This is a genomic window from Hansschlegelia beijingensis, from assembly GCF_014196425.1.
GTDB lineage: Bacteria > Pseudomonadota > Alphaproteobacteria > Rhizobiales > Methylopilaceae > Methylopila > Methylopila beijingensis.
The window spans coordinates 667,792-755,600 of the sequence record NZ_JACIDR010000002.1 but is presented as its reverse complement, the minus strand read 5'-3'; the positions used below and the strand labels follow the sequence as shown (position 1 = coordinate 755,600).

Genomic DNA, 87,809 nt, shown 5'->3' with positions numbered 1-87,809 from the left:
GCGATCGAGCCGGGCGCCCGGATCATGAAGGACGGCGAGCAGGTCGGAACCGTCAACTCCACCGCCTACAGCCGCCACCTGATGAAATCGATCGCGCTCGGCCATGTGAAGCCCGAGCTGAAAGCCTGGGGCACCCCGCTCGAGATCGTCTCCGAACGCGGAACCTTCCCGGCCTACGTCGTCCGGACCCCGTTCTACGACCCCCACCGCATCAGAACACACCCCCTCGAAGAACGCGCCTGAACACAGGCTTTTGAGGGCCTTCCCGGCGCGCGCCGCAGGGCGCGCCCGGTCCGCTCGCGGCCCCTCTCGGGTCGGTAGCCGACAAAGGCGGCATTGACGCCAGCCTCCGAAGGGAGAATCGTTCGCGTCCTATTGCGGCGCAGCATCGGAAGGACGTGTCGATGCCTCGGGACCGGAGAATCAGTGGCATCGGCGAGTTCGCCGGCGCTGTCGCCAGTTCGGATCTGGCCGACTGGGGCGGCTCCGCCGCCTCCATGCCGCTCTACTGGCTGTTCGAGGCCGCGCAGGCCTCGCTCGGTCCCGCGCGCGCCTTCGCGGACGCGGGCAAACTCTACTTCAAGAATCCCGTGAACCCGCTCTCCCACACCGACTGGGGCCGCAAGGTCGGGGCGATGTGCGAGGTGTTCGAGCGCGCCACGCGGCGTTACGGCAAGCCGGAATTCGGCATCGCCTCAACCCTGGTCCAGGGCGAGCGGGCGCCCGTGACCGAGGAGATCGTCTGGAGCCGGCCGTTCTGCAACCTGATCCACTTCCAGCGCGGCCTGCGGCCGGGGAGCCGCAAGCAGCCGAAGCTGCTGATCGTCGCGCCGATGTCCGGCCACTATGCGACGCTGCTGCGCGGCACGGTCGAGGCGATGCTGCCCGATCATGACGTCTACCTCACCGACTGGACCGACGCCCGCCTCGTGCCGCTCACCGACGGCGCCTTCGACCTCGACGACTACATCGACTATCTGATCTCGATCTTCCGCTTCCTTCAGGGCGAGGCCCATGTGATGGCCGTCTGCCAGCCGGCGGTGCCGGTGCTGGCGGCGGTCGCCCGGATGGAGGCCGAGGAGGACCCGTTCACGCCGCGGTCGATGGTCCTGATGGGAGGTCCGATCGACACGCGCGAGAACCCGACGGCCGTCAACGAGGTCGCGATCGAGCGCGGCACGGAGTGGTTCCGGCGCAATGTGGTCACGATGGTGCCGTGGCCGCATCCCGGCGCGATGCGACAGGTCTATCCCGGCTTTCTTCAGCTCACCGGCTTCGTGAGCATGAATCTCGACCGACATCTCTCCGCCCATCATGAGTTCTTCAACCATCTGATCGACGGCGACGGCGACTCGGCCGAAAAGCATCGCGAGTTCTACGACGAGTATCTCGCCGTGATGGATCTTACGGCCGAGTTCTACCTGCAGACGGTCGACACGGTGTTCGTCCGGCAGGCGCTGCCGAAGGGCGAAATGACCCACAGGGGCAAGCCGGTCGACTGCTCCAGGATCACGCGCTGCGCGCTGATGACCATCGAAGGAGAGCGCGACGACATCTCCGGCGTCGGCCAGACCCGGGCCGCCCACAAGCTCTGCACGCGCCTTTCCGACGACAAGCGCGCTCATTACCTGCAGGAGCGGGTCGGCCATTACGGCGTCTTCAACGGCTCACGTTTCCGGGCCGAGATCGCGCCGCGCATCCGCGACTTCATCAGCTCGCACGAACCGAGGGCCCAGAGGCCGGCGTCGGGGGCCCGCGCGCGGACGGGCGAGCCTGAGACCGTCTCCTCCGCGGACGAGGCTCCGGCGGGGACGTCGCTGGCGCGCGCGCGTGAGCCGCGCGCCGCGAAGGCCCGACGGCCGGCGGACGACCTGACCCAAATCACCGGCGTCGGCCCGCGCATCCAGGAGCTGCTCAACGAGGCCGGCATCTTCCATTTCTGGCAGCTCTCCCGCCTGACCCCCGAGGAGATCTCGGAACTGGAGCAGCGCATCACGCCCCGCGGCCGCATCCTGCGGGACAAGTGGATCGAGCAGGCCGAGAGGCTCTCTCGCGCTTGATCGTCGCAGCCGCAACGATGTTCGCCGCCGCTCAGGGGACCGATCTCCCATCTCGCGCGCAAAAATCTTGGCCAAAGCGAGCAACGTTTATTCTAAGGGCTTTCTAAGAGAGAAGATCTTCTCCATATTCCCGCCGCGCTGTCGGTCAGGTCCGGACTGGGCGTTCTTATTATTAGAGGAGATCTCCATGAGCTACCGCATCGCCGCTGCGTTCGCCGCTGTCCTGTTCGCCGCCGCGCCTGCGGCCGCCGCCAACACCGGCGCGGACGCCCTCAAGAGCATCAACAAGGATGGCGACGACACTCTCGAGATCGCCGAAGTCATCGATGCCGGCGTCAAGACCTTCCAGGCCATCAACCCGGATGGCGACACCACGCTCGAAAGCGGCGAGACCAAGGGGCGCATCACCGAGAAGGAATGGGCGCGGTTCAACACCGACGGCGACAAGACCCTCGAGATGGACGAATGGCTGAAGATCCTGCGCATGCATTTCAAGCGGGCCGACGCCAACAAGGACGGCAAGCTGACGGCCGTGGAGCTCGACTCCAAGGCGGGCCAGCGGGTCATCCTCATGATCATGAAGTGAGCCGGCTGCGCTCCATCCTTCCGGCCCGCGCTCCGGCGCGGGTCCCTGCTTCGTGAAGCCCCTGATCCGGCGCGGCGGCTGGACCGCCGCGATCCGGCCGCTCGCCGACGGCGAGGCTGTCGCGGCGATCGGCGACGTGCACGGCCAGGACGACCTGTTCGAGGCCCTGCTCGGCGCGCTGTCGCCGGACCTTCAGGCGGCCTCGCGCGCGACCCTCGTGCAGTTGGGCGATCTCGTCGACCGCGGTCCCGGCTCGCTGGCCGCCCTGCGGCGGGCGAAGGCCGGGCTGCCCGGCGTCGAGAGCGTCACCCTGATGGGCAACCATGAGGACCGCATGCTGAGCGCGATCCTCTCGGAGGATCCCGAGGAGCACGCGATGTGGCTGGAGTTCGGCGCCGGCGAGACGCTCGCTGAGGCGGGCGTCGGGTTCGACCGGCCGGACTGGCGTGAGGTGTTCACGACCGCGCTCGGGCGCGAGCTCATCGACTGGCTGACGCAGCTGCCGAAACTGCACAGGATCGGAGACCTGGCGTTCGTCCATGCCGGGCTCGACCCCGCGCTGCCGCTCTCCGAGCAATCCGCCCGGACCCTGATGTGGACACGCCGGCCGTGGCTCGAGAGCCGGGGTCCCTATGACGGCGGCGTGGCGGTGATCCACGGCCATACGCCGCAGCCGCAGGTCGACCTCGCGCATCCGCACCGCATCAACCTCGACACCGGCGCGTTCCGCACCGGGGCGCTGTCAGCGCTGCTGATCGTCGGCGACCGCATGCGCGTCGTTCAGGCGGTCCGGCCCTAGGCGCTTGTCGCGCCCCCGAAAGCCGGTCATGACGGGCCTTCATCAAGGCTCGGAAGGCGCGGCTCTTGGACTTCGATCGTCCCCCGGAAAACCTGCTCACGGAGCATCATCTCAGGCTCGACACGCTGATCCGGCTGCGATGGCTCGCGGTCGCGGGCCAGAGCTGCGCGGTGTTCCTTATCCATATGGCGCTCGGCTTCCCGCTGCCGCTGGCGGCTTGCCTCGGGGTGATCGCGTGCTCGGGCGCACTGAACGTCGCTCTGCGCCTGCGCTATCCGATGACCCATCGGCTGGAGGGTCCGGCCGCCGGCCTCCTGCTCGCCTATGACGTTCTGCAGCTCGCGGCCCTGCTGTTCCTGACCGGCGGGCTCGAGAATCCCTTCTGCGTCCTCTTCCTGGCGCCGGTGATGATCTCCGCCACCGCGCTCACGCCGCGGACGACGGCGGCCCTCGGCGCCCTCGTGGTGGCGCTCGCCACGCTGCTCGCCTTCGTGCATCTGCCCCTGCCCTGGCCTTCGCCGCACGCGGTCGAGCTGCCATTCCTCTATCTGGTCGGCCAGTGGGTCGCGCTCATGCTGGCGCTGGTGTTCATCGGCGTCTACGCGTGGCGGGTCGCCGAGGAGGGTCGCGAGCTCAGCCAGGCGCTTGCGGCGACCGAGCTCGTCCTCGCCCGGGAGCAGCATCTGTCTGCGCTCGACGGCCTTGCGGCGGCCGCAGCCCATGAGCTCGGCACCCCGCTCGCGACGATCGCGCTGGTCGCGAAGGAGCTGGAGCGCGCGCTGACCCCCGGTCCGCACGACGAGGACATGAAGCTGCTGCGCGAGCAGGTCGCGCGATGCCGCGAGATCCTCAAGACGCTGACCTCGCTCGACGAGGGGGACGCGCCGTTCGAGCGGATGGCGATGCGGCACATGCTCGAGGAGATCGTCGCCCCGCACCGGAATTTCGGCGTCGCGCTCGAGGTCGCCGCGCTCGGCGATCCCGCAGCCGAGCCGGAGTGGCTGCGGAACCCGAGCGTGCTCTATGGCATCGGCAATATCGTCGAGAACGCCGTCGACTTCGCCCGCTCGCGCGTCACCGTCACGGCCCGGTGGGATTCGGACCGCGTCGAGGTCGAGGTCGCCGACGATGGACCCGGCTTCGCGCCGGAGATCATCGACCGGCTCGGAGAGCCTTACGTGTCGACCCGCGCCGCCGGCCGCGCGGCCCCCGCGGAAGCCGGCGGCCTCGGGCTTGGCTTCTTCATCGCCAAGACGCTGCTGGAGCGTTCGGGAGCCCAGCTGAAGCTCAGAAACGCGCCCCCGCCGCTCACCGGCGCCCGCATCCGCATCACCTGGCCGCGGGGCCGGTTCGCCGCCCCCGCGCCCGAGGGCGGCGGCAAGGCGGCCAGCCTCTCCTTCCGCGCCGCCGCAACCTGAACGTTGACGCGACAGGCCGCTCTTGCTAGGTGACGCGCTCCCGCGGCCGCCCGGAAGGCGGCTGCTCTTCTGTTGTCAGGCGCGGCCCGCCTAACGCCGCCTCACGAGGATTTCCCGCTTATGGCCAACACGCCGTCGGCCAAGAAGGCCGTCCGCAAGATCGCTGCTCGCACCGCGGTCAACGGCGCGCGCAAGAGCCGCGTGCGCACCTTCCTGCGCAAGGTCGAGGAGGCGATCGCCGCCGGCCGGGCGGAGGACGCCAAGGCCGCGCTCGCGGTCGCCGAGCCGGAGCTGATGCGCGCCGCCCAGAAGGGCGTGTTCCACAAGAACACCGCCTCCCGGAAGGTGTCGCGCCTTTCGGCCCGGGTGCGCGCCCTCTCCTGATCGCGCCGCCGTTCGCAGTCAAAAGCCCGGCCCTCGGCCGGGCTTTTTGCTTTCCTGGATTGCGCGTCACGCATGCCGCCAGAAGTGGCCCCGCCGCAGAATCCAGCTTGACTCACGCAAACCCCTGAATCGCCGTCATGACGAGTCTGCGTCAGTTCCATGGGCAGGAATTTCTCATTGGTATCAATGAGATAGCGCGTAGACGCGGAGCCGCGCCCGGAATCCGCGGGAGGCGGGCCTCGCCGCCGCCGGGCGGGCCAAAGAATCTTCCTGGCCGGACGCGCCCGGCGCAGGTAGGCGGGAACCCCGCAAATTTGCTGGCTACGCAGAGCTTTGCACGGGTCCTTTTGCGCCGCGGTCCCGGATTGGAACGACCAGAATCGGGGCCAGGCGCGATTCGTTTACGAAGCCCCATTGCATCCCGATCGGGCTCTCGGGTATCTTCCCGTCAATGGGGGCCGACGAGATGATCGTTGATAATAAAGCGATATTCTGCAGTCGTTCTCGTTAAACATCCCGCGTTAGAGAAGCTTCCACTCCGCCTCTTGGGGCGAGGGTTGGTTCATCGCGCCGCGCGCTGAGCGGATGACGTTGGCGTAGACATGCGCTTCGGCGCGCGCGTGCGTTCTCCAGTGGTCTAGTCACGAATATGGGGCGCCGGATCTTAGTCCGGCGATGGAATGTCTATGCCAGATCCCAAGACGCCATATGCCGGCGATGTCGCGCCCAGCGAGGCATGGGAGACGCTCGCAAGCGAGCCCGCCGCCGCGCTGGTCGACGTCCGCACGACGGCCGAATGGTCCTTCGTGGGGCTGCCGGATCTGTCGCCGCTCGGCAAGCGGCCGCTGCTGCGCGAATGGCAGAGCTATCCGTCCATGCAGGTCGACGGCGCCTTTGCGGACGACGTCGCCGCGGCGCTCGGCGAGGCCGGGGCGGGCCCGGACGCGCCTGTCTTCTTCCTGTGCCGCAGCGGAGCGCGCAGCCAGGCCGCCGCGGCCGCTCTGGCGGCGAGGGGCTGGACCCGCTGCTTCAACATCGTCGGAGGCTTCGAGGGGCCGCTCGACGGCAGCCGGCACAGGGGCGCGACGGCGGGCTGGAAGGCCGACGGTCTTCCCTGGGCCCAGTCCTGACGCCGCCGCCTGCCTCGCCAGTTTCGCCTTTTTTGAACGTCGCACGTCTCGGAGGGATCTTCATGCCCAGCTCGCAGCTCGCAGCCCATTCGAGGAACCTGGCCGCGCACGAGCTTGACGATGGATCAGAGCACGAAGCCCTCTGGTCGGCCGTAAGCCGCCGGCTGCGCGCCGAGTATGGCGAGGACGTCTACACGAGCTGGTTCGTGCGTCTCGTCCTCGACCGGATCGACGGCGAGGTCGCCCACCTGACCGTGCCCACGCGCTTCCTGAAGTCCTGGATCCAGTCGCATTACTCGGAGCGGATCGCCGCCGTGTTCGCCGAGGAGAACTCCGAGGTGCGCCGGGTCTCGATCGGCGTCAGGGTCGCGGCGCCCAAGCTCGTGACCGCCGGGCGGGACGTCGTCGTCGCGCCGGTGCCGGAGCTGGCCGAGATCCGCCCCGCCGTCGCGCTCCCGCAGCCTCCGCGACCGGACGCCGCACGGATCGGCGGTTCGCCGCTCGACCGTCGGCTGACCTTCGACACCTTCCTGACCGGTCGCTCCAACGCCATGGCCTATGCGGCCGCGCGTCAGATCGCGGACGCCCGCCCCGGCGACCCCGTGACCTTCAACCCGCTGGTGATCCACGCCGCGGTCGGGCTCGGCAAGACGCATCTGCTGCAGGCGACCGCCCACGCCGCGGAGGCGACCGGCCGCCGCGTCACCTATCTGACCGCCGAGAAGTTCATGTTCGACTTCGTGGCGTCGCTGCGGGCGCAGACCGCCCTCGCCTTCAAGGAGCGGCTGCGCGCCATCGACCTGCTCATCATCGACGACCTGCAGTTCCTGCAGGGCAAGACCGTCCAGCAGGAATTCGGCCACACCCTGAACTCGCTGCTCGACGGGCGGCAGCAGGTGATCGTCGCGGCCGACCGCGCGCCGTCGGAGCTGGAGGGCGTCGACGAGCGGCTGCGCTCGCGCCTCGCGGGCGGCCTCACGCTGGAGATGGGAGCGCTCGACGAGGAGCTGCGGGCCAAGATCCTCCGCACCCGGGTCGAGGCCGCCAAGGCCGCCCACCCCCGGTTCGACGCGCCGGACGACGTGATCGCCTATGTGGCCCGGGTGGTGACGGCGAACGGCCGCGACCTCGACGGCGCGGTCAACCGCCTGCTCGCGCACAACACGCTGACCGGCGCGCCGATCACGGTCGAGATGGCCGAGACCGCCCTTCGCGACCTCGTGCGGCAGGTCGAGCCGAAGCGGGTCAAGATCGAAGAAATCCAGCGCATCGTCGCCCGGCACTATCAGGTGAGCCGCGCCGACATCCTGTCGTCACGCCGCACCCAGACCGTCGTGCGGCCGCGGCAGGTGGCGATGTATCTGGCCAAGCAGCTGACGCTGCGCTCGCTGCCGGAGATCGGCCGCCGCTTCGGTGGTCGCGACCACACCACGGTTCTGCACGCGGTCCGCAAGATCGACGATCTGGTGAAGACCAACTCCGCGCTGTCCGACGAGATCGAACTCCTGAAGCGCATGCTCCTCGAGTGAGGCCGGGCCTGGATCATTCGGCGGGTTGAACGGCCGCTTCCTTGGCCTTTGCGCGCTCGGTGACGAACCGGCTGAGCTCGTAGCGAAGCGCGGCCGTGTCGGCGGCTTTCGTCCAGGCCTTGACGTTGAGCTCGATCGGGTCGCCGTAGCCGACCTTCTCGACGACCGGCGGCGGGCTGCTGAGGACGCGCCGATTGTCGGTCAGGAAGGCCCGCACGTCCTGAATGGTGGCGTCCGCGTCGCCATTGCGGGCGGTCACCTTGGTCTCGACGAACCGGTCCGGATATTTCGAGAAGTTCGTCATCGCGTTCCCCCACACGGAGCCGTTGGGGATCAGCACCTGCACGTTGTCGGCGGTGGAGAGCTCGGTGAAGAACAGGGTGAGGTCGCGCACCTCGCCGTTCTTGCCCCCGACCTCGATGTGGTCCCCCACCCGGAACGGCCGGAACAGCAGCAGCATCACGCCCGCCGCCATGTTGGAGAGCGTTCCCTGCAAGGCGAGCCCGATCGCCAGAGAGGCCGCGCCCAGCACCGCGATCAGGCTGGTGGCCTGGATGCCGATGACCTGCAGGATGGCGACGAGCGCCACCGCCAGAACCGCATAGCGCACCAGGCTCGACAGGAAGCCCGCCACGGTGACGTCCATATGCCTTGCGGCGAGCAGCAGACGGTGCGCGGTCCGCTCCGCGGCGCCCGCGAGCCATATGCCGGCGATCGCCAGCAGGAGGGCGCCCAGCATGTTGGTGCCATAGCGGATCGCCAGGCTTGTCATCACCGCGAAGTCGACCGGGATGTCGGGCATGGGGTTCTCCTCTGCAGCGCACACGCGACTCCCGGCCCCAACGCTGGACGGCCGAGAGGGTTCGGAGGGACCTCGCGGGGTAACGAGGAACCCCACGTCGCTTCGCCGGCGAATGAACGCGGCTCTGGTCGCGGAACGGCTTGTCGACGGCTGCCGCCTCATGCAATGTCGCGCCCCCCGCGGAGCCTCTGTCCGTGGGACGGCCGGACCTTCTGGCGGCGGGCGGCCGGCCTCGATGGTCCTACGGAGAGCGGGACGAAAATGCGAGCGACCCTCGAGCGGGCGGCCCTCCTGAAGGCCCTCGCGCATGTCCACCGCGTCGTCGAACGGCGCAACACGATACCGATCCTGGCCAACGTGCTGCTGCGCGCGGGCGACGGCGGATTGAAGCTGCAGGCGACCGATCTCGACCTTGAGATCGTCGAGACCACGCCGGCGGAAGTGACGCAGCCCGGCGCCACGACCGTGCCGGCGCACACCTTCTACGACATCGTCCGCAAGCTGCCTGACGGCTCCCAGGTCTCGCTCGAGATGGGCGGAGAGCGCGGCACGCTGGTGATCCGCGCCGGGCGCTCCCGGTTCACGCTTCAGACGCTGCCGGACAGCGACTTTCCCGATCTCGCCGCGGGCGAGTTGCCGGTGCGCTTCGAGATCGCCTCGGCCGATCTCCGCCGCCTGATCGACAAGACGCAGTTCGCGATCTCGAACGAAGAGACCCGCTACTACCTCAACGGCATCTACCTTCATGTCGTCGAGCAGGGCGGCGTGAGCCTGCTGCGCGCGGTGGCGACCGACGGCCACCGGCTCGCCCGCGTCGAGATGCCCGCCCCCGCCGGGGCCAAGGGCATGCCCGGCGTCATCGTCCCCCGAAAGACGGTCGCCGAAGTCCAGCGCCTGCTCGAAGACCCTGAGGGCCAGGCTGCGGTCGAACTCTCGCCGACCAAGATCCGCGTCTCGGTCGGCGACGTGGTGCTGACCTCGAAGCTGATCGACGGCACTTTCCCGGACTACAACCGGGTGATCCCCACGGGCAACGACAAGCGCCTGACCGTGGACCGGTCGGAGTTCTCGAGCGCGGTCGACCGCGTCTCCACGATCTCGTCGGAGCGCGGCCGCGCGGTGAAGCTCTCGCTCGGCGAGGGCCGGCTGGTGCTCACCGTCACCAATCCGGACTCGGGCAACGCCACCGAAGAGATCGAGGTCGACTACGATGCCGACCCGATCGATATCGGCTTCAACTCCCGCTATCTGCTCGACATCGCCGGCCAGCTCGAGGGCGACACCGCCCTCATCCGGCTCGCGGACCCGGGCTCTCCCACGCTTGTTCAGGACCGCGACGACGCCCCGGCGCTCTATGTCCTGATGCCGATGAGGGTGTGACGGCGGACGAAAGCGGCCAGCGCCCGCCCTCGGGCGGGGCCCCTCGCGTCGCGGTGACGCGGCTTCGGCTGACGAATTTCCGCTCCTACGCGGCGCTCGACCTCGCCTGCGGGGAGCAGTCGGTCGCGCTGGTGGGCCCGAACGGCGCCGGCAAGACGAACATCCTGGAGGCGCTGTCGCTGCTGGCCCCCGGCCGCGGCCTGCGGCGCGCGCCTTACGCGGAGCTCGCCCGCACGCCGGGGGACGGCTCGTGGACCATCGTGGCCGACCTGACGGGCCTCTCAGGCGAGGCGAGGCTCGGCGCGGGCGTCGACGCCGCCCAGGAGAGCGGCCGACGTTGCCGGATCGACGGCGCGCCCGTTCCGTCCGCGGGCGCGTTCGCGCGACATCTGCGGCTCGTCTGGCTGACGCCGGACATGGACGGGCTGTTTCGCGGCCCCGCCGGCGACCGCCGCCGGTTTCTGGACCGCCTCGTCGTCGCAGCCGATCCCGAGCACGCGGCGCGCGCCGCGGGCCTCGAAAAGGCGCTCCGCTCGCGCAACCGACTGCTCGAGGACGACCGCTCCGATCTTCGCTGGCTCGACGCCGTGGAGCGCGAACTCGCCGAACTCGCGGTCGCGGTCGCGGCCGCGCGCGCAGACACCGCCCGGCGGCTCGGCGCGCTGATCGCCGAGACCGCGGATCCGGCCTCGCCATTCCCTGCGGCGCTGATCGCGATCGAGGGCTCGCTCGAGGCCGAGCTTTCCTACGCTTCGGCGACCGCGGCCGAGGACGCCTACCGGGAGCGGCTCGCGAGCGCGCGACGCCGCGACCGGGCGGCGGGGCGCACATTGGAGGGCCCCCACCTCAGCGACCTGCTGGTGCGTCACGCCGCCAAGGACATGCCGGCTGCGCTCTGCTCCACAGGCGAGCAGAAGGCGCTGCTGATCGGCCTCGTGCTGGCTCACGCCCGGCTGATCGCGCGGCTCGACGGAGCGCCCCCGGTGACGCTGCTGGACGAGGTCGCCGCCCATCTCGACCCGCTCCGGCGCGAGGCGCTCTATGGCGCGCTCGATGCGCTCGGGGCGCAGGCCTGGATCACCGCGGCCGATCCGGCGTCGTTCGCGGAGCTCGGCGACCGCGCCCGTCTCTTCACGGTTTCGGGGGGCGGCGTCCGGGAGACTCGCTGATCCGGCGGCGCCTTTTTGAGCCCCCCCGACGCGGACCGTGGAAATTCGCTCGAAAGATCTTATATATCAGCGGCTTGTGGGGCGGCTCCGCGGCGCCGTCCCGCAACCGCCGAAACTCGCTTTCCGCGGCGTTTCAGGCTACCAATGAGCCCTTCGGAATCCCCTGATTCCTCCCCGCTCGCGAGGTCGTTCGCATTCGCCGACGGCCGCGGCTGCGAGCCTCGCTGATCGAGAGCCTTGAATGACCGACATGACCCCGAACGACGCCGAGGACTACGGCGCGGACTCGATCCGCGTCCTGAAGGGTCTCGACGCCGTGCGCAAGCGGCCGGGCATGTATATCGGCGACACGGATGACGGGTCGGGCCTGCACCACATGGTCTACGAGGTCGTCGACAACGCGATCGACGAGGCTCTCGCCGGCTGGGCGACCGAGGTCACGGTCACGCTCAATCCCGACGGCTCCTGCACCGTCACCGACAACGGACGCGGCATCCCGGTCGACATCCATTCCGAGGAAGGCGTCTCGGCCGCCGAGGTCATCATGACCCAGCTGCACGCGGGCGGAAAATTCGACCAGAACTCCTACAAGGTCTCGGGCGGTCTTCACGGCGTCGGCGTGTCGGTCGTCAACGCGCTGTCGACCAAGCTGACGCTGCGCATCTGGCGCAACGACAAGGCGCACGAGATGTCGTTCACGCACGGCGTCGCCGACGGCCCGCTGCAGGTCACCGGCCCGGCGAACGGCAAGCGCGGCACCGAGGTGACGTTCTCGCCGAGCTTCGAGACCTTCACGGGCGTGACGGAGTTCGACTACGCGACGCTCGAGCACCGTTTGCGCGAGCTCGCCTTCCTGAACTCCGGGGTCCGAATCGTCCTGACCGACGCCCGGGGCGTCGAGCCGAAGCGCGAAGAGCTGTTCTACGAGGGCGGCGTCGAGGCTTTCGTGCGCTATCTCGACCGCGCCAAGCAGCCCCTGATCGGGACGCCCATCGTGTTGCGCGCGGAGAGGGACGGCATCGGCGTCGAGGTCGCGATGTGGTGGAACGACAGCTACCACGAGAACGTGCTGGCCTTCACGAACAACATCCCGCAGCGCGACGGCGGCACCCATCTGGCCGGCTTCCGCGCCGCCCTGACGCGGCAGATCAACGGCTACGCGGACAGCTCCGGCGTCTCCAAGAAGGAGAAGGTCTCGCTCACCGGCGACGATTCGCGCGAAGGCCTCACCTGCGTGCTCTCCGTCAAGGTGCCCGACCCGAAGTTCTCGTCGCAGACCAAGGACAAGCTGGTCTCGTCGGAGGTTCGGCCGGCGGTCGAGAACCTGGTGAACGAGGCGCTGAACCGCTGGCTCGAGGAACATCCGGCCGACGCCAAGACCGTCGTGCAGAAGGTCGTGGAGGCCGCAGCCGCCCGTGAGGCGGCGCGCAAGGCGCGCGAACTCACCCGCCGCAAGGGCGCGCTCGACATCGCCTCACTGCCCGGCAAGCTCGCCGATTGTCAGGAGCGCGACCCCGCGAAGGCGGAACTGTTCATCGTCGAGGGCGACTCGGCCGGCGGCTCCGCAAAGCAGGGCCGGGCGCGCGAGTTCCAGGCGGTGCTGCCGCTGCGCGGCAAGATCCTCAATGTCGAGCGCGCGCGTTTCGACCGGATGCTCGGCAGCCAGGAAATCGGCACGCTGATCACGGCGCTCGGCACCGGCATCGGGCGCGACGAGTTCAACCCCGACAAGCTGCGCTACCACAAGATCATCATCATGACGGACGCCGACGTCGACGGCAGCCATATCCGCACCTTGTTGCTGACGTTCTTCTACCGGCAGATGCCGGAGCTGCTTGAGCGCGGCCACGTCTACATCGCCCAGCCGCCGCTCTACAAAGTCGTGCGCGGCAAGTCCGAACAGTATCTGAAGGACGAGCGGGCGCTCGAGGATTACCTGGTCGATCAGGGCCTCGACGGCGTGACGCTCAGGCTCGCCAGCGGCGAGGCGCGTTCCGGGCTCGACCTCCGGTCGGTGGTCGAGAACGCCCGTCAGGTGCGCTCCATCCTGGGCGGCCTGCACTCGCGCTATCGCCGCTCGGTCGTGGAGCAGGCGGCCATCGCGGGCGCGCTGACGATCGACGTGCTTCGCGACGAGGAGAAGGCCAAGGCTGCGGCGGAGTATATCGCCCGCCGCCTCGACCTGCTGTCGGAAGAGACCGAGCGCGGATGGGAAGGCGCCGCCAGCGAGGAGGGCTTCACCTTCGCCCGCACCGTGCGCGGCGTGCGCGAGGCCGCGACCATCGACGCCGCCTTCATCGCCAGCGCCGACGCCCGCAAGCTCGACGAGCGCGCCGCCCATCTGCAGGAGATCTACGGCAAGACCCCGCATCTGCTGCGCAAGGACGACGTCTCCCCGGTCCACGGCCCGAGCGCCCTGGTCGACGGCGTGCTCGCGGCGGGCCGCAAGGGCATTTCGCAGCTCCAGCGCTACAAGGGTCTCGGCGAGATGAACCCCGACCAGCTCTGGGAGACGACGCTCGACGTCAACGCCCGCACGCTGCTGCAGGTGAAGATCAAGGAAGTCGACGAGGCCGACGACATCTTCACCAAGCTGATGGGCGACGTGGTCGAGCCGCGCCGCGAGTTCATCCAGCAGAACGCGCTGACGGTCGCCAATCTGGACGTCTGACGGCGCAGCCGTCGCGTAGGACGCGACGGCCGACGGCGCGACGCCTGGAAAGGAACGGGAAGCGCGTCGGCTCCAGCCGGCGTCCGGTCACGAAGCCACGAGCTGAACGCCGGCGTAATGGCCAAGCGCCTCCCTGTTGGCATGGTAGGCGCGATCGTACTCGATCAGCCGGGCGACCTCTTCAGCGGCGTCGACGCCGTAGAGCTTTCCGATGAGATAGAGCGTCGCGTCGATCGTGAGCGAGACGCCGCCGCCTGTCACGACGACGTCGTCGACGACTGCGGCGGCCTTGGTCGACGCTCCCTTGGCGACCTCGGCCAGCAGCGCGATCGGCGCCCTCGCCTCGGCGCCGGCGGCGTTGCGCCGGGTCGTGACGGTCCGTCCGTCGAGCGCGCCGGCCGCCGCGAGCACCAGCGCGCCGGTGCAGACAGAAGCGAGCCGCTCGGCGGGCTGGCGCTTCAGAAAGCCGATCAGTTCAGGATCCTTCGAGGCGTCCGGCCAGCCCGCGCCCCCGCACACGACATAGACGTCGCAGGCCGGCGCGTCGGCCACGCCGAAGGGCGCCTCCACCACAAGGCCCCCGGCGAGCCGCACCGGACCTGCGCGTCGCGCGATCACCGCGTCGGAGATGTTGGGCAGGATGCGCCGCGCCATCGAGATGACGCCTACAGTGCCGCCGACGTCGATCGGCTCGACGGTGTCGTAGAGGATGACGCCGATGCGGGCGGGCGCGCTGCGGTCTTTCATAAGTCGTTGTTCCTCTTGATCGTCACGGACGTATCGTTGCATGAGCTACCGCGTGAGCAGCAGCGAAGCCGACATCGATTCAAGCCCTGTCTCCGGGCAGCCGGACGGCGCCGCCGTCGCGGAGAGGGCGCAGGCGCAGGTGCTGGCCGGAGAGGTCCGCCGCCACCGGAAGGACCGCGGGCTGTCGCTCGAAAGCCTGTCCGCCCTGTCCGGCGTCAGCCGGTCGATGATCTCGAAGATCGAGCGCGCCGAAGCGGTCCCCTCCACCACCGTCCTTTCGCGGCTCGCCGAGGCGCTCGGCGTCACCTTCTCGCGCCTGATGGCGGCTCCGACGGAACGCGAGATCCTGGTGATCCCGGCCGATCAACAGCCGATCCTTCGCGATGGCCAATCCGGCTTCCTGCGGCGCTGCATCTCGCCCGTCCTTCCCGGCCGCGGCATCGACTGGGTGCTGAACACCGTGCCCCCGGGTGGCGGCTCCGGCCGGTTCGTCGGGCACAAGCGGGGCGTCTCCGAATACATCTACGTCCTCGACGGCCGCCTGAAGGCTCATGTCGGAGACCGGACCGTCATCCTGGAGAAGGGCGACAGCCTGTACTTCGAGGCCGACGCGGAACATGCCTTTGAGAATGTCGGCGAGGGCGAATGCCAGTATTTCCTCGTGATTGACGCCTCGCGCATCCGCTGAACCTTCCCGATCGGCTGTAGAGCCCGTTTCGCGGGCAGACCGCCCAAGACAGCGCCAGATCAGACACCTTGGCTGACATCCGCCCCGCGCCGTCCGCGGCCCGCAATCTGGCACGCCCCTTGCCTCCCCGATAGTGGAATTGTTTCCACTATCGATGATAGGAGGCATGCGATGACCGATGCGCCGACCGCTGACGGAATCGGCATTCCCGCCGTTTCAAGCGACGACGAGAAGATGAGGCGGATCGTCTGGGCCAGCGTGCTCGGAACCGTCGTCGAGTGGTACGACTTTCTGATCTACGGCACCGCAGCCGCGCTTGTGTTCAACAAGCTGTTCTTCCCGACGATGGATCCCGTCGCGGGCACGCTCGCGGCGTTCGCCGCCTATGCGGTGGGCTTCGTGGCCCGGCCGCTTGGCGGCGCGATCTTCGGCCATTTCGGCGACCGGCTCGGCCGCAAGGCGATGCTGACCTTGACCATGTTGATCATGGGCGTGGGAACGTTCCTGATCGGCTGCCTGCCGACATACGACCATATCGGAATCTGGGCTCCCATCCTGCTCGTCGCGCTGCGCCTCATGCAGGGCATCGGCATCGGCGGCGAGTGGGGCGGCGCGGTCCTGATGGTGATTGAGCATGCGCCGGAGAAGAAGCGCGGCTTCTACGGCAGTCTGGTTCAGGTCGGCTTCCCGGCCGGCGTCGCGCTGTCCACCGCGACCTTCCTCGGACTTTCCATGCTGCCGCAGGACCAGTTTCTGTCCTGGGGCTGGCGTCTGCCCTTCCTCTTCAGCGTGATCCTGATCGGCGTCGGCCTGTTCGTGCGGCTGAAGCTCGTCGAGACGCCGGCCTTCGCTCAGGTGAAGCAGACCGAGAAGGTCGCGCGCATGCCGATCCTCGAGGTGATCATGGGTCAGCCGAAGACCTTCCTCACCGCAGTCGGTCTCAAGATCTCCGAAGTCGCCTGGGTCTACGTGCTGACGGTGTTCTCGATCGTCTACGCGACAGGCACGCTCGGCCTGCCGAAGACCCTGATCCTCTATGCCATCCTGCTCGGCGCCGTGCTCGAGTTCGCGACGCTGCCGCTGTTCGGCTGGATGTCCGACAAGATCGGCCGCCGGCCGATGTATATCGGGGGCGCGCTGATCAGCGGGGCATGCGCCCTGATCGTGTTCCCGCTCCTGGATACGCGCGACCCGGCGATCGTAGTGATCTCGATCGCGGTGATAATGAGCCTCACCCACGCGACCATGTTCGGACCGCAGGCGGCGTTCCTGCCCGAACTGTTCGGAACCCGGGTGCGGTATTCGGGAGCTTCGCTCGGATGCCAGATCGCCGCTGCGATCTCGGGCGGCTTCGCGCCGATGATCGCGACCGGCCTGCTCGCCTGGGCCGGGGCCACCTGGCCGATCGCGCTCTACCTGATCTGCCTTGCGGCCATCTCGCTGGTCGCCACCCTCTACGCGACCGAGACGCGCGATCTCGACATCAGCCGCGCCTGATCGCGCGGGCAACAACGAGGCCCGCGCGGTTCGCGCGGGTCTCCAAGGTCCAGACCACCGCCGGGAGGTTGAACTTGAGAGCCGACGAAGCCGAAAGCCAAATACTGTCCGAAACCCCGTCAAAGCCTCGTCCGACGATGGTCGAGGCCTACGAGAACCCGGCCGGCTCGATCGCCCGGCATGTGCCGGGCGGCGCGACCGGGTTTCGCGGCGTGCTGCTGCACATCCATGTGGCGCCCGCCGCAAGCTACGAAATGGAGGAGCTCGCCGAGGCTGAATGCGTGGCGGGCCGCGGCATCGTCGGGGACCGTTACTTCGAGGGGACCGGCACCTATTCGCCGAAGCCCGACACGCGCGAGGTCACGCTGATCGAGCAGGAGGCGCTGGACGCGCTGGCGCGCAACGATCCGCCGCTGCAGGGCGGCGGGATCACGCTCGCTCCCGGCGACCACAGGCGGAACCTGACGGTGCGGGGCGTGCCGCTGAACCATCTTGTCGGCCGCCGCTTCCGCGTCGGCGAAGTCATCCTGCGCGGCGGCCGGCTGAACTTCCCGTGCAAATACCTCGAGGAACTGCTGGGCTCGCCGGTTTATCTGCCGCTCTACAACCGCTCCGGCCTCAATTGCGGCATCGAGCGCGGCGGCGTGATCCGGCCCGGCGACGAGATCGAGCTGCTGGACGACGCCTCCGCATGACGGCCCGGGTCATCATGAAGCTGAAGGTCGAGGCCGCACGGCTCACGACCCCGAAGGTTCTTCATCTCAGGCTCGTGCATCCGCTGAAGCCTGAACTTCCGGCATGGGAGCCGGGAGCGCATGTCGATCTGCGTCTGCCCGACGGCAAGATCCGGCAGTATTCGCTGTGCGGCGACCCGGATGATCGCTCGGCCTACGAGATCGCCATCAAGCGGGAGGATGCGGGCCGCGGCGGTTCGCGCGGGGCGCATGAGACGCTGAGCGAGGGATCGGTCGCCCACGTTTCGGCGCCTCGAAACAATTTTCCGCTCCAGCAGGCCGATCGCCACCTCTTCGTGGTGGGCGGGATCGGCGTGACGCCGGTGCTCGCGATGGTCCGCCGCCTCTCGGCGCAAGGCGCCGACTTCAGGGTCGATTTCTGCGCGCCTTCCGAGCACGACGCGCCCCTGCTGCCCGAGCTGCGCGCGATATGCGGGGAGCGGCTACGGACCTGGCTCTCCTCCGACGGCGCGCGGTTCGATCCGCGCGAGATCGGGCGAGCGCAGGAGGGCGACCAGCTCTATGTCTGCGGGCCGCAGCGATTGCTCGAGGCGGTCCGCGCCGCCGCAGTGGAGCTCGGCTGGCCGGAGGCCCGCATCCACGCCGAGGCCTTCCAGGCGACGCTCGACGAGAACTTCAAGCCGGAACCGTTCGACGCCACGCTCGCATCGACCGGCGAGACCCTGCACGTGCCCGCGGACCGCTCGCTGCTCGACGTGCTGCGCGACCACGGCGTCACCATGCCGTCCTCCTGCGAGCTCGGCGTCTGCGGTTCCTGCGTATGCGGCTATCGCGACGGGGTGGTGATCCATCGGGACTCCGTGATCTCGGTCACGGACCGGCAGCACAGGATTGCGCCTTGCGTCTCCCGCGCCCGGGTGGCGGTGACGCTCGACCTATGAGCTCCGCTCGCCGAGGGCGCTTCTTGCGCGCGGCTGCGCGCCATCCCGGAAAGGAAGAAGAATTGTCGAAAGAATGCCTCAATCCCGGAGGGGCGGCTCCCGCCCTTCCTCTCAGCCACGCGGTGCGGGCGAACGGTTTCGTATTCATCTCCGGCCAGTTGCCGGTGACTGCTTCGGGCGAAGTCCCCGAAACCTTTGAAGGCCAGCTTCGACAGGTCTTCGCCAATCTTGAGGCGGCCCTCGAGGCGGCCGGGTCCAGCCTGCGGAAGGTCGTGAAGACGACGGTCTTCCTGAAGGACCTGAACAGGTTCGCGGAGCTCAACGAAGTCTATGGCGAGTTCTTCGAGTCGGAGCCGCCGGCGCGCTCGGCCTATGAGGTCGCCCGACTTCCGAAAGACGCCCTGGTCGAGATCGAGGCGATCGCGGTCGGCTGATCCGAAGGAGAGTGAGGCCGGAGAATCTCGACGGCGGCCTTCGATGAAGCCGTCGCCGGGATCTCCGCCACTGCTCAGGCCGCCAGAAAAAGCTCCGCGCTTCGGGTCAGCACGTCCGCGAGCGCCCTGAGCTCATCGAGGGAGACGTGTTCGTCGGCGGCGCCCATGTTGGTGGGCGTGAGGCCGCAGGTGACGGTGGGGATTCCGGCGTATCGATAGTGGCGGGCGTCGGAAGCGCCGACCCGCATGGTGCGGACGGGGCGCTCGCCAAGCACGGCCTCGCAGGCGGCGCTGACCGCCTCCATCACCGGGTGGTCAGGAGCCGTCCAGTTCGGCTCGTAGCGGCGGACCACATCGACCGAGACCCCGGGCGTCGCCGCCACGATCTGGCCGATCCTCTCCTCGAGCTCCGCGACCGTCACGCCCGCGGGAAGGCGGATGTCGGCCGTCGCCTCGGCCTCGTCGGCGATCAGATTGCTGAGCCGGCCGCCCCGGATGGTGCCGAAGGTGACGGTGACGTGGCCGAGGGTGTGGCTTTCGCCCGCGCCGGACAGCGCCTCGGAGACCGGGGCGCTCCCCGCGATCGCGCGCGTCACCGCCCCGGGCGCGGTGACCGGCCAGTCCCGTAGCGATTTGAGCGCCTGGATCACGTCGACGAGCTTCTCGATCGCGCTGTCGCCGCGGTGGACATGGGCCGCGTGCGCGGCCTTGCCCTGCGCCTTCAGCGTCAGCCAGATCATCCCCTTCTCGCCGAAGCGCAGCACGCCGGGTGAGCCGACGTCAGCGCTGATCATCGCGTCGCCGCGCGCGTGCGGGACCGTCTCCAGCAACAGTTTTGCGCCGAGTTCCCCCATGGTCTCCTCGTCGCCCACGAAGGTCGCGACGACCTCCCCGGCCAGCCGCTGCCTCTTCGCCGCGAGCCGGGCGAGCGCGACCGTGATCGCCGCCACCCCGCCCTTCATGTCGGAGACGCCGAGGCCGTAGAGCTTGCCGTCGCGCTGCTCGCCGTCCGGATCGGTCGTCCAGCCCTCGCCGAGCGGATAGGTGTCGAGATGGCCGTTGAAGACCAGCCGCTTGCCCGGCCGCGGGCCGCGCACCCGCAGGACCAGGTTGGCGACGTGCGGCGCCCCCGGATGGTTCTCCGTCTCGATGCCCTCGACGCCCGCCACGGCCGCCGCGATCACCGCCGCCGGCGCATTGGTGTCGCCCGGCGGCGTTTCGCTGCGGGCGCGGAGCAGCCGCTTCGTCAGCTCCACGACGTCGAGTGGATCGGCCGAGGCGCCCGCGGCCTGCTCCCGGTCATACGCGTTCATGGTCAGGCGGCCCTCAGCGCTGCGGTCGCGGCGGCGTCGACGCGGAGGTCCGCCGTGAGCGCCACCTTGTAGACGGCTTCGGCGCGCTCCCGGCTGACAAGGCCTTCGGCGACGTCGACCCGCACGCGCTCGGGATCACGCGTCGTCGGGTCGCCATAGCCGCCGCCGCCATTCGACAGCGACACCACCTTCTGGTCGGCGCGCACCCGGATCTGCTCCGCCGTGCCGAGCGGCGTGATCTCGCCGCCGTCGCTTTCCAAAAACTGCCGGGCCGACAACGAAGGCAGCCCGCCGCAGACGCCCTGCGCGGGATTGACGGTTCCGTCGCTGACGAAGCCGAGCTCGAAGTCGCAATCCACCGGCCGGAACTCCGTGCGGATGCCGGGCGCGCCGCGGAACGCGCCGGCGCCTTCGCTGTCCTGGGCGATCGAGCGCCGCTCCACCAGCATCGGGTGCAGCATCTCGTCGATCTCGATGCTGTCATAGAAGGGCATGCCGGCGTTGCCCATGCAGAACAGCGACAGCCATCCGTCCTGCACCGGCGTGCCCGGCCCGCCGCCGGCCGCGAGGATCACCTCGTTGATGAAGGCGTGGCCGTTCCGGGGATCGGCGCCCGAGATGACGCCCGCCGCGGGCGGCAGGCCGGCGCCGCCCTCGGCCATGCCGACATTCGGGTCAATCTGCGCCAGCGCGCGCTGCACGGCGTTGGTGACGCGGTCGCCGAGATTGGTCGTCGCGACCGAGGTCGAGACCGGATGGCGCGGAATGCCCACGCAGCAGTTTTCGCGCAAGGTCACGTCGATGCGCCGCAACGTTCCGGCGTTCGGGATGACGGGGGTCGGCAGGCTGTTCAGCACGCCCACCAACGCGGCGGTGCGCGCGCAGGCGTGGCTGAGGTTCACGCCGACCGGCACGCAGTCGATGTTGTCCGTCATGTCGACGGAGATCCGTCCACCTTCCGAATCGACGATCACGTCGGCGGTCGCCGGGATGCCGTCGGCCGGCGCGCCCGGCAGCGGATCGTGGACGCAGGTCGCGCGGGCCTTGCCCGAGCGCATCTGGCCGATCACCTCGATCATCCGCCGCTCGGAGAGGTCGAACCAGTCCCGGGCGTGCGCGGACAGCGTATCCCATCCGAGCTCGCGGCCCATGCGGGTGATCTCGCGCTCGCCGATGCGCGCGGCGCCGACCATGGCGAGGTAGTCGCCGCGCCACTGGTCCGGCACGCGGATGCGCATCAGGCACATGTTGATGATGTCGGCGACGTCGCGGTAGCCGGTCTGGACCTTGACGGCCGGGAAGATCAGCGCGCCCTCTGCGTAGACGTCGCGGGCGAGGCCCATATAGGTGGTCGGCAGCGAGTTGCCGCAGTCCGCCTGATGCGCCTTCGCCAGCACCGTGAAGCGGTGCACTCCGTCGTCGTCGAACACCGGCACGAGGATCGTGTGGTCCGCCGCGTGGCTGTTGCCGTGATAGGGCGAGTTGTGAAGGAAGGCGTCGCCGGGCTGGAGCTCCGGATGCAGGTCGAGCATCGCCCGCGCCATCAGGTCGGCGCCGCCGATCACGTGGATCGGGTAGCTGTCGGCGGCCGTCAGCAGCTCGCAATCGGCGGTGACGAGGGCGCAGGAGAAGTCTCGCGCGGTGTTGATGACGCCGGAGCGCGCCGTGCGCAGCAGCGTGTTGGCCATCTTCCGCGTCACGCCGTCGAAACGCTTCTGCATGATCGCGAGCTTCACGCCATCGAAGCCGGCTGCGGCGGATGTCTGGAGGGCGGCGGTCACGCGGCGAACTCCCGGAGACGGGTGACGGACTGGACGAGGGGCTGCACGCACAAACCGCCCTCGGCGGTCTTGCGGGCCTCGGAGCCCGGCGCGAGCACGACCGTGGTGAAGTTGCTTTCGACGACAGCCGGGCCTTTGACGGTCACGGAGGGATCGAGCGCCTCGAGACGATAGGCGGGCGCCTCGATCGGCCCGGTCTCGCGGAACGTCATCGTCCGGGATCGCGTCGGCGCCGAATCGACGCCCGAGGGCAGCCGGATCGCGCTCTCGTCGGCGAGCCGGCAGCGGGCGAGCGCCCGCCAGCCCATGATCTCGACCTCGTCGCCGTCGTCCCGGAAGCCGAACAGCTCCTGGTGACGGGCGTGGAACGCCGCCACCAGCCGGCTGGCGGCGTCTTCCGCCGCGAGCATCGCCTCGTCGATCGGCACGTCGATCTCCCAGACCTGGCTGGGGTAGCGGCCCTCGATCGCGAGATCGACGCGGCGCTCGCGCGCCCGGCCGCCGGCGGATGCGAAGAACGCCTCCGCCCGCTCCTTCAGCCCCGCGATGATCGCATTGGCGGCCGCGGCGTCGAAGGCGCCCGTCCTCATGAAGACGACCTGCGAGAACTCGGAGGTGAGCTCCGACATCATCGCGCCGGCGGCGCTCAGGGCGGCGCCGACGTCAGGGAACAGGATGGAGCGGCAGCCGAGCCTGCGCGCGATCAGCACCGCGTTGATGCCGGCCGCGCCGCCGCCGCCGATCATCACTGCGTCCTCGGGGTCGACGCCCTGCTTGACCGTGATGTCCTCGATCGCGTGGACCATGCTCTCGGTCGCGAGGTCGATGATTGCGAGCGCCGCCTCCTCGACCCCGAGACCGAGCGGAATCGCGACGTCGCGCTCGATCGCCGCGCGCGCGGCGGCGACCGCGAGCCCCATCCTGCCGCCGAGGAAGAAATCGGGGTCGATGTAGCCGAGCACGACAGCGGCGTCGGTGACGGTCGGCCGCGTTCCGCCGCGGCCATAGCAGACCGGTCCGGGGTCCGACCGCGCGCTCTCCGGCCCGACCCGCAGCAGACCGCCCTCGACGGAGGCGATCGAGCCGCCGCCGGCGCCGACGCTCTTCACGTCGACCGAGGGGAAGCCTGTGAGATGGCCCTGATAGATGGGCCCGAGCCAGGTTTCGCGGGTGCGGGGCAGCGCCCCGTCGCGCACCAGGCTCACGTCATAGGTCGTGCCGCCGGCGTCGGTCACGATGGCGGTGGTGGCGCCCTGAAGCGCGGCGAAGTAGCGGCCGGCGACCGGGGCCATGGAAGGCCCGGAATTGAGCGCGAGGATCGGGCGCTCGGCGAGCTCCTCGACGTCGACCAGCCCGCCTTGCGAGGTGACGGCGAAGATCTGCCCCGCCATCCCGTGCGCGCCGAGCCGCTGCTTCAGCGCGCGCAGATAGGCGCTCATGATCGGCTTCAGCGAGGCGTCGATGGCGCAGGAGGAGGTGCGGCGATATTCGCGCACAGTCGGGTTCAGCTGATGCGCGAGCGTGAAGGGCACGCCGGGCAGATGCTCCGCCAGCAGCTCGCCGACCCGCAGCTCGTGCGCCGGGTTGACGATCGACCAGAGCAGGGAGACCGCGACCGCCTCGACCTTCTCCTCCTTGAGGCGCTCGATGACGCGGAGAACCGCGGCTTCATCGAGCGTCCTGCGCTCGCCGCCGTCGGCCAGGATCCGGCCGGGAATCTCGAAGGTGAGCGCGCGGGGGATGTAGGGAGCCGGATAGCCGATCCGGTAGTTGAAGGGGTCCGTGCGGCCGCCTTCCCGGATCAGCAGGATGTCCGGATGCCCTTCGGTGGCGAGCAGCGCGGTGCGCGCCGCCTGGCCGGTGATCACGGCGTTGATCGCCCGGGTCGTGGAGTGGAACAGCACCTCGACGCCGCCCAGGAACGCTTCGGTGGTGATTCCCTGCGCGTTCGCCGCGAGCGCGACGGCTGACAGGATGCCGTCGATCGGGTCCGGATAGGTCGTGGGCGCCTTGAAGACTTCGGCTGCTCCGGACAACCGGTCGACGACGAGGTCGGTGAACGTGCCGCCTACGTCAATGGACAAGCGCATGCCGTTTCCTTTTCACCAGCATTGCTGCAAGCCGCTTGCGTGTGATGCAAGCCGGCTGGTTTAAGTCTGACTGTTCCGGTCGCGGAGGGCGTGAGCCGCATGGTCAAGAACAGGGTTGCGCGGGGCGCGGCGGAGGCCGCTGCGGGCGACGCCGGAGGCGGTCGGCCGATACCGATCGGCCCGCGCGTCCGGCATCTTCGCCAGCTGAAAGGCCTGCGGCTCAAGGACCTGGCCGTCGCGGCGGGCTGTTCGGAAAGCCTGCTGTCGCGGATCGAGAATGATCTCGTCACGCCGTCGCTGAGCACGATCCACCGGATCTGCAAGGCGCTGGCCGTCAACGTCTCGGCGCTGGTGGATCCGGTCGAACAGCGGGTCTGCACGACCTATGGCCCCGACGACCGGCCCCGCACCTCGCATGGCCGGGCGGGCGAAGGCGACGGCAGCCTGTGCGAGACGCTCACCCCCTTCGGCGCGGAACGGATGCTGGAAGGGCTGCTGCTGGAGCTGCCTGGCGGCGGACCGCTCTGCGGCCCCTTCGAGCATGCGGGCGAGGAGGTCGGCTACGTGCTCGAAGGCGAACTCGAGCTCTTCGTCGAGGGCGAGCGCCATCAACTCCCGGCCGGCCACAGCTTCTTCTTCAGCTCGTCGCGGCCGCACAGCTATCGGGCGCACGGGCCCCGTAGCTGCCGCGTGCTCTGGATCAACACGCCGCCGACCTTCTGAGGGAACACACGCCCCGCGGCTCCTCATGGGGTCGGCGCCGCGCGTTCCATGACCCGGAGGAAGCGCCGGGTGCGCTCCTGCTTCGGGTCGTCGATCACCTCGGACGGCGGGCCCTGCTCCACGATCACGCCCTCGTCCATGAAGACCACCCGGTCCGCCACTTCCCTGGCGAAGCGGATTTCGTGGGTCACGACGATCATGGTCATGCCGGCGTCGGCGAGTTTGCGCATGACCTGAAGCACCTCGCCCACCAGCTCGGGGTCGAGCGCGGAAGTCGGCTCGTCGAACAGCATGAGCTTCGGCGAGATGGCGAGCGCGCGGGCGATCGCGACGCGCTGCTGCTGACCGCCGGACAGACGATGCGGGAGGTGATCGGCGTGGGCCGAAAGGCCGACTTCCGCGAGCAGCTTGAGCCCGAGTTCGCGGGCGGCGTCGGGCGCCATGCCGAACACGCGGATCGGCGCCTCGATGACGTTCTCGAGCGCGCTCAGATGGGCGAACAGGTTGAAGTGCTGGAACACCATGCCGATGCGCGCGTCCGCCCGCGCCTTCGCGAGCCCGCCCGTGGACCGCAGCCCGCCGCCTGGCGCCGGGACATAGCCGACATGGCGCCCGTCCACGGTGATCTCGCCCCACTCCATCGGCTCGAGATGGTTGATGGTGCGCAGGAAGGTGCTCTTGCCCGAGCCGCTCGGCCCCAGGAGCACGACCACCTCGCCGCGGGCGACGGTGAGGTCGATGCCCTTGAGGACCGCCCGGTCGCCATAGGATTTCTGGACGTTGCGGCAGACCACGAAGGGCTCGCCGCGCTTCGCGGCGCCGCCGGCCGAGGTCGCGAGCATCCGGAACACGTCCTCGCCGGCCGGAGCGGTTTCGGTCCCCGAAGCGGGCGCGGCCGGCGCGAGCGAGGGCGCCGGCGCGGCGATCTCGGCTGCGGACTTCCGCCCGAGCCGGAAGCCGAACATCCGCCTGAGCGTTTCGCCGCGCGGCCGGCGCTCGCGCTCGAGGTCGAAACGCGCCTCCGCCCAGCCCTGAGCGAGCGAGATCGCGCTGGTGAGGATCAGGTAGATCAGGCCGGCCGCGGCGAACACGGTGAAGAACCGGAAGTTTTGGCCGACGATCTGCTGGGCCCGGAAAGTGAGCTCGTTGACGAAGATGATCGAGGCGATCGATGTCAGCTTGAGCATGCTGATCGTGTCGTTGCCGACGCCCGGCAGGATGGAGCGCATCGCCTGCGGCAGGATGATCCGGCGCAGCGTCAGCACCGGCCCCATGCCGAGCGCGGTGGCGGCGGTCGACTGCGCCTTGTTCACCGAGAGGATGCCGCCGCGGATGATCTCCGCGCTGAACGCCGCCTGGTTCAGCGAGAAACCGATCACGGCCGTGGTGAAGCTGTCGAACTTCAGGCCGATATACGGAAGGGCGTCATAGATGAAGACGAGTTGCAGCAGCTGCGGCGTGCCGCGCACGATCCAGATGTAGAACCACGCGACCGCCCGCACCACGAACAGCCCTGACAGCCGCATCAGGGCGAGGCCGAGCCCGAGCACGAGGCCGACCGCCATGGCCAGCGCGGTGATCTTCACCGCGGTCCAGGCGCCGATCCACAGGAACTCGGACGCGGCGTAGGAGAAGAACTCCCAGATCCAGTGCTGCTCGACCGCGACGGCCGCGTCGGCGTCTCCGGAGAGCTCCTGCAGCGCGGCCGAGGCCGACGCCTGCGCTTCCGCCGGAAACGCCCAGAAGGCGAGCGCGAGCAGGGCGACGGCGGCGGCGCGCGATGAGGTGCGGATGATCTGCATCGACGAGGTCTCGTCGCCCTGCCCTCGTCAGTCGAGCTTCACCTCGGCCGGGACCTCGAGCGACGGATCCACGCCGTATTTCTGGAAGATGGCGGCCTGCTCGCCCTTGGCCTGGAGCACCGTCAGCCCGTCATGGATCGCCTTGATGAGGTCGGCGTTGCCGTTAGCGGTCGCGGCGCCCATGGTGAGGCCGCTGATGATCGCGAAGGCGCGGGCGTATTTGGTCGGCGCCTCCTTCACCGAGGCGTCGGCGAAGCCGAGGTCCCAGAGCAGGATGTCCGAACGGCCGCTGTCGAGTTGGCGCATGCCGGCGGCGAGATCCTGGAACGGCATCATCGTCACCGCGTCCTTGCCGGCCGCCTTGCAGGCCTCGTCCTGCTTGCGCGTGGCCTGCTCCTCGACGCTGCCGAGGCCGAACGCGACCGTCTTGCCGCAGAAATCCTCGATGCTCGCGACCTTCTTCGGATTGCCGGCGGGCACGAGAGCGCCGGTGCCGGCCTTCATGTAGACCACGAAGTCGACGGTCTTGGCGCGCGCCGGCTTGTAGTAGAGATTGTCCCACATCACGTCGATCTGCCCCGCCATGACCGCGGGCAGCAGACCCGACCAGCCGCCGAGCACGAATTCGTACTTCACGCCGGCGCAGTCGAAGGTCGCGCGCGCCAGATCGGCGTCGACGCCGACGACCTTATCGAAATTGCTCTTGTCCCGCATGACATAGGGCGGGGTCTGGGGATCCGCGCCGATCTTGATCGTCTTGCCGGCGAGGCTCGGATACTTCTCGGCGACCTTGGAAGGCTCGCAAGCCGCCTGCGCGTTGGACGCGCCGGTCAGCGTCAGGAGGGCCGCAAGCGCGCTCGCCGCGAGCAGAATGCCGTTCTTGAATGCCATGATCCGAACTCCCCGTAGCGCCCGATATGACCGGCCGATGGCGCCGATCGGCCGGCTGGACCCGGCTGCATCGGCCACCGACGCAAGCGTCTTGCATGCAATGCAAGTAAAGCAAGTGACGTGCCAGCCGATCGGCCGGGGCGAAAGCGCGGGCGCGGCCCGCACTTTCTACCGCCCGCCGCCGCTTTCGGCGGCGCCTGCTCCTCGCCTAGGCGCCCTGACGCTGCTCCAGGGCTGCGAGCCGCGCGAACGCCCCGCCATGGAAGATCAGGGGGCGGCGGGAAGAGGCGCAGGACAGCCCGATGACCCGGCCGAGCAGGATGTGATGATCGCCGCCGTCATGCATCGCGTAGCGTTCGCACTCGAAGGTCGCCACCGCGCCCTCGATCAGAGGCGCGCCGCCGAGACCCCGTTCGCAGGCTGTCTCCGACCACTTGTCCGCGCCGCGGCTCGCAAAACGCGCCGCGAGCGTCTCGTCGCCCTCGGCGAGCACGCTGATCGCGAAGTGGCTGGCCCGCTCGAACACCGGCATGCTGACGAGCGATCGCGCGAGCGCGACCGAAACCAGCGGCGGCTCCAGCGAGACGGAGACGAAGGAGTTCGCCGTGACCCCGACCCGCATGCCTTGCTCGTCTTCGGCCGCCACGATCGACACGCCCGTCGCGAAGCAACCGGCGGCGCGCCGGAAGACGGCAGGATCGATGCCGCCGGGCGGCGTCACAACAGCCCGAGCGTCGCGACCCGCTCCCCCCTCGAGACGCTGCCGAGGGTCGTGGTGCGCACCAGGAGCCCGTCCTGCGGCGCCCGCACCATCTCGACTTCGTCCCCATAGACGTTGAGGATGCGGCACAGGACGTCTCCGGCCTTGACCGGGGCGCCCAGGGGAACGTCCGTGACCAGCAGGCCGCCGCGGCTCGCTCTCAGACCCAGGAAATCCCGCATCACATGCGTCTCGGCAGGCGGAACGGGGTCGCCGTCGATCATGCCGAGGCCGATCAGCAGGTTGGTCACGCATTGCGCGCCGATCGCGACCTGGTCCTCCTCGAGACGCCCGCCCTCCCCGATCTCGAAGGTGAAGCAGGGAACGCCCGCCTTGGTGGCCTCGACGCAGAGAATGCCGTCGGCGACGTACATCCCGCGCTCGCCCCGCACGATCCAGCCGGTCCCGAGCAGATGCGCCATCCGCTCGGCCTCGCGCGCCGGAGCGCCCAGGTTCGGGTGCGGGAGGATGGCGATCGGCACGTAGCGGCCGCCGCGCGTCGGCGTATGGACATCGAGGGCCGCGTCGCACGCGCTGATCAGCCGGAACAGGGTCGCGGCCATGACCTGCGCGATGTTGCCGTCCGGGTCGCCGGGAAAGCAGGTCCAGGCGTCGGTGGGCGCCTGGTCGAGCGGCGATTTCAGGTACTGCGACACCGGGATGCGGTGGTCGGCGATCAGAGCGAGCGGCTGCTGCACAGGGCAGCACACGATGCTGCCCGCGAGCGTCTTGGGGTCGATGGCCGAGATCGCCCGGTTCACGAGCGCCACGCCGGTGACTTCGTCCCCATGGATGCCGGCGCCCACATAGAGCCGCGGACCCGGCCTGGCGCCGTTGATCAGCACGAGCGGCAACTGCACGCTCGAGCCATCGGCGAGCTCGAGCGCAGACATCTGCGCACGCAGCCGCTCGCCGGGGGCGACGGTGAAACCCTCAATGGTCAGATCTTGCATCACGCGCGTCACGCCTCAGCCGCCGACGGCCATCAGCGGCGCAGCGGGCGCGGCTTCTGGCAGTCCATAGGAAGAAAGAAAGCCCTCGACGCCGCCCTTGGCGCGACCCCAGTCGAAGGTTCGGTAAGACATTCCGGCCACGACGTGCCGCGGCCCGGAATAGAAGGTCTCGTACTGCACGTGCCGTGAGGCGAATTCAGAGCCGATCGCGTCCCAGGCGAGCTTGAACAACTGAACCCGTTCTTCCGATGAGGCGACCGGGGAGTGCTGCGTGCGGCCGATCAGGCTCGCGATTTCGGGATTCGCGAAGTCCTCGACCGAGGACGGCAGCATGAGAACGCCGCCGCCGGACAACTCACGAAGGGTCTGGATCACGCGCGGGTAAAGCGCCTGTCCATGAACCTGCGCGGCGTAGAGCAGGCCGCGGTCTGGGATGAAGTAGGGCCCGTAATGGGCGCCCTTGGCCTCCATTCCGTAGACGAAGGCCTCGATCATGCTGCAGTCCGCGGCCAGTTCACCGAGCGTCTGGCGCACGGACGGCATGTTCGACGTGCCGATCAGCTCGGTGATCTTGTGCGCGAGGCCGATCAGGAAGCGCAGCTTCACCATCAGGCGGATTTCGGCCTGATAGTTCTGGAAGGCGTGGACCGGCGCCTCGTGCCATTGGGCGAGCTGCGCCGCGACGCCCCGGTGCACGAAGATCCTGTCCCAAGGGATCTTCACGTCGTCGAAGTAGAGGAGCGCATCGTTCTCGTCGAAACGCGACGACAGCGGATAGTCGAATGAGGACGGCGCCGCCTGCTCATAGGAGCGGCGCGACATCAGCTTCACGCCCGCGGCCGCGATCGGGACCACGGCGGTGAAGGCGAAGCGGTCCTCGCTGGGCGCGAGCGGCCGGAGCGTCGTGACCAGCACCTCGTCGGAGAGCGCGGCTCCGGTGCCGAGCATCTTGGCGCCGCGGATCGTGACGCCGCCCGGATCCTCGTCCACGACGCGCACCGCCACCTCGGCGTTGCCGCCCTCGCCGGCCCCCTTCGACCGGTCGGCCTGCGGATCGATGATGACGTAGGAGAGGTAGAGGTCCCGGTCGCGGGCGTAGGCGTAGTAGTCGAGCACGGCGTTCGCCCGCCCGCCCTCGTGCCGGCGGTACACGTCGGCGCCGGCCGCCATGCAGGCGATCGTCGAGGCGACGTGGTCAGGCGAGCGCCCCATGAAGCCGTGATGCAGTTCGGCCCAGGCGACGAGCGCCTCGCGGCGCTGCACCAGCTCCGCGTAGGTTTTGGGCATCTGCCAGGCCCGGCTCACCCGGGCGCCGGTCGGCGTCTCGAAGGTGGAGCGTTCGACGTTCTCGGACCGCGCCTGGAAATCGTAGAGCGCCGCGACTGAGCGGGCGGCCCCCTGGAACGCCGCGTGCTCCGCGACGCTGGCGACCCTCTCCCCGTTCAGGAAGATGCAGCGCCCGTCCTGGAGCCCCTGAAGATAGTCAGCCCCAACCCTCATGACGCCCTCGCGCTCCGCCCCTGCACCTCCGGATTTTTGCTTTGTGACTTAGCTTTGTCAACAAGCTATTTCGGGACGGTTGCCGCGCCACGCTGGACGCAGATATGGGTTGGGCGCCGGCTTGGCGGCCAAGGAGCATCAATGACCCCTCCCCCGAACACGGTGAGCCGCGCCGCGCTGCTCGTCGAGGGATCCGACGAAGCTTTCAGGGCCATGGTCGATGATCTGACGCACTTCGCGTCTCGGCTTCAGCAGATCAGGGAGGCGCTGGCGCGTCAGATGGGCGTCACGGCGCCCCAATATGCGGTGCTCATGGCTCTGGCGCGGCGGCCGCCGAACACGCCGGTGGGCGTGAAGGACCTGGCCAGCCGATTGAGGGTCAGCGTCCCCTTCATCGTCACGGAGACGAAGAAGCTCGAGGCCCTCGGATTCGTAAGCAAGCGGCCAGTCGCGGACGACAGGCGGAAGATCGATATCGTCCTGACGGACAAGGGGTCGCGCGCCATCGAGGCGATCGGAGATCGGCAGAGGGCCGTGAACGACGTCCTGTTTTCAAGTCTGAACGTCACCAAGTTCTCTGCGCTCAGAACGATAGCGTCTGAACTTCTGAACTCTTGTGATCGAGCGTTCGAGCTGGCGGAGAAGTAGTCACGAGCTTCGCTGATCGGCCCCCCCTCCGGCGTCGCGGCCTGCCCGCAGGAGACGTGACGGCGCGGCCGAAGCCGCGCCGCCCGGAGCTCCTACCGAAGCTCGCTCTTGAGGATGGTGCGGTAGGACGGCATGTCGGCCGTCGTGATGTCGTCGATCAGCCAGCCGCGGTCGCCATAAACCAGGGTCAGCTTCAGCTTGCCGGCGTCGGGCCCGTTCCTGTAGCCGACATCGACCAGCGCGGTCTGGCTGTCGCCGCCGACGCGGACGCTGGTCACTCGGAACTTCACGATGTCCTGGCATTGGCAGATCGGGTCGCCTGAGATGATGCCGATCTCGCCGCCCGCCTGCTTGCGGTCCTTCAGCACGAGAGCCCTGAACCGGTTCGACAGGATCGGCAGGCCTCCCCGCATCGAGAAGTCCTGGGGCATTTTGCCGAGTTCGTAGGTCCTGTAGACCTCGCTCACGAAACCCTCCAGCGAACCGCTGTCGCCGGGTTGGGCGACGGCGGAAGCCGGCGCGAGCGCGAGCGCCAGAACGAGCGCGGCCAGTGGACGCAGCATGGCGTTTCCCCGAATGCGTGGTGACGGTGAAGAGGATCGACGGGCGAAGCGCCGTCAGCCGTTGCAGCTCGGGATGGTTCCCTCGCGGCCGCCCTGGGTCCAGAAGATGCCGCCCCAATGGTACCCGACCAGCCCGCCGGAGCGGACGCGGAACCATTTGTAGTCGTTGAACCAGACGTCGATGTCCTCGACGCTCTCCAGCTTCTGGCCTTCCGCCACGCTCGCCACCTTGGACGCGTTCATGGACGGCCGGCTGCGAAGCACGCCGCCGCAGGAGAAGCTCGGTCCGTACTGGCTGCCGGAGGAGCGGGCGGCGGCGCGGTCGTTGCGCTGCTGCTCGCGCGCCTCGCGGTCCATCTCCACCATGGACTGCACGTCGCCGCTGCACTTGGAGGGGATGTAGTCCCAGATGTCCTTCTGGCGGAAGCACCGGCCGATCTCTGAGCCGCAGATCGCGTCGACGATCTTGGAGCAGCGCTCGTCGAAGCCCTGGGCCGCGGCGGGAAACGGGGCGAAGCACAGTCCACCGAGAACGAGCGTTCCGGTCAGCAAAGCGATGCGCATGGCGATGTCCCGAAAGAAGCGCGCGGCGGCGCGGAGATGCTGGAGGGCTGAGCGGCTCGGGCGCGCGTGCGCGCGTCGACGTCAGCCCCGGGCGAAGGGCGCGTTCAAAGTCGGACGAGCGTGGAGCGGGCGCTCAGCGGGGGCAGGAATTGGCGCGTTCCTGCGCCTGGATCTCGGCGATCTTCTTGCGGTCGCGCGCTGAAAGCGGCACGTCCTCGATGTTGTTGTAGCGGCAGCCCTCGTTGTAGCCGAAGGCTCGGATCGCGCGGTCCGTCTTGAAGCAATAGCCGGCTTCGAAATAGACCGCGTTACGCTCGCCCCAGAGTTCGTCGCAGGGAAAGCGCGCATAAGCGGGCGACGCCAGAAGCACAGCCGAAAAGGCGATCAACAAACGCAGCATTCCAAGCCCCTGATGAACGTTTCGGCCGAGGCCTGATTGTTGTTGTGGATCACTCGGGGCCGCGTTGCGCCCGCCGCTTCTTGTCACCGGATCCATCCGCGGCAAGGCGGAGCGGGCGATCCTTCGCGGTGACTGAAGAGACCAGGCATGCACGGGCGACCGTCGACCCAAGCGGCGAATCGAGCGCCTTCCTGAAGGCGCCGGGCGCGCTGTCGACCCGCCGCAGCATGCGCCGGGCGAACAACCGCGACCGGAAGACATCGAAACATCAGGGAGACCCGAAAGACGCCTTGTTGATCTTGGCGTTCCCACGAACATCTATACACAACATGAATGCTGAGCAGGCAAACAATTTGCGATAAATCGTTACAAACGTTTTCGTTGTAAGTATTATTGCGTAAGCCGAGCCATAGCCGGGCGAGCAGCCCTGCGCGATCATGACATCACGGACAGCGCGGCAGGCGCCCCCGATCGGCTCGTACGCGTTTCAAAGTCCCGCTGCAGGCGCCTCAGCTCCGGGCGAACAGACCCCTGAACTGGGACGGCTGGCAGCGCAGATACTGATTCGGCGCGCGGACCTGGCCGCCGAGCGCGGCGGCGGCGTGCCAGGGCCAGCGGGGGTCGTAGAGCACCGTGCGGGCGAGCGCGATCAGGTCCGCGTCGCCCGAGCCCACGATCGCTTCGGCCTGCTCGAAGCCGGTGATCAGCCCGACGGCGATCACCGGGATCGACGCCTGCGCCTTCACGGCGCGCGCCAGCGGAACCTGGTAGCTCGGGCCGACCGGAATGCGTTGCGCCGGATGCAGGCCGCCGCTCGACACGTGCACGGCGGCGCAGCCGTGCTGTTCGAGAAGCTTCGCAAACGCCGCCGTCTGCTCGGCGTCCCATCCGCCCTCGACCCAGTCGGTCCCCGAGAGCCGCATGGTGACGGGGCGGTCTGCGGGGAAGGCGGCGCGCACCGCGTCGAACACCTCGAGCGGGAACCGCATCCGGTTCTCCAGCGAGCCGCCATACTCGTCTTCGCGCCGGTTCGAGAGCGGCGAGAGGAACTGGTGGATCAGATAGCCATGGGCGCCGTGAACCTGGACGGCGTCGAGCCCGAGCCTGCCCGCGCGCTTCGCGGCCGCCGCGAAGGCGTCCCGCACCCGATCGAGACCCGCGCGGTCCAACGCCTGCGGCGCCGCCTCGCCTTCCGCGAACGGCATGGCGGACGGCGCCACGGTGCGCCAGCCATGCGGATCGGACGGGGCGATCTGGGCGCCGCCCTTCCACGGAACTTCGGTCGACGCCTTGCGTCCGGCATGCCCGAGCTGGATCGCGATCGGCATGTCCGACCAGCGCCGCACGCCTTCCAGCGTCCGCCCCATCGCGGCCTCGGTCGCGTCGTCCCACAGGCCGACGTCCGCATAGGTGATCCGCCCTTCGGGCAGCACGGCCGTCGCCTCGATGGTGAGCAGCGCCGCGCCCGAAAGCGCGAGCTGGCCGAGATGGATCAGGTGCCAGTCGTTCATGCGCCCGTCCTCGGCCGAATACTGGCACATCGGCGCGATCACGATCCGGTTCGTGAGCTCGAGACCGCCGATGCGGGTCGGGGTGAAAAGAACGGGATGGGACACTGAGGATCTCTGTCTGGGCGCGGTGGGCCGCGGCTGGCTGGGTCCGGGAACGCCGGATGCGTTGCGCGTGCGCTTCCTCAAGCCGGATCGGCGGCGGTCTGTTCCCCTCCGGCTCGAGCGTCGGCCGTGCGCCGACCCCGAATGAACCCTCGGGCGGGTCAGGAGTTAGCAGGCTGAGGCGCAGCGCCGCCTGACATCAACCTTGCCCGAGGAGCCCGAATGTCCAAGCACACCTACAAGGTCATCGAACTCGTCGGCTCATCGCCGGACTCGATCGAGGACGCCATCAGGAGCGCGATCGCGGACGCCTCCCGGACGATCCGTCACATCGGCTGGTTCGAGGTCGTGGAGACGCGCGGCCATGTCGAGAACGGCCAGGTGGCGCATTTCCAGGTCGCGTTGAAGATCGGCTTCACGATCGACCACGACGACTAGGGCGTCACGTCCCGCAGAAAGTCCGATAGCCCTGCGCCGGCGGCGGCGCGTCGTAGAAGGCCCGGTGCTCCGGCCTCTCCTCGAACGGCGTCGTCACCGCGTCCAGCAGCGCCTCGAAGACCGAGAAGTCCCGTCGTTCCACCGCCGCTTCGATCGCCGCCTCGACGAGATGATTGCGCGGGATCAGCGCAGGATTGACGCGGCGCATCGCGGCTTCCCGCGCGGCGCCGTCGCCGCCCTCTTCGGCGAGCCGTTGGCGCCAACGCGACGCCCATCCGTCATAGGCGCTCGGATCCCCGAACAGGAGGCGCAGCGCGGTGTCGGCCTCGACGTTCCGCGCCGCCCCGCACAGGCCCCGGAAGGCAAGCGTGAAGTCGGCCCGGTTCGCCGCCATCAGGTCGAGCAGGTCCTGCGCGAGAGCGGCATCGCCCGCGCGCGTCTCGAAAAGGCCGAGCTTGGCCCTGAGACCATCCACATAGGCGTCGTTGAACGTCTGCGGAAAGGACGCCAGCGCCTCGCGCGCGAGCGCCACCGCCTGCTCCTGATCGGGCGCCAGGAGCGGCAGCAGGGACTCCGCGAAGCGCGTGAGATTCCAGTGGGCGATCATGGGCTGGTTGCCGTAGGCGTAGCGGCCATGCTCGTCGATCGAGCTGAAAACGGTCGCCGGATCATAGGCGTCCATGAAGGCGCACGGCCCATAGTCGATCGTCTCGCCGGCGACCGACATGTTGTCGGTGTTCATGACGCCGTGGATGAAGCCGACCAGCAGCCATCGCGCCACGAGGCGCGCCTGCCGCCCGATCACCTCCTCCAGCAGGGCCCGATAGGGCGCCGCAGCGCTGGCGGCGCCCGGGTAATGCCGCGCGATGACATGATCCGCGAGCGTCCGCAGGCCCTCCACGTCGCCCCGCGCGGCGAAGAACTGGAACGTCCCGACCCGGATGTGGCTCTTGGCGACGCGCGTCAGCACCGCGCCAGGCAGCGGCCGCTCGCGCGCCACGGTCTCGCCGGTCGTGACCGCGGCGAGCGCCCGCGTCGTCGGAACCCCCAGGGCGGCCATCGCCTCGCTGACGAGATATTCGCGCAGCACCGGTCCGAGCGCGGCGCGGCCGTCGCCGTTCCGCGAGAACGGGGTGCGGCCCGAGCCCTTCAGCTGGACGTCGCGCCGCGCGCCGTCGCGGCCGATCACCTCGCCGAGCAGGATCGCGCGTCCGTCGCCGAGCCTCGGCACGAAAGAGCCGAACTGGTGCCCCGCATAGGCGGTCGCGATCGGCTCGGCCCCCTCCGGAACGGCGTTGCCGGAGAGCGCGTCGATCCCTGCCGGCGTGGCGAGCGCCCGCGCGTCGATCCGCAACTCGTCCGCCAGAGTATGGTTCAGCTTGATGAGTTGCGGGGCCCGAGCGGGGGCGGGGTTCACCTTCGCATAGAATGAAGGCGGCAGCCGAACATAGCTGTTGTCGAACGGTATTGCGGCGGTCATCGGCGCTTTCAGCGTGGTGCGGGTCTGATTAGGTGGTTCGCAAGGCCTTGTTGCGAAAGTGCGGCGGAGGAAAATCGTTCGACTGTCGCGGCGGCCGACGATGCTCCTGCGTAACGCGCTTCGAGCGGTGAGCGAACGATCAACATGGATCAGCGGAGCAAGCCATGACCCGTCTCACCACCACGGCCGCCGGCGTGTTCGCCATCGCGCTCGGGGCGCTCGGCTCGCCCGCTTCCGCCGAAGGCCCGGTCTGGCGCGGCGATTACGTGGGAAGGCTGGAGGCTTTCGCGCTGCTGCAGCAGCTCAACGCGGACCTGCTGAGCCATGACAGCGCGACGTTGACGCTCGATCGCTGGTGCGCGGCTCATCAACTCGCCTCGCCGGCCAAGATCGTCGCTGAGCTCGACCGCGCCGAGGCCAAGCCGCCGAGCGAGGAGCAGCGCCGCCTGCTGCAGGTCGGCGCCGACGAGCGCGTCGTCTACCGGCATGTCCGGCTCAAATGCGGCGAGCGCGTCCTTTCCGAAGCCGAGAACTGGTATGTGCCGTCGCGGCTCACGCCCGAGATGAACACGGCGCTCGAGACGAGCGACGTCGCCTTCGGGCGCGCGGTTCGCCCGCTCGATTTCCGCCGCCGCACCCTGTCGGCGAAGCTCGCCTGGTCGCCGCTGCCCGATGGCTGGGAGCGGGGCGCGCGCGCGCCCGCCGAGGACGAGTTGCGGCCGCCGCGCACGGTCATCGAGCATCGCGCCGTGCTCACTTTGCCGAACGGCATGCCGTTCAGCGCCGTGGTCGAGAACTACACGGCGGAAGTCCTCGCCTTCCGCGAGCCGGACCGTTCCGAGGTCGGGCGTTGACGGATCTGCGCCACGACCGCGGCTTCTTCGAAATCCTCTGCGCAAGCCACGCCTTGTTCGCAGGTCGCGCCCTCGCGCCGGAGGGCGCCGACGCAGCATGGCTCTACGAGAGCGCGCCCTACGCTGTCCTGGCGCATGACGCCGGCGCGGACCCGCGCTTCGTCTACGCCAACAGGACGGCGCAGCGCTGCTTCGGCTATTCGTGGGAGGAGTTCATCGGGCTGCCCTCGCGCCTCTCCGCGGAAGCGCCGGAACGGTCGGCCCGCCAGGCGCTGCTGGACGCCGTCGCGCGCGATGGCTTCGCGGCCGGCTATCGCGGCGTCAGGGTGACGAAGTCGGGCCATCGCTTCTGGATCGAGGACGGCGTGGTGTGGCGGCTGGTCGGGCGCGACGGCGCGCCGGCCGGACAGGCCGCGACGTTCTCGGCCTGGCGCGACGCCTGACAGAGGCCGAATTCAGCCAGCGCCCCCCGCCGTTCCTTCCAGCGTCCGCTCCAGCCGGTCGATCAGCTCCGCCTGTGCGGTCAGCAGCTTCTCCCGCGCAACCTCCGGCGCGAACCATTCCGCCCGGTCGACCTCCGGAAAGGACTGCATCCTTCCGCTTCGCGGCGGCCATTCCATCGCGAAGGTGTTGCTGCGCATCGTCGCCACGTCGAAGTCGCCCTCCGCCGCAAAGGCGTGCACCCGCCTGCCGCCGCGCTGGACGATCGTCCCGAGCGGGACGAGCGGCCCTGCGGGCGCGGCGCCGAGTTCCTCTGCGAACTCCCGCAGCGCGGCGGCTTCCGGGTCCTCTCCGGCGAGAAGCTCGCCTTTCGGAATCGACCAGGCGCCGAGATCCTTGCGCCGCCAGAATGGGCCGCCCGGATGCGCCAGCAGCACGAGAAGCGCTCCGGCCTCGTGTCTGAAGAGCAGCAGACCGGCGCTCTCGACAGTCATCAGCGCTCCTTGAACGGGTGATGCTGACGAAACCCCTGGCCCGCGACATCACCTCGTTGAGGTGACCCAGCCTAGCTGACGCGGGAGGGGAGTCGATCAGCGACGCCGGCGGGGAGCGCTCGCGGACGGCGGGCGGGCGGAGGGCCGGGAGACCGCAGAAAACAACGTTGCGTGATCAGCCTGCGCGCGGGCGGCGGCGGCTTCTGGCGTCCCCCGGACGATCTGGCTAAAAGCCCAAGTTTGCATCACCTGCTTAAAGCGAGGGCATCCTGTCCAATATCGACGAAAAGCTCGAGCCGATCCTGGCCGAGGTTCTGACCCGCAACGCCGGGGAAGCCGAATTCCATCAGGCGGTTCGGGAAGTGCTGGAGAGTCTGGGTCGGGTGGTCGCCAAACACCCGGACTACGCCGACGACGCGCTGATCGAGCGCATCTGCGAACCGGAGCGGCAGATCATCTTCCGGGTGCCATGGGTGGACGATCGTGGCCAGGTCCAGATCAACCGCGGCTTCCGGGTGCAGTTCAATTCGGCGCTCGGCCCCTACAAGGGCGGGATCCGGTTCCACCCCTCGGTGAATCTCGGCATCATCAAGTTCCTGGGCTTCGAGCAGACGTTCAAGAACGCGCTCACCGGCATGCCGATCGGCGGCGGCAAGGGCGGCTCGGACTTCAATCCGCGCGGCCGTTCCGACGGCGAGATCATGCGGTTCTGCCAGTCCTTCATGACCGAACTGCACCGGCACATCGGCGAATACACCGACGTGCCCGCGGGCGACATCGGCGTGGGCGGCCGGGAGATCGGCTACATGTTCGGCCAGCACAAGCGGCTGACCAATCGCTATGAGGCGGGCGTGCTGACCGGCAAGGGCCTCGTCTATGGCGGCTCGCAGGCGCGGCGCGAGGCGACCGGCTATGGGGCGGTCTACTTCGTCGAGAGCATGCTCGCGACCCGCAATGAAGGGCTGGAGGGCAAACGGGCGGTCGTCTCGGGGTCGGGCAACGTCGCGATCTACACGACGGAGAAGCTGCAGCAGCTCGGCGCGCGCGTGATCGCCTGCTCCGACTCCAACGGCTTCGTGCTGGACGAGGACGGCGTCGATCTCGCCCTGCTCAAGGAGGTCAAGGAGGTCCGGCGCGCCCGCATCTCCGAGTATGCGGAGCTGCGCGGCAAGCAGGCGCGCTATGTCGAAGGCGGCTCGATCTGGAGCGTGCCGTGCGACATCGCGATGCCCTCCGCCACCCAGAACGAGCTGACCGGCAAGGACGCCAAGACGCTGGTGGCCAACGGCGTGGTGGCGGTCGGCGAAGGCGCCAACATGCCGAGCACGCCCGAAGCCGTCCGCATCTTCCAGGCGGCTGGCATCCTCTACGCGCCTGGCAAGGCCGCCAACGCCGGCGGCGTCGCGACCTCGGCGCTCGAGATGCAGCAGAACGCCTCGCGTGACAGCTGGTCGTTCGAGCAGACGGAGGCGCGCCTCGCCACCATCATGCGCGGCATCCACGACCGCTGCGCCGAGACGGCGGAAGAGTATGGCGCGCCCGGCGACTACGTGCTCGGGGCGAACGTCGCGGGCTTCGTCCGCGTGGCGGAGGCGATGCGCGCGCTCGGCGTCATCTGAGCCCAGGGCGTCCCGGTGCGGCCGGGGCGCCCGCCATGTCCTGGCGACGCGGCGGTCCGCCGCTGCGTTGCCGGTCAGGCCAGGCGGAAGTGTTTCGAGAGCTTCAGCTTCTGGCCCTGATAGTTCGAGGCGCCGAGCTCGCCATAGAGCGCGCGAGGCCGCTCCAGCATCCGCTCATAGACCAGGCGTCCGACCGTCTGGCCATGCTCCAGGATGAACGGCACCTCGTGGCTGCGGACCTCGAGCACGGCGCGCGCGCCGGCGCCCCGCGCCTCGGCGTGGCCAAAGCCGGGATCGAAGAAGCCGGCGTAATGCACGCGGAATTCGCCCACGAGCGGGTCGAAGGGCGTCATCTCGGCGGCGTGGTCCGGCGGCACCTGGACGGCCTCCCGCGAGGCCAGGATGTAGAACTGCCCGGGATCGAGCACGAGCCCGGAGCGGCCGGCGCGGATCGGCTCCCAGAAATCCTCCACCGCGTGCGCGCCGGGCGCGTCCACGTCCACCACGCCGGTGTGCCGCTTGCCCCTCCAGCCCACGAGCCCTTCGCCGTCGCCCTGAAGATCGACCGTGACCGCCACGCCGCCCTGCACGTCCGCCTGGTCGTCGTCGACGAGCCGCTCGCGGCTCTGGAGCGCCACGAGCTCGGCATCGGATAGCCGCGCCTCGCCGCGTCGGAGCCGGAGCTGGCTCAGCCGCGAGCCCGCGCGGACCAGGACCGGAAAGGTGCGCGGGGAAATCTCTGCGAAAAGCGGCCCGCGATAGCCCGACGGCACCTGGTCGAAGGCGCGCGCGCCGTCGGTGATGACGCGCGTGAACACGTCGAGCCGCCCGGTCGAGCTTTTCGGATTGGTGGCGGCGGCGACGTCGTCCGGAAGCGCAAGGCTCTCCATCAGCGGCGCGATGTAGACGCAGCCGGTCTCCAGCACGGCGCCGTCCGACAGGTCGATCGTGTGCAGACGGAAATCGACGAGGCGCTCCGAGACCGTGCGTCCCGCGCCGGGCAGGAAGCTCGCCCGCACGCGATGGACCACCGTGCCGAGCCTCAGGTCGAGGCTCGCCGGCTGGATCTGGTCAGGCGCCGCGGGACGGTCGAGCGCGATGGCGCCGTCCGTGATCAGCCGCTCGATCGCCTGGCTCGGCAGGATGCCGCCCAGCGGCGCGCCGTCTCCGTTCAGCAAACCGCAGTCCCCCGGGCCATCGTCCGGGTTCCTGTACGCGAACGAGACGTTGACGCCAAGCGCCGGCGGGCCTACGCAGGCGCAACCGTGGTTCTTTGGGCCGGCCGGCTTGCAGCCACGTTAAAACAACCAGCTAAAAGGCCGGACGCGCGTAGGCCGCATCGGGCGTCACGTGCGGCCCGGCGCCGTCCGAGGTCGCATCATGAGCCGCGAAAGACTCCCCACAGACCGCCCGCTGCGTCCCGCCACGCGGCTGATCCACGAGGGCGAGAGCCGCTCGACCTTCGGCGAGATGTCGGAGGCGCTCTACCTCACCTCCGGCTACGCCTACGACACGATGGAGGCGGCCGAAGCGCGCTTTGACGGCAGCGACCCCGGCTACATCTACTCGCGCTTCTCGAACCCGACGGTCTCGACCTTCGAGCGTCGCATGATGGCGCTGGAAGGCGCCGAGGCGGCGCGCGCGACCGCCAGCGGCATGGCGGCGGTGACGGCCGCGATGCTGTGCCAGGTGAAGGCCGGCGATCATGTGGTGGCGGCCAAGGCGCTGTTCGGCTCCTGCCGATACGTGGTCGAGGATCTGCTGCCGCGTTTCGGCGTCGCCTCGACGCTCGTCGACGGCGCCGATCTCGAACAGTGGCGCGCCGCCGCGCGGCCCGAGACCAAGGCGTTCTTCCTCGAGAGCCCGACCAATCCGACCCTCGAGGTCTACGACATCGAAGCGATCGCGAAGATCGCGCATCAGGCGGGCGCCCTGCTCGTGGTGGACAACGTGTTCGCGACCCCGGTGCTGCAGCGGCCGCTGAGCCTCGGCGCGGACGTCGTGGTCTATTCGGCGACCAAGCACATCGACGGCCAGGGCCGCACGCTGGGCGGCGTCGTGCTGTCCTCGGAAAAGTTCGTGACGGACCATCTGCAGACCTTCCTGCGGCAGACCGGCCCGTCGCTATCCCCGTTCAACGCCTGGGTCCTGGCCAAAGGCCTCGAGACGCTGGCGCTGCGGGTCGAGAAGATGCAGGCGAACGCCGCCGCGATCGCGGACCTTCTGGCCGATCATCCGAAGGTGAAGCGGCTGGTTTACTGCGGGCGCGACGACCACCCGCAGGCGGCGCTCGTGAAGAAGCAGATGGCCGGCGGCGGCACGCTGGTGGCGTTCACGCTCGACGGCAGCAAGGCCGAGGCGTTCCGGTTCGGCAACGCGCTGCGGATCGCCAAGATCTCCAACAACCTGGGCGACGCCAAGTCGATCCTGACGCATCCAGCGACCACGACGCACCAGCGGCTGTCCCCCGAGGCGCGCGCCGAGCTCGGCATCACGGACGCGATGCTGCGCCTCTCGGTCGGGCTCGAGGACCGCGACGATCTGCTCGAGGACGTCTCGATCGCGCTCAAGGCGGTGTGAGCGGAGCGCTCGGAAGCGCCCGCGCTTATCGACCGATCACCCCTCCAAAGAGCGGGGCCGGCGCCACACATAGCGGGCGTCGGCGAGGAGTGAACCGAGGATGAGAACCTTTCGGGTTTTTCCAGACCGGGAGTCGGAACCGGGCGAGGAACAACCGCGCGCTTTCGGGAGACGCGAGGAAGTCGCCAGGGCGCGCAAGAGCCAGAAGATCCGCCAGATCCAGACGGCGGGCGCGGCCGCGCTGCTCCTGGGCGCCGGCGCTCTGGCCGTCATGGTGATCAACGGGCTCTGAGCGGCTCAGGCGCGGCCGCGGGCGCTCGCGGTCCGCAGCACCTGGGACCTCAGCCAGTTGGTGAGCTCGGTCCTGCGGACCTTCGGGTCGAGCACTGACGGCGCGATCCCGAGCCGCCAAGCCACGTCCTTGCGCCCGGGCTCATCGTCGAGCGCGACAAGATCGGAGACGTAGCGGGCGGCCTCCTCCGGCTCGCGGAAGAAGCCCTCCTTGAGCATGACCGGCGTGTAGCGGGTCAGGATGCCGCCGAGCTCCGCGAAGGTGTATTCGGGGTGGAACTGGACGCCCCAGAACACGCCTTTGCCATGCCGGATCTCGGCCGCCTGCACCGCGCAGAGCTCGTTGGTCGCCGTCACGGTGGCGTTCGGCGGCAGCACCGCGACCTCGTCCGAATGGATCGCCGGCGCGTCGAACACCTCCGTGCGGTCCGCATGCAGAGGGTGGCCGCGGCCCGCGTCGGTGATGCGGATCGAGCGCGCGATGCCGATCTCGCGGCCCTGTGGGTTGAGCTTCACCTCGCCGCCCGCCGCCGCCGCCGCGACCTGCAGGCCCCAGCAGGAGCCGAAGAACGGCAGCCCCGACGCGTAGACGGCCCGCGCGAACTCCACCTGGGCGAGGGATTCCGGCTCCGCCTTCCAGAGATTGAGGCCCGACCCCGTGATGGCGACGCCGTCATAGCCGGCGAGGTCGCCGCCCGGCAGATTGGCGCCCTGGTCGGCCGGAAAGCAGATGTCGATCTCGGCGGCGACGCCAAGGTCCTCGGCCAGCATGGCAAGGACGTCCGCGTAGAACTGGCTCGGGGTCCGTCCGGAGACGGCGGCGTGCCGCTCGCGCATCTTGGGCGGATTGCCCTCCGCGACGAGCAGCCGGACAGGGCGCATCGCTCAGCCTCGCGCGGCGTCGAGATCGCCGCGGATGGCGGCGCGGAACAGCCGCGCGAAATCAGCGGCCTTGAAGGGCAGCGGGTTCCCGCCGGTGGAAGGATCGCGCTCGGCCTTTTCGGCGAGCTCGTCGATGCGGTCCTCGCCTACGCCGAGTTCGCCCAGCGCGTGCGGCACATGGAGCTCCTTCCGGAAGCGCAGCACCCACTCGATGAAGCCGTCGAAGCCGCCCGGGATCTCCAGCGAGCGCGCGAGATGGCCGAAGCGCTCCTCGATCGCCGGCCGGTTTGCGAGAAGCACATACGGCATCACCACGCCGTTGGTGAGACCATGATGGGTGTCGTAAAGGGCCCCCACCGGATGCGACATCGAGTGAATGGCGCCGAGCCCCTTCTGGAAGGCGGCGGCGCCCATCGAGGCGGCCGCCAGCATGTTGGAGCGCGCCTCGATGTCCGCCCCGTTGGCGACCGCGCGCGGCAGGTAGGTCTTCACGAGCCGCGCGCCGTTCGCCGCGATGCCGTCGGCCATCGGGTGGAAGCCCGGCGCCGAGAACGCCTCGAGGCAATGCGCCAGCGCGTCGAATCCGGTCCAGGCCGTCAGCTTGGGCGGCAGGCCGACCGTGAGCTCAGGGTCGGAGATCACCACCGCGGGCAGCAGCTTCGGGTGGAAGATGATCTTCTTCTCGTGGATCTCCTCATTGGTCACCACCGCGCCGCGTCCGACCTCGGAGCCCGTGCCCGCGGTCGTGGGGACCGCGACGATCGGCGCGATCCTGTCGGCGTCCGCGCGGGTCCACCAGTCGCCGATATCCTCGAAGTCCCAGACCGGACGGGTTTGTCCGACCATCAGGGCGACGAGCTTGCCCACGTCCAGCCCCGAGCCGCCGCCGAAGGCGATCACCCCGTCCGCGCCCGCCTCGCGGTAGGCTGCGACGCCCGCATCGACGTTTCCGCCGGTCGGGTTGCCCTTCACGTCCGAGAAGGTCGAGACGTGAAGCCCCGCGCCCGCGAGCCGCTCGAGCGCGCGGCGGGTGATGTCGGCGTCCTTCAGCCCCGCGTCGGTGACGAACAGAGGACGCTTGATCCCGGCCGTCGCGCAGGCGTCGGCGATCTCCGCGATCCGGCCGGGGCCGAACAGCACGCGGGTCGGGTAGTTCCAGGAAGCTGTGAAGCCGGTCATCGCTGCTGTCTCTCGGACGTTCGTCTGCGTCGGTCGCTCCGGAAATCCTCCGCCGTCATCCTCCGGCCTGACCGGAGGATCCATGCCGGGCGTGGAGCGCTACGCCGTCGATGGGTCCTCCGGACAAGCCGGAGGACGACGAGCCTCATTCGAAGCCGCGCCGGATCATCGGGCCTCGCGCAGGTGAAAACTCTTTGGCCGCGTCAGGAGCTGAAAGCCGATCTCGGAGAGCGAGGCCCCGCGCCCGGTGTCCTTGACGCCGGTCCAGGCCAGCGCCGGATCGAGATAGTCGCACCGGTTCATATAGACCGTGCCCGTCTGGATCCGGTCGCCGAGCGCCTCGGCGACATCCACCTCGCGCGTCCAGATCGACGCGGTGAGGCCATAGGGGCTGTCGTTCATCAGGCGGACGGCCTCGTCATCGTCGCGGACCTTCATGATCCCGACGACCGGCCCGAAGCTCTCCTCGACCATCACGCGCATGGAGTGGTCGACCCCGGTGAGGATCTGCGGCGCCAGATAGGGCGTGCCCTCGCGGTCCGCCGGGAAGGCCTTGGGATCGAGATGCGCCTTCGCGCCCTTCTGGAGCGCCTCGCGCGTCTGCGACCGCACCGTTTCGGCGAAGCGCGCGGCGGACATGGGCCCGAGGGTGGTGGCGTCGTCGAGGGGGTTTCCGAGCACGTATCTGGAGGTCAGCTCCACCGCGCCCGCGACGAAGCGGTCGTAGAGGCTCTCGTGCACGTAGATGCGCTCGACCCCGCAGCAGCACTGGCCCGAATTGTAGAACGCGCCGTCGACGATGTTCTCGATGGCGAAGTCGAGGTCGGCGTCCGCGCGCACATAGGCGGGGTCCTTGCCGCCAAGCTCAAGCCCCAGGCTCGTGAAGGTCCCGGCCGCCGCCTTCTCGACGGCGCGGCCGCCCGCCACCGAGCCGGTGAAGTTGATGTGGTCGAAGGCGCCGGCGGCGATCAGGGCGCCGGCCTGCTCGTGGTCGAGCACCACGTTGCGGAACAGGCCCTTCGGAAGGTCGGCCTTGTCCATCGCCTCCTGAAAGCGCTCGCCGACCAGGATGGTCTGGGCGGCGTGCTTCAGTAGCACGGCGTTGCCGGCGATGAGCGCGGGCACGATCGTGTTCACGGCCGTCAGGAACGGGTAGTTCCAGGGCGCGATCACGAACACCAGGCCGAGCGGCGTGCGCTTGATCATGCGCCGGAAGCCGGGCTTCGGCTCCGGAACGATCGGCGCGAGCGACGCCTCCGCGGTCGCGACGCAGTGCTTCACCCGCTCCTCCACGCCGCGCATCTCGCCCCCGAACCGAACGGGGCGCCCCATCTGCAGCGCGAGCTCGGGGATGATCTGCTGATTGAGGCCCAGCAGCGCGTCGAGGAAGACGAGCATCTTGCGCCCGCGCTCGGCGATTGGGACTTCGGCCCATTCAAGCTGGGCGCGCCGCGCATCGGCGAGAATCGCCTCCATCGCAGCGGCGGACTCGGTCGGCCGGCGGGCCAGTTCGCGGCCGTCGACGGGAGAGATGCAGATCTGGTCGGTCATCGATGTCACCTGTCGGTCCCGCCGAAGGGAAGCCGTCATCCCGGCGACGGAGAGAGAGCCGGGATCGTTGTCAGAACTATGCCCGTCATGGTCCGGCCTGACCGGACCATCCAGCTCAAGGGTCGAGGTCTACGCCCGAGGCGGGTCCTTCGGTCAAGCCGGAGGACGACGGCGGTTTCTCGTGCGCCTCTCCGCAGAGGGATCTCAGATCGGCGCGCCGCGCCCTCCGGGGTGGCGCTTCAGATGATCTCAAAATACCGCTCCAGCTCCCAATCGGTGATGGCCTTGTTGAACTCGCGCTGCTCCCAGTCGCGGGTCGCGGCCCAGTGCTCCACGAAAGCCTCGCCGAACAGCTCCTTCGCCGGCGCCGACGCAGCGAACCGGGCGGCGGCCTCGCCAAGCGAGCGCGGCAGGGCCCGTTCGGGCGCATGCCGAAGGGCGTAGGCGTTGCCCTCGATGGCGGAATCCGGCTCGATCCGGTTCTCGATGCCCCACAGCCCGGAGCCGATGGCGGCCGCGAGCGCCACGTATGGATTGATGTCGGCCGCCGCCACCCGGTACTCGACGCGCTGGCTCTTCGGCGATCCGGGAATGACCCGCAGCGCGCAGGTCCGGTTCTCGACGCCCCAGGTGGCGTCGGTCGGCGCCCAGAAGCCCGGGATCAGCCGCGTGTAGGAATTCACCGTCGGCGACACCATCGCGAGCAGATCGGGCATGAGGTGCTGCTGCCCGCCCACGAACCAGCGCATGGCGTCGGACATCGCGTGCGCGCGGCCTTCCTCGTGGAAGACGGAGCCGCCGTCGTCGCTCTGGAGCGAAACGTGGATATGGCCGGACTGGCCCGGCCAGTCCTTCGACCATCTGGCCATGAAGGTCGCCATCAGGCCGCGGCGCTGGGCGAGGACCTTGGTGAAGGTCTTGAACAGCACGGCCCGGTCCGCAGCCTCGAGCGCGTCCGAAACCTCGATCGCGGCCTCCAGCACGCCCGGCCCGGTCTCCGTGTGCAGCCCCTCGATCGGCATCCGCATGTCCGCGCAGAGCTTCAGCAGCTCGGCGTAGAACTCGGCGTGCACGCCCGAGCGCAGCACGGAATAGCCGAAGAAGCCGGGCGTCATCGGCGTCAGGCCGGCATAGCGTTTGTCCCGGACGGAATGCGGCGTCTCCTCGAACAGGAAGAACTCGAACTCGACCGCCGACTTCACCTTGAAACCCATGCCCGAGGCCCGGTCGAGCACGCGCCGCAGCGTTCCGCGCGGGCAGACCTCCTCGGCGCGCCCGGCGAACTCGCCGAGAACGAAGAGCATCTCGCCTTCCAGCGGCAGGTCGCGCGCCGTCTCCGGAAGCACCCGGACCGCGGCGTCCGGATAGGCCGTGTGCCAGCCGGTGAGGCTGACATTGTCGTAGAGCTGGTCGTTGGAGTCCCAACCCAGCACGACGTCGCAGAAGCCGAAGCCGTTCTCGAGAGCCGAGGCGAACTTGTCGCGGCTCATATACTTGCCGCGCAGGATGCCGTCGGCGTCGGCGACGCCGAGCTTGACGTGCGACAGGCCGCGCTTGTCCACCAGCGCGAGGAGGTCCTTGGCGGTCGTCTCCGCTTTGCTCATCTGCTCTCGACAGGTTGGCGAGGAGCCGGCGGCGGATGATCTCCGTCGCCGGCCGGGACGGGTGACGGTTCAGTGCGAGCGGTACTCGGCCTTGCCGCCCGAGAGCGCGAACTCCTCCTCGGGCGACAGCACCAGCTTGTGGCGGCCGACCGCGGCGAAATAGACGATCGCGATGGCGAACCACACCAGCACCCACAGCACGCCCTTGGTGAAGTTCGGGTCCTGGACCTGGTAGCCGAGCGTGACCACCGCGATGACGATGGTCAGGACCGCCCCCGGAACGCCGAGCGGGCTGCGGAACGGCCGTTCGATGTGCGGGCTTCTGCTGCGCAAGAGGATGAACGACACCGCCTGGGCGATGTAGGAGAACATCGCGCCCGACACGGCCATGTTGAGCAGAACGCTGCCGATCGAGGCGCCCGCCTGCTCGGCCCCGAGGGCGAACCAGATCACGAGCATCACCGCGAGCCCGACGATCGAGCCGACGAACATCGCGAGATGCGGCGTCCGGTAGGTGGCGTGCGTGACCGACAGGCCGCGCGGGAAGTAGCCCGCCCGCGACAGCGAGTAGATCTGCCGCCCCTGCGCGTACAGAATCGTGTGGAAGCTCGCGATCAGACCGGTGAGCGCCACGAGCCCCAGCACCACCACGCCGCTGTCGCCGTAGATCGCCCGGAACCCGTCGAGCAGCGGCTCCAGCGACGAGCTCAGCTTGAACGAGCCGACGCCGATCACCGACGGGTTCAGCAGCACGATCATGAAGGCCGAGACCATCAGGGTGATCATGCCCAGGATGATGCCCTTCGGCATGTCGCGTTTCGGGTCGATGGACTCCTCGGCCGCGAGCGGGAGTTGCTCGATCGCGAGGAAAAGCCAGACCGCGAACGGAAGCGTGGCCAGCACGCCCGAGAGGCCGAACGGGAAGAGCTCGCCCCCGCCCTCGGGAAGCTCGACGGCGGCGCCGTCCGGCCCGACCCCGATGTTCAGCGCCCAGCGCGAGAAATCCATGTTGGGGATCGCGCTGAGCCAGAAGAAGACCAGCACGGCGAGCGAGATCAGCGTCACGATCATCGTGACGCGGAACGACAGCTCGAGCCCGAACACGTTGAGCGCCACGAACACGGCGTAGAACGCGATCCAGGTGAGCGGCGAATAGGCCGGATCGAGCCCGAAGATCGCATTCACGTAGGAGGTGATGAAGGTCACCACCACGGCCGGGGTGATGACGTATTCGACGTTCTCGCAGAGGCCGGTGAGGAAGCCTCCCCACGGCCCCATCGCGGTGCGGGCGAACGAATAGGCCGCGCCGGTGTGCGGCAGCGCCGCCGACATCTCGGCGATCGAGAACGTGAGGCCGAGATACATGATCGCGATGATGATCCCGGCGACCAGCATGCCGCCCCAGCCGCCGGTCGAGAAACCGAAGTTCCAGCCCGAGAAATGGCCAGAGATCACGGCGCCGACGCCGAGAGCCCAAAGGCTCGCGACGCCCGCGTAACGCATCAATCCACGCTTTTCGAAGTAGCCGGCGTCTACCGTCTGGTAGGTCACGCCGCGTCCATCTTGCGCCATGAGATGAGCCCCGTTGACGTCGACGGGACGCCCGGCGTGACTCCCCGGGCGAGGCGGCGCGTCCCCCGGCCGCCGGAGGCGGGGTCGACGCCGCCCCTCGTTGGAACGATCGTTCCAGAGAGGTCACGTTTCTGTCAATATGGAATGAACGTGACCATGATTGCGGAGCATGAGACTGCGATGGCGGCGAACGCGGCGACGGCCTTCTCCGGAACCGTCGCGCAGGCTCTTGCGGAGATCATGTCCGGGCTCACGCCGCGCGAACGCCGCGCGGCCGAGCATCTCGCCGCGCATTATCCGGTCGCCGGTCTCGCCCCGATGGCGCGCTTCGCGCGCAGCGCCGGCGTGAGCTCGCAGACGGTGCTGCGGCTGTTGGCCAAGCTCGGCTTCCAAAGCTGGCGCGGCCTGCAGGAGCGGCTCCGCGCGGAGCTCGCCGCCGAACGCGTCTCGCCCCTCGGCCGCTGGACCGCCCACGCGGCGACGGGGCTTCTGGACGGCGACAGGCTGGCGGCTTTCGGGGCGAAGCTCGCGGAGAACGTCGTGGAGGCGTTCCGCGACCTCGACCGCGCCGAGTTCGAGGCGACGGCCCGGCGGCTCGCCGATCCGAAGCGCCATGTGCTGGTCGTGGGCGGGCGCTTCAGCCAGGCGCTGGCCCGGCTGCTCGTCAGACATCTCGAGATCGTCCGCGGCGGGGTGGAGGAGATCGGCTCGCTTTCCGCCACCTGGCCGGACCGGCTGATCGACGTCGGCCGCCGGACCGTGATCGTGGCCTACGACGTGCGCCGCTATCAGCGCGACGTCATCCGGCTGTGCGCCTTCGCGGCGGAGCGTGGCGCCTGGGTCGTGCTGCTGACCGATTCAGCGAATGCTCCGGCCGCCGCGCACGCCAATGCGACGCTGGTGGGCGCCACCGAAAGCGCCGGAGCCTGGGACTCCTTTGCGAGCCTGCTGGCGGTCACGGAGGCGCTGGTCGCCCGCGCCACCGAGCTCTCCGGTCCGGAGACAGTCGAACGGCTCGGGCGCCTCGAGCAGATCCGCGCCCGGGTGCTGGGCGTGGAGTGAGGAGGCCGCCTCAGACGGGCGGCGCCTGCCAGACGAAGTAGTAGATCGCGCAGGCGGCGATCACCACGATCGCGGCGACCAGCATGATGCGCCCCATGGCTCCGGAATTCGACGAACCGGGGGGCGTCACCTCGGCGTCGGCGCCGATCGTCTCCGGGTCCGGCGCATCCGGGATCACGCTCGCGGCGGTCGGGTCCGCCGGCAGCCCGGCGCCGATCAGGGCCGCGGAGCCATAGGCGAGCGGCGGCGCGTCGGCGACCGCCGGGGTCTCGGCCGGCTCCTCGTGAACCAGCGGCGGCGCCTCCGCGAGCGGCGCCTCGGCTGCGGCCGGCGCCGCGGCGGCGGGCGCCTGCGCCAGCCGCTCCGCCAGCCGCTCGAAGAAGGTCTCTGCGGTCTTGCGCGCGAAGCCCGTCACCAGCCGGGCGCCGAGCTGCGAGATCTTGCCGGTGAGATCGGCTTGCGCGGCGTAGCTCACGACGGTCTCGCCGGCCTCTTCCTTCAGCGTCACCTCGGCCCGCCCCTTGGCCGAGCCGGCCGAGCCGCCGTCGCCCTCGCCCAGAAGCGTGAAGCGCTCCGGAGCGGTCACGTCCGCGCGGGTGACGGAGCCGGCGAAATCGCCCTTGATCGGCCCGATCTTAGCCGACAGCGCGCCCTCGAAGACGTCCTCGGAGCTCCTCTCCAGCCGCTCGCAGCCCGGCAGGCAGTCCTTCAGGATCGCAGGATCGCTGAGCGCCGCCCAGACTGTGGCGCGCGGCGCCGGGATGCGGTGGGAGCCTGAAATGTCCATGAGACCGTCGTGTCTGCCGCGGGAGCGCCTGTTCTAGGGCGCGCCCCCGATGCCGGTCCAGTGGGGGCGCGAAGATCATGGCTTTGCGACGCGCCGCGGCCGCCGCATGGTGCGGGCGGAATCCGGAGCCCAACCATGACGTCTTACGTGTTTCCCCCGCCCCAGCAGCCCGCCGTCGCCGTGCTGGGAACCTCTTCGCTGTTCCCCGCGCGGCGGGTCTATTGCGTGGGGCGCAACTACGCCGCCCACGCCGTGGAGATGGGCCACGACCCGAACCGGGAGCCGCCGTTCTTCTTCATGAAGACGCCGGACGCGCTGCTGCCGGACGGGGCGACCTTTCCCTACCCGACCGAGACATCGGACGTGCACCACGAGATCGAGATGGTGGTGGCGCTGGAGAAAGGCGGCCGGGACGTCCCCGAGGCCGACGCGCTCGACCTCGTATTCGGCTACGGCGTCGGCATCGACTTCACCCGGCGCGATCTGCAGGCCGAGGCGAAGAAGCTCGCGCGGCCCTGGGAGGTCGGCAAGGCCTTCGACCACGCGGCGCCCTGCGGGCCGCTCGCCCGCGCGGCCGAGATCGGCCATCCGGCGAAGGGCGCCGTGACGCTCGACGTCAATGACGAGCGCCGCCAGACCGGCGACCTCGACCAGCTGATCTGGACCGTCCCGGAAATGATCGCCTATCTGTCGCGCCTGTTCGAGCTCGCGCCCGGCGACCTGATCTTCACCGGGACGCCCGCGGGCGTCGGCCCGGTCGCGCGCGGCGACCGGCTGCACGGACGGGTCGAAGGCGTCGGCGAGCTACGCGTGACGGTCGGCTGAGTCGACGCGGGCGCGTCGCCGGTTCGCGCTCCGGCGATGCGCCTTTGCGGTCAGCTCGACAGCCGCTCGATGGTCGCGCCGCAGCGAGAAAGCTTGGCCTCGAGCCGCTCGAAGCCGCGGTCGAGGTGGTAGACGCGATTCACGATCGTCTCGCCCTCGGCCGCAAGCCCTGCGATCACGAGCGAGACCGAGGCCCGGAGGTCGGTGGCCATCACGGGCGCGCCGGTCAGCTTCTCGACGCCTTCGATCACGGCGGTGTCGCCGTCGAGATGGATTTTGGCGCCGAGCCTCACGAGCTCCTGCACATGCATGAAGCGGTTCTCGAAGATCGTCTCGGTGATCGACGAGGAGCCCTTGGCCTTGGCCGTGAGCGCCATCAGCTGCGCCTGCAGATCGGTCGGAAAGCCCGGGAACGGCGCGGTCGTGACCCGCACCGGGGCGACGCCATGGCCGTTGCGGGCGACCCGGACGCCTTCGTTGGTGGTCGAGATCTCGGCGCCGGCCTCGACCAGAACGTCGAAGGCGGACTCCAGCAGATCATGCCGCGCGCCCTCGAGCACGACGTCGCCGCCGGCCATCGCGACCGCGATCGCGTAGGTGCCGGTCTCGATCCTGTCAGGCAGCACCCGGTGACGGGCGGCGCCGAGCGAGCCGACGCCCTCGATGCGGACAACGGAGCCGCCGGCGCCTTCGATCTTCGCGCCCATCTTGATCAGGCAGTCGGCCAGATCCACGATCTCGGGCTCGCGCGCCGCGTTGTGGATCACGGTCTCGCCGCGCGCCAGCGCCGCGGCCATCAGCACGACATGGGTCGCGCCGACCGACACTTTCGGGAAGTCGACGCGGCCGCCGACGAGACCCTTCGGGGCCTTGGCCAGCACATAGCCGCGGTCGATCTCGATCTCGGCGCCGAGCGCCCTGAGGCCGGACAGGAAGAAGTCGACGGGCCGCGTGCCGATCGCGCAGCCGCCGGGCAGCGAGACCTTCGCCTCGCCCATCCGGGCCAGCAGCGGGCCGAGCACCCAGAAGCTCGCCCGCATCCGGGAGACGAGGTCATAGGGGGCGGTGGTGTCGACGATCTCGCGCGCGGTGAGCCGCACCGTGTCGCCGGTGAATTCATCCTGCGCCGGCCGCTTGCCCTCGACCGTGACCTCGGCGCCGTGATTGCCGAGAATGCGCTTGAGCAGCGCGACGTCGGCGAGCCGCGGGACGTTCTCGAGCGTCAGCGTCTCGGGCGTGAGCAGGCTCGCGATCATCAGCGGCAGGGCCGCGTTCTTGGCGCCGGAGATGGGGATGCGGCCGAACAGCGGCGCGCCGCCGACAATGCGGATGCGGTCCATGGAGCCTCCTCGGGGGCGGCGCGACGACCAGTCAGACGCGGCCAGCTTTCCGCGGCCGGGGGGCAGCCGCAGGTATCGCGGTCTAGCTTATGCGCGCCTGCCGCACAACGCGGCGCGCCCGATCAGGTCGCGGAGCCGCCCTGCGGATCCGGCCGCTCCCGCTTGGCTCGTTCCGGAGCCTTCCGTTTCTTGAGGTTCTCGCGCAGCGCCGCGGCCAGGCGCTCGCGGCGCTCCGCCTCACGGGCGGCGGCCTCGGCGCCACGGCCGGGCTGACGTCTGGCGGAAGGCGAATCGGAATCCGGCATCTGGCCCTTCATTCAGCGGTTCTGCGCCCGGAGACGATCTCGAAAGCCCGCAGCTTCGCGTCAGGCCCGAGGTCGACCGGCCGCAGCCAGGACGGCGTGTCGCCCGAAAGCAGCATCGCCGAGAACCCGTCCGGATGCGCTTTCGCGTTCGGCCTCACGCCGGCGTCCACCGTGCAGACGACGACATAATCCGCGCCACGCGACAACGCCACCGCGCGCGCGGTCTCCTCGCTGCCCTGGAAGGCCTCGAGCTCGGCCATCATGCCATCGACGTTCCGGTGGTACGGCGCGCCGACCACCGCGTGAGGCGAGAAGGCGAGGATGAACGGGCCGGTGTCGATCGTGTTCAGCGCGAGCCCGGGGGTGAGCCGCCGAAGCGCCCGATAGTCCGCCGCGGGGCAGCCGGTGAAGGACAGCCGCTGATTCTCGAGCGACGGCAGGCCGGCGGCCGCCGCGATCTGCAGGCCGATGATCGTCAGCGTCACCGGAGCGAAGGCGATGAGGGCGAGGATCGCCCGGGCGCGACCGCCGCGCCGCGCGAGGGCGAGCACCGGCAGAGGCAGGAAGGGCGCGCCGAGCGCGAAGACGAGGCTCGCGCCGCGGATCTGCCAGGCCGTCACCGCAAGCGCTGCGGCGAACATCGCCGCGGCGGTCCAGATTCGCCAGCGCGCGTCGCTCGACGCCGACCGCACGGACCAGACGGCCCAGCCCACGATCAGGATCAGCGCCAGCAGGGCCGGTCCGACGGCGAGCGCCGAGGTCGGCCCGGCGATCGTGGCCGAGACGACGTTCTGTGCCTCCTGGACGTTCGCGAGCCAGTCGGTCCTCAGCTTCTCCGGCAGCGAGCCATACGGCGAGGCGAGGCAGTTGGGCGCCGAGGCGACGAGGGCGCCGAGGACCGCCGCGCCCACCGCGCCGAGCGCCGCGAACCTGGAGGCGGCCCCTCCCTGCACGGCGGTCGCCGCGAGGGCGAGGCCGAGGCCGCCCGCCAGAGCGACCGCGAGGTGGCCACGCCCGATCGTGTCGCAGACCGGCGCGCTCCAGCTGGCCGGCGATAGCGTCAGCAGCGCGACGCCGAAGACGCCCGCAGCGAAGACCAGCCCGAACAACCGCGCTCCCCGCGCGACGCCCGGGTCGTCCGTGAAGGCCCAGCGCAGGGCGATCACCGCCGCGCAGGCGGCGACATGCGGCGCCGTCTCCATGCCGATCGCCATCATGAGTGCGGCGCAGAGCCCGGCGCCGACGGCCGCGCGGGCCGAGCGGTCGATCCTCAATGCGCAGGCGAGCAGGCCGAGCGCCAGAGCGAGCTGCGCTCCGTGATGGTCGAGCGCGCCGGGCGCGAAGCGCACCGTGACGCCCGGCGACATCACGGCCATGAAGGCGCCCAGCGCCGCCGCCTGCGGGCCGCCGAGGCTCCGCGCCGCGGACGCCACCGCGAGCAGGGCCGGCAGCAGGAGCAGAAGCGGCCACGCGATCAGCGTCGCCGTGAGCGCGAGATCCGGCGGCAGCAGGCGCTCGGCCGCGGCGAGGATCAGCGCGATCGGGAGATCGACGACGCGCGACCAGTGCATCGCGACGCCCTCGGGCGGGTTCAGCCGATGCTGCGCGAGGTCGAACCAGCTCTGGCCCGCAAGCAGATCCCTCACCTCCGCGAGCCGCATCGCGTCGTCGGTCGAAAGCTGGTCCATGACCGCCGGATAGGCGCTGAAGGCGGTCGCCAGGGCGAACATCACCCAGATGAAGACGATGAGCGGAACGCCGGCGCCCTCGAACAGCGCTCTCGAGCCCGGACGCCGGACGATCGCAGAACCACCCGGCGCGTGCGCCATCGCCATGCCAGTCGCCCCCGAGATGCTCCCGTCAGGCGTCATCGCACGGCGGCCCTTAGGAACGCGTGAATCGCGCGACGTGATTTCGCGCCGACCCCGTGCGGGTCTATGCTCTTCTTCAAAAGGTCGGGGGGGTCGGGATGACCACGCGCGCGCTCGTGAGCTGGATCGCAAGGGCCGCCTCCTCGGCGGCGCTGGCGCTGGTCCTTTCCTGCGGCCCCGGCTGGGCCGAGCCCGCCAATCCCTTCCAGAACACGATCGCGAATGAAAGCGCGGTCAAGCTCGAGGCGCGCCTCAAGCGGGAGGCGCAGTCGGAGGCGCGGCCGGTCGCGGAGCTCATCAAGCAGGGCGTGGCCCAGATCCGCGCCGGAAGCTGGCGCGAGGCCGCGGTCACGATGGCGCTCGCGGCCGGCAAGGATCCGCGCAATGAACAGGCGTGGCGCAATCTCTCGGTCGCGCTGACGCGGGTCGAGACCGACGACTATTCGGAGAAGGAGACGCTGCGCGAGCAGGCGGTCGGGGCCGGCTGGCGCGCCTATGAGCTGGCCGCCGATCCGAAGGCGCGCGCCCGCGCGCTCGCGGTCCTGGCCAACGCCTTCGCGGCGCGCGAGGACTGGCGGCCGGCGCTCGACGCCTACAAGGCGAGTCTTGCGCTCGCGGACAGCTCCGACGCGCGCAACGCCTATGAGGCGATGCGCGCCGAGCACGGCTTCCGCGTCATCGACTATTCGGTCGATTCCGACGCCGCGGCGCCGCGCGCCTGCATCCAGTTCTCCGAAGACCTCGCCAAGGGCCGCGTGGATTTCGCCCCCTATGTCGCGCTGAAAGGCGTCGACGCGCCGGCCGTCACGGCCGACGGCCAGCAGCTCTGCGTCGACGGCCTGAAGCACGGCGAGACTTACGATCTCACCGTGCGTTCCGGCCTGCCCTCGGATGTCGACGAGCCGCTCGCGGCCGCGAAGGACTTCCACATCTATGTCCGCGACCGCGCGCCGTCGGTGCGCTTCACCGGCCGCAACTACGTGCTGCCCTCGACCGGCCAGCAGGGCGTGCCGGTCGTCTCCACCAATGTGGACGCCGTCTCGGTCGAGATCTTCCGCATCGGCGACCGCAGCCTGGCGCAGTCGGTCGTGTCCGGCGATTTCCAGAAGCAGCTCAGCGGGTCCGACCTCGACACGCTGAGGGACGACGCCGCCGCTTCCGTCTACAGCGGCGAGCTTGCGGTCGAGCGTCAGCAGAACCTCGACGTCGTCACCGCTTTCCCGATCTCCGAAGCGGCGCCGAAACTCTCGCCCGGCGTCTATGTGATGGCCGCCCGGCCGAAGAACGCAGCCGAACCCGAGCCCTGGGACGCTCGGGCGACCCAATGGTTCGTGGTCTCCGACCTCGGCCTCACGGCGGTCTCGGGCTCGGACGGCGTGAAGGCCTTCGCGCGCTCGCTCGCCAGCGCCGGTCCGCTCGAGGGCGTCGAGATCAGGCTTGTCGCGCGGAACAACGACGTGCTGGCGACGCGCACGACCGACGCCGCCGGCTTCGCGACCTTCGAACCGGGCCTGACGCGCGGAACGGGCGGGCAGGCGCCGGCGGTGCTGATCGCCTCCGCCCGGGAGGACTATGGCTTCCTCGACCTGACGCGACCGGGCTTCGACCTCTCCGACCGCGGGGTCGGCGGGCGCGACGCCCCGGGGCCGCTGGACGCGCAGGTTTTCGCCGAGCGCGGCGTCTACCGGCCTCGCGAGACCGTGCATCTCACGGCCCTGCTGCGCGACGACCGGGGCTCCGCCGTTGACGGGCTTCCGCTCACGCTCGTCGTCAAGCGTCCCGACGGCGTCGAGGACCGCCGCGTCGTCACCTCCGACGCCGGGGCGGGCGGCCGAACGCTCGACGTGCCGCTGATCGATCAGGCCATTCAGGGGACATGGCGGGTCGAAGCGCTGGCGGACGCCAAGGGCGGACCGATCGGCGCGACGAGCTTCCTCGTCGCCGACTATGTCCCCGAGCGGCTCGATCTCAGGCTCGACACGGCATCGGCCGAACTCGGCGCTGCGGGAGCGACCATCTCGGTCGACGGCCGCTGGCTCTACGGCGCGCCGGCCGCCGATCTCGCGATCGAAGGCGACGTCACGCTGCGCGTGCGGAACTCCGGCGCGCCCGGCTTCGAGGGCTACCGCTTCGGCCTCTCCGACGAGGTGGTCGCCCCACAGCGCACGCCGATCGACGGCCTCCCGCGGACCGACGCAAACGGCCGCGCGACGGTCCGCGTGACCGAGCCGCCCCTGCCCGAGACCACGCGGCCGCTCGAAGCCGAGATCGCGCTGCGGCTGGCGGAGCCTTCGGGGCGGACGCTCGAGCGAAAGCTGGTCCTGCCGGTCGCGGCCTCCGGTCCGCGCATCGGGGTGAAGCCGCTGTTCGCCGACCGCGTCGGCGACGGCGAAACCGCGCGCTTCGACGTGCGCGTCCTTGGGCCCGACGGCAAGGGAGCGGCCGCGCAGGGGCTCGCCTGGCAGCTGGTCCGGATCGAGACGAGCTATCAGTGGTACTCCAGCAATGGGCGCTGGAACTTCGAGACCGTCAATCGCGCCCGCCGCGTCGCGGACGGCAAGCTTGACGTCGCGGCCGACGGCGCGGCGCGGGTTGAGGCCAAGGTGGCCTATGGCCGTTATCGCCTCGAGGTGACCAGTCCGGACCCGCAGGGGCCCGCCACCAGCGTGGCTTTCGACGCCGGCTTCTTCGCCGCCGCCTCGGCCGACACGCCCGACATGATGGACGTCGCGCTCGACAGGCCGAGCTACCGGACGGGCGAGACCGCGACCGTCACCCTGGCCTCCCGCTTCGCCGGCCGCGCCACCGTGATGGTGGTCGGCTCCGGCGTGGTGGATCAGGCGACGCTGGACGTGTCGGAGAAGGGCGGGACGGCGACCTTCGCGGTCACCGACGCGTGGCGGCCCGGGGCCTATGTGGTGACCTTCGTGCACCGTCCGCTCGACGCGAAGGCCAGCCGCATGCCCGGCCGGGCGATCGGCGTCGCGCACGCGCAGATCGACGCCGCCGACCGCACCCTGGGGGTCGCGATCGACGCCCCCGGGCAGGTGGAGCCCCGTCGCTCGCTCGACGTGCCCGTGCGACTGACGAACCTCGCGGCCGGCGAGAAGGCCTACGTGACGCTCGCGGCGGTCGACGTCGGGATCTTGAACCTGACGGGCTACAAGCCGCCGGCCCCGGACGAGGCGGTCTACGGCCAGCGCAAGCTCGCGACCGAGATCCGCGACCTCTATGGGCAGTTAATCGACGGCATGGGGGCGAAGGCCGGCAAGATCCGCTCGGGCGGCGACGGCGCCGGCGCGGGCGGGTTGCAGGACACGCCGACCCAGCCGCCGCTGGCGCTGTTCTCCGGGCTCGTGCCTGTCGGCCCTGGCGGCGAGGCCGTCATTCCGATCGAGCTGCCGGCGTTCAACGGGACGGTCAGGCTGATGGCCATCGCTTGGTCAGCCGGCAAGCTCGGCCATGCCTCGAAGGATCTCGTGGTCGCCGACCCGGTGGTGGCGACAACGGCCCTGCCGCGCTTTCTGGCCGACGGCGATTCCTCGCGGCTGAGGCTCGATCTCGACAACGTCTCCGGCCCCGCAGGCGACTATCAGGTCGACGTCGCGGTCTCCGGCCCGCTCTCCGCCTCCGCCGCCTCGAAGAAGCTCACGCTGGCGGCCAAGGCGCGCGGGACGATCGAGGTCCCGCTCGCGGCGCGCGGCGTCGGCCCTGCGCGGATCGACGTCACGCTCAAGGGGCCTGACGGGCGCACGCTGGCGCAGGCGCTCGCGCTCGACGTCAAGCCCGCCGCCACGCCGGTGACGCGACGCAGCGTCATCGCCCTCGCCGAGGGCGCGAGCGTGACCGTGTCTCGCGACACCCTCGCCGACATCATTCCCGGGACAGGTTCGGTCGCGCTGACCGTCGGCAAGCCCGGCATGCTCGACGCCGCGACCTTCAAGCTGGCGCTCGACGGCTACCCCTACGCCTGCTCGGAACAGCTCTCGAGCCGGCTGCTGGCGCTCGCCTATGGCGACGAGCTCGGGCTCTCGGGCGCCGCGCCCGAGGAGGTGAAGGCGCGCGCGTCGGAGATGATCGAGCGCATCCTGTCGCGCCAGGACGCCAACGGATCCTTCGGCATGTGGTCCGCGGAGGGCGGCGACCTCTGGCTCGACGCCTATGTCACCGACGCGCTCGGCCGGGCGCGAGCGGCGGGCTTCCCCGCCTCGGACCGCGCCTTCAGCCAGGCGCTCGACAACCTTCGCAACGCTATCGGCGTGCGGCAGGATTCGACCGAAAGCGACGTCGCCTACGCCTATTACGTGCTGGCCAAGCAGGGTCGCCCGCTGCTGGGCGACCTGCGCTACCTGGCCGACGTCAAGATCGAGGAGTTCGCGAGCCCCCTCGCCCGCGCGCAGATCGGCGCGGCGCTCGCGCAGGCCGGCGACTTCGCCCGCGCCAGGAAGGCTTTCGCGGCGGCCGAGATCAACCCGCCGGACGACGCCGCCCGCGCCGACTTCGGATCGGTGCTCCGGGATCGCGCCGGGATCGTGGCGCTCGCGGCGGAGAACCGCATCGACGCCCTCGCCTCGCCCGCCGCCATTCGCGGGATCATGACCGCGCGCAGCGGCCGCGAGGTTCTGACCACGCAGGAGAACGCCTGGCTGCTGCTCGCCGCGCGCGCGCTGAAGGCCCGGAGCGCCGATCTCACGCTGACCGTCGATGGCGCCCCCCACAAGGGCGCGCTCGAGGCGACCTTCACGCCCGCGCGTCTCGCGGCCGCGGCCTCGACCGTGACCAACGCCGGCCGGACGCCGCTGGAGGCGGTGGTGACCGTTAAGGGCGCGCCCGCCTCGCCCGAGCCGCCGGCCGAGAACGGCTTCCACCTCGAGCGGCGTTTCTACACGTCCGCCGGCGTCGAGGTGGATCCGTCGCGGGTGGCCCAGAACACGAGGCTCGTCGCGGTGCTCACCGTGACCGAGGCGGAGCCCCGGCCTGGCCGGGTGCTGCTCGTCGACCGGCTGCCGGCCGGCTTCGAGATCGACAATCCGGCGCTGGTGACGAGCGCGAGCTCCGACGCCTTCGCGTTCCTCGGAGACGCGCCGCAACCGACGCATTCCGAATTCCGCGACGACCGCTTCGTCGCGGCGTTCGACCGGGAGGCGGACGCGCCCGTCGTCTACACGGCCGCCTATGTGGTGCGCGCCGTCGCGCCCGGCCGCTACGCGCAGCCGGCCGCCACGGTCGAGGACATGTATCGGGCCGAGCGCTTCGCTCGCACCGGCGTCGGCGTCGTGGAGGTGACCACGAAGTGAGACTGCGCCGGATCGCGGCCGCGGCGTCGCTCCTCGCGCTGGTCGCAGCCGGCGCGGCGGCGATCAGCCTCGGCTCGATCCCTGCGCCGCAGCCCGGCCGCTCCGCACTGCTGTCGACGCTCGTGCTCGATCGTGAGGGGCGACTGCTGCGGCCCTTCGCGGCCGCCGACGGGGCCTGGCGGCTGCCGGTCGAGCGATCCGAGGTCGACCCGCGCTTCCTGAGGATGCTGCTCGCCTATGAGGACAAGCGCTTCTTCGCTCATCCGGGCGTCGACCCGCTGGCGGCGCTCAGGGCGGCCTGGCAGGCGGCGCGTTCGGGCGGGATCGTCTCGGGCGGCTCCACGCTCACCATGCAGGTCGTCCGGCTTCTGACGCCCGATCGCTCGCGGACGCTTCCGCGGAAATGGCGCGAGGCGGGCGCCGCGCTCGCGCTGGAGCGGGAGGCTGGCAAGACCGGCGTGCTCGACCTCTATCTGCGGCTCGCGCCGTATGGCGGAAATCTGGAGGGGGTGCGGGCCGCGAGCCTCGCCTTCTTCGGCAAGGAGCCCGCGCGGCTTTCGATCGCGGAGGCCGCGCTCCTCGTCGCCATCCCTCAGTCGCCAGAGGCCAGGCGGCCGGACCGCGACCGGGCCGCCGCCAAGGCCGCGCGCGACCGCGTGCTGGCACGGCTCGCCGCCGCCGGCGTGATCTCCACGGCCGAAGCGGACCACGCCAGCGCCGAGCCTGTCCCGAACGGGCGCCGGGAGTTCCCGAACCTCGCGCCCCATGTGGCGGAAGTCGCGGCGGCCCGCGCGGGCGCCGGCGCGGTGGCCCGGCTCACCGTCAGGCATGATCTGCAGCGTTCGCTCGAAGATCTCGCGCGCGAGCGCGCCCGCGCTCTCGGCCCCGGCCTGTCGGTGGCGATCGTGGCGGCCGACGTGGCGACCGGCGCGATCGAAGCCTCGGTGGGCTCGGCGGATTACTTCGACGCGACCCGCGCCGGCGCGCTCGACCAGACGCGGGCGGTGCGATCGCCGGGCTCGGCGCTGAAGCCGTTCATCTACGCGCTCGCCTTCGAGAACGGGCTCGCCGCCCCCGCGACCCTGATCGAGGACCGGCCGGCGCGCTTCGGCGATTACGCTCCGCGCAACTTCGACCAGGCGTTTCATGGCACGGTGAGCGCCGCCGAGGCGCTAGCGCTGTCGCTCAACATCCCCGCGGTGGCTTTGCTCGAGGCGGTCGGGCCGGCGCGTTTCGTGGCCCGCCTCCGCGCGGCCGGCGCGACGGTCGCGCTGCCGGCAGGCGAGACCCCGGGCCTTGCGGTCGCGCTCGGCGGCGTCGGCGTCCGCCTCATCGACCTCGCGACGCTCTATGCGGGGCTTGCGCGCGGCGGCGCGACGACCCCGCTCACCGTGAACCCCGGCGAACTCGCCGACGCGGCGGCGCCCGGTCGCAGGCTGGTCGACCCGGTCGCAGCCGCGCAGGTCGCCCAGGCGCTCCTCAAGAGCCCGCCGCCCGAAGCCGCGCTGGGCGGAAGGCTCGCCTTCAAGACCGGGACCTCCTACGGCTATCGCGACGCATGGGCGGTGGGCTTCGACGGCCGCCGCGTCATCGCCGTCTGGGCGGGACGGCCGGACGGCGCCTCCAGCTCGGGCCTTGTGGGCCGGGAGGCCGCGGCCCCGATCCTGTTCGACGCCTTCGCGCGCGCCGGGGCGGCGATCGCGCCGCTTGCGCCACCGCCCGACGGCGCGGCGCTGACGCTATCCGAGCTTCCGCCGCCGCTGCGGCGCTTCCGTCCCGCCGGAGAGCCGCCGCCGGTCCTCGGCGTTCGCGAGGCCGCGCCGCTCGCGGTCGCCTTCCCGCCCGACGGCGCGCGCGTCGAGGTCGAGCCCGGCGCCGAACTCGCCCTCAAGGCGGCGGGCGGAACGCCTCCGTTTCGCTGGCTGGTGGACGGCCGGCCGCTGCCTCCGGAGCGCCGCCGCGAGACGCTGTGGCCCGTCGCCGGCTCGGGCTTCTCGCGCGTCACGGTGATGGACGCGTCCGGCGCGACCGCCTCGGCCAGCGTCCGCGTGAACTGAATCGAGGAGCGCCCGCTCCGCCACGGCTTGATTTTTGCTCCTGCGAGCCTGATATCCCGCGCCTCCCCTGGATGTGACTGCTGATGGAAGAGCGCGCGATGCCGGACCCGACCTCGCCCGGAAACCCCACGCCAGACGAAGTCAAAAACGCTGACGCCCCCCAGACCGACGAGCAACGCGCCGACGGGACCGTGGAGGCGGAAGTGACGGACGCGGCCGCTGGCGCGGACCGGACGGCCGAGCTCGAGGCCGCAGTCGCGGATCTGCGCGACAGGCTGCTGCGCTCGCATGCCGAGATGGAGAATCTGCGCCGCCGGACCGAGCGGGAGGTCCAGGACGCCAAGCGCTACGCGGTGTCTTCCTTCGCGCGCGATCTGCTGGGCGTGGCGGACAATCTGCGGCGCGCGCTGGAGGCTGCGGCCGCCGCCGGGAAGAGCAGCGCGGACGCATCCGACGACGTCCGCGACCCGGTTTTCGCGGCCCTCGTCGAGGGCGTCGAGCTCACGGAGCGCGAGCTTCAGAAGACGCTCGAGAAGAATGGCGTGAAGAAGCTCGATCCGCGCGGCAAGCCGTTCGACCCGCATCATCATGAGGCCGTGTTCGAGGCCCCGGACCCGAGCGTGCCGTCCGGCACCGTCGTGCAGGTCATGCAGGACGGCTACGTGATCGGCGACCGTATCCTGCGGCCCGCCATGGTGGGCGTCGCCCGGGGCGGCCCGAAACCCGGCGCCGCGCCGGAGACCGCCGGCGTCGATCGGCGGGCCTGAGCGGGGCTCAGCCGAGCCGCCGCACGCTGCTGACCTCGTCGCCCGCCGCACGGATGCGGGCGACGGCCGCGTCCAGCGGTTCGGGCGCGACCGCCATCGCGTGGGCGTTCGCGTGGACGATCGAAGCCGCATCGCGCACCAGCGCGACGTGGCCCTTCCAGAACATCAGATCGCCGCGGCGCGCCTCCTCGAGCGGGACCGCCTTTCCGAGCGCCGCCTCCTGCATGTCCGTGTCGCGGGGCGCCTTGACGCCGCAGGCCGCCAGCGAGAGCTGGACGAGCGCCGAGCAGTCGAGGCCGAGGCTGGTGCGGCCGCCCCACAGATAGGGCGCGCCGATGAAGCGCTCGGCGACGGCGACGGGGTCCGTCTCCAGCGTGCCGAGCGGCGCGAGATGGGCGGCGATCGCATACGCGCCGGTGTCCAGCACCGCGAAGCGTCCTTCCGTCTCCACGACCGAAGCCAGAGCGTTCATGGACAGCGCGTCGACGGGCGGCGCCTTGATGGACGGGATCGGGAACAGCAGCGTCCGGAGCGCCGCCACGCGGTGCGTCACGCCCGGGCCGAGCTCCCCGCTCAGCGCGGCCGACGGCGCATAGCCGACATAGCCGTCGGTCGCGAGCTGGAGCCAGGACCAGCCCTCGAGCTCGTCATAGACCGTGACCTCCTCGCCGAACAAAGCCTCGGTTTCGAGCGGCGCGTCTGGACCCGGCGCCCGCCGGATGCCGACGTGACCGACGGCGACGCGGCGCCGCTCGCCCGCGACGAAGCGCAGCGCCTCGACCTGGCCCTTCAGATGAGCGGCGGCGACGTCCGGCCGCGCGGGGGTGAGACGTGGATCGAGCGGTCCCATCAGCGGTCGACGCTCGTACGCGCGAACGATCCCGTCACCGCCCATACCTTTCCTGAAGGAGCGCTGCGAGCGCGCGCGCGCCCTGCACCTCGCCGCCTTCCGGCCGGCCCGGCCTGGCTGACGGGTTCCAGGCGAAGATGTCCAGATGCGCCCAGACCTTCGCGTTTTCGACGAAGCGGCGCAGGAACAGCGCGGCGGTGACGGAACCCGCGAAGGCCCCGCCCGAGATGTGGTTCACGTCGGCGATCTTGGACGAGAGCAGATCGTCATAGGGGTTCCACAGCGGCAGCCGCCACAGCGGGTCGTGCTGGGCCGCCGCGTGCCGCAGCAGATCCGCGGCGAAGGCTTCGTCGTCGGTGTAGAGCGGCGGCAGGTCGGGGCCGAGGGCGACGCGCGCCGCGCCCGTCAGCGTCGCTGCGTCCACGATGATCTCGGGCGCTTCCTCGTCGGCGAGCGCCAGCGCGTCGGCCAGCACCAGCCGCCCCTCGGCGTCGGTGTTGCCGATCTCGACGCTGAGGCCCTTGCGGCTCGGATAGACGTCGCCGGGCCGGAAGGCGTCGCCGGAGATCGAGTTCTCGACGGCGCCTACGATCAGCCGCAGCCGCACCGGGAGCTTCGCGCCCATGACCATGTCGGCGAGCGCGATCATCGCCGCGGCGCCGCCCATGTCCTTCTTCATCAGCAGCATGCCGGAGCTCGGCTTGATGTCCAGGCCGCCGGTGTCGAAGCAGACGCCCTTGCCGACCAGCGTCACCCGCGGATCGTCCGCCTGCCCCCACCGCAGATCGACGATCCGCGGCGCGCGCGGCGACGCGCGGCCGACCGCGTGGACCAGCGGGAAGTTCTCGTCCAGGAGCGCGTCTCCGACGATCGAGGAGACCTCGGCCCCGTGGCGGGCGGCGAGTTCGCGGATCGCGCCTTCGAGCTCCTCCGGCCCGAGATCGTTGGCCGGCGTGTTGACGAGGTCGCGGCCGAGGAAGGTCGCCGCCACCGTCCGCTCGACCTCTGCGGCGTCCACGGCCTCCGGGAGGGCGATCCGGACCTCCTTGCCCTGCGCCTTGCGGTAGCGCGCGAAGCGATAGGATCCGAGCGCGATGGCGAGCGTCGCAAGGCGCGGATCTGCGACCGCGCCCTCCAGCCGGTATGCGCCGGCCGGCAGCGCGCCCGCGAGCTTGCCGGCCAGGAAAGGATTGCGGCTGCGCGCCTTCGCCCCTTCGATCCCGAAAATCACGCCCTTCAGGCCGCCGGTCTCGTCCGGCACGAGCAGGACGCCGCCGGGACCGACTTCGAAGCCCGTCGCCGCGGCCCAGCCGCGCGCTGCTTCCGGAAGCTCTTCTCCCACGGCGGCGAACCAGATCGGAATCGTGGGTTCGGACGGGGCGGCGAAGATCGGCGGCATCGGCATGTCCTCGGGCGAAACGCGAACCGGCGGCCGTCATCGCATATTTCGCCGCTCCGCGTCATCGCGGTCGCTCCCGGCCTTGCCCTGTCGCGCCGGCCGCGCCACACCCTGTGCCGGATTCCGGACCCCAAGCCCGCGAGAGGCCGCAGCGATGACCGACCTGCCGACCGAGATGACCTATGTGCGCGCCGAAGGCGATGGCGGCCCGGAGGTGCTGGTCCCGGCGCGCGGTCCGCTGCCGACCCCGGGCGAAGGCGAGGTGCTGATCGAGGTCGCGGCGGCCGGCGTGAACCGGCCGGACGTCATGCAGCGCAAGGGGATGTACCCCCCGCCTCCGGGCGCGCCCGAGACGCTCGGCCTCGAGGTCGCGGGTCGCGTGGCCGCGCTCGGCGCGGGCGTGACCGAGCTCAAGGTCGGCGATCAGGTGTGCGCGCTGCTCACGGGCGGCGGCTACGCGGAGTACGCAGTCGCGCCCGCCGCCGTGTGCCTGCCGGTCCCGGAGGGCCTGTCGCTGACCGAGGCCGCGGCGCTGCCGGAAACCTTTTTCACGGTCTGGACCAACGTGTTCGAACGCGCCGGCCTGAAGGCGGGCCAGAGCTTCCTCGTCCATGGCGGGACGTCCGGCATCGGCACCACCGCGATCCAGCTCGCCGTCGCTCGCGGGGCGACCGCCTATGCGACCGCGGGCGGCCCGGAGAAGGTCGCGTTCTGCGAGAAGCTCGGCGCGAAACGGGCGATCGACTACCGCACGGAGGACTTCCAGGCCGTCCTGAAGGAGGAGACCGGCGGCAAGGGCGTGAACGTCATCCTCGACATGGTCGGCGGCGAGTACACCAACAAGAACATCAAGTCCCTCGCCCCCGAAGGCGCGCTGGTGCAGATCGCCTTCATGCAGGGCCCGAAGGTCCAGATCGACCTGACGCCGATCATGCTGAAGCGCCTGACGGTCACGGGCTCGACGCTGCGCGCGCGCCCGGTCTCGCAGAAGGCGTCGATCGCCGAGGCCCTGCGGCGCGAGGTGCTGCCGCTGGTCGCGGCCGGCAAGGTCAAGCCGATCGTGCACGCGACCTTCCCGCTCGAGAACGCCGCCGACGCCCACCGGCTGATGGAGGAGAGCTCGCACATGGGCAAGATCGTCCTCACGACCGCGAAGGCCTGAGCGACGCGGCGCTCTCAGCAGCGTGCCGGCTCCGCCACTTGGCGGGCCCGAATTCGGCGCCCGACGCTGGGCTGGCGCCCAGCATTTGGGCCTGCCCGGGGCGCCGGGCAGACTCGCTTTTCTCGCCTTCCGCCTTAGCTGCACTGCACTAAGAGAACGGGAACGCGACGAGAAATGTGTGGAATCTGCGGTGAGGTGACCTTCCTCGGCCAGCCGGCGTCGGTGGAGTCGGTCATGGCGATGACTGGCTGCATGACGGCCAGGGGGCCGGACGGCGACGGCGTCGTGGCGCGCGGCCGCGTCGCCTTCGGGCACCGGCGGCTGAAGATCATCGACCTCAGCGAGAAGGCCGAACAGCCGATGGTCGATCCGGCCCTCGGCCTGACCATCGTGTTCAACGGCTGCATCTACAATTACAAGGAGCTCAGGACCGAGCTCGAGGCCAAGGGCTTCGTCTTCTTCTCCGACGGCGACACCGAGGTGATCAGCAAGGGCTGGCGGGCCTGGGGGACCGAGCTGCCGAAGAAGCTCTTCGGGATGTTCGCGATCGCGATCCACGAGCGCGACACCGGCCGCGTGATCCTCATCCGCGACCGGCTCGGCATCAAGCCGCTGTACCTCTCCGAGGGCGCCGGCCGGCTCCGGTTCGCTTCTTCGCTGCCTGCCCTGCTGCGGGCGGGCGGCGTCGACACCTCGATCGATCCGGTCGGGCTCAACGCCTACATGACGTTCCACTCGGTCGTGCCGGCCCCGCGCACGATCCTGTCCGGCGTGCGGAAGCTGCCCCCGGCGACGCTGCGGATCTACGAGCCGGACGGCCGCACCAAGGAGGAGGTCTACTGGACCGTTTCGTATGAGCGGTCGGCCGCCGACGTCGCCCGGTCCTTCGACGAGTGGCGCGAGATGGTCCACGGCTCGCTCAGGACGGCCGTCGCCCGCCGCATGGTCGCGGACGTGCCGGTCGGGGTGCTGCTGTCGGGCGGGGTCGACTCGAGCCTCGTCGTCGCGCTGCTGGCGGAGCTCGGCCACAACCACATCGAGACCTTCTCGATCGGCTTCGAGGCGCGCGGCGGCGAGGAAGGCGACGAGTTCAAGTACTCCGATCTGATCGCGGAGCGCTTCGGCACCACGCATCACAAGATCTCCATCGAGGAGAGCCGGATGCTCGACGCGCTGCCCGGCGCGATCGACGCAATGTCGGAGCCGATGGTGAGCCACGACTGCGTGGCGTTCTATCTGCTGTCCGAAGAAGTCCGGAAACACCTCACCGTCGTGCAGAGCGGCCAGGGCGCGGACGAGATCTTCGCGGGCTACCACTGGTACCCGAAGGTCGCGGCCGCCAACGATCCCGCCGGCGCCTACGCCAAGGCGTTCTTCGATCGCGACCACGGCCGCTTCCTCGCCCACGTGACCGAAGAGTATGCCGGCGCCGACCACGCGCGCGCCTTTGTCGAGGAGCATTTCGACATGCCGGGGGCGCCTGACGCCATCGACAAGGCGCTTCGGCTCGACAGCACCGTGATGCTGGTCGACGACCCGGTGAAGCGCGTCGACAACATGACCATGGCCCACTCGCTCGAGGCGCGCGTGCCGTTCCTCGACCATGAGCTGGTGGAGCTCGCGGCCCGGATTCCGGGCGAGCACAAGCTCGCCGACGGCGGCAAGGGGGTGCTGAAGGACCTCGCGCGCCAGGTCGTGCCGCGCGAGGTGGTGGACCGGCCGAAGGGCTACTTCCCGGTTCCGGGGCTCAAATATCTCGAAGGCAAGACGCTGGAGATGGTGCGCGACGCGCTGAGCAGCGAGGCCGCCCGGTCGCGCGGCCTGTTCCGGCCCGACTATCTCGCGGCGCTGTTCGCCGATCCCAAGGGCCACATCACGCCGCTCAAGGGGTCGGAGCTATGGCAGTGCGCGCTGCTCGAGGTCTGGCTGCAGACGCACGGCGTCTGAATCCCCGGCGCGCAAGACTGGAAGACGAGGACTCATGCTCATGACGCTATCGCCCGCGAACCGCGATCCGGCCGCAGGCGAGCGGGTCGCGCCGCACGACGGCGCCCGCGCGAACGCCATCGTGGATTGCGGCTGGGGTCGGTTGCTCTTCGGACAGACGTTCGGGGACCCGGCCGCCCTGGCCGACGAGCTGCGAGAGGAAGGAGCGGACCGCCGCGACATCGCGGTCTATGTCGACGACCCGCACGTGCTGCTCGCTCAGGCGCCGCTCGAGCTGTTCCTCGACCCCTCCCACATGTTCCGCCTGGATCTGTCGAGCTACCGGCCCTCGAAGCGCGGCCAGCGGGCCTTCGCGGTGCGTCCGATCGAGACCGGGGTGGACATCGACTCGGTGAACCGCATCTACGCCGCCCGCCAGATGGTCTGCGCCCCGCCGGACTTTTACGAGCGGTCGCGCGACAGCGAGGAGCTGGTTCACCTCGTGGCCGTCGACGCGCGATCGAACGAGGTCATCGGCACCGTCATGGGCGTCGATCACGCGGCGGCCTTCGGCGATCCGGAGAACGGCGCCTCGCTTTGGTGCCTCGCGGTCGATCCGCAGGCCCGCCATCCGGGCGTCGGCGAGACCCTGGTCCGGCGGCTGGCCGAGCTCTTCCAGAAGAGAGGCCGCCAGTCGATGGACCTCTCGGTCATGCACGACAACGAGCTGGCCATTGCGCTCTACGAGAAGCTGGGCTTCTTCCGCGTCCCGACCTTCTCGGTGAAACGCCGGAACTACATCAACGAGCGGCTGTTCGTGGGCGATCCCGCCGTCGACGGCCTCAACCCCTACGCCAAGATCATCGTCGACGAGGCCCGCCGGCGCGGGATCGGGGTCGAGGTGGTCGACGCCGAGGGCGGCTTCTTCCGGCTAACGCACGGCGGGCGATCGATCCTCTGTCGGGAGTCGCTGAGCGAGCTCACCAACGGCGTCGCGATGTCGATCTGCGACGACAAGGCCGTGACGCGCCGGACCGTGGCGCGCGCTGGCGTGATCGTTCCGGACCAGATCGAGGCCGGCGACCCGGAACAGCTCTCTTCCTTCCTCGCCGAGCACGGTTCCGTGGTGGTGAAGCCCGCCCGGGGCGAGCAGGGGCGCGGCATATCGGTCGGGCTGGAGACGATCGAGGAGGTCGAGCGCGCGGTCGAGCGAGCCCGGGCCTATTGCGACCGCGTGATCATCGAGAAGAAGGCCGAGGGCGACGACCTCCGCCTCATCGTGATCGATTTCAAGCTCGTCGCGGCGGCGATCCGACGGCCCGCGCAGGTGGTGGGCGACGGCCGGACCGCGATCCGCGACCTGATCGCCGCGCAGAGCCGCCGCCGCTCCGCCGCGACCGGCGGCGAAAGCTCGATCCCGATGGACGAGGAGACCGAACGCGCGGTCCGCACCGCGGGGTTCTCGCTCGACGACATCCCTGCCGAGGGCCAGGCCGTCACCGTGCGCAAAACCGCCAACCTGCACACCGGCGGCACCATCCACGACGTCACCGGCATCGTTCACACGCGCCTCGTGGAGGCGGCGGTGACGGTGGCGCGCGCGATCGACATTCCGGTGGTGGGCGTCGACTTCATCGTACGCTCGCCGCGCGAGCCGGACTATGCGTTTATCGAAGCCAATGAGCGGCCCGGGCTCGCCAATCACGAGCCGCAGCCGACGGCGGAGCGGTTCGTGGACCTGCTGTTCCCGCTCTCGATGCCGGCGGCCGCACGCCGCGTCGGGCGAGGCTAGAATCACGCGATTCCGACCGGAGGCGACCGTCCGCGGGAGCTCCATCGCGCTCCGTGGTAAGACGGCGCCCTCCGATTCGTCCGCATGACACCCCAGCCGGCCCAGAGATCCCATGCCGCGTCTTGACGTCGACATCGACTATCTCTCCGAGCAGCTCCGCGGGCTGCTCAAGATCCCGAGCCCGAGCGGCTTCACGGACAGCATCACGCATGCGGTCGTGGACGAGCTGGTCCGGCTCGGCGTCGAGCCTGAGGTGACCCGCCGCGGGGCGATCCGGGCCAAGCTTACGGGCAAGGCCAGGAACCCGTCGCGCGCGCTGATCGCGCATCTGGACACGCTCGGCGCCCAGGTGAAGCTGCTGAAGCCCAACGGTCGCCTCGAGGTCGTGCCGATCGGCCACTGGTCCGCGCGGTTCGCCGAAGGCGCGCGCTGCACGATCTTCACCGAACAGGGCGCCTACAGGGGCTCGATCCTGCCGCTCAAGGCTTCGGGCCACACCTTCGGCGACGACGTCGACACGCAGCCGACCGGGTGGCCCCATGTGGAGGTCCGGGTCGACGCCCTCGTGCGCGACGTCGCCGATCTGCAGCGTCTCGGGTTTCACGTCGGGGACGTGGTGGCGATCGACGCGCAGGCGGAGTTCCTCGACAATGGCTTCATCGTCTCGCGCCATCTCGACGACAAGGCCGGGGTCGCCATTCTGCTGGCGACGCTGAAAGCCGTGATCGAGTCGGGCGTGAAGCCGCCGGTCGACACCTGGTGGGTGCTCTCCATCGCCGAGGAGGTCGGCGTCGGCGCCTCCGCGGTGCTGCCGAATGACGTCGCCGCTATGGTGACCATCGACAACGGCACGACCGCTCCGGGGCAGGCGAGCGATGAGTTCGGCGTCACGATCGCGATGGCGGACCAGACCGGCCCCTTCGACTACCACCTGACGCATGACCTGATCCGGCTGGCGCGCGAGCACGACATCCGCCACCAGCGCGACGTGTTCCGCTACTACCGCTCCGACAGCGCCTCAGCCATCGAGGCCGGGGCCGACGTGCGGACGGCGCTCGCCACCTTCGGCGTCGACGCGAGCCACGGCTATGAGCGCATCCACATGCATGCGCTGCGCTCGCTCGCGGAGCTGATGACCGCCTGGGTGACGAGCCCGATCGAGATCAAGCGCGACGCCAAGCCCCTCGGTTCGATCGAAGGCTTCCCGCACCAGCCCACCGCGCCGGCCGAGCCGGACATCGAGCCCGCCGAAGAGCTTCCGCCGCGCGAGTAGCGTTCCGGCTACTTGACCGCCATCACCTGGATGTAGGCGGGCCCGAGGATCACGATGAAGATCACGGGCAGGAAGAACACGATCATCGGGACCGTGAGCTTCGGCGGCAGACCGGCCGCCTTCTTCTCGGCGTCCGCCATGCGGGTGTCGCGGCTGTCCTGGGCGAGGACGCGAAGCGCCTGCCCGATCGGCGTGCCGTATTTGTCGGCCTGGATCAGCGCCGTGCCGACCGCCTTGACGTTGTCGAGTCCGGTGCGCAGGCCGAGATTCTCATAGGCCAGCCGGCGATCCTGCAGATAGGCCATCTCGGCCATGGCGAGCGTCAGCTCCTCGGCGAGCGGCACCGATTGGGAGCCGATCTCGTCCGCCACCTTGCGGAACGCCGCCTCGATCGACATGCCGGACTCGACGCAGATCAGCATCAGGTCGAGCGCGTCCGGAAACGCCTTCTTGATCGAGCTCTGGCGCTTCTGCGTCTGGTTCTTGAGGAACAGCTCCGGCGCCTTGACGCCCAGATAGGTCGCGAACACGACGCCGCCGACGCGGAGCAGCGGCGAAAGGCCGAAGTCGTTCACGACGAAGAGATAAAACAGCGCGACGGCCAGGAAGACGAGCGGCGCCACCAGGCGGAAGAACAGGAAGGCCACCATCGCGCTCTGCCCGCGATAGCCGGCCGTCTGCAGCCGCTCCTTGGCGTCCTCCGTGCCAAGATGCTTCGCCAGATTGAACTGGCTGACGATGTTCTGCATGTAGGCCTTCGGCTCGCGCTTCAGGCTCCGGCGTTCGCCGCGGGCAAGCCGCTCGCGCTCGCGCGCCCGGATCTTCGAGCGCTCCGTCGCGACGGCCTTCATGCGCTTGTCGAGCGGGTTGCCGGCCAGCAGCGGCATCGCGAAGGTCAGCACCGTCGCGATGGCGGCGACGGCGGCGAGCAGCGCGGCCATCGCGTGCGGATCGTTAATGGTCCTGAAGATCTGCTCGACCATCTGCCGGTCCCCGTTGCGCGCCGCGCCGTTATCCGCCGATGGCGGCCTAGAAGTCGAAGTTGATCATCTTCCGCATGACCAGGATGCCGGCCAGCATCCAGGCGGCGGACAGCACGAGCATCGCGCGGCCGATCCCGGTGTTCCACATCAGCTCCATGTAGCTCGGGCTGGTGTAGGAGATCGCCCCGATGGTGATCAGCGGCAGCGCGCCGATGATCGACGCGGAGGCCTTCGCCTCCATGCTGAGCGCCTGGATCTTCTGCTTCATCCTCTTGCGGTCGCGCAGCACCTTCGAGAGGTTGCCGAGCGCGTCCGAGAGACTGCCGCCGGCCTTCGACTGGATCGCGATCACGATGCCGAAGAAGTTGGCCTCGGAGACCGGCATGCGCTCGTAGAGCTTGCTGGCGGCGTCCGCGAGCGGGATGCCGACGGCCTGCTCCTCGACGATCTTGCGGAACTCCGACTTCACCGGCTCCTGCGCCTCGTTGGCGACGATGCGGATGCAGTCGCCGAGCGGGAGGCCCGACTTCAGGCCGCGCAGGATGACCTCGACGCCGTTCGGAAGCTCGTTGAGGAACTTGTTGATGCGCCGCTTCTTGAGGAACGACAGCATCCAGCGCGGCGCGCCGAGGCCGCCGACGAAGCCGAGCGCCGCGGCGATCCGCCAGTCCGCGGTGGCCATGAGCGCCCCGAACGCCAGAGCGGCGCCTGTCGCGGCGCTCAAAATGTAGAACCGCTCCTTGGACCAGCTCAGCCCGGACTGCGCGATGCGCATCTCGAGCGACGGCCTGTTGATCCGCTTCTGCCGCTCGTCGAGCGCCTTCAGACTGTCCGCGACCTGACCGCGCCGCAGACTGTCCGCGGCCACCGCCGGCGAAACGCTGCGCCGACGGTCGAGCCCGACCATCTTCTGGCGCTTCTCGAGCCGGGCCGCGCCGGAGAGATAAGGGTAGAGCAGCGCGTAAGCCGCTCCGGCGGCAGCGATGCCGGCGAGCAGGATGACGGCGAGATTGGACGGGATCATCATCGCGCGGCGTCCCTCGGCGGCGTCATGCGACGCGTGTCGCGGCGTCGGCGTCCATCGCGTCGATGGCGGCGGCCAGCCTGTTCTCCTCGCCGAAATAGCGCGCGCGCTCCCAGAACCGGGGGCGACCGATGCCCGTCGAGCGGTGCCGGCCGATCAGCCGCTTGTTCGAGTCCTCGCCGAGGATGTCGTAGAGCATGATGTCCTGGGTGATGATGACGTCGCCCTCCATCCCCATCACCTCGGTGACATGCGTGATGCGGCGCGAGCCGTCGCGCAGACGGGAGGCCTGGATCACCACGTCCACGGAGGTCGTGATCATCTCCCGGATGGTCCTCGAAGGCAGCGAATAGCCGCCCATCGTGATCATGCTTTCGAGACGCGACAGGGCCTCGCGCGGCGAGTTCGCGTGCAGCGTGCCCATCGAGCCGTCGTGGCCGGTGTTCATCGCCTGCAGAAGGTCGAACGCCTCCGGTCCGCGCACTTCGCCCACGATGATCCGTTCCGGACGCATGCGCAGGCAGTTCTTGACGAGATCGCGCATCGTGACCTGCCCCTCGCCTTCGAGGTTCGGCGGCCGTGTCTCGAGGCGCACCACGTGCGGCTGCTGCAGCTGGAGCTCGGCCGCGTCCTCGCAGGTGATGATGCGCTCGTCCTCGTCGATGTAGCGCGTCAGGCAGTTGAGCAGCGTCGTCTTACCGGAGCCGGTGCCGCCCGAGATCAGCACGTTGCAGCGAACCCGGCCGATGATCTTGAGGATCTCGGCGCCTTCCGGGCTGATCGAGCCGAACCGGACGAGCTGGTCGAGCGTCAGCTTGTCCTTCTTGAACTTGCGGATGGTGAGCGTCGGCCCGTCGAGCGCGAGCGGCCCGACGATGACGTTGACGCGGGAGCCGTCCGGCAGGCGCGCGTCGCAGATCGGCGAGCTTTCGTCCACGCGCCGGCCGACCTGGCTGACGATGCGCTGGCAGATGTTCAGCAGCTGCGCGTTGTCGCGGAACCGGACATGGGTGTTCTGCACCTTGCCCTGGACCTCGATGTAGGTCCGCTCCGCGCCGTTCACCATGATGTCGGCGATGTCGTCGCGCGCCAGCAGCGGCTCGAGCGGCCCGTAGCCGAGGACGTCGTTGCAGATGTCCTCGAGCAGCTCCTCCTGCTCGGCGATCGACATCACGACGTTTCGGATCGCGATGATCTCGTTGACGATGTCGCGGATTTCCTCGCGCGCGCTTTCGGTGTCGAGCCGCGCGAGCTGCGCGAGGTCGATCGCCTCGATCAGCGCGCCGAAGATCCTGCTCTTCGTCTGAAAGTAGTCGTCCGAGCGCCTCGCCTCGGACGGCGAAGGCGGCGGCGGCGCCGATCGCGGGTCCGGCTGCTGCGCCACTGCCGGAGCCGGCGCGATCGGGGCGACGGGGATCAGGGGCGCGCCGAACTCGCCATTGCCAGAGGTGCGGCCGAAGCCGCCCGCTGGAGGCGTGACCGTGGACCCACGCTTTCCGAACATCGTTCGCTCCGCTCGCGGCCGGCGTCAGCCAGCCTTCTTCCAGTTGATGCGCGCCATGATCGGATCGAGCATCGTCTTCTTGACGCGGCGCGCCTCGCTCTTGCCGGTTAGCTTCTTCGCCAGCTCGAGGAAGGCGTCGTTGACCTTGTTGGACGGCGCCGTCTCGGCGATCATCTGGCCGTTGTTGGCGGCGGTTCCGAACAACTGCGGATCGAACGCCACGATCGCCGACGGCTGCAGGTCGAGGGCCTTGGCGAAGTCGTTCGGCTTGATCTCGGCCCGCTTCGGCACGTTCACTTGATTGAGCACCAGGCGCGGCGCGGCGTCGTTGGGCCGCGCGCTGCGCAGCAGGTCGATGATGTTCTTGGCGTTGCGGAGGTTGGCGAGGTCGGGGCTCGCCACCAGCACGACTTCGTCCGCCGCGATCAGGGTGCGCTTCGACCACGCGGTCCAGACATGCGGGATGTCGAGCACCGCGCACGGCACGTTCGAGCGCAGGATCTCGAGCAGCGGGTCGAACACGTCCTCGTGGAAATCGTACACACGGTCGAGCGTCGCAGGCGCGGCGAGCAGGCTCAGCTGCTCGGTGCACTTCGAGAGCAGCCGGTCGACCAGCGCCGCGTCGAGCCGGTCCGGCGCGAACACCACTTCGGCCACGCCCTGGGGCGGATCCTGATTGAAGTCGAGCCCCGCCGTGCCGAACGCGAGATCGAGGTCCACGACCACGCAGTCGAGCTTCAGCTGGCGCGCGATCGCCCAAGACACGTTGTGCGCGACCGTCGAGGCGCCGACGCCGCCCTTCGCCCCCACGAACGCCACTGTCCGCCCGACAGGGTCCGCGCCCGGCGCGCGGAAGATCTCCGAAAGGGAGCGCACCAGGTCCACGACGCCGAAAGGCGGAACCAGATAGTCGCTGACGCCGAGGCGCATCAGCTCGCGATACAGCAGGACGTCGTTGACCTGACCCACCACGACGACCTTGGTGTCGTTGTCGCAGACCTCCGCCAGCCGATCGAGCGTCTCGAGCAGACGCTCGCGATGCGCGTCGCCCTCGATGACGATGACGTTCGGCGTCGGCGCGTTCTTGTAGGCCTCGGAGGCGGCGAGGCCGCCGCCCATCTGGACCTTGACGTGCGCCTTCTCCATGCGGCGGTCGGAGGTCGACTGCTCGATCAGCCGCGCGATCTCCGGCGTCTCGCAGAACGCCTGGATGGACACGCGGGGAAGCGGCGCGATCACCTGGGCTGCGGCCCCGCCGGACCCATCCGCCTGGCTTCCGAACCCGCCGGCCTGCTCTTGGACGTGCTTGATCATCATGCGTCCCGCTTAGTTGCCGCCGCCGATGGTGCTGACCTGGACGTCCGACTGCCGATAGTCGGTCGTCGTGTCGGTCCCGGCCCGGTATTTCTCCATGACCGTCTGACGGCGCGCCGCGTATACCGGGGTCTCGGTGCGCGGCCTTGCAAGATCTTCCGGATCGGCCACCTGGGCGGCCAGGTTCTGTTGCGCGGCGCAGCCGAAGTTCCAGTACTCCCGGTTCTGCGTCTCGCCGTAGAGATCGCCGCCGCCATAGCCGAGATCTTCCGGCCAGAGACCGCAGGGATGCGGCACCTTCGCCTTCAGCTTCACGAAGCCGAGCTTGACCGGCGCGACGCCAGCGCCATCAGCCGGATAACGCTGGCTGACGATCGAGGTTGCAGGCACGCCGGCCGCAGCGAGCGTGGTGCGGATCGCCGGCAGGGCGTAGTCGGCCGCCCCAGCGCTCGCTCCCCCCGCCGGCACCAGCATGCCGACCGGCCCGCGCCCGTTCTTCCGCCAGTCCGCCGCGAAGGCGCGGATGTCGTCTCTCTGGCGGTCCGTCAGCCCCCTCCGGCCGCCGCCGACCGGCAGATCAAGCCTCGCGGCGCCCTCGGCGAGCACGATCGGGTGACGCTGCGCGTAAGTCTGCGGATAGGAGTCGGCGACGATCCGGTCGCCGTGGCAGCCAGCCAGCGTCAGGGCGGAAGCGGCGACCGCGCCAGCCGCCAGCGCCGCACGGAACGGAGAGTGACGCAAGGAAGTCATTCGGGAACTCCGTTCGGCGTGGCTCAGTCGAGGATGAAGCCGCCGTGATGATGGCTGACGGTCCTCGGATCGATCTCGCCTGGGATCCCGTAGAGGCGGTTCAGGCGGCCGAGCAGCAGGTTCGATTGATCGGTCGGCTCCGCGAAGCCGTCATCGGGGCTGGCGAGCTTCTGGGGCGCCGTCGCCTTGGCGATGTACGGCGTGACGAAGATCGCAAGCTCGGTCTCGTTCTTCTGATAGTCGTTGGAGCGGAACAGCTGCCCCAGAACCGGCAGCTTCATCAGTCCGGGCAGGCCGTTCACGGCCCGCTTGGTCTGCTGCTGGATGAGCCCCGCCATCACGAGCGAGCCGCCGGACGGGATCTCCATCGTGGAGTCCGCGCGGCGGGTCTTGAGGCCGGGGATCGTGGTGCCCGACATCGTCACCGACGTGCTGTTGTCGATCTCGCTGACTTCGGTCGCGACCTTGAGGCTGATCCTCCCGCCCGAGAGAACCACCGGCGTGAAGTTCAGCCCGACGCCGAACTCCTTGAAGGTGACGGTCGCGGTGCGGGTGTCGGCGTCGATGCCGGTGATGATCGGGAATTCGCCGCCGACCAGGAACTTCGCGCTCTCGCCGGAGATCGCCGTCAGGGTCGGCTCCGCCAGCGTCCGGGACACGCCGTTGCGCTCGAGCGCCTGCAACTGGGTGCCGAAGGTGTTGTTCTTGTTGAAGAAGCCGACGGCGGGATTGGTGATCGTGCCCTTGCCGCCGTTCAACAGCGGGTTGAACAGGTTGCTGGGCACGGTTCCGGTCGCGCTGAAGGGGAACAGCGTCGCGCCGACCACCTTCGCGCCGAAGATGTCGAGGCCGTTGGCCGCGTAATCGATCCCGAGTTGCTTCAGGACGTCGCGCTGCATCTCGACGACCTTGACCTTCAGCATGACCTGGTCCTGGTTCTCGATGCGCAGCGCGTTCACGACCTTCTTCGGGTCGGCCATATAGCCGCCGGCGATGTCGATCGCGGTCTGGGCTTCCTGAGCCGACTTGACCGAGCCGGTCACCACCACGCCGTCGCCGACGCCCTCGACCCGAACATTGCCGCCGTCGATCGAGCGGCTGATCGAGGAACGGATCGAGGCCACGTCGCGAGACACGGAAACCTCGTAGGACGCGATCTCGCGCCCCTCGCTGTCGAGGAACTTGACGTCTGTCTGTCCGGGGCCGGCGCCGATCAGATAGGCCTTGCGGGCGGAGCGCACGACGGCGTTGGCGACCGTGGGGTCGGCCACGAAGACTTCCTTCGCGTCACGCGGCAGCGTCACGACATAGGATTTGCCGATGCCGAGATCGATCCGGCTGTCGCGCGCGCCGTAGGCGCCGCTGTCCAGATAGGCCGGGTCGGCTGCGAAGGCGGCCTGCGGCGTCGCGAGCGCAAGCGTGCTGGTCGCCACAAGCAGGGCGCGCAGCGCCCGCTTCACGAGGCCGGTCATGCGGATGCGGCTGTCGATGGGCATCGCGAGACTCTTCGCTTCGGGCATGGCTGAGCGGCGGGCAGAGGCGGAGTGTTCGATCACCGACCGCCTCCGCCGCTCGCGACGCCGTAGCGAACGACGGTGACCTTGCCGCCCCGGTCCTGAGTGGGCTCGCCGGAGGCGTCGACCTGCTCGCCGGAGTCGACCAGCGAGCGCAGGGCGAGCGCGATGGCGCCCTGCTGGCGGCTGAGCGCCAGCTGTTCGGTCTGCATCGGCGAAAGCTCAAGCGTGGCGGTCTTGCCGACCACCACCTTCTGGCCGTCCTTGTCCTCGACGGTCTGGTCGATCGCCAGCACGCGGACGTTCCGGCACAGGGTCTCGGAGTATGACTCGTCCTGCCCGTTCGGCCCCGAGATCTTGCGGGTGAGGATCACGTCGACCCGGTCGTTCGGCAGGATGAAGCCGCCCGCGCCCGTCTCCGGGGAGATCTCGATCGAGATCGCGCGCATGCCTGCGGGAAGGATCGCGGCCATATAGCCCGAGCCGCTGCCCTTGATCAGCTTGTCGGGGCGGATCGGCTCGCCGGCCACGAAGGGCGCCCGGGCGATCGAGCCGCTGGTGTCCTGAATCGCGTCCGGGGCCGTGGACTTCTCCACGAAGGCCGGGTTCGCGGCGTTCTTCGGCCAGGCCTGCCAGCGGACGTCCTCGGCGCGGACCGCCGCGCCCATTCCGATGTCGTTCGCGGCGACCAGCACGTCGACCGTCTCGAGCGGCGCCTGAGCCTGGGGTGGGGCGTCGTTTCCGGACCCGCCGGCCAGCATCGCGGCCCCCGCGGCGGCAACCAGCGCTATCGCGAGGACCACGAGACGTGCGGCTGTCATGATCGTCCCCCGAGGATCAAGGCGGGCTGCGAAGCGCCTGATTTCTTGGGTCGAGCTAAGCAGGCAAACGTCAATTCATGGTTAACGGAGAGAAAGCTATTAGCCGGATTACGGCGCGCGCCGCGATCTCTTGGCTGGCCGGCTAAGCTGCCGGGAAGGATCATCCGAGCCCGGCGAACCAGTTCGTCTCCGGCCACAGGGCGAGAGTGCCGGCGGCGAGCGCCACCCCGTAGGGGACGCCGGACTTCGGATGGTGCAACCGCGCGAGCCAGTCCACCCTGGTGAGCCGCCGCGGCAAGGGCGTGGACCGGTAGTAGAGCGTGGCGAGCGTCAACGCGCCGCCGAACAGCGCGAACAGCACGAACCATGTCAGCAGCGGATCGAAGCCCAGCCACAGCGCGAGGGCCGCGGCGAGCTTCGCGTCGCCGCCGCCGATCCAGCCGGGAATGAACAGCAGAAGCCCGACCACGAGGACGAGCGCGGCCGCCGCCAGGTGAGCGCCTATCTCGGCCAGTCCGAGCCCCGCAAGCGGCGCGGCCGCCGCGAACGCGGCGACGACCACCAGGACCAGCGCGTTCGGAATCGTCATGGTCATCAGGTCGGAGACCGCCGCCACCACCACGAGCGCCGGCAGGACCACGACGACGAAGATTTCAAGCATGGCGTCGCCCTGTCGCGAAAGCGTGCCGTTGATACGGCGAAATCGCTAACAAGGGCCGAACGCCGCTCGGGGACGGGCCGAACGCGGCCCGCCCGGTCGAAAGGTCCCGTCCGCCACGGGTCGGGACCACGCTTGCGCGGGGTCCCGACCGAGGAGCGTCGAGCAGACCTCCGACGGGCCGGCGATTACTGAAGGTTGCTGTTGACGTTCGTGAAGGCGGTGTTCAGCGAACCGCCGACGCCGCGAACGACAGCGATGATCGTGATCGCGATGCCGACGGCGATCAGACCGTACTCGATCGCGGTGGCGCCGGACTGGTCCTTCGCGAAGCGCTTGATGATGCTCATGACAGATCCCTTTGTTGCCGAAGGTTGCGACTGCTCCTGTCCCTCTCCCGCCATCGTCCGGCCGTCGGGAACGTTTCGAGAGGTATCCGCCCGCAGTTGCAATTGGGTTAATCCGAAATGCGATTATTATGTGATTCAAAATGCTGTTAAACGCGGTTAAGGCATCGTTGCGGAAATAATCGAAAACATTTGGAATTTATATCTGGAATACATAAGATTTAGTTTGCCATTTGGCGAAATTCTTTTGACAGGCGCCGGCGAACAGCGCCGGCCGAGAAGGCGATGAAGCCGGCTTCACATCTGGCCAGCTGCGAAGGAGCCCAGGGGGTTTTAGGGATTCATTCACCCAATTCCCCTTTACTGGCGCGCACGAATGTTGGGGAACGACCTCATGACCTCGTCTCTTGCGGCCATGCTGCGCATCGGCGGCCTCTTCGGCGCGCTATCCGTAGGAATGCTTACTCAGCCTGCATTCGCCGCGCAGGACTCTCTGGACGTGGCCGTCGACCGGGCGAGCATCATGCGCGCGCCGGAGGGAACCGCCACGGTGATCATCGGCAATCCGCTGATCGCGGACGCGACCACGCAGCGGAACGGCGTCCTGGTCGTCACCGGCAAGAGCTTCGGCTCGACGAACATCATGCTGCTCGACGGCGCCGGCGCCGTGCTGAGCGAGACGATCGTCAATGTCGGCCGCCCGTCAGATGGAACGGTCGTGGTTCAGAAGGGCGCCAAGCGCGAGAGCTTCGCCTGCAATCCGCGCTGCGAGCCGGTGCTCTCCATCGGCGACAACGCCGAGGCCTTCGCGGCGACCGCGACCCAGATCACCCAGCGCAACGGAATGTCGAGCGCGCGGCCGCAATAGCCAGGAAACAGTTCGGCCGCCCGCGGAGCTCTCCGGGGCGGCCGAGGAAAGACGATAAGACCGTTTTCGGCGATCTTACTTCAGGCCCGTGTTGACGTTGCTGAAGGCGCTGTTCAGCGAACCGCCCACGCCCCTGACGACCGCGATGATGGTGATCGCGATCCCGACCGCGATCAGGCCATACTCGATCGCCGTGGCGCCGGACTCATCCTTCGCGAAAGGCTTGATGATGCTCATGCGAAACACTCCTTACCCGCGGAAATGACGACAGCTCCCCCGGTCGCGCGTCTCTGGATGTCGTCGGCTCGCGGGGAACATTTCGACGTTACCTGCCCGACCTTGCGATTACGTAAATCGACAACCCGAACATTTTGAATAGAGTCGAACTGTTTATCAGCTGATCACGTCTGCCTTGATGGTAGGGCGGAAATCCCGGGGGAAAAGCGCCGCCGTCCGATCCGGCGCAGTCGGCCCTGGTCATCCTTTGTCAATAATTGGGCGCGCAGCCTGCACGAACGGCCCAGCGGCTCTGGGCGCTAGCGAAGCGAGGGCAGCCGCATGCGCATTCAGTCTCCTCGCCTCCAATCGTCGAGCCGCCGCCGGCAGCCGGCGCGGAGCTCGGTGGCCACCTTCCCGGCGCTCGCGTTGGGCTTCGCGATATTCGACGCCGCCTTCCTGACCCTGGCGGGCGACCTGCTCCAGCTTATCGGGCTCGGTCAGTAGAAATTATTTCCTCCGGCGAAACTCTTAGCCGGTCGCCAGGCGCTTTCATCATACCTTCGTCGTGCGCCCGCGGGCTGCGACGAGCCATCGGCTTGCGGCGCCCGCCCGGGCGGGCCAAAACAGCGGCGCCCGGCCCTCCGGGCTCAAGTCCTTTTCGCTGGAGCCGTTGCTGAATGCCGACCGACATCGAGATCGCCCGCGCGGCCGAACTGAAGCCGATCGTCGAGATCGCAGCCAAGGTCGGCGTCCCCGAGGACGCGCTCCACAATTACGGCAAGCACATCGCCAAGGTGGATGATCGGTTCATCGCCGAGCTTCCGGCCAAGCCGAACGCCAAGCTGGTGCTCGTCACCGCGATCAGCCCGACGCCGGCCGGCGAGGGCAAGACGACCACGACCGTGGGGCTCGGCGACGCGCTCAACCTGATCGGCGAGAAGGCCATCATGTGCCTGCGCGAGCCGTCGCTCGGCCCGGTGTTCGGCGTGAAGGGCGGGGCGGCCGGCGGCGGCAAGGCCCAGGTGGTCCCGATGGAGCAGATCAACCTGCACTTCACGGGCGACTTCCACGCCATCACCAGCGCGAACAACCTGCTCGCCGCGCTCGTCGACAACTCGCTCTACTGGGGCAACCCGCTCAACATCGACCCGCGCCGCATCGTGTTCCGCCGCGTGCTCGACATGAACGACCGGACGCTGCGCTCCATCATCTCGGGCGTCGGCGCGCCCACCAACGGCTACACTCGCGAGGCCGGCTTCGACATCACGGTCGCCTCCGAGATCATGGCGATCTTCTGCCTGGCCAAGGACCTCCACGACCTCGAGGAGCGGATCAGCCGCATCGTCGTCGCCTACACGCCGGACCGGAAGCCGATCACCGCGAAGGACGTCGACGCTCAGGGTTCGCTCGGCGTGCTGCTGCGCGACGCGCTGCGCCCCAACATGGTGCAGTCGATCGAGGGCTCCCCGGTCTTCATCCATGGCGGCCCGTTCGCCAACATCGCGCATGGCTGCAACTCGGTGATCGCCACCTCGACGGCGATGAAGCTCGCGGACTGGACGGTGACGGAGGCCGGCTTCGGCGCGGACCTCGGCGCCGAGAAGTTCATGGACATCAAGTGCCGCTTCTCCGGGCTGTCGCCGGACGTGGTCGTGATCGTCGCGACCGTGCGCGCGCTCAAGATGCACGGCGGCATGGCGAAGAACGATCTCAAGACCGAGAACGTCGACGCTCTCAAGGCCGGTCTCGCCAATCTTGGCCGCCACATCGAGAACGTGAAGAAGTTCGGCGTCCCGGTCGTGGTGGCGATCAACCACTTCGTGGCCGACACCGACGCGGAGATCGAGGCGCTTCAGACGGCGGTGCGGCGCGACTTCGGCGTAGAGGCCGTGGTCTGCCGGCACTGGGCGGACGGCGGCAAGGGCGCCGAAGCGCTGGCGCGTGAGGTCGTGCGGGTCGCGAACGAGCAGTCGGCCGACTTCAAGCCGCTTTATCCCGACGACATGCCGCTGCTGCAGAAGGTCGAGACCATCGCCAAGGAGATCTACCGCGCCGACAAGGTGCAGGCCTCCGCGGCGATCAAGAAGCAGCTCAAGGAGTGGGAAGAGGCAGGCTACGGCAAGTTCCCGGTCTGCATCGCCAAGACCCAGAACTCCTTCTCGGCCGACCCGACCGCCTATGGTGCTCCGACCGGCCACACCCTGCCGATCCGCGAGGTCCGGCTGTCGGCCGGCGCAGGCTTCGTGGTGGTGATCTGCGGCGACCTGATGACCATGCCGGGCCTGCCGAAGGTGCCCGCGTCGGCGAACATCAAGCTGCTGCCGGACGGCACCATCGACGGCATCGCCTGACCGCGCGACGCGGCCGGCCCGCCCGGCCGCGTCACGCCTGCTGGGCGATCGCCGGCGCCCGTCCTCGCGCCGCGATCGCGACGCCGACGAGGATCAGCGCGAAGCCGACCGCGTGGAACGGCTGCGGACGCTCCCCCAGGAAGGCGATCGCCATGAGCGCCCCGAACAGCGGCATCAGATGGAAGAAGGGACCGGCGCGGTTCGCGCCGATCAACTCCACGCCGCGGATGAAGAACAGGTAGGCGAGCGTCGACGGGAAGATCGCCACATAGGCGATCGCGCCGGCCGTGGTCGCGTCCAGCGTGGGCGTGCGGCCGGAGGCAAGCTCCGCGGCCAGCAGCGGAAGCAGGAACACCGCGCCAATGCCTATGGTGGCCGTCAGGAACGACAACCAGTGCATGGCGGGCTTCAGCCTGAGCAGCGCCGAATAGAGCCCGTAGATCACCATCGCGACCAGGATCGCGACATCGCCAACGTTCAGATGAATGCGGGCGAGCGCCGCCAGATCGCCTCGGCTGACGATCACCGCGACCCCCGCGAGCGACGCCAGAACGCCGAGCAGCTGAGCGCGGCTCATCAGGTCGCGGAACAGCAGCGCCGTCCAGACGCCGATCAGAAGCGGGCCGGTCGACTGGATGAGCAGCGCGTTCAGCGCCTCGGTGCTCTGCAATCCCCAGTAGGAGAGCGTGTTGTAGGCGCCGATGCCGGTGAGCGCCATCAGGGACAGCCGCCCGAGATTGGCGCGGATCGCCGGCCAGTCTCGCCGCAGATGGGGCAGCGCGAAGCCGATGAGCAGCGTGAAGGCCCCTGTCCAACGTGCGAACGCCAGCGTCACGGGCGGCACGTGGCCGGCCACGAAGCGTCCGAGCACCAGATTGCCGGCCCAGAACAGCGAGGTCAGCGACAGCAGCAGGTAAGGCCGCTGGAACAGGCTCGATCCGATGCGTTCCAGAATGCTGACCATGGAGCTCTGCCGGCCCTGGGGGAGCGTGCGCTATGGCAGCTTCGGCCGAAACCGGTCAACGCGCGGGCGCGCAACGCCGACCTTCCCCCCACGCATGAACGTTCGCCGGGCTCCGAGTGTTAGGTTGCTGCAGCGCAGCGATGATCGCTCAGGCGCCAGCGCAGGCAGGACCGAGTATGGACCCGTTCGAGCTTCTCGATTTGTGGCGCCGGCAGGCCGCCCTCGCCACCGGCTATGCGGCCATGGCGCCGTTCGCCGGCTTTGTCGTCGCCAACCGGCTGGGCAGCATGGTGGCCGAGGCCGGGAGCCCGACGGCGCGCGGCGCGCAGGAGAACTACCGCATGATCACGGAGAAGCTTACGGCGAGCGTCGAAGCGACCTTCGCGGCAGGCCAGGTCCTCGGAGGCCTCGCGACGGCTGCGGGCCCGGTCGCGGCCGCCGGCCTGATGGTCGCCGCCGGCGAGGCGGCGCTGGCGCCGGTCAACCGCGCCGTGCGCGCGAACGCGCGCCGCCTGGCGAAACGCCGTTGAGGCCGGCCTGGCCGATTCGACTTGCAGGGCGCGGCTCATCAACCGAGGGCGCGGGCTGGCGGCCTTTCGCGACTGATGCGGGTATTCCGACACCCCTGAACGGCCCCCGATAGACGCCCCAGACGGCCGCGGTTCGGCGCAGGGGGCGCGCTTGACACCTTTTCGTAAAGCCTCGATAGACGGCCGAAGCCCCCAAACGAACGTCGTCCTGCCCGGCGAGCCGGGCTGCCCCGGAGCCCGGGTTCATGTCTGTTTTCGCGCCGGCCGATAGTCGTCCCATTGATTTGCCGCGCGCGTCGCGCGTCGCGGGGCTGCGTCGCAGCTCATGAGGAAGACGCCTTCCCTCGCGATCGTCGGCCGCTCCTGCCGGCTGCCCGGCGCAAACGACGTCGACGCCTTCTGGTCGCTGCTGGCCGAAGGCCGGTGCTCCGTCACGACCGTCGGCGAAGACCGCTGGAATCACGCGCGCTACCTGCACCCGCGCAAGGGCGAGCCAGGCAAGACCTACACGTTCGCGGCCGGCGTGCTGGACGACATCTGGGGCTTCGACCCTGCGGCCTTCGGCATCTCGCCGCGTGAAGCGGAACAGATGGACCCGCAGCAGCGCCTGTCGCTGCAGCTGGTCTGGGAGGCGCTCGAGGACGCAGGCATTCCGCCCTCCTCGGTGGCCGGATCCGAGACCGGCGTCTATGTCGGCACGTCCTCGCTCGACTACGGCAACCGCATCATTTTCGATCCGGCGTCCGCGGACGCCTATTTCGCGACCGGCAATACGCTATCGATCGTATCAAATCGTATTTCGTACATTTACGATCTGCATGGGCCGAGCTTCACGGTCGACACCGCCTGCTCGTCCTCGCTCGTCGCGCTGAACGAGGCTGTCGCGGCGCTTCGGGCCGGACGCATCGAGCGCGCCATCGTGGTCGGCGTCTCGATCCTGGCGAGCCCCTTCCCGTTCATCACCTTCGCGCAGGCGACGATGCTCTCGCCGCGCGGCCGCTGCCATGCGTTCGACGCCAGCGGCGACGGCTATGTCCGCTCCGAGGGCGGCGTCGCGATCGTGCTGGAGCGCGCCGATGTCGCGCGCGCCGCCAAGCGCCCCATGCGCCTGATGATCGCCGCCTCGGCGGTCAACTCGGACGGCCGCACGGTCGGCATGTCGCTGCCCTCCTCCGAGGCCCAGCTCAGCCTGCTGGAGCGCGTCTACGAAGAGGCCGGCGTCGATCCCGACAGCATCGCCTTCATCGAGGCGCACGGCACCGGCACGCGGGTCGGCGACCCGGCGGAGGCCAACGCGATCGGCGCGGCCGTGAAGCGCCGCACGGTCGGGCCGCTCCCGATCGGCTCGGTGAAGACCAATGTCGGCCACCTCGAGCCGGCCTCCGGCCTGGTGGGCCTGCTCAAGACGGACCTCGCTCTCGAGCACGATCTGCTGCCCGCGAGCCTGCACGTCACCGAGCTCAACCCGGACATTCCGTTCGACGCGCTGAAGCTGCACGTCGCCACGAGCGCGGTTCCGCTGCCGCGCGGCTCCGCGCCGCGCTACGCCGGAGTGAACTCCTTCGGCTTCGGCGGCACCAACGCCCACGTCATCGTCTGCGATCCGACGCCCGAGGACCGGTCCGGCCGCTCCGCGCCGCGGGTCGTCGAGGCGGAAGGCCGCACTCCGGTCCTCGCGCTCTCGGCCCGCACCCGGGAGGCGCTCTCGGCGGTGGCCGGGAGCTACGCCAAGC

Annotated in this window: 76 protein-coding genes and 1 riboswitch (1 of these 77 running past the window's edge); of the genes, 37 read left to right on the top strand and 39 right to left on the bottom strand. The window is 69.6% G+C overall.

The features are described 5' to 3' along the window. The 8 genes from GGR24_RS10025 to dnaA all read left to right on the top strand — a co-directional run. Positions 1–243 (top strand): glycine cleavage T C-terminal barrel domain-containing protein (locus GGR24_RS10025; protein WP_281375329.1); only part of this gene is annotated, 243 nt, incomplete at its 5' end. A 161-nt stretch (positions 244–404) separates the two neighbouring features. Next, a complete protein-coding gene (gene phaZ, locus GGR24_RS10020) occupies positions 405–2,060 on the top strand; it encodes a polyhydroxyalkanoate depolymerase (protein ID WP_183395183.1) in 1,656 nt (551 codons plus the stop codon). Between the two features lie 187 nt (positions 2,061–2,247). Beyond that, positions 2,248–2,646, top strand: a complete 399-nt coding sequence (locus GGR24_RS10015) for an EF-hand domain-containing protein (protein ID WP_183395182.1) — start codon at positions 2,248–2,250, stop codon at positions 2,644–2,646. Between the two features lie 52 nt (positions 2,647–2,698). Next, complete coding sequence (locus GGR24_RS10010) at positions 2,699–3,445, top strand: metallophosphoesterase (RefSeq protein WP_183395181.1); 747 nt, start codon at positions 2,699–2,701, stop codon at positions 3,443–3,445. Between the two features lie 65 nt (positions 3,446–3,510). Next, on the top strand, positions 3,511–4,863 hold the full coding sequence (locus tag GGR24_RS10005; RefSeq protein ID WP_183395180.1) for an ActS/PrrB/RegB family redox-sensitive histidine kinase: 1,353 nt from the start codon (positions 3,511–3,513) through the stop codon (positions 4,861–4,863). Between the two features lie 120 nt (positions 4,864–4,983). Then, entirely contained in the window at positions 4,984–5,247 is a 264-nt protein-coding gene (rpsT, locus tag GGR24_RS10000) for a 30S ribosomal protein S20 (RefSeq protein WP_183395179.1), read from the top strand. 686 nt (positions 5,248–5,933) lie between these two features. After that, on the top strand, positions 5,934–6,377 hold the full coding sequence (locus GGR24_RS09995) for a rhodanese-like domain-containing protein (RefSeq protein WP_210286096.1): 444 nt from the start codon (positions 5,934–5,936) through the stop codon (positions 6,375–6,377). 62 nt (positions 6,378–6,439) lie between these two features. Next, on the top strand, positions 6,440–7,906 hold the full coding sequence (gene dnaA, locus GGR24_RS09990) for a chromosomal replication initiator protein DnaA (RefSeq protein ID WP_183395177.1): 1,467 nt from the start codon (positions 6,440–6,442) through the stop codon (positions 7,904–7,906). A 13-nt stretch (positions 7,907–7,919) separates the two neighbouring features. Here dnaA and GGR24_RS09985 read toward each other — a convergent pair whose 3' ends face one another. Next, positions 7,920–8,708, bottom strand: coding sequence for a mechanosensitive ion channel family protein (locus GGR24_RS09985; protein WP_183395176.1), 789 nt, complete (start codon positions 8,706–8,708; stop codon positions 7,920–7,922). A 261-nt stretch (positions 8,709–8,969) separates the two neighbouring features. On the opposite strand from GGR24_RS09985, the gene dnaN reads away from it, so the two are divergent. From dnaN to gyrB, 3 genes are all read left to right on the top strand, one after another. Next, positions 8,970–10,088, top strand: coding sequence for a DNA polymerase III subunit beta (gene dnaN, locus GGR24_RS09980; RefSeq protein ID WP_183395175.1), 1,119 nt, complete (start codon positions 8,970–8,972; stop codon positions 10,086–10,088). Beyond that, positions 10,085–11,257, top strand: coding sequence for a DNA replication/repair protein RecF (gene recF, locus GGR24_RS09975; RefSeq protein WP_183395174.1), 1,173 nt, complete (start codon positions 10,085–10,087; stop codon positions 11,255–11,257). The genes dnaN and recF overlap by 4 nt, the downstream gene beginning before the upstream one ends. A 241-nt stretch (positions 11,258–11,498) precedes the next feature. After that, positions 11,499–13,928, top strand: a complete 2,430-nt coding sequence (gene gyrB / locus GGR24_RS09970) for a DNA topoisomerase (ATP-hydrolyzing) subunit B (protein ID WP_183395173.1) — start codon at positions 11,499–11,501, stop codon at positions 13,926–13,928. Positions 13,929–14,015: 87 nt separating this feature from the next. On the opposite strand, the gene GGR24_RS09965 is transcribed toward gyrB, so the two are convergent. Then, positions 14,016–14,675 carry a DJ-1/PfpI family protein gene (locus GGR24_RS09965; protein ID WP_183395172.1) on the bottom strand — a complete coding sequence of 220 codons (660 nt, stop codon included), beginning with the start codon at positions 14,673–14,675 and terminating at the stop codon, positions 14,016–14,018. 52 nt (positions 14,676–14,727) lie between these two features. Here GGR24_RS09965 and GGR24_RS09960 point away from each other — a divergent pair, with 52 nt between their 5' ends. The 5 genes from GGR24_RS09960 to GGR24_RS09940 all read left to right on the top strand — a co-directional run bounded on the left by GGR24_RS09960 (position 14,728) and on the right by GGR24_RS09940 (position 18,930). Further along, positions 14,728–15,363 carry a helix-turn-helix domain-containing protein gene (locus tag GGR24_RS09960; RefSeq protein WP_343066232.1) on the top strand — a complete coding sequence of 212 codons (636 nt, stop codon included), beginning with the start codon at positions 14,728–14,730 and terminating at the stop codon, positions 15,361–15,363. Between the two features lie 171 nt (positions 15,364–15,534). Then, on the top strand, positions 15,535–16,860 hold the full coding sequence (locus GGR24_RS09955; RefSeq protein WP_183395170.1) for an MFS transporter: 1,326 nt from the start codon (positions 15,535–15,537) through the stop codon (positions 16,858–16,860). A gap of 137 nt (positions 16,861–16,997) precedes the next feature. Continuing rightward, complete coding sequence (locus tag GGR24_RS09950; RefSeq protein ID WP_210286095.1) at positions 16,998–17,555, top strand: MOSC domain-containing protein; 558 nt, start codon at positions 16,998–17,000, stop codon at positions 17,553–17,555. Further along, the gene (locus GGR24_RS09945; RefSeq protein ID WP_183395169.1) at positions 17,552–18,496 is read left to right on the top strand and encodes a PDR/VanB family oxidoreductase; all 945 of its coding nucleotides are present in this window, start codon (positions 17,552–17,554) and stop codon (positions 18,494–18,496) included. The genes GGR24_RS09950 and GGR24_RS09945 overlap by 4 nt, the downstream gene beginning before the upstream one ends. Positions 18,497–18,558: 62 nt before the next feature. Beyond that, complete coding sequence (locus GGR24_RS09940) at positions 18,559–18,930, top strand: RidA family protein (protein WP_246398196.1); 372 nt, start codon at positions 18,559–18,561, stop codon at positions 18,928–18,930. A 74-nt stretch (positions 18,931–19,004) separates the two neighbouring features. Here GGR24_RS09940 and GGR24_RS09935 read toward each other — a convergent pair whose 3' ends face one another. The 3 genes from GGR24_RS09935 to GGR24_RS09925 are packed head-to-tail and all read right to left on the bottom strand — an operon-like array spanning position 19,005 to position 24,114. Then, positions 19,005–20,243, bottom strand: coding sequence for a M20/M25/M40 family metallo-hydrolase (locus GGR24_RS09935; RefSeq protein ID WP_183395167.1), 1,239 nt, complete (start codon positions 20,241–20,243; stop codon positions 19,005–19,007). A 2-nt stretch (positions 20,244–20,245) separates the two neighbouring features. Continuing rightward, positions 20,246–22,024, bottom strand: coding sequence for a hydantoinase B/oxoprolinase family protein (locus GGR24_RS09930; RefSeq protein ID WP_183395166.1), 1,779 nt, complete (start codon positions 22,022–22,024; stop codon positions 20,246–20,248). Then, entirely contained in the window at positions 22,021–24,114 is a 2,094-nt protein-coding gene (locus GGR24_RS09925) for a hydantoinase/oxoprolinase family protein (RefSeq protein WP_183395165.1), read from the bottom strand. The genes GGR24_RS09930 and GGR24_RS09925 overlap by 4 nt, the downstream gene beginning before the upstream one ends. A 99-nt stretch (positions 24,115–24,213) precedes the next feature. On the opposite strand from GGR24_RS09925, the gene GGR24_RS09920 reads away from it, so the two are divergent. Then, positions 24,214–24,837 (top strand): cupin domain-containing protein, encoded by a 624-nt coding sequence (locus tag GGR24_RS09920; protein ID WP_183395164.1) that lies wholly within the window; start codon positions 24,214–24,216, stop codon positions 24,835–24,837. Positions 24,838–24,860: 23 nt separating this feature from the next. Here GGR24_RS09920 and GGR24_RS17775 read toward each other — a convergent pair whose 3' ends face one another. The 5 genes from GGR24_RS17775 to GGR24_RS09895 all read right to left on the bottom strand — a co-directional run bounded on the left by GGR24_RS17775 (position 24,861) and on the right by GGR24_RS09895 (position 30,743). Next, entirely contained in the window at positions 24,861–26,639 is a 1,779-nt protein-coding gene (locus GGR24_RS17775) for an ABC transporter permease subunit (protein WP_183395163.1), read from the bottom strand. Positions 26,640–26,666: 27 nt separating this feature from the next. Further along, a complete protein-coding gene (locus GGR24_RS09910) occupies positions 26,667–27,530 on the bottom strand; it encodes an ABC transporter substrate-binding protein (RefSeq protein WP_183395162.1) in 864 nt (287 codons plus the stop codon). A gap of 208 nt (positions 27,531–27,738) precedes the next feature. Further along, positions 27,739–28,251 carry a flavin reductase gene (locus tag GGR24_RS09905; protein WP_183395161.1) on the bottom strand — a complete coding sequence of 171 codons (513 nt, stop codon included), beginning with the start codon at positions 28,249–28,251 and terminating at the stop codon, positions 27,739–27,741. Then, on the bottom strand, positions 28,248–29,243 hold the full coding sequence (locus tag GGR24_RS09900) for a succinylglutamate desuccinylase/aspartoacylase family protein (protein ID WP_183395160.1): 996 nt from the start codon (positions 29,241–29,243) through the stop codon (positions 28,248–28,250). The genes GGR24_RS09905 and GGR24_RS09900 overlap by 4 nt, the downstream gene beginning before the upstream one ends. Before the next feature lie 15 nt (positions 29,244–29,258). Continuing rightward, complete coding sequence (locus GGR24_RS09895; protein WP_183395159.1) at positions 29,259–30,743, bottom strand: 4-hydroxyphenylacetate 3-hydroxylase family protein; 1,485 nt, start codon at positions 30,741–30,743, stop codon at positions 29,259–29,261. A gap of 141 nt (positions 30,744–30,884) precedes the next feature. Here GGR24_RS09895 and GGR24_RS09890 point away from each other — a divergent pair, with 141 nt between their 5' ends. Then, positions 30,885–31,391, top strand: coding sequence for a MarR family winged helix-turn-helix transcriptional regulator (locus GGR24_RS09890; RefSeq protein WP_183395158.1), 507 nt, complete (start codon positions 30,885–30,887; stop codon positions 31,389–31,391). A 92-nt stretch (positions 31,392–31,483) separates the two neighbouring features. Here the strand turns inward: GGR24_RS09890 and GGR24_RS09885 are convergent, their stop codons facing one another. The 4 genes from GGR24_RS09885 to GGR24_RS09870 all read right to left on the bottom strand — a co-directional run bounded on the left by GGR24_RS09885 (position 31,484) and on the right by GGR24_RS09870 (position 34,534). Continuing rightward, the gene (locus GGR24_RS09885; protein ID WP_183395157.1) at positions 31,484–31,954 is read right to left on the bottom strand and encodes a DUF3828 domain-containing protein; all 471 of its coding nucleotides are present in this window, start codon (positions 31,952–31,954) and stop codon (positions 31,484–31,486) included. Between the two features lie 54 nt (positions 31,955–32,008). Continuing rightward, complete coding sequence (locus GGR24_RS09880; RefSeq protein ID WP_183395156.1) at positions 32,009–32,518, bottom strand: SH3 domain-containing protein; 510 nt, start codon at positions 32,516–32,518, stop codon at positions 32,009–32,011. Positions 32,519–32,651: 133 nt separating this feature from the next. After that, entirely contained in the window at positions 32,652–32,918 is a 267-nt protein-coding gene (locus GGR24_RS09875) for a YARHG domain-containing protein (RefSeq protein WP_183395155.1), read from the bottom strand. A gap of 509 nt (positions 32,919–33,427) precedes the next feature. Then, positions 33,428–34,534 carry an oxidoreductase gene (locus GGR24_RS09870; RefSeq protein ID WP_183395154.1) on the bottom strand — a complete coding sequence of 369 codons (1,107 nt, stop codon included), beginning with the start codon at positions 34,532–34,534 and terminating at the stop codon, positions 33,428–33,430. 219 nt (positions 34,535–34,753) lie between these two features. On the opposite strand from GGR24_RS09870, the gene GGR24_RS09865 reads away from it, so the two are divergent. After that, positions 34,754–34,969, top strand: coding sequence for a dodecin (locus tag GGR24_RS09865; protein ID WP_183395153.1), 216 nt, complete (start codon positions 34,754–34,756; stop codon positions 34,967–34,969). A gap of 4 nt (positions 34,970–34,973) precedes the next feature. Here GGR24_RS09865 and GGR24_RS09860 read toward each other — a convergent pair whose 3' ends face one another. Further along, the gene (locus GGR24_RS09860) at positions 34,974–36,449 is read right to left on the bottom strand and encodes a protein adenylyltransferase SelO (RefSeq protein ID WP_183395152.1); all 1,476 of its coding nucleotides are present in this window, start codon (positions 36,447–36,449) and stop codon (positions 34,974–34,976) included. A 164-nt stretch (positions 36,450–36,613) separates the two neighbouring features. Between GGR24_RS09860 and GGR24_RS09855 the strand changes: the two genes are divergently transcribed. Beyond that, entirely contained in the window at positions 36,614–37,303 is a 690-nt protein-coding gene (locus GGR24_RS09855; RefSeq protein WP_183395151.1) for a hypothetical protein, read from the top strand. Next, positions 37,300–37,746: an MEKHLA domain-containing protein gene (locus GGR24_RS09850; protein WP_183395150.1), complete on the top strand. Its 447-nt coding sequence runs from the start codon at positions 37,300–37,302 to the stop codon at positions 37,744–37,746. Before GGR24_RS09855 ends, GGR24_RS09850 begins: the two co-directional genes overlap by 4 nt. Positions 37,747–37,758: 12 nt before the next feature. Here GGR24_RS09850 and GGR24_RS09845 read toward each other — a convergent pair whose 3' ends face one another. Beyond that, positions 37,759–38,238: an NUDIX hydrolase gene (locus tag GGR24_RS09845; protein ID WP_183395149.1), complete on the bottom strand. Its 480-nt coding sequence runs from the start codon at positions 38,236–38,238 to the stop codon at positions 37,759–37,761. A gap of 269 nt (positions 38,239–38,507) precedes the next feature. Between GGR24_RS09845 and gdhA the strand changes: the two genes are divergently transcribed. Continuing rightward, complete coding sequence (gene gdhA / locus GGR24_RS09840) at positions 38,508–39,857, top strand: NADP-specific glutamate dehydrogenase (protein ID WP_183395232.1); 1,350 nt, start codon at positions 38,508–38,510, stop codon at positions 39,855–39,857. 74 nt (positions 39,858–39,931) lie between these two features. Here the strand turns inward: gdhA and GGR24_RS09835 are convergent, their stop codons facing one another. Further along, positions 39,932–41,035 (bottom strand): 2'-deoxycytidine 5'-triphosphate deaminase, encoded by a 1,104-nt coding sequence (locus tag GGR24_RS09835; protein WP_281375328.1) that lies wholly within the window; start codon positions 41,033–41,035, stop codon positions 39,932–39,934. Positions 41,036–41,112: 77 nt separating this feature from the next. Continuing rightward, positions 41,113–41,192, top strand: a riboswitch (SAM riboswitch). Between the two features lie 45 nt (positions 41,193–41,237). Here GGR24_RS09835 and GGR24_RS09830 point away from each other — a divergent pair. Further along, positions 41,238–42,437, top strand: a complete 1,200-nt coding sequence (locus GGR24_RS09830) for an O-succinylhomoserine sulfhydrylase (protein ID WP_183395148.1) — start codon at positions 41,238–41,240, stop codon at positions 42,435–42,437. A gap of 100 nt (positions 42,438–42,537) precedes the next feature. After that, a complete protein-coding gene (locus tag GGR24_RS09825) occupies positions 42,538–42,729 on the top strand; it encodes a hypothetical protein (protein WP_183395147.1) in 192 nt (63 codons plus the stop codon). A 5-nt stretch (positions 42,730–42,734) separates the two neighbouring features. Here the strand turns inward: GGR24_RS09825 and GGR24_RS09820 are convergent, their stop codons facing one another. The 5 genes from GGR24_RS09820 to GGR24_RS09800 form a co-directional block, all read right to left on the bottom strand. Then, entirely contained in the window at positions 42,735–43,610 is an 876-nt protein-coding gene (locus GGR24_RS09820) for a type 1 glutamine amidotransferase (RefSeq protein ID WP_183395146.1), read from the bottom strand. A gap of 3 nt (positions 43,611–43,613) precedes the next feature. Next, positions 43,614–44,789, bottom strand: a complete 1,176-nt coding sequence (locus GGR24_RS09815) for an iron-containing alcohol dehydrogenase (protein WP_183395145.1) — start codon at positions 44,787–44,789, stop codon at positions 43,614–43,616. Between the two features lie 165 nt (positions 44,790–44,954). Next, a complete protein-coding gene (locus GGR24_RS09810) occupies positions 44,955–46,340 on the bottom strand; it encodes an aldehyde dehydrogenase family protein (RefSeq protein WP_183395144.1) in 1,386 nt (461 codons plus the stop codon). Between the two features lie 239 nt (positions 46,341–46,579). Beyond that, complete coding sequence (locus GGR24_RS09805) at positions 46,580–47,944, bottom strand: glutamine synthetase family protein (RefSeq protein WP_183395143.1); 1,365 nt, start codon at positions 47,942–47,944, stop codon at positions 46,580–46,582. Positions 47,945–48,013: 69 nt separating this feature from the next. Continuing rightward, positions 48,014–49,516: an amino acid permease gene (locus GGR24_RS09800; protein ID WP_183395142.1), complete on the bottom strand. Its 1,503-nt coding sequence runs from the start codon at positions 49,514–49,516 to the stop codon at positions 48,014–48,016. A 156-nt stretch (positions 49,517–49,672) separates the two neighbouring features. Between GGR24_RS09800 and GGR24_RS09795 the strand changes: the two genes are divergently transcribed. Next, a complete protein-coding gene (locus tag GGR24_RS09795; protein WP_246398286.1) occupies positions 49,673–50,578 on the top strand; it encodes a MurR/RpiR family transcriptional regulator in 906 nt (301 codons plus the stop codon). A gap of 10 nt (positions 50,579–50,588) precedes the next feature. Here the strand turns inward: GGR24_RS09795 and GGR24_RS09790 are convergent, their stop codons facing one another. Beyond that, complete coding sequence (locus tag GGR24_RS09790) at positions 50,589–51,365, bottom strand: SRPBCC family protein (protein ID WP_183395141.1); 777 nt, start codon at positions 51,363–51,365, stop codon at positions 50,589–50,591. Positions 51,366–51,500: 135 nt separating this feature from the next. Between GGR24_RS09790 and GGR24_RS09785 the strand changes: the two genes are divergently transcribed. Then, a complete protein-coding gene (locus tag GGR24_RS09785) occupies positions 51,501–52,190 on the top strand; it encodes a fumarylacetoacetate hydrolase family protein (RefSeq protein ID WP_183395140.1) in 690 nt (229 codons plus the stop codon). A gap of 50 nt (positions 52,191–52,240) precedes the next feature. On the opposite strand, the gene murA is transcribed toward GGR24_RS09785, so the two are convergent. From murA to GGR24_RS09770, 3 genes are all read right to left on the bottom strand, one after another. After that, positions 52,241–53,530 carry a UDP-N-acetylglucosamine 1-carboxyvinyltransferase gene (gene murA, locus GGR24_RS09780; RefSeq protein ID WP_183395139.1) on the bottom strand — a complete coding sequence of 430 codons (1,290 nt, stop codon included), beginning with the start codon at positions 53,528–53,530 and terminating at the stop codon, positions 52,241–52,243. Positions 53,531–53,652: 122 nt separating this feature from the next. Beyond that, the gene (locus GGR24_RS09775) at positions 53,653–53,835 is read right to left on the bottom strand and encodes a hypothetical protein (RefSeq protein WP_183395138.1); all 183 of its coding nucleotides are present in this window, start codon (positions 53,833–53,835) and stop codon (positions 53,653–53,655) included. A gap of 8 nt (positions 53,836–53,843) precedes the next feature. After that, positions 53,844–55,670 (bottom strand): hypothetical protein, encoded by a 1,827-nt coding sequence (locus GGR24_RS09770; protein WP_183395137.1) that lies wholly within the window; start codon positions 55,668–55,670, stop codon positions 53,844–53,846. A 134-nt stretch (positions 55,671–55,804) separates the two neighbouring features. Here GGR24_RS09770 and GGR24_RS09765 point away from each other — a divergent pair, with 134 nt between their 5' ends. From GGR24_RS09765 to grpE, 3 genes are all read left to right on the top strand, one after another. Then, the gene (locus tag GGR24_RS09765; RefSeq protein ID WP_183395136.1) at positions 55,805–61,003 is read left to right on the top strand and encodes an alpha-2-macroglobulin family protein; all 5,199 of its coding nucleotides are present in this window, start codon (positions 55,805–55,807) and stop codon (positions 61,001–61,003) included. Then, the gene (gene pbpC / locus GGR24_RS09760; protein ID WP_183395135.1) at positions 61,000–63,060 is read left to right on the top strand and encodes a penicillin-binding protein 1C; all 2,061 of its coding nucleotides are present in this window, start codon (positions 61,000–61,002) and stop codon (positions 63,058–63,060) included. Before GGR24_RS09765 ends, pbpC begins: the two co-directional genes overlap by 4 nt. Positions 63,061–63,143: 83 nt before the next feature. Further along, the gene (grpE, locus tag GGR24_RS09755; protein WP_246398194.1) at positions 63,144–63,827 is read left to right on the top strand and encodes a nucleotide exchange factor GrpE; all 684 of its coding nucleotides are present in this window, start codon (positions 63,144–63,146) and stop codon (positions 63,825–63,827) included. A 7-nt stretch (positions 63,828–63,834) separates the two neighbouring features. On the opposite strand, the gene GGR24_RS09750 is transcribed toward grpE, so the two are convergent. Together GGR24_RS09750 and GGR24_RS09745 are read right to left on the bottom strand one after the other, a co-directional pair. Next, complete coding sequence (locus tag GGR24_RS09750) at positions 63,835–64,677, bottom strand: C40 family peptidase (protein ID WP_183395134.1); 843 nt, start codon at positions 64,675–64,677, stop codon at positions 63,835–63,837. 34 nt (positions 64,678–64,711) lie between these two features. Continuing rightward, positions 64,712–66,076: a leucyl aminopeptidase family protein gene (locus GGR24_RS09745; RefSeq protein ID WP_183395133.1), complete on the bottom strand. Its 1,365-nt coding sequence runs from the start codon at positions 66,074–66,076 to the stop codon at positions 64,712–64,714. A gap of 154 nt (positions 66,077–66,230) precedes the next feature. Here GGR24_RS09745 and GGR24_RS09740 point away from each other — a divergent pair, with 154 nt between their 5' ends. From GGR24_RS09740 to GGR24_RS09725, 4 genes are all read left to right on the top strand, one after another. Then, positions 66,231–67,238 carry an NAD(P)H-quinone oxidoreductase gene (locus tag GGR24_RS09740; RefSeq protein ID WP_183395132.1) on the top strand — a complete coding sequence of 336 codons (1,008 nt, stop codon included), beginning with the start codon at positions 66,231–66,233 and terminating at the stop codon, positions 67,236–67,238. A gap of 174 nt (positions 67,239–67,412) precedes the next feature. Then, positions 67,413–69,185 carry an N-acetylglutaminylglutamine amidotransferase gene (locus GGR24_RS09735; RefSeq protein WP_183395131.1) on the top strand — a complete coding sequence of 591 codons (1,773 nt, stop codon included), beginning with the start codon at positions 67,413–67,415 and terminating at the stop codon, positions 69,183–69,185. 40 nt (positions 69,186–69,225) lie between these two features. Beyond that, on the top strand, positions 69,226–70,956 hold the full coding sequence (gene ngg / locus GGR24_RS09730; protein WP_246398191.1) for an N-acetylglutaminylglutamine synthetase: 1,731 nt from the start codon (positions 69,226–69,228) through the stop codon (positions 70,954–70,956). 112 nt (positions 70,957–71,068) lie between these two features. Next, complete coding sequence (locus GGR24_RS09725) at positions 71,069–72,229, top strand: osmoprotectant NAGGN system M42 family peptidase (RefSeq protein WP_183395129.1); 1,161 nt, start codon at positions 71,069–71,071, stop codon at positions 72,227–72,229. An 8-nt stretch (positions 72,230–72,237) separates the two neighbouring features. Here GGR24_RS09725 and GGR24_RS09720 read toward each other — a convergent pair whose 3' ends face one another. From GGR24_RS09720 to GGR24_RS09680, 9 genes are all read right to left on the bottom strand, one after another. Then, on the bottom strand, positions 72,238–73,212 hold the full coding sequence (locus GGR24_RS09720) for a type II secretion system F family protein (RefSeq protein ID WP_183395128.1): 975 nt from the start codon (positions 73,210–73,212) through the stop codon (positions 72,238–72,240). Between the two features lie 46 nt (positions 73,213–73,258). Further along, on the bottom strand, positions 73,259–74,236 hold the full coding sequence (locus tag GGR24_RS09715) for a type II secretion system F family protein (protein ID WP_210286141.1): 978 nt from the start codon (positions 74,234–74,236) through the stop codon (positions 73,259–73,261). Between the two features lie 25 nt (positions 74,237–74,261). Next, the gene (locus GGR24_RS09710) at positions 74,262–75,740 is read right to left on the bottom strand and encodes a TadA family conjugal transfer-associated ATPase (protein ID WP_183395126.1); all 1,479 of its coding nucleotides are present in this window, start codon (positions 75,738–75,740) and stop codon (positions 74,262–74,264) included. 24 nt (positions 75,741–75,764) lie between these two features. Then, the gene (locus tag GGR24_RS09705) at positions 75,765–77,054 is read right to left on the bottom strand and encodes a CpaE/TadZ family protein (protein ID WP_183395228.1); all 1,290 of its coding nucleotides are present in this window, start codon (positions 77,052–77,054) and stop codon (positions 75,765–75,767) included. A 12-nt stretch (positions 77,055–77,066) separates the two neighbouring features. Next, the gene (locus tag GGR24_RS09700; protein WP_183395125.1) at positions 77,067–77,804 is read right to left on the bottom strand and encodes a CpaD family pilus assembly protein; all 738 of its coding nucleotides are present in this window, start codon (positions 77,802–77,804) and stop codon (positions 77,067–77,069) included. 23 nt (positions 77,805–77,827) lie between these two features. After that, positions 77,828–79,300, bottom strand: coding sequence for a type II and III secretion system protein family protein (locus tag GGR24_RS09695; RefSeq protein WP_246398188.1), 1,473 nt, complete (start codon positions 79,298–79,300; stop codon positions 77,828–77,830). A 56-nt stretch (positions 79,301–79,356) separates the two neighbouring features. Further along, on the bottom strand, positions 79,357–80,139 hold the full coding sequence (gene cpaB / locus GGR24_RS09690) for a Flp pilus assembly protein CpaB (protein WP_183395124.1): 783 nt from the start codon (positions 80,137–80,139) through the stop codon (positions 79,357–79,359). 160 nt (positions 80,140–80,299) lie between these two features. After that, on the bottom strand, positions 80,300–80,800 hold the full coding sequence (locus GGR24_RS09685) for a prepilin peptidase (RefSeq protein WP_183395123.1): 501 nt from the start codon (positions 80,798–80,800) through the stop codon (positions 80,300–80,302). 185 nt (positions 80,801–80,985) lie between these two features. Continuing rightward, positions 80,986–81,147 carry a Flp family type IVb pilin gene (locus GGR24_RS09680; protein ID WP_183395122.1) on the bottom strand — a complete coding sequence of 54 codons (162 nt, stop codon included), beginning with the start codon at positions 81,145–81,147 and terminating at the stop codon, positions 80,986–80,988. A 391-nt stretch (positions 81,148–81,538) separates the two neighbouring features. On the opposite strand from GGR24_RS09680, the gene GGR24_RS09675 reads away from it, so the two are divergent. Then, complete coding sequence (locus GGR24_RS09675; protein WP_183395121.1) at positions 81,539–82,012, top strand: pilus assembly protein N-terminal domain-containing protein; 474 nt, start codon at positions 81,539–81,541, stop codon at positions 82,010–82,012. Between the two features lie 75 nt (positions 82,013–82,087). On the opposite strand, the gene GGR24_RS09670 is transcribed toward GGR24_RS09675, so the two are convergent. Continuing rightward, a complete protein-coding gene (locus tag GGR24_RS09670) occupies positions 82,088–82,249 on the bottom strand; it encodes a Flp family type IVb pilin (protein ID WP_183395120.1) in 162 nt (53 codons plus the stop codon). A gap of 659 nt (positions 82,250–82,908) precedes the next feature. Between GGR24_RS09670 and GGR24_RS09665 the strand changes: the two genes are divergently transcribed. Continuing rightward, positions 82,909–84,582: a formate--tetrahydrofolate ligase gene (locus GGR24_RS09665; protein ID WP_183395119.1), complete on the top strand. Its 1,674-nt coding sequence runs from the start codon at positions 82,909–82,911 to the stop codon at positions 84,580–84,582. Positions 84,583–84,613: 31 nt separating this feature from the next. Here the strand turns inward: GGR24_RS09665 and GGR24_RS09660 are convergent, their stop codons facing one another. After that, positions 84,614–85,546, bottom strand: a complete 933-nt coding sequence (locus GGR24_RS09660; RefSeq protein ID WP_183395118.1) for a DMT family transporter — start codon at positions 85,544–85,546, stop codon at positions 84,614–84,616. A gap of 176 nt (positions 85,547–85,722) precedes the next feature. Between GGR24_RS09660 and GGR24_RS09655 the strand changes: the two genes are divergently transcribed. Together GGR24_RS09655 and GGR24_RS09650 are read left to right on the top strand one after the other, a co-directional pair. Next, positions 85,723–86,076, top strand: a complete 354-nt coding sequence (locus tag GGR24_RS09655) for a hypothetical protein (protein WP_183395117.1) — start codon at positions 85,723–85,725, stop codon at positions 86,074–86,076. 325 nt (positions 86,077–86,401) lie between these two features. Beyond that, positions 86,402–87,809, top strand: the start of a protein-coding gene (locus tag GGR24_RS09650; protein WP_183395116.1) for a type I polyketide synthase. The gene runs 6,203 nt beyond the window's last position; 1,408 of the gene's 7,611 nt are visible here — the first part of the coding sequence; the start codon lies at positions 86,402–86,404; its stop codon lies off the right edge, out of view.

Bases quoted from the DNA above. Each gene is read 5' to 3' on its own strand.
- phaZ (WP_183395183.1), top strand. From the start codon at position 405: ATGCCTCGGGACCGGAGAATCAGTGGCATCGGCGAGTTCGCCGGCGCT.
- GGR24_RS10015 (WP_183395182.1), top strand. From the start codon at position 2,248: ATGAGCTACCGCATCGCCGCTGCGTTCGCCGCTGTCCTGTTCGCCGCC.
- rpsT (WP_183395179.1), top strand. From the start codon at position 4,984: ATGGCCAACACGCCGTCGGCCAAGAAGGCCGTCCGCAAGATCGCTGCT.
- GGR24_RS09995 (WP_210286096.1), top strand. From the start codon at position 5,934: ATGCCAGATCCCAAGACGCCATATGCCGGCGATGTCGCGCCCAGCGAG.
- dnaA (WP_183395177.1), top strand. From the start codon at position 6,440: ATGCCCAGCTCGCAGCTCGCAGCCCATTCGAGGAACCTGGCCGCGCAC.
- GGR24_RS09985 (WP_183395176.1), bottom strand. From the start codon at position 8,708: ATGCCCGACATCCCGGTCGACTTCGCGGTGATGACAAGCCTGGCGATC.
- dnaN (WP_183395175.1), top strand. From the start codon at position 8,970: ATGCGAGCGACCCTCGAGCGGGCGGCCCTCCTGAAGGCCCTCGCGCAT.
- gyrB (WP_183395173.1), top strand. From the start codon at position 11,499: ATGACCGACATGACCCCGAACGACGCCGAGGACTACGGCGCGGACTCG.
- GGR24_RS09965 (WP_183395172.1), bottom strand. From the start codon at position 14,675: ATGAAAGACCGCAGCGCGCCCGCCCGCATCGGCGTCATCCTCTACGAC.
- GGR24_RS09955 (WP_183395170.1), top strand. From the start codon at position 15,535: ATGACCGATGCGCCGACCGCTGACGGAATCGGCATTCCCGCCGTTTCA.
- GGR24_RS09950 (WP_210286095.1), top strand. From the start codon at position 16,998: ATGGTCGAGGCCTACGAGAACCCGGCCGGCTCGATCGCCCGGCATGTG.
- GGR24_RS09945 (WP_183395169.1), top strand. From the start codon at position 17,552: ATGACGGCCCGGGTCATCATGAAGCTGAAGGTCGAGGCCGCACGGCTC.
- GGR24_RS09935 (WP_183395167.1), bottom strand. From the start codon at position 20,243: ATGAACGCGTATGACCGGGAGCAGGCCGCGGGCGCCTCGGCCGATCCA.
- GGR24_RS09925 (WP_183395165.1), bottom strand. From the start codon at position 24,114: ATGCGCTTGTCCATTGACGTAGGCGGCACGTTCACCGACCTCGTCGTC.
- GGR24_RS09920 (WP_183395164.1), top strand. From the start codon at position 24,214: ATGGTCAAGAACAGGGTTGCGCGGGGCGCGGCGGAGGCCGCTGCGGGC.
- GGR24_RS17775 (WP_183395163.1), bottom strand. From the start codon at position 26,639: ATGCAGATCATCCGCACCTCATCGCGCGCCGCCGCCGTCGCCCTGCTC.
- GGR24_RS09910 (WP_183395162.1), bottom strand. From the start codon at position 27,530: ATGGCATTCAAGAACGGCATTCTGCTCGCGGCGAGCGCGCTTGCGGCC.
- GGR24_RS09900 (WP_183395160.1), bottom strand. From the start codon at position 29,243: ATGCAAGATCTGACCATTGAGGGTTTCACCGTCGCCCCCGGCGAGCGG.
- GGR24_RS09895 (WP_183395159.1), bottom strand. From the start codon at position 30,743: ATGAGGGTTGGGGCTGACTATCTTCAGGGGCTCCAGGACGGGCGCTGC.
- GGR24_RS09890 (WP_183395158.1), top strand. From the start codon at position 30,885: ATGACCCCTCCCCCGAACACGGTGAGCCGCGCCGCGCTGCTCGTCGAG.
- GGR24_RS09885 (WP_183395157.1), bottom strand. From the start codon at position 31,954: ATGCTGCGTCCACTGGCCGCGCTCGTTCTGGCGCTCGCGCTCGCGCCG.
- GGR24_RS09880 (WP_183395156.1), bottom strand. From the start codon at position 32,518: ATGCGCATCGCTTTGCTGACCGGAACGCTCGTTCTCGGTGGACTGTGC.
- GGR24_RS09875 (WP_183395155.1), bottom strand. From the start codon at position 32,918: ATGCTGCGTTTGTTGATCGCCTTTTCGGCTGTGCTTCTGGCGTCGCCC.
- GGR24_RS09865 (WP_183395153.1), top strand. From the start codon at position 34,754: ATGTCCAAGCACACCTACAAGGTCATCGAACTCGTCGGCTCATCGCCG.
- GGR24_RS09860 (WP_183395152.1), bottom strand. From the start codon at position 36,449: ATGACCGCCGCAATACCGTTCGACAACAGCTATGTTCGGCTGCCGCCT.
- GGR24_RS09855 (WP_183395151.1), top strand. From the start codon at position 36,614: ATGACCCGTCTCACCACCACGGCCGCCGGCGTGTTCGCCATCGCGCTC.
- GGR24_RS09845 (WP_183395149.1), bottom strand. From the start codon at position 38,238: ATGACTGTCGAGAGCGCCGGTCTGCTGCTCTTCAGACACGAGGCCGGA.
- GGR24_RS09830 (WP_183395148.1), top strand. From the start codon at position 41,238: ATGAGCCGCGAAAGACTCCCCACAGACCGCCCGCTGCGTCCCGCCACG.
- GGR24_RS09825 (WP_183395147.1), top strand. From the start codon at position 42,538: ATGAGAACCTTTCGGGTTTTTCCAGACCGGGAGTCGGAACCGGGCGAG.
- GGR24_RS09820 (WP_183395146.1), bottom strand. From the start codon at position 43,610: ATGCGCCCTGTCCGGCTGCTCGTCGCGGAGGGCAATCCGCCCAAGATG.
- GGR24_RS09815 (WP_183395145.1), bottom strand. From the start codon at position 44,789: ATGACCGGCTTCACAGCTTCCTGGAACTACCCGACCCGCGTGCTGTTC.
- GGR24_RS09810 (WP_183395144.1), bottom strand. From the start codon at position 46,340: ATGACCGACCAGATCTGCATCTCTCCCGTCGACGGCCGCGAACTGGCC.
- GGR24_RS09805 (WP_183395143.1), bottom strand. From the start codon at position 47,944: ATGAGCAAAGCGGAGACGACCGCCAAGGACCTCCTCGCGCTGGTGGAC.
- GGR24_RS09800 (WP_183395142.1), bottom strand. From the start codon at position 49,516: ATGGCGCAAGATGGACGCGGCGTGACCTACCAGACGGTAGACGCCGGC.
- GGR24_RS09795 (WP_246398286.1), top strand. From the start codon at position 49,673: ATGATTGCGGAGCATGAGACTGCGATGGCGGCGAACGCGGCGACGGCC.
- GGR24_RS09790 (WP_183395141.1), bottom strand. From the start codon at position 51,365: ATGGACATTTCAGGCTCCCACCGCATCCCGGCGCCGCGCGCCACAGTC.
- GGR24_RS09785 (WP_183395140.1), top strand. From the start codon at position 51,501: ATGACGTCTTACGTGTTTCCCCCGCCCCAGCAGCCCGCCGTCGCCGTG.
- murA (WP_183395139.1), bottom strand. From the start codon at position 53,530: ATGGACCGCATCCGCATTGTCGGCGGCGCGCCGCTGTTCGGCCGCATC.
- GGR24_RS09775 (WP_183395138.1), bottom strand. From the start codon at position 53,835: ATGCCGGATTCCGATTCGCCTTCCGCCAGACGTCAGCCCGGCCGTGGC.
- GGR24_RS09770 (WP_183395137.1), bottom strand. From the start codon at position 55,670: ATGGCGATGGCGCACGCGCCGGGTGGTTCTGCGATCGTCCGGCGTCCG.
- GGR24_RS09765 (WP_183395136.1), top strand. From the start codon at position 55,805: ATGACCACGCGCGCGCTCGTGAGCTGGATCGCAAGGGCCGCCTCCTCG.
- grpE (WP_246398194.1), top strand. From the start codon at position 63,144: ATGGAAGAGCGCGCGATGCCGGACCCGACCTCGCCCGGAAACCCCACG.
- GGR24_RS09750 (WP_183395134.1), bottom strand. From the start codon at position 64,677: ATGGGACCGCTCGATCCACGTCTCACCCCCGCGCGGCCGGACGTCGCC.
- GGR24_RS09745 (WP_183395133.1), bottom strand. From the start codon at position 66,076: ATGCCGCCGATCTTCGCCGCCCCGTCCGAACCCACGATTCCGATCTGG.
- GGR24_RS09740 (WP_183395132.1), top strand. From the start codon at position 66,231: ATGACCGACCTGCCGACCGAGATGACCTATGTGCGCGCCGAAGGCGAT.
- GGR24_RS09735 (WP_183395131.1), top strand. From the start codon at position 67,413: ATGTGTGGAATCTGCGGTGAGGTGACCTTCCTCGGCCAGCCGGCGTCG.
- ngg (WP_246398191.1), top strand. From the start codon at position 69,226: ATGACGCTATCGCCCGCGAACCGCGATCCGGCCGCAGGCGAGCGGGTC.
- GGR24_RS09725 (WP_183395129.1), top strand. From the start codon at position 71,069: ATGCCGCGTCTTGACGTCGACATCGACTATCTCTCCGAGCAGCTCCGC.
- GGR24_RS09720 (WP_183395128.1), bottom strand. From the start codon at position 73,212: ATGGTCGAGCAGATCTTCAGGACCATTAACGATCCGCACGCGATGGCC.
- GGR24_RS09715 (WP_210286141.1), bottom strand. From the start codon at position 74,236: ATGATCCCGTCCAATCTCGCCGTCATCCTGCTCGCCGGCATCGCTGCC.
- GGR24_RS09710 (WP_183395126.1), bottom strand. From the start codon at position 75,740: ATGTTCGGAAAGCGTGGGTCCACGGTCACGCCTCCAGCGGGCGGCTTC.
- GGR24_RS09705 (WP_183395228.1), bottom strand. From the start codon at position 77,054: ATGATCAAGCACGTCCAAGAGCAGGCCGGCGGGTTCGGAAGCCAGGCG.
- GGR24_RS09700 (WP_183395125.1), bottom strand. From the start codon at position 77,804: ATGACTTCCTTGCGTCACTCTCCGTTCCGTGCGGCGCTGGCGGCTGGC.
- GGR24_RS09695 (WP_246398188.1), bottom strand. From the start codon at position 79,300: ATGCCCATCGACAGCCGCATCCGCATGACCGGCCTCGTGAAGCGGGCG.
- cpaB (WP_183395124.1), bottom strand. From the start codon at position 80,139: ATGACAGCCGCACGTCTCGTGGTCCTCGCGATAGCGCTGGTTGCCGCC.
- GGR24_RS09685 (WP_183395123.1), bottom strand. From the start codon at position 80,800: ATGCTTGAAATCTTCGTCGTCGTGGTCCTGCCGGCGCTCGTGGTGGTG.
- GGR24_RS09680 (WP_183395122.1), bottom strand. From the start codon at position 81,147: ATGAGCATCATCAAGCGCTTCGCGAAGGACCAGTCCGGCGCCACCGCG.
- GGR24_RS09675 (WP_183395121.1), top strand. From the start codon at position 81,539: ATGACCTCGTCTCTTGCGGCCATGCTGCGCATCGGCGGCCTCTTCGGC.
- GGR24_RS09670 (WP_183395120.1), bottom strand. From the start codon at position 82,249: ATGAGCATCATCAAGCCTTTCGCGAAGGATGAGTCCGGCGCCACGGCG.
- GGR24_RS09665 (WP_183395119.1), top strand. From the start codon at position 82,909: ATGCCGACCGACATCGAGATCGCCCGCGCGGCCGAACTGAAGCCGATC.
- GGR24_RS09660 (WP_183395118.1), bottom strand. From the start codon at position 85,546: ATGGTCAGCATTCTGGAACGCATCGGATCGAGCCTGTTCCAGCGGCCT.
- GGR24_RS09655 (WP_183395117.1), top strand. From the start codon at position 85,723: ATGGACCCGTTCGAGCTTCTCGATTTGTGGCGCCGGCAGGCCGCCCTC.